General features: G+C 69.6%; 75 protein-coding genes and 4 tRNA genes. 35 read left to right on the top strand and 44 right to left on the bottom strand.

All coding sequences use genetic code 11. From position 1 onward, the window contains the following. Together ARTHRO9V_RS00935 and ARTHRO9V_RS00930 are read right to left on the bottom strand one after the other, a co-directional pair. A partial coding sequence (locus ARTHRO9V_RS00935) for an ABC transporter ATP-binding protein (protein ID WP_159824971.1) occupies nucleotides 1–1,001 on the bottom strand: 1,001 nt, incomplete at its 3' end. Nucleotides 1,002–1,071: 70 nt separating this feature from the next. Then, entirely contained in the window at nucleotides 1,072–2,001 is a 930-nt protein-coding gene (locus tag ARTHRO9V_RS00930) for an HNH endonuclease (protein ID WP_159824969.1), read from the bottom strand. A gap of 153 nt (nucleotides 2,002–2,154) precedes the next feature. Here ARTHRO9V_RS00930 and ARTHRO9V_RS00925 point away from each other — a divergent pair. Further along, nucleotides 2,155–2,231: transfer RNA gene (locus ARTHRO9V_RS00925), tRNA-Pro, on the top strand. 4 nt (nucleotides 2,232–2,235) lie between these two features. Here the strand turns inward: ARTHRO9V_RS00925 and ARTHRO9V_RS00920 are convergent. The 5 genes from ARTHRO9V_RS00920 to ARTHRO9V_RS00900 form a co-directional block, all read right to left on the bottom strand. After that, a complete protein-coding gene (locus ARTHRO9V_RS00920) occupies nucleotides 2,236–4,005 on the bottom strand; it encodes a recombinase family protein (RefSeq protein WP_159824967.1) in 1,770 nt (589 codons plus the stop codon). Nucleotides 4,006–4,389: 384 nt separating this feature from the next. Further along, nucleotides 4,390–4,641 carry a hypothetical protein gene (locus ARTHRO9V_RS00915; protein ID WP_159824965.1) on the bottom strand — a complete coding sequence of 84 codons (252 nt, stop codon included), beginning with the start codon at nucleotides 4,639–4,641 and terminating at the stop codon, nucleotides 4,390–4,392. A 356-nt stretch (nucleotides 4,642–4,997) separates the two neighbouring features. After that, nucleotides 4,998–5,225 carry a prepilin-type N-terminal cleavage/methylation domain-containing protein gene (locus tag ARTHRO9V_RS15945; RefSeq protein WP_370516153.1) on the bottom strand — a complete coding sequence of 76 codons (228 nt, stop codon included), beginning with the start codon at nucleotides 5,223–5,225 and terminating at the stop codon, nucleotides 4,998–5,000. 60 nt (nucleotides 5,226–5,285) lie between these two features. Continuing rightward, entirely contained in the window at nucleotides 5,286–5,834 is a 549-nt protein-coding gene (locus tag ARTHRO9V_RS00905; RefSeq protein WP_159824961.1) for a GIY-YIG nuclease family protein, read from the bottom strand. Nucleotides 5,835–5,861: 27 nt separating this feature from the next. Beyond that, entirely contained in the window at nucleotides 5,862–6,578 is a 717-nt protein-coding gene (locus ARTHRO9V_RS00900) for a hypothetical protein (protein ID WP_159824959.1), read from the bottom strand. Nucleotides 6,579–6,624: 46 nt separating this feature from the next. On the opposite strand from ARTHRO9V_RS00900, the gene ARTHRO9V_RS00895 reads away from it, so the two are divergent. Together ARTHRO9V_RS00895 and ARTHRO9V_RS00890 are read left to right on the top strand one after the other, a co-directional pair. After that, nucleotides 6,625–6,903: a hypothetical protein gene (locus tag ARTHRO9V_RS00895; protein ID WP_159824957.1), complete on the top strand. Its 279-nt coding sequence runs from the start codon at nucleotides 6,625–6,627 to the stop codon at nucleotides 6,901–6,903. A 42-nt stretch (nucleotides 6,904–6,945) separates the two neighbouring features. Continuing rightward, the gene (locus ARTHRO9V_RS00890; protein WP_159824955.1) at nucleotides 6,946–8,922 is read left to right on the top strand and encodes an ATP-binding protein; all 1,977 of its coding nucleotides are present in this window, start codon (nucleotides 6,946–6,948) and stop codon (nucleotides 8,920–8,922) included. A gap of 21 nt (nucleotides 8,923–8,943) precedes the next feature. Here the strand turns inward: ARTHRO9V_RS00890 and ARTHRO9V_RS00885 are convergent, their stop codons facing one another. The 3 genes from ARTHRO9V_RS00885 to ARTHRO9V_RS00875 form a co-directional block, all read right to left on the bottom strand. Beyond that, the gene (locus tag ARTHRO9V_RS00885) at nucleotides 8,944–9,756 is read right to left on the bottom strand and encodes a GIY-YIG nuclease family protein (protein ID WP_159824953.1); all 813 of its coding nucleotides are present in this window, start codon (nucleotides 9,754–9,756) and stop codon (nucleotides 8,944–8,946) included. Between the two features lie 63 nt (nucleotides 9,757–9,819). Next, nucleotides 9,820–10,560, bottom strand: a complete 741-nt coding sequence (locus tag ARTHRO9V_RS00880) for a hypothetical protein (protein ID WP_159824951.1) — start codon at nucleotides 10,558–10,560, stop codon at nucleotides 9,820–9,822. Nucleotides 10,561–10,601: 41 nt separating this feature from the next. Then, the gene (locus tag ARTHRO9V_RS00875) at nucleotides 10,602–12,515 is read right to left on the bottom strand and encodes a hypothetical protein (RefSeq protein WP_159824949.1); all 1,914 of its coding nucleotides are present in this window, start codon (nucleotides 12,513–12,515) and stop codon (nucleotides 10,602–10,604) included. Nucleotides 12,516–12,767: 252 nt separating this feature from the next. On the opposite strand from ARTHRO9V_RS00875, the gene ARTHRO9V_RS00870 reads away from it, so the two are divergent. From ARTHRO9V_RS00870 to ARTHRO9V_RS00840, 7 genes are all read left to right on the top strand, one after another. Further along, nucleotides 12,768–13,085 carry a hypothetical protein gene (locus ARTHRO9V_RS00870; RefSeq protein WP_159824947.1) on the top strand — a complete coding sequence of 106 codons (318 nt, stop codon included), beginning with the start codon at nucleotides 12,768–12,770 and terminating at the stop codon, nucleotides 13,083–13,085. 146 nt (nucleotides 13,086–13,231) lie between these two features. Then, nucleotides 13,232–13,723 carry a DUF3846 domain-containing protein gene (locus tag ARTHRO9V_RS00865; protein ID WP_159824945.1) on the top strand — a complete coding sequence of 164 codons (492 nt, stop codon included), beginning with the start codon at nucleotides 13,232–13,234 and terminating at the stop codon, nucleotides 13,721–13,723. Nucleotides 13,724–13,854: 131 nt separating this feature from the next. Further along, nucleotides 13,855–14,370 (top strand): DUF3846 domain-containing protein, encoded by a 516-nt coding sequence (locus ARTHRO9V_RS00860; RefSeq protein ID WP_159824943.1) that lies wholly within the window; start codon nucleotides 13,855–13,857, stop codon nucleotides 14,368–14,370. 574 nt (nucleotides 14,371–14,944) lie between these two features. Further along, on the top strand, nucleotides 14,945–17,836 hold the full coding sequence (locus ARTHRO9V_RS00855) for an SNF2-related protein (RefSeq protein ID WP_159824941.1): 2,892 nt from the start codon (nucleotides 14,945–14,947) through the stop codon (nucleotides 17,834–17,836). A 53-nt stretch (nucleotides 17,837–17,889) separates the two neighbouring features. Then, a complete protein-coding gene (locus ARTHRO9V_RS00850) occupies nucleotides 17,890–19,803 on the top strand; it encodes a site-specific DNA-methyltransferase (RefSeq protein ID WP_159824939.1) in 1,914 nt (637 codons plus the stop codon). Continuing rightward, nucleotides 19,803–22,775, top strand: coding sequence for a DEAD/DEAH box helicase family protein (locus ARTHRO9V_RS00845; protein WP_159824937.1), 2,973 nt, complete (start codon nucleotides 19,803–19,805; stop codon nucleotides 22,773–22,775). The genes ARTHRO9V_RS00850 and ARTHRO9V_RS00845 overlap by 1 nt, the downstream gene beginning before the upstream one ends. A 43-nt stretch (nucleotides 22,776–22,818) precedes the next feature. Continuing rightward, nucleotides 22,819–23,427 (top strand): ATP-dependent endonuclease, encoded by a 609-nt coding sequence (locus ARTHRO9V_RS00840; RefSeq protein ID WP_201298894.1) that lies wholly within the window; start codon nucleotides 22,819–22,821, stop codon nucleotides 23,425–23,427. Between the two features lie 50 nt (nucleotides 23,428–23,477). Here ARTHRO9V_RS00840 and ARTHRO9V_RS00835 read toward each other — a convergent pair whose 3' ends face one another. The 4 genes from ARTHRO9V_RS00835 to ARTHRO9V_RS00820 all read right to left on the bottom strand — a co-directional run bounded on the left by ARTHRO9V_RS00835 (nucleotide 23,478) and on the right by ARTHRO9V_RS00820 (nucleotide 26,218). Next, nucleotides 23,478–24,023 (bottom strand): dihydrofolate reductase family protein, encoded by a 546-nt coding sequence (locus ARTHRO9V_RS00835; protein WP_159824935.1) that lies wholly within the window; start codon nucleotides 24,021–24,023, stop codon nucleotides 23,478–23,480. 48 nt (nucleotides 24,024–24,071) lie between these two features. After that, the gene (locus ARTHRO9V_RS00830) at nucleotides 24,072–25,019 is read right to left on the bottom strand and encodes a pentapeptide repeat-containing protein (RefSeq protein ID WP_159824933.1); all 948 of its coding nucleotides are present in this window, start codon (nucleotides 25,017–25,019) and stop codon (nucleotides 24,072–24,074) included. A 51-nt stretch (nucleotides 25,020–25,070) separates the two neighbouring features. Further along, nucleotides 25,071–25,595 (bottom strand): GrpB family protein, encoded by a 525-nt coding sequence (locus ARTHRO9V_RS00825; RefSeq protein WP_159824931.1) that lies wholly within the window; start codon nucleotides 25,593–25,595, stop codon nucleotides 25,071–25,073. 134 nt (nucleotides 25,596–25,729) lie between these two features. Then, nucleotides 25,730–26,218, bottom strand: a complete 489-nt coding sequence (locus tag ARTHRO9V_RS00820; protein ID WP_159824929.1) for a GNAT family N-acetyltransferase — start codon at nucleotides 26,216–26,218, stop codon at nucleotides 25,730–25,732. Nucleotides 26,219–26,388: 170 nt separating this feature from the next. Between ARTHRO9V_RS00820 and ARTHRO9V_RS00815 the strand changes: the two genes are divergently transcribed. After that, nucleotides 26,389–26,742 (top strand): SdpI family protein, encoded by a 354-nt coding sequence (locus tag ARTHRO9V_RS00815; protein WP_159824927.1) that lies wholly within the window; start codon nucleotides 26,389–26,391, stop codon nucleotides 26,740–26,742. A gap of 21 nt (nucleotides 26,743–26,763) precedes the next feature. Here ARTHRO9V_RS00815 and ARTHRO9V_RS00810 read toward each other — a convergent pair whose 3' ends face one another. The 7 genes from ARTHRO9V_RS00810 to ARTHRO9V_RS00780 all read right to left on the bottom strand — a co-directional run bounded on the left by ARTHRO9V_RS00810 (nucleotide 26,764) and on the right by ARTHRO9V_RS00780 (nucleotide 39,817). After that, nucleotides 26,764–27,381 carry a hypothetical protein gene (locus ARTHRO9V_RS00810; protein ID WP_159824925.1) on the bottom strand — a complete coding sequence of 206 codons (618 nt, stop codon included), beginning with the start codon at nucleotides 27,379–27,381 and terminating at the stop codon, nucleotides 26,764–26,766. Continuing rightward, nucleotides 27,378–33,209: a DUF4011 domain-containing protein gene (locus tag ARTHRO9V_RS00805; RefSeq protein ID WP_159824923.1), complete on the bottom strand. Its 5,832-nt coding sequence runs from the start codon at nucleotides 33,207–33,209 to the stop codon at nucleotides 27,378–27,380. The genes ARTHRO9V_RS00810 and ARTHRO9V_RS00805 overlap by 4 nt, the downstream gene beginning before the upstream one ends. 103 nt (nucleotides 33,210–33,312) lie before the next feature. Continuing rightward, nucleotides 33,313–35,460, bottom strand: coding sequence for a nuclease-related domain-containing DEAD/DEAH box helicase (locus tag ARTHRO9V_RS00800; protein ID WP_159824921.1), 2,148 nt, complete (start codon nucleotides 35,458–35,460; stop codon nucleotides 33,313–33,315). An 8-nt stretch (nucleotides 35,461–35,468) separates the two neighbouring features. Continuing rightward, nucleotides 35,469–36,833 carry an exonuclease domain-containing protein gene (locus ARTHRO9V_RS00795; protein ID WP_159824919.1) on the bottom strand — a complete coding sequence of 455 codons (1,365 nt, stop codon included), beginning with the start codon at nucleotides 36,831–36,833 and terminating at the stop codon, nucleotides 35,469–35,471. 114 nt (nucleotides 36,834–36,947) lie between these two features. Beyond that, the gene (locus tag ARTHRO9V_RS00790) at nucleotides 36,948–38,408 is read right to left on the bottom strand and encodes a hypothetical protein (RefSeq protein ID WP_123569929.1); all 1,461 of its coding nucleotides are present in this window, start codon (nucleotides 38,406–38,408) and stop codon (nucleotides 36,948–36,950) included. Next, nucleotides 38,401–39,378 carry a hypothetical protein gene (locus ARTHRO9V_RS00785; RefSeq protein ID WP_158612818.1) on the bottom strand — a complete coding sequence of 326 codons (978 nt, stop codon included), beginning with the start codon at nucleotides 39,376–39,378 and terminating at the stop codon, nucleotides 38,401–38,403. The genes ARTHRO9V_RS00790 and ARTHRO9V_RS00785 overlap by 8 nt, the downstream gene beginning before the upstream one ends. A 127-nt stretch (nucleotides 39,379–39,505) precedes the next feature. Next, the gene (locus tag ARTHRO9V_RS00780; protein WP_123569931.1) at nucleotides 39,506–39,817 is read right to left on the bottom strand and encodes a hypothetical protein; all 312 of its coding nucleotides are present in this window, start codon (nucleotides 39,815–39,817) and stop codon (nucleotides 39,506–39,508) included. Nucleotides 39,818–40,332: 515 nt separating this feature from the next. Between ARTHRO9V_RS00780 and ARTHRO9V_RS00775 the strand changes: the two genes are divergently transcribed. The 6 genes from ARTHRO9V_RS00775 to ARTHRO9V_RS00750 are packed head-to-tail and all read left to right on the top strand — an operon-like array spanning nucleotide 40,333 to nucleotide 48,964. Continuing rightward, nucleotides 40,333–42,027 (top strand): ABC transporter substrate-binding protein, encoded by a 1,695-nt coding sequence (locus tag ARTHRO9V_RS00775; RefSeq protein ID WP_159824917.1) that lies wholly within the window; start codon nucleotides 40,333–40,335, stop codon nucleotides 42,025–42,027. Further along, on the top strand, nucleotides 42,024–43,097 hold the full coding sequence (locus tag ARTHRO9V_RS00770) for an ABC transporter permease (RefSeq protein ID WP_159824915.1): 1,074 nt from the start codon (nucleotides 42,024–42,026) through the stop codon (nucleotides 43,095–43,097). The genes ARTHRO9V_RS00775 and ARTHRO9V_RS00770 overlap by 4 nt, the downstream gene beginning before the upstream one ends. After that, on the top strand, nucleotides 43,094–44,125 hold the full coding sequence (locus ARTHRO9V_RS00765) for an ABC transporter permease (protein WP_236556824.1): 1,032 nt from the start codon (nucleotides 43,094–43,096) through the stop codon (nucleotides 44,123–44,125). Before ARTHRO9V_RS00770 ends, ARTHRO9V_RS00765 begins: the two co-directional genes overlap by 4 nt. Beyond that, nucleotides 44,122–46,089 carry an ABC transporter ATP-binding protein gene (locus ARTHRO9V_RS00760; protein ID WP_159824913.1) on the top strand — a complete coding sequence of 656 codons (1,968 nt, stop codon included), beginning with the start codon at nucleotides 44,122–44,124 and terminating at the stop codon, nucleotides 46,087–46,089. The genes ARTHRO9V_RS00765 and ARTHRO9V_RS00760 overlap by 4 nt, the downstream gene beginning before the upstream one ends. Next, nucleotides 46,086–48,314 carry a CocE/NonD family hydrolase gene (locus ARTHRO9V_RS00755; protein WP_236556822.1) on the top strand — a complete coding sequence of 743 codons (2,229 nt, stop codon included), beginning with the start codon at nucleotides 46,086–46,088 and terminating at the stop codon, nucleotides 48,312–48,314. The genes ARTHRO9V_RS00760 and ARTHRO9V_RS00755 overlap by 4 nt, the downstream gene beginning before the upstream one ends. Next, nucleotides 48,311–48,964, top strand: a complete 654-nt coding sequence (locus ARTHRO9V_RS00750) for a TetR/AcrR family transcriptional regulator (RefSeq protein ID WP_236556819.1) — start codon at nucleotides 48,311–48,313, stop codon at nucleotides 48,962–48,964. The genes ARTHRO9V_RS00755 and ARTHRO9V_RS00750 overlap by 4 nt, the downstream gene beginning before the upstream one ends. A 17-nt stretch (nucleotides 48,965–48,981) precedes the next feature. Here ARTHRO9V_RS00750 and ARTHRO9V_RS00745 read toward each other — a convergent pair whose 3' ends face one another. Together ARTHRO9V_RS00745 and ARTHRO9V_RS00740 are read right to left on the bottom strand one after the other, a co-directional pair. Further along, a complete protein-coding gene (locus tag ARTHRO9V_RS00745; protein ID WP_159824911.1) occupies nucleotides 48,982–50,292 on the bottom strand; it encodes an ABC transporter permease in 1,311 nt (436 codons plus the stop codon). Then, nucleotides 50,289–50,984, bottom strand: coding sequence for an ABC transporter ATP-binding protein (locus tag ARTHRO9V_RS00740; RefSeq protein WP_159824909.1), 696 nt, complete (start codon nucleotides 50,982–50,984; stop codon nucleotides 50,289–50,291). Before ARTHRO9V_RS00740 ends, ARTHRO9V_RS00745 begins: the two co-directional genes overlap by 4 nt. A 180-nt stretch (nucleotides 50,985–51,164) precedes the next feature. Here ARTHRO9V_RS00740 and ARTHRO9V_RS00735 point away from each other — a divergent pair, with 180 nt between their 5' ends. Both ARTHRO9V_RS00735 and ARTHRO9V_RS00730 read left to right on the top strand, forming a co-directional pair. Then, nucleotides 51,165–52,391, top strand: coding sequence for a sensor histidine kinase (locus tag ARTHRO9V_RS00735; protein WP_159824907.1), 1,227 nt, complete (start codon nucleotides 51,165–51,167; stop codon nucleotides 52,389–52,391). Continuing rightward, nucleotides 52,388–53,110: a response regulator transcription factor gene (locus ARTHRO9V_RS00730; RefSeq protein WP_159824905.1), complete on the top strand. Its 723-nt coding sequence runs from the start codon at nucleotides 52,388–52,390 to the stop codon at nucleotides 53,108–53,110. Before ARTHRO9V_RS00735 ends, ARTHRO9V_RS00730 begins: the two co-directional genes overlap by 4 nt. 99 nt (nucleotides 53,111–53,209) lie before the next feature. Here ARTHRO9V_RS00730 and ARTHRO9V_RS00725 read toward each other — a convergent pair whose 3' ends face one another. The 13 genes from ARTHRO9V_RS00725 to tilS form a co-directional block, all read right to left on the bottom strand. Further along, entirely contained in the window at nucleotides 53,210–56,665 is a 3,456-nt protein-coding gene (locus ARTHRO9V_RS00725; RefSeq protein ID WP_159824903.1) for an ATP-binding protein, read from the bottom strand. Then, on the bottom strand, nucleotides 56,662–57,660 hold the full coding sequence (locus ARTHRO9V_RS00720) for a DUF4194 domain-containing protein (protein ID WP_159824901.1): 999 nt from the start codon (nucleotides 57,658–57,660) through the stop codon (nucleotides 56,662–56,664). The genes ARTHRO9V_RS00725 and ARTHRO9V_RS00720 overlap by 4 nt, the downstream gene beginning before the upstream one ends. Beyond that, nucleotides 57,657–59,390: a DUF3375 family protein gene (locus ARTHRO9V_RS00715; RefSeq protein WP_159824899.1), complete on the bottom strand. Its 1,734-nt coding sequence runs from the start codon at nucleotides 59,388–59,390 to the stop codon at nucleotides 57,657–57,659. Before ARTHRO9V_RS00715 ends, ARTHRO9V_RS00720 begins: the two co-directional genes overlap by 4 nt. Before the next feature lie 145 nt (nucleotides 59,391–59,535). Continuing rightward, nucleotides 59,536–60,390: a Rossmann-like and DUF2520 domain-containing protein gene (locus tag ARTHRO9V_RS00710; protein ID WP_159824897.1), complete on the bottom strand. Its 855-nt coding sequence runs from the start codon at nucleotides 60,388–60,390 to the stop codon at nucleotides 59,536–59,538. Further along, entirely contained in the window at nucleotides 60,387–62,288 is a 1,902-nt protein-coding gene (locus ARTHRO9V_RS00705; RefSeq protein WP_159824895.1) for a PH domain-containing protein, read from the bottom strand. The genes ARTHRO9V_RS00710 and ARTHRO9V_RS00705 overlap by 4 nt, the downstream gene beginning before the upstream one ends. Beyond that, entirely contained in the window at nucleotides 62,285–62,764 is a 480-nt protein-coding gene (locus ARTHRO9V_RS00700; RefSeq protein ID WP_056044081.1) for a PH domain-containing protein, read from the bottom strand. The genes ARTHRO9V_RS00705 and ARTHRO9V_RS00700 overlap by 4 nt, the downstream gene beginning before the upstream one ends. 56 nt (nucleotides 62,765–62,820) lie before the next feature. Further along, nucleotides 62,821–63,297, bottom strand: a complete 477-nt coding sequence (locus tag ARTHRO9V_RS00695; protein ID WP_056044083.1) for a DUF3180 domain-containing protein — start codon at nucleotides 63,295–63,297, stop codon at nucleotides 62,821–62,823. Next, nucleotides 63,294–63,965 (bottom strand): 2-amino-4-hydroxy-6-hydroxymethyldihydropteridine diphosphokinase, encoded by a 672-nt coding sequence (gene folK / locus ARTHRO9V_RS00690; protein WP_159824883.1) that lies wholly within the window; start codon nucleotides 63,963–63,965, stop codon nucleotides 63,294–63,296. The genes ARTHRO9V_RS00695 and folK overlap by 4 nt, the downstream gene beginning before the upstream one ends. Then, entirely contained in the window at nucleotides 63,962–64,429 is a 468-nt protein-coding gene (gene folB, locus ARTHRO9V_RS00685) for a dihydroneopterin aldolase (RefSeq protein WP_236556817.1), read from the bottom strand. Before folB ends, folK begins: the two co-directional genes overlap by 4 nt. Beyond that, nucleotides 64,426–65,259: a dihydropteroate synthase gene (folP, locus tag ARTHRO9V_RS00680; protein WP_159825474.1), complete on the bottom strand. Its 834-nt coding sequence runs from the start codon at nucleotides 65,257–65,259 to the stop codon at nucleotides 64,426–64,428. The genes folB and folP overlap by 4 nt, the downstream gene beginning before the upstream one ends. Nucleotides 65,260–65,920: 661 nt before the next feature. Then, nucleotides 65,921–67,912, bottom strand: a complete 1,992-nt coding sequence (ftsH, locus tag ARTHRO9V_RS00675) for an ATP-dependent zinc metalloprotease FtsH (protein ID WP_159824879.1) — start codon at nucleotides 67,910–67,912, stop codon at nucleotides 65,921–65,923. A 125-nt stretch (nucleotides 67,913–68,037) separates the two neighbouring features. Further along, on the bottom strand, nucleotides 68,038–68,589 hold the full coding sequence (gene hpt / locus ARTHRO9V_RS00670) for a hypoxanthine phosphoribosyltransferase (RefSeq protein WP_056044086.1): 552 nt from the start codon (nucleotides 68,587–68,589) through the stop codon (nucleotides 68,038–68,040). Nucleotides 68,590–68,632: 43 nt separating this feature from the next. After that, entirely contained in the window at nucleotides 68,633–69,625 is a 993-nt protein-coding gene (gene tilS, locus ARTHRO9V_RS00665; protein WP_123571153.1) for a tRNA lysidine(34) synthetase TilS, read from the bottom strand. Nucleotides 69,626–69,696: 71 nt separating this feature from the next. Between tilS and ppa the strand changes: the two genes are divergently transcribed. After that, entirely contained in the window at nucleotides 69,697–70,188 is a 492-nt protein-coding gene (gene ppa, locus ARTHRO9V_RS00660) for an inorganic diphosphatase (protein WP_043593233.1), read from the top strand. An 82-nt stretch (nucleotides 70,189–70,270) separates the two neighbouring features. Here ppa and ARTHRO9V_RS00655 read toward each other — a convergent pair whose 3' ends face one another. Continuing rightward, the gene (locus tag ARTHRO9V_RS00655) at nucleotides 70,271–71,557 is read right to left on the bottom strand and encodes a M23 family metallopeptidase (protein ID WP_056044090.1); all 1,287 of its coding nucleotides are present in this window, start codon (nucleotides 71,555–71,557) and stop codon (nucleotides 70,271–70,273) included. Between the two features lie 337 nt (nucleotides 71,558–71,894). Between ARTHRO9V_RS00655 and ARTHRO9V_RS00650 the strand changes: the two genes are divergently transcribed. From ARTHRO9V_RS00650 to ARTHRO9V_RS00635, 4 genes are all read left to right on the top strand, one after another. After that, a tRNA-Glu gene (locus tag ARTHRO9V_RS00650) sits at nucleotides 71,895–71,970 on the top strand. 83 nt (nucleotides 71,971–72,053) lie between these two features. Beyond that, nucleotides 72,054–72,130: transfer RNA gene (locus ARTHRO9V_RS00645), tRNA-Asp, on the top strand. 36 nt (nucleotides 72,131–72,166) lie between these two features. Beyond that, nucleotides 72,167–72,239, top strand: a tRNA-Phe gene (locus ARTHRO9V_RS00640). An 88-nt stretch (nucleotides 72,240–72,327) separates the two neighbouring features. Then, on the top strand, nucleotides 72,328–73,845 hold the full coding sequence (locus tag ARTHRO9V_RS00635; protein WP_056044092.1) for a glycosyltransferase family 39 protein: 1,518 nt from the start codon (nucleotides 72,328–72,330) through the stop codon (nucleotides 73,843–73,845). A gap of 55 nt (nucleotides 73,846–73,900) precedes the next feature. Here the strand turns inward: ARTHRO9V_RS00635 and ddaH are convergent, their stop codons facing one another. Continuing rightward, the gene (gene ddaH, locus ARTHRO9V_RS00630) at nucleotides 73,901–74,779 is read right to left on the bottom strand and encodes a dimethylargininase (protein ID WP_369794353.1); all 879 of its coding nucleotides are present in this window, start codon (nucleotides 74,777–74,779) and stop codon (nucleotides 73,901–73,903) included. Between the two features lie 102 nt (nucleotides 74,780–74,881). On the opposite strand from ddaH, the gene ARTHRO9V_RS00625 reads away from it, so the two are divergent. Further along, on the top strand, nucleotides 74,882–75,319 hold the full coding sequence (locus tag ARTHRO9V_RS00625) for an Lrp/AsnC family transcriptional regulator (protein WP_043593232.1): 438 nt from the start codon (nucleotides 74,882–74,884) through the stop codon (nucleotides 75,317–75,319). Between the two features lie 129 nt (nucleotides 75,320–75,448). Here the strand turns inward: ARTHRO9V_RS00625 and ARTHRO9V_RS00620 are convergent, their stop codons facing one another. Beyond that, nucleotides 75,449–79,069, bottom strand: coding sequence for a proline dehydrogenase family protein (locus ARTHRO9V_RS00620; protein WP_159824877.1), 3,621 nt, complete (start codon nucleotides 79,067–79,069; stop codon nucleotides 75,449–75,451). 41 nt (nucleotides 79,070–79,110) lie between these two features. Here ARTHRO9V_RS00620 and ARTHRO9V_RS00615 point away from each other — a divergent pair, with 41 nt between their 5' ends. Then, nucleotides 79,111–79,581 carry a MarR family winged helix-turn-helix transcriptional regulator gene (locus ARTHRO9V_RS00615; RefSeq protein ID WP_056044096.1) on the top strand — a complete coding sequence of 157 codons (471 nt, stop codon included), beginning with the start codon at nucleotides 79,111–79,113 and terminating at the stop codon, nucleotides 79,579–79,581. Between the two features lie 122 nt (nucleotides 79,582–79,703). Here ARTHRO9V_RS00615 and ARTHRO9V_RS00610 read toward each other — a convergent pair whose 3' ends face one another. Then, nucleotides 79,704–80,666, bottom strand: a complete 963-nt coding sequence (locus ARTHRO9V_RS00610; RefSeq protein WP_159824875.1) for a DNA-3-methyladenine glycosylase — start codon at nucleotides 80,664–80,666, stop codon at nucleotides 79,704–79,706. Between the two features lie 121 nt (nucleotides 80,667–80,787). On the opposite strand from ARTHRO9V_RS00610, the gene ARTHRO9V_RS00605 reads away from it, so the two are divergent. Further along, nucleotides 80,788–81,525, top strand: a complete 738-nt coding sequence (locus ARTHRO9V_RS00605; RefSeq protein WP_236556814.1) for a sugar transferase — start codon at nucleotides 80,788–80,790, stop codon at nucleotides 81,523–81,525. A 416-nt stretch (nucleotides 81,526–81,941) separates the two neighbouring features. Here the strand turns inward: ARTHRO9V_RS00605 and ARTHRO9V_RS15940 are convergent, their stop codons facing one another. Further along, nucleotides 81,942–83,339, bottom strand: coding sequence for a GntR family transcriptional regulator (locus ARTHRO9V_RS15940; RefSeq protein ID WP_370516152.1), 1,398 nt, complete (start codon nucleotides 83,337–83,339; stop codon nucleotides 81,942–81,944). Between the two features lie 101 nt (nucleotides 83,340–83,440). Here ARTHRO9V_RS15940 and ARTHRO9V_RS00590 point away from each other — a divergent pair, with 101 nt between their 5' ends. Continuing rightward, nucleotides 83,441–84,349: a rhodanese-related sulfurtransferase gene (locus tag ARTHRO9V_RS00590; protein WP_159824871.1), complete on the top strand. Its 909-nt coding sequence runs from the start codon at nucleotides 83,441–83,443 to the stop codon at nucleotides 84,347–84,349. Between the two features lie 33 nt (nucleotides 84,350–84,382). Next, a complete protein-coding gene (locus ARTHRO9V_RS00585; protein ID WP_056044110.1) occupies nucleotides 84,383–84,868 on the top strand; it encodes a pyridoxamine 5'-phosphate oxidase family protein in 486 nt (161 codons plus the stop codon). Nucleotides 84,869–84,950: 82 nt separating this feature from the next. Here the strand turns inward: ARTHRO9V_RS00585 and ARTHRO9V_RS00580 are convergent, their stop codons facing one another. Continuing rightward, on the bottom strand, nucleotides 84,951–85,655 hold the full coding sequence (locus ARTHRO9V_RS00580) for a DUF4190 domain-containing protein (RefSeq protein WP_159824869.1): 705 nt from the start codon (nucleotides 85,653–85,655) through the stop codon (nucleotides 84,951–84,953). A 142-nt stretch (nucleotides 85,656–85,797) separates the two neighbouring features. Here ARTHRO9V_RS00580 and ARTHRO9V_RS00575 point away from each other — a divergent pair, with 142 nt between their 5' ends. The 6 genes from ARTHRO9V_RS00575 (at nucleotide 85,798) to ARTHRO9V_RS00550 (ending at nucleotide 91,549) form a co-directional block, all read left to right on the top strand. Then, nucleotides 85,798–86,823, top strand: a complete 1,026-nt coding sequence (locus tag ARTHRO9V_RS00575) for a 6-phosphofructokinase (protein ID WP_056044114.1) — start codon at nucleotides 85,798–85,800, stop codon at nucleotides 86,821–86,823. 151 nt (nucleotides 86,824–86,974) lie between these two features. After that, on the top strand, nucleotides 86,975–87,484 hold the full coding sequence (locus ARTHRO9V_RS00570; protein ID WP_159824867.1) for a hypothetical protein: 510 nt from the start codon (nucleotides 86,975–86,977) through the stop codon (nucleotides 87,482–87,484). Between the two features lie 11 nt (nucleotides 87,485–87,495). Next, nucleotides 87,496–88,893: an SPFH domain-containing protein gene (locus ARTHRO9V_RS00565; RefSeq protein WP_056044120.1), complete on the top strand. Its 1,398-nt coding sequence runs from the start codon at nucleotides 87,496–87,498 to the stop codon at nucleotides 88,891–88,893. 24 nt (nucleotides 88,894–88,917) lie between these two features. Further along, nucleotides 88,918–89,898 carry an MDR family oxidoreductase gene (locus ARTHRO9V_RS00560; RefSeq protein WP_159824865.1) on the top strand — a complete coding sequence of 327 codons (981 nt, stop codon included), beginning with the start codon at nucleotides 88,918–88,920 and terminating at the stop codon, nucleotides 89,896–89,898. A gap of 149 nt (nucleotides 89,899–90,047) precedes the next feature. Next, nucleotides 90,048–90,737 carry a GntR family transcriptional regulator gene (locus ARTHRO9V_RS00555; RefSeq protein WP_123571143.1) on the top strand — a complete coding sequence of 230 codons (690 nt, stop codon included), beginning with the start codon at nucleotides 90,048–90,050 and terminating at the stop codon, nucleotides 90,735–90,737. Beyond that, on the top strand, nucleotides 90,734–91,549 hold the full coding sequence (locus tag ARTHRO9V_RS00550) for an ABC transporter ATP-binding protein (RefSeq protein ID WP_236556813.1): 816 nt from the start codon (nucleotides 90,734–90,736) through the stop codon (nucleotides 91,547–91,549). The genes ARTHRO9V_RS00555 and ARTHRO9V_RS00550 overlap by 4 nt, the downstream gene beginning before the upstream one ends. Nucleotides 91,550–91,790: 241 nt before the next feature. On the opposite strand, the gene hemL is transcribed toward ARTHRO9V_RS00550, so the two are convergent. Together hemL and hemB are read right to left on the bottom strand one after the other, a co-directional pair. After that, the gene (hemL, locus tag ARTHRO9V_RS00545) at nucleotides 91,791–93,134 is read right to left on the bottom strand and encodes a glutamate-1-semialdehyde 2,1-aminomutase (protein WP_159824863.1); all 1,344 of its coding nucleotides are present in this window, start codon (nucleotides 93,132–93,134) and stop codon (nucleotides 91,791–91,793) included. Further along, nucleotides 93,134–94,089: porphobilinogen synthase (gene hemB / locus ARTHRO9V_RS00540; protein WP_236556807.1), on the bottom strand; the 956-nt coding region annotated here is incomplete at its 5' end. The genes hemB and hemL, both read right to left, overlap by 1 nt.

Genomic DNA, 94,089 nt, shown 5'->3' with positions numbered 1-94,089 from the left:
GTCTCGGTACGGGGGTGTCCGGCGGTGGCCGTCGCGGTCAGCGTGCTGGTGGTCGAGTTGCCCGCGTGGACGCGGTGGACGCCGAGGTCGGCGAGCAGCTGGAGGCGCAACTCGGCCAGCGCGGGGTCGTCGCGGTCGCGGGGGCGGTCGCCGGGCACGGTGACGATGCGCTGGATGCTGGGGGCGCCTCCTGCGGTGGCGGCGTGCGCCGCGCCTCCTGTGGTGGGCGCGGCTGCGGCCGTGTTGGCCGTGCCCTTGGCGCCGACGAGCTGCGGCTGCTGCTGCGGCTGCGGCTGCTGCGAGAGGTCGGAGAGGACGACGATGCGGTCGGCGAGGTAGAGGGCTTCGTCGACGTCGTGGGTGACGAGCAGGACGGTGGTGGGCTCGGCGCGGTGGATGTCGAGCAGCAGGTCGTGCATGCGGAGGCGGGTGAGGGCGTCGAGGGCTCCGAACGGTTCGTCGAGCAGCAGCACCTTGGGGGCCCGGGCGAGGGCGCGGGCGAGGGAGGTGCGTTGGGCCATGCCTCCGGACACCTGGCGGGGGCGGAGGCCGGCCGAGCTGCCGAGCCCGACGAGGTCGAGCAGTTCGGTGATGCGGGCCCGGCCGGCGGCCTTGTCCGGTGTGCTGCCGGTGGTGCCCTTGCCGGCCTCGGCGCGTTCGCTGCGCCTGCGGGCCTTCGGCAGGCCGAGTTCGACGTTCTGGCGGAGGGTGCGCCAGGGCAGGAGGCGCGGCTCCTGGAACGCGATGGCGCAGCGTTGGTCGGTGGGCCGGGTGGGGGAGTCGTCGATGTCGACGGTGCCGGCGTCGGGCTGGTCGAGGCCACCCACCTGGCGCAGCAGGGTCGACTTGCCGCAGCCGGAGGGGCCGACGATGGCGATGATCTCGCCGGCCGTGACGTCGAGGTCGAGGGCGCTGAGGACGGGGCGCTCGCCGAAGTGCCTCCCGACGCCCCGCAGACGGATCGGCAGAGCCGAGGAGGCGCGGGTCGTCGAGGTGGGCATGTCACGACGGTAGGTGCGTGCGCGGTCCGCCGGGGCGGCGGGTGTAACGGGGCGAAACACTCCGTTCGGTCTAGGACCAGCTGGAGAAGGCCGCCAGGGCGGCATCCGTTCGGTAGAACTTGCGGAGGGCTGAGGCTGATGGCGCCGCGGGCAGGTGGAGGAGATCGTCGCGGGTGACCTGCAGGTCGGTTTTCGAGATGCCGGGCGCGTAGGTGATTCGGCTGCCGTCCGGCTCGAGGCGCAGGAGGAATGCGTCGAAGGCGACGTGGTGATTGAGGCACAGCGGCAGGCCGTTGAGCGCTTCGTCGGCGCCGCCGATGCTCTTGGGAATGAGGTGCGCGCCCTGGATAAGCCGTGGGACGGCGATGTCGCACAGGGCGCAGGTCGAGCCGTAGCGGTTCAAGACGTCGATCTTGAAGCGGCGCTGCTGGGTGCGCTGCTGGACGAGGCGGAGGGTCTGCTCGGGGAGGCCGCCGAACAAGTCGACTTCTTCCTCGGAAGCGGGCAGCTCGTCGTCAGACGGGAGGGGCAGGACGGACTCGACAAGGGAGAGGAAGAAAAGGGCGGCATCGTCGTCGTAGGTGTCGACGTAGCCGAGGCGCACGTCCTTGAGCGCCGACCGCAGAGCGTTGGGGGTCACGACGAAAAGCGGCAGGCCGAGGGTCTGTGCGCGCTTGACGGAGTCGATCTCGTTGCGGTCGGACGAAGCGTGCCGCTGCGTCGACGGGTAGTGGTAGTCGAGGTGCTCATCGCTGAGGTCGTCGGCGTACGAGGTGCCGGTGTGCTGCAGGGTGAGTGCGACCCGGCCGGGTGAGCCGTTCGTCCAGTCGCCGGAGCCGTCGAAGAAGATGCCGGCTTGGCCTTTGTAGAGGCCGAGGTCGCGGATGGCGGACGGGGTGAGGCCGTCGGCGTTGCCGGCTTGGGCGAGCTCGCTCCAGAGGGTGAGGCGTCGCTCGTACTCGCCACGCGTCCAGTCCGAGATCCCCACGAAAGAGATCATGACTCATGTACTCGAGATCCTGGGGGATCGTCACGTACCCAGTGCGAGGGGCCGCCTGCGTGTGGACTTCGGAGGTCGCTGGATCGGCTATGCTTGTCGGGTTGCCTCGGTCGGGGCAACACCAAGAAGGCAGTTGCTCAGCAACGGTTTTCTCGGGCTGTGGCGCAGCTTGGTAGCGCACTTGACTGGGGGTCAAGGGGTCGCAGGTTCAAATCCTGTCAGCCCGACCAGAATTTAGTTGCCCAAACCATTGGACTCGTTGAGACCAGTGGTGGTCGAAGTAAGAGAGCCTTCCGCAGAAATGCGGGAGGCTCTCTTCTTTTTCTCTACGGTGTGGTCGACCTCTGTAAGGCGTTGCTGCGCCTGCCAGGTGTGCAGGGTCGCGTTGATCTCTGTTCGGTCGCTTTCGATCTCGATGCCATCGCTCTCGTTGAAGACCCGGAGCTTGCTGAAGAAGGCCATCAGCATGTCGCGTCTCATCGTCTCGGGAACGCGCTCGTAGAGCTCTCCAGGGCGTTCGAGGAGGTCAACAAACGCGAGCACTTGCTCTGCGCCGAACTTCATCCGCTCTTCTGTGCGGGAAAGCTTCTCGTTGATTGCCGCCTTCTGGAGCGTGATCATGTCGAGGCGCTCACGAATCTTGGTGATCGGCAGCTGCCCTTCGGCGGCGAGATCGATGAGGCGAGTTTCCTGGTCTTCGAAGGCCTTTCGTTGTGCTCGGAGCGCGCTCCTCGCTTCTCGGTCGGAGGTCTGGAACTTATCGAGGGCGCGTGCCACTTCTTCTCGGATTCCTGCCATGGTTGAGGAAGCAAAGCGTTCTCGACGCACCGCGTTGAGGACAGCCTTCTCGACATCTTCGAGGCGCAGCATTCCGATCGTGCAACCTGTGCGCTGCTTCGCGGAGCACATGTAGTACTCGTAGGTTCCGCCGTTGCCCTTGTTCTGGGTATAGGTCAGGCGGCTGGATCTGCCCGCTTCAGCACATTGTCCGCAGTAGATCACGCCCTTCAGATAGTGGAAGTGCACCTGGTCGCGGTCGCCTTTGCGGTTCCGGCGGTCCAGGATCTCCTGCACCGCGAGGTACACCTCGACCGGCACGATCGGTGAATGCCGACCTTGGTAGAGCTTCCCTTTGAAGTGGATGGCGCCCGTGTAGTACGGATCGCGGAGAATCTTCGCCAGCGCGCTGACGGAGACCGGTCGAGCGGGACGCTTGGAGGATGGCCGAGTGGTCAATCCCTGTTTCTCGAGCAGATTGGCGAGCTGCCACACGGATACCTGATCCTTTGCGTACTCATCAAACGCCCATTGGATCAAAGGGGATCGGACGGGGTCGACGTCGATCGTATTGACGAGTCTCCCGTCGAAATCCTTTCGGACGTTCAGGTATCCGAGCTTGGCGCGACCAACGCTTCCCCCGCGCTCGACCTTGTGCGCCATCTTGATGCGGATGTCTTCGCCGCTCATGCGCACTTGGAGTTCGTTCACGACGTCGGTGATCGCCTCCATTGCGTCACCCATATAGTCGTCGCCGAAGTTCTCCCTCGCGGAGACGAGCGTGATGTTCTTTTCTCGCAAGTACCGCTTGGTGATCGCGGCATCGAGGTGGTTGCGAAACACCCGAGAGCGCATGTAGATCACGACGTAGCGGACATCGGGGTTCTGATCGATGAACTTCAGTAGTGCTTTGAACTCAGGTCGCTTCTCGATGGTCTGAGCCGATTGCCCTGGGTCAACGAACTCGCGCACAACGGTGGCATTCAGCTCACGTGCCTTCTGCTTCGCCCACTGACGCTGCGTCGCGATGCTGTTGCCGTCCTCGTCAACGTCAGACCCCGTGTTCATTTGTCTGCTGGTCGATACGCGCAGGTACAAGACTGCTTCACCTGCTGAGCGCAGCGAGGTGTCGTTCGATTCGTCAGGAACCCGGAAGAGATGCTCCAGGCCGTCGATAGAGTTGAGGCTCGGCGCGGGAAGTGTCTGGCGGCTTTCGATGGGGCTCATAGGCACGGTTTCTCCGGTTAGGTCCTCCGGATTAACGCTCTCTTTGTAGAACAAGTCCAGTCCTTTCGTGTGCTTCGGTGCAGAGTTGTGGGGGCCCAACGGGGGCAGCCCGGCGTTGTAGTTTTCACCTCGGGCAGAGAGCGCCCACGGGAGCCCGTGTACGGGCGCAGGTGGGGCGCTTTGGGGCGCTGGCGGACCGGTCATGGGCGTCCGCCGCTACCGGGCCGAGCGGGCGGCTCTCGGCCACTTTCTAGTAGCGCCAACCCGACCAGAAGCCTCACGAGTCAATGGATGTCAATGGCGCGCCTGGCCACGGGCTGGACATGCAGCTGGCGGATTCGTGGCGGACGGCCTCGCCCCCGCTTAGCTGGACTCGCCTCGTCTTCACTTGACGAACGCATGCAATCGACCTTCCTTCTCGACGAGGTCGTATATGCCGCGTAGCCGCTCCATCAGCGGCGTGAGATTCCAGGTGACGGCCTCCGGCTCGATGCCGTTGTCGACGCACCAGTCGGCCAACTCGCTCTCCCACTCTGCGAGCGGACTCAAGGCGCGAAGGGCGGCTTCCTCGTGGGCGTAGGTGCCCGCGAAGGCCTCATGGAAGCTCTCCATGAGGTTGTCGGTGAGGGCGTTCACGTCGGGGAGTGTGAGGAAGGCACAAATCCTGAGCCGCTCTGAGGGTTGGCAGTTTGGCGGGTGGTGGTCGCGCCTGATCCTGTTCCTAGGCTGGGGAACCAATAGCCCCATCCGCTCGAGTCGGTTTCGCCACCAGGATCGAACGCAATATTCGAAAGTGGGCAGCCTCCGGCCGCGGGAGTTGGAGAAGTACTCGTGATGGAGAAAATCACGCCTTGGGCCGATGCGGAGACGCACCAAGTCCGAGGAGTCGCAGATTTGTCAGCGAGATACCCATGCTTGATTCGATCAGTGTCGATAATTCCCGCCGCGGTCGCATCGGGTGGCAACCGGTCTGCGTTCTGCGCGGCATAAGCTTATATTTTGGTAGCTGCTTGCTTCAGCGAGACTTGTGCCGCCGAAGCCCGGGCTCGGTTCTGGATACCGTTGTAAGCCACTGCCGTGATCGCCGCGAGGATCGCGACAACCACGATCACGATGAGCAACTCGACGATCGTGAATCCTCGTGTGGTCGTCGCTAAGAATGGCGCTCGGCTGGAGCTGCGTACAGATTCGGAGGTGGTGCGTGATGCCTTGCGCGCCATAACTGACGTTGACTATGAAGCATGAGCGCGAACCTGGCAAGGCCGTCCGCGCAGTAGTTTTTACAACGCGCGGGCTGGCCCCGAGGCAATCTTGCGACACAGGACGCGTAGCTCGTCGAGTTCAGCCAACGCGAGCGGGTTGCCGTCGAGGTTGAGAAGCGGCCTGTGCTCGGTGATGAGTGCCGCCTCTGCAATTCGAACGTCAGCGAGAGGCACCTCGCGCCAGCTCACGTCGAGGTTGGCGTTGATCCAGTCCCCGATCGCTGCCCTGTCCGGCCTCTCGAAGCTGTAGTTGTACTTGTTCACCTTCGTCGCGAGCGAGCCGGCCAGCGGGCGATACCCAAGCACTGCCCCGATGCTTCGGAAGAACGTGCCGTGTCCCCGCCCGCGAAGTTCGTTCCGGAGCATTCGACCCTCTAGCGACGTGGCCTTCCCGATGTAGATGAGGCGCGACGAGCGTGCCTGAAGTAGCGAGTCGAACGGTTCGGGAAGAGTTCCTTCGGTGCGGAGTCGGATCGCATATACGCCGGGGAAGGGCGGCACATCGGCGTCGATAGACCCGGCGGAACGGAAGGAATCTTCGGCGACGAGATCTGCGCGGATGGTCACGAGTCAGAGCCTAAGAGTTCGACACGTTCAGCGTTCAGCCTGGATCTCGGCGAGCCTCTTGCGCGCCTCGGCCGCAGCCTTATCGGCCTTGCGCACTTCCCGCTCGGCACGAGCGACCTCGTCTGCCTGCTTTCGCTTAGCTTCCGCCATCCGGGCTGCCGCCTCAACGATCTTCTCTGAGCTCACGACGCCGCGCGTCAGCTCACATTCGGGGCACCATTGTGTCGAGAAGCTCGGCTCTCGGTTGGTGTGGTGCACGCTCTGCTCGACCGTGTGTCCGCAGGTGAGCGTGCGCTCCCAGATGTCCAGTTCTTCCTCGCGGCGCACGCTTGCCGAGAGGATGCGCTGGATGCTGTCGTACTGTTCCGGAGACATCGGAATGGGCGGGCAGCAGAAACCGCAGTGCGTCGCGCAGGATCCGCCCATGCTCCAGCGATGCGAATTGCAGTCCGGGTGTATGTCCCCATACCGCTGCTGGTCTGCGTCGTAAATGACGCGCTGCTCGTCAGTCAGGTACATCGTGCCCGGCCAGTCGCCAAGATTGTCGATCACAGGTAACCCGCACCCGCACCCGCGGCACGGCTCGCCCGCTGCCGCCTGCTCCCGCGTGAGGTGCATCCCCTTCTCTCGCCACTCGCGACGCTTTGCTTCCTCGCGGTGCGCCCGGGCTTCTTCCTTCAGCGCATTTGTCAGGCGGCGCTTCTGGGCGCGCTCCGCCTTCTGCTCTTCGGTCAGCTTCGCCACGCGGCTCCCTCGTTTCAATGTCGGAGGCCCCGTGCACACTGATGGCATGGCGGACCTCTACACGAAGAATGGCCGACCGCTTCGACGTAGCGGTGACAAGTTGTTTGCGCGCTCGGGAACGTACGTGGGCAAGATCAAGGGCGACTACGTGTTCGATCCGTTGGGTCGCTACGCGGGCACCATCGTGGGGGAGCGGGTCGTCTACCGCTCGACGCACTCCGCTCGAATTGCCAGCCCGTCCGTGTCCGCCAATCGTGGTGGGAGCGGTGCGGGCAACCGCGGCGCGTCCGGCATGCGGGGCGACGAGCCACCGTTTCCGGACTGAGCGGATCGGCTCGGGATGAACGCGGGCCCTACAGTGAGTCTGGTGAGAGACCTTCCATTATCTGCAGGCGGCGACCTCGTCACGCGTCTCGCGCGCGAACGCGATCCTGTACGCGCCGTCGTTGAACTCGTCTGGAACGCCATCGATGCAGAAGCAGAGACGGTGCGCGTACAGCTATCGCGTTCGTATATGGACGCCATCGAGAGCGTGACGGTCGAAGACGACGGACACGGCATCACCTCGGACGAAGTTCAGGCGACCTTCGGGCGCATCGGCGGCTCATGGAAGGCGCTCGCTGCACGGTCGAAGAACGACAAGCGCGGACTCCACGGCAAGCTCGGCGAGGGACGACTGCGCGCCTTCGCGCTCGGCTCGCGCGTGACGTGGGCAAGCGAGAGCGTCAACATCGCTGGCGAGCGCGAGCGGGTTGTCATCGAGGGAGCGAAGGAGCGCGCGGAACCCTTCAGCTGGGAAGCGTCTCCGTCGACTGAGAGGGCAACTGGCACGATCGTCACGGCGCTTAATGAGCAGGACCGAAGCTTGAATTCGTTGATTAGCGAATCGACGCTGACCGTGCTCACTTCTCACTTCGCGCCAGTACTGCTCAACGACGACTCCCTCACCGTCATCTTCGACGGCGCCAAGCTCGACCCCGCCGACGAGATGCTGGACGACACGACGGTGACTGCGGTGCTCGACAGCGACGGCGATGCTGTCGTGTCGATCCGCATCATCGAGTGGCGCACGGGAAAGCACCGGGCGATCTACTTCGGCGAGGACGCTGAGCGGTTTGTCGTCGAGGCCTCCGGAGCGGAGATCGAAGCTCAGGCTGCGTACTCGGCGTACGTCACTTGGCCTGGGTTCGATACTGAGTCGCTCGCCGACCTCGGACTCGGCGACATGGCTCCCGACCCGGCAGGCGCCGTGTGGCGAGCCACACGCACAGCGGTGAAGGATCATTTCGCTTCGCGCCGTCGCGCTCGTCGTCGGGATCAGATCGACGAGTGGAAATCGAAGGGTATCTACCCGTACGAGACCGAGCCCACGACCGAGGCTGACAAGGCGGAGCGCGCAGTCTTCGACATCGTGTCGAGTGCCCTCGTGCCACAGATTCCCAAGCGCAAGGACGGAGCGCAGCTCACCCTCAATCTTCTGCGTGATGCGTTAAAGACAGACCCCGAGAACCTCGCCGTGCTCGTCAGCGAGTTCGTCGCGCTTAGCGAGCAGGACCGCAAGGCGCTCACTAAGTTGCTGAGCGAGACGTCGCTGGCCGGCGTGATTCGAAGCGCCAACCTGGTCACAAGCCGCAGAAAGTTCCTCGCCGGGCTCGAGCACCTGTTGTTCGATCCCGAGGACTCGAAGAAGGTCGGCGAACGTGACCACCTCCACAAGTTCCTGGAGCACGAGCTCTGGATCTTCGGCGAGGAGTATCACTTCATGAATAGCGAGCGAGGGCTGACGCAGATGCTGCGCACGCACCTCAAGCTCGAAGGGCTTCCCGCGGGCAAGGTCGAGCCGGTCAAGCGCTGGGACGGCAAGACTGGCCGCATCGACCTTCACCTCGCTGTGAAGGCGAAGGAGCACGATCGGATTCGCCATCTCGTCGTCGAGCTAAAGGCTCCTGACATCACCGCGGGCCGCACCGAGCGGAACCAGATCGAGGACTACATTAACGTCGTTGTCGACAACGCAGCGTTCGCGAGTGACCGATCTGTGTGGGAGTTCATACTCGTCGTCACGGACTACGACGGGGTCATGGACAACTCGATCATCGGCTCCGACCGCGAACTCGGATTGGTGTTTGAACCCGACAAGAAGCCAGGACGTCCGACCGTACGCGCGTACGTGCGCCGCTGGCGCGACATCATCGACGAGAACAAGCGTCGCTTGGAGTTCGTGACAAATTCGCTCGAGTTCGATCCGTCACTCGCCGAAGGATTGGCCTTCATCCGCGAGCAATACGCGGAGATGATTCCGGACGGGCTCGCTTCCGACGAGACCGACGAAGAGGCGCAGTAGGCCGCCTTCGCGAGCGGGTCGCTAGTTCCGGTTCAGCCCGTGGCGACGGCTGTCGAGCGCATCTTTGAAGTGACTCTCGGCGATGCCGATGTCCCGCGTTGGGGTGGACGGGTCGAAGACTCGGAGCAGCGAGAAGCGGAAGCTTGACGGGTCGAGGGTGCGGAGCTCGACGTTGCCGCCGTGCCCATTCGTCGCGTACGCGCGCCAGCGCTGACGGATACTCTCTTCACCATCGGCCTTGCCGACGTAGTGACCACCGTCCCGAGTGTCCGTGATGAGGTAGATCCCGAAGACGGACGAGAGCGCGGTGCGCCATGAGCCGTAGCGATGCTCGCGCATCACAGCCTGCAGCTGGACGTGACTGAGCACGAGCCGATCGAAGCCGGGGAACGGAATCGGCTCGGCGTCCGCGATGCCGACCACGGGGTAGCTCGCCGCGGTGGTTGCGTTCATCCGCCAGGTTCGAGGTGAACGCCAGCCGATCGCGAGTCGGTTCCGTAGATCCTCCATGTGAGCGGACTCGGCGATGTCGAACGTTCGGATGATGCCGGTGTTCGAGATCTCGCCACGGTTCTCCACGACGGACCATAGGCGTGCCTGGTCGCCGCCTTCCTTGATGAAGACCACCCAGAGCTGCGGCGGGATAGCCGGAAAGCGCCTTGTGTCTGCGGACTGTCGACGGGTGTACTCGAAGATCTCCGCGTGCGTGGAGTCAGCGTGCAAGCCCGTCAGGCCGCTCTCTGCGGTTTCCTGCGCGAACGCATGACGGATTACGAGGGCCTGCGCGGGGTCGATGCCTGCGTCGAGAAGCAGTGGGCCAAGCGTCAGTGCCATGGATAGTGCCTTTCCTGCGGGGTCGTGGCCCCCTCCAGAATTACAGTCTGGCGGTGTGGCGGCCTATTGCTTCGCAGCGAGCTGCTCTCGCATGATCTCGACGATGTTGTCCCGGTAGCGCGGCTTCACACGATGGCGGGTACCCGCCATCATTTCCTTGATCAACTTCTGGATCGATTCGGCGTGATGGAAGCTCCCGCCGACCGCGAAGTACGCGCGCAGCCACGGCTCCGGCTCTACCAAATACCCCTCTGCGGCGAACGCTCGGACCAGCTGCACGACGGCGTCTTTGCCTCGTCCTGAGCTCAGGCCGTTGTAGTCCTCGTTCTGGATCATTTCGGCGGCTGCGAGCAAGAGAGGGTCGCTCGCGGGACAGGTCGTGTGGGTGTGTAGATCGACGGCTCCGAGGCCATCGAGCCATGTCCGCACCATGTCATAGCGGGACCAGATCAGAACGAAAACCTTTCCGACCGACTCTGCTTCGACGGCACGGCGGATCGTTTCGAGCTCACGCTGCTCGAACGGGTGCAGCACTACGACGGCCTGGTCGATGACCTTGTCCTCGCGCTCGAGGCGAGAGAGCTCGCTGATGTTGAACACGATCCGATCTGCCTTGCTCGGCGCAATGTATTCGGCTGCTTCGACGTCTGCGCCACGATCGTCGTGATCGAATTTTTTGACGTCGGTCACGGCGAAGAGGTACGGAGGATCTCCGAGCCAGTCCCGGATGATGGCGCTTTGCGGAACCATCGCGGTGCCGTGCTGCGCCCAGTCTTCACGCACCATGTATGCAAGATCAGTCATGGACCGATACTCCCAGGCAGGTCAGACATAGGTGCTGCTTGCTACTTAGGCAGCGGCCAGCCGTCCTTGGCGACCTTCTCGCGCCAGTAGCTAGCCGCATCCTGGCCAGCCTGCATTGCCGTGAACTCGTCCGATCGCTCCGCAAGTGCGACCGAAGGATCGGTGCCGTCGACAAACGACTCCAGCGCCAGGTTTAGTGCCGTACCACCCAGGAACTCGGCGTACTCGAGGACCGATTGCACTATGGCGAAGCTTGTCGGGTTGCCGTGCACGAGTGCATTGCGAACGCGTCGGCGACGGGCGTCGAGAACCGCGCCTTCGGTTGTGTACTCAGCAATTAGCTCTCGGTATCCGACCGCATCGCTGATGCTCGCGAACATCCGCGCGATCCAGGCACGCTCGTGCTCCACTCGACAGAGTGACAAGAAGTCGTCGGCGCGTTCCGCCAAGAACAAGACGTAGGGCTGCTTCGGGCGCTCGGTGAGCCACTCGCCCGTCAGCTCGTCGCGAAGGTCGTCGCGGCTGCCGCCGCCGAGGAGACACATCCCTGCGGCTCGTTGGAGGTCCGTGAGCCAGCGCGCGTGTGCCCAGCGTTCTCCAAGTAGCGCGAAAAGGGTGTCCGGGGTCATCGCTACATGTGCCGCGACGTGCTGGACGACACGGTCGGAGAGCGGAATGACACTACTAATGTCCGCGTCCGAAGGCTTGCGTAGTGCCATATCCCGACTGAAAGGATGATCCGCGGCGGTCTGGACTTCAATTGCGGCAGCAAGGAACCTAGGCAGTTCCTCGCGAGCCAACGCTTCTGCGATGTGCGGTCCGTGCCGTTCGATAGCCTCCGACGTGATTCCCGCGCCGTACGTGTCGTTGGGAAAACCGGTCTCGTTCCGCACCGCGTAGTGTGCGCTGCCCGCGCGTTGGCCAGAGCGAAGAACTTCGTACTGAGCGAGTTGCGGACGGACACCACCAACGCGGTGGATGGAGACGTTCAAGATGACGTCGACGATCGCGAGCGCGCGCTCGACAGCGCCGGAGGCAGTCGTCGTCCCGAGGTCGACCCGGACGAGTGTGTCGACGTCGGCCTCCTCATTTGCGAGTTCGGGTACGCGGAACGTATAGCCGTCCTTGACCAACTCCCAGAGCTCTTGCTTGTGGGCGAACTCAAAGCGCCCGGGCGCAGCGTTCGGGACTGCCCACTGTGCCTGGTAGAACGAAACATGGCCTGCCTCGAGGTGCAGGTGGATTCTTCCCTTGTAGCCAAGCCAGAAAACGATTGGTTCCCGGGTGGCCGGCGTTCCGACGTATGCGAGCGCCTTCGCGAGTCGCTCAGGGAGAGGGGTGTCCTTCTCGCTCAGCGGGATATCGTCCGGGTCGCGTCCAAACGCCAAGATCGACACGAGCCCGTTGAAGATTCCCTCGGCGTGGTGCCCGCGCCGTTGCAATTGATCGAACAAGAGCTCCGCGATGGGCCGGTACTCCCGGGCAACCAGCGCCCGGTCTTGCGCCACCGCGACCAGGTCAGTCCAGGTGGCTTGCACCGCCCCCTCTGACTCGAGCATCGCCAACAAGTCGGAAGCAGTAGTGGCCAGACCCGTCCACGCGGGGGCTGTGCGTGTACCTGGTGGTTGCGCGAGGATTGCCTTCTCTCCGCCAATGAGTCTCGATAGAGCCTTATCGAAAGCCGATAGTTGTGGTGCGATCTGCGCACGCAGTGAGGGGCCAGCGCTCGCGATGGATTGGTTCAGGTCTAGACGCAGCGACGCACGGTTCGGGCCGGTCTTCCACGCATCAACGCCACTCGCAAGCTGCACCCATTCGGCGATTTCGCTCACGATGGTCGTGAGCGGCAACACGCTGCTCATGCCGTGACGGCGATCGAGTGAGGAGACGAGCGACTTCAACCACGCCGGGGTGTCTTCTGACCAATGGTCGGAGACCTTGTAGTCGATCATCATGTGAGGGGCCTCTTGCGCAGCCATCGACGTCGTCTGCAGTGTGAATGATTCTTCATGTCTGCTCTCGACTATGGAGTAGTCGGGGCGTCATGAGAAGACTTCGAGCGTTGTACTTTTTTCAACGACAGCGACCGGCGCATTGACGCGCAAGACGATGTCGTCATACTCAGCAGTCCTCCTCGCCGGGACGCGGCTTCGCCAAGAGGAACCCATCAGGGGTTCGTCGGCCGCATCCGATGAGGAGGCTCACCGATGAGTGGGAACGAACTGCTCGAGGTGCCAGCCACTGCGCTCGGCCCCATCCGTCCGCTGAGTGTGCGGATCACCGACGGCCTGCGTGCGCAGCTGGAAGTGATTGCACAGCTCAACGATCGCAGCGTCACTGAAGAGATCCGTCTGGCGCTGGAGGCCTGGGTCGAGACCAGCAAGTCCGACCCGATGGTGCTCCAGCGCGCTGAGACGGTGCGTGCCGAGATCGAGCGCGAGGCGAAGACCAAGCAGAGCGCGATCGAGGCCATCTTCAGAGGTGCGCCGCCCAAGGGGGTGCGCGCCAAGCAGGCCTCGGCCTGATCAGCGCCGGGCGTCCGGGATCGAGCACCTTTTCGTGCTCTCCCGGACGCTCTGGCGCATCTACTCACCTGCCCTCGTTACTGCCCCGCGGCTTGCTAGAGAACTACAGAGTTCTCGGCCGCGACAACAGTAAGGAGGTGGGACGGATGGTCAAGAGCATCGTCATCCCGCACGACACGGCGCAACCGCCGCGTATGCAGGAACTGGCAGACATCGGGAGCTTCCAGGAAGTCGTCGACGGATGGCTGGAGTTGGTGGATGTGCCTGGAGTTGGCGCGACGATCTATGTCAACGAAGAGGCCCAACGGCATCATGCGCCGGCGAACACGCGGGCTATGGCAATCCGGTGGCTTTACTCCGCCGATCCCATGGAGCACCCGCTGCTCTGCGGCGACATCGTGATCTCAGGAATCCCTGACGAGAACGAGGGCGACGTCCCGGCGACGCTCGTCCGTGACATCTTCGAAGCGACGCAGTTCTTCATCGACGCGCAGTGGCACTACACCCGCCTGTGGAAGGAAACCCGCGCGCGCTTCGACAATGTGTTCGACGCTGCCGTCTGGTGCCTGCTGCTCAGTCGCTCCGCACGGCCCGGTGTGCAGTTTCGTGTCCGTCCGCAGGTGCCAGGCCCGTTGTAACCCACGCTGCCGTCCGGGATCGAGCGCATCTGCGCTCTCCCGGGCGGCGCTTCCCTCACCCACTTCGCTGGCGCTCTGCGGCTTCCAGCGGAACCATCCGGTTCCCGGCCGCTTGCATCAAGGAGGAAGAGATGGTGAAAGGACTATGGGTGCCGGTCGACGATAATGCACCGATCGAGCAGCGCGAGCTCGCCGGGCTCGATGACTACCAGGACGTCGTCGGCGGTTGGATTGAGCCTGTGGACGTCCCGTCGCTCGGCGTGACCATCTACGTCAACGAGGAGGGATTGATCCGGCAGTTGCCACTCAACCCGCGTGCCACGTTCTTATGGTGGTTCCACGTCCCGCAGGCGCGGCAGAAGGCGATGCTTGTAGGCGACGCGCTGCTGGTGGGGATGCCGGATCGACGCGGTGAAAGCACCGATGTACCGGACGCCGTCATCGCGCTGTGCGCATCGCGACGGAAGAGGCGTATCGAGTATCTGACGGAGTCTGACGCGCGTTGGCGCCAGGGAGATGTCGGGCACGACGACGTATGGGAAGCGATGGTGTGGGGCATGGTGCTCCTCGAGCGCGCAGCCGACGTGAAGAATGTCCGGCTCGCCCCCTTCGAGGCGCCAACCGTCGATCCACCGTCCACTGACTAATGTGCGGCGGCCACTTGAGTAGCGTTCTCTATCGCAGCTCGTGGCCGCCGTTCTTCACGTTCCTGGATTGCTTCGCCAAGACCTCTTGGACGTCAGGTGCCAGCCGCCACAGTCTGGGCAGCGGTACGCGCGCGTCTCGATATTCGGACGCCCAGAGCCATCCTTCCGCTGCGTAGAGGCCATGGCCATCAGCGCCGCAATGCGATCGCGGTAGCGGACCTTCTGGCAGTTCGGCATGGGAAACACGATTCCACTGACCTCCGACATGGGTGTGTCCTGCAGTGGCCACCTTGCGTGGCGGCGCGTCGAATCAGGTTGGAGACATCTTCGCCATTCAGGAAAAACCCTGGTCGTGCTATAAATAGGGTATTGGCGATAGACCGATTGCGCTGTGCTCTCGGCGTGCCGTAATCCGCAAACCCAAGGCGACATGGGGCAGTCGATAACCTGAGGGGAATGCACGAGTAACGACTAATGGCCACGCGCGGCGTGGGGAGATAGGCAGCAGAACTATGGGGAGCATTGGCGCAGGCCACCGAGGGCTCAGCGTCGTCGGCACTGGGGAGCACGCGGCGTGAGCCAACTTAGCGACTACCAAGCGAAGTACTTCGCGCACGAGTTGCAGCGTAGCTACGCGAACGACCATGTCGGGAAACTTGCCGGCCTGCTCTTTGACGCCCAAGTGGAGCCGAAGCCGCACCAGATTGACGCTGCGCTGTTTGCGTTGCAGACCCCGTACCTGCCCGGCGTGATCCTTGCCGATGAAGTCGGCCTTGGGAAGACGATCGAAGCGGGCATCGTGATCTCGCAGTACTGGGCTGAGCGACGGCGGAACATTCTGATTGTGACGCCGTCAAGCCTCCGGCAGCAGTGGAAGCAGGAGCTCTCCGAGAAGTTCCTCATCCCTGCCAGCATCCTTGACCCCAAGTCCAAAGATGGCTTGCTCGCTCGTGCGGGCGGTCGAAACGGCGAGGTGCTGATTTGCTCGTATGAGTTCGCTCTTCGGAACGAGCAGTCTCTTCTGCGAGCCTGGGAATTGGTGGTCGCAGACGAGGCGCACCGGCTTCGCAACTTCTGGACGGGCAAGGCTAAAGCTGCCGAGGCGATGTCTCATATCGTGCGTGGCGCGCACAAGACCGTGCTGCTGACCGCTACGCCGCTCCAGAACAAGCTCGAGGAACTGTACGGACTCGTCTCCGTCTTCTATCCGGACTACTTCTATTCGCTCGATGCGTTCCGTGAGCGGTATGTCAAAGACCGCGACCAGACGGGGGACGACCTCGCGGAGCGGGTCGGCACCATCTCGAAGCGGACGCTTCGACGCGACGCTGACAAATACATCCACTTCACCAAGCGGCTCCCACTCACGGTGGAGTTCACACCGAGTCCGGACGAAGTGCGCCTATATGACCTCGTGAATGACTACCTCCAACGCGATGAGCTGTTCGCTTTCGGCGGCGCGCAGCGGCATCTGTCGGCGCTCATCATTCGGAAGCGCCTTGGCTCCTCGACCTACGCTGTCGCAAGCACACTGGAAAACATCGCAAGCCGTCTGGCACGTGAGGCCGACGCCGGCCAACGTCGCGATGCTCGCGGCGCTCTGGTGAGAGCTGACTTTGAAGACCAAGACTTGACGAGCGATGAGCTCGAGCAGGCGGATGAACTGGAAGCGGACGGGGACGCTTTCGGCCCCGCCACCTCAACGCAGGAGGATTCGGCGCTCCTCGAAGCCATGAGGGCTGAGGTCGCGGAGCTGCGAGAGTACGCAGCTCTGGCGCGCTCGATCACCGTTAATCAGAAGGCGGTGAAGCTCGGAGAGGCGCTCGCCCGCGGTTTCGACCGTCTACGCGAGCTTGGCGCACCTGAGAAGGCAATCATCTTCACGGATTCGACAAAGACGCAGGAGTACATCGCTCGTACGCTTCGCGAGTCTGGTCGAGGCGACGGGATCGTTCTCTTCAACGGCTCGAACGATGCGCCGGAGCAGACCGCCATCTACCAGGCTTGGCTCAAGGCGAATCGCGGAGGCGATCTCATCACGGGCATCGTCGCTGCGGACAGACGCAAGGCGCTCGTGGATTACTTCCGGTCCGAGGGAACGATCATGATCGCCACTGAGGCGGCGGCAGAAGGTATCAATCTCCAGTTCTGTTCGATGGTGGTGAACTACGACCTCCCCTGGAATCCCCAGCGAGTCGAGCAGCGCATCGGGCGAGCACACCGCTTTGGTCAGAAGTTCGACGTCGTGGTCGTCAACTTCTCCAACAAGGGGAACGTCGCTGAACAGCGGATCCTCGAACTTCTTGCCAATAAGTTCCACCTCTTCTCAAACGTTTTCGGAGCAAGCGACGAGGTGCTCGGAGCCATCGAAGACGGTCTCGACTTTGAAAAGATCATCAGCGGCATTCTCACCCGTAGCCGCACCGACGCGGAGATCGACCGCGCGTTCGCGGACCTGGAAGCGCAGTACGCGCCCGAGATTTCTCGAGAGTTGGCGAATGCGAAGTCCAAAGTGTTCGACAACCTAGATCCGCACGTCCAAGACCGACTGAAGGCGTACGACACCCAGTCCGGCGACGTGCTCAACAAGTTCGAGCGGCTGCTGCTCGCGGTGACCAAGCACGAGTTGCAGAGGCAGGCAACTTTCGAGGGTGATGGCCGCAGCTTCGTGCTCCACCGATCACCCGTCGAAGAAGCCCCGTCGGGTCGCTACTACTTCAAGAGCAAGCCGCTGGAGAACGCGCATCAGTATCGATACGGCAGCCCGCTGGGACAACACGTCATCGAAGCAGCCAAGACGAGGGAAACACCGTCTCGTGAGCTGACGTTCAGCGCCGGTCAGTCGGACCGGGTGACCGCGGGAGTCAGAGACCTGATCGGGCAGAGCGGCGAGCTCGTGGTCGACATGGTCACCTTCGCGATGAAGGCACGCGATGAAGACATTTCCGAGTCGTACATCCTCGCCGCGGGCCGCACCGATGTCGGGGGAACTCTCGATGATGAGCACGTGGCAGACATCCTGGACCTCGCGTGCATCTCCGTGGGTGGATCAGTGCAGGTCGAAACGGAGCGGCTGAATCCTGTACTCGATGCTCGCCGACGCGAACTGGAGCGCGAGGTGCAGGGGCGCAACTCGCGGTTCTACGACCAGCAGGAAGAACTGATCTACCGGAACCAGCAAGACCGCAAAGCGGAGCATGAGGGGGCGATCCGCGATTATCGGGCCAAGGAGAAGGACGCGCGGCGTCGTGCCCGACAAGCAGATGACCCGATGGAACAGCTACGCCTCAAGAAAGAGGCTCGCCGTTGGGAACAGCGAGCGGAGGACGCCGATGAGCAGTTCCGAGACGCGCGCCGCAAGCTTCGCGATGAGGCAGACAAGTTCCTCGACCTCATCGAGCAGTCCTTAGAGGGAACCCAGACCACAGAGCACCTGTTCTCCATCCGCTGGCGCATCGACGCGTAGCGCGGATTGCGAGAGCAACCGATCAACTAAACGTAATGAGAGAGATTTCACACATGAGCGACTACATCCACGACACGCCACCCACTACCCCTAATTTCCAGACCGAGCTCGCCGCGCAGTTGGCCGAGTTGGTGCCGGAGGCGATAGCCGATGGAAAAGTCGACGTAGCCAAGCTCCAAGAGCTTCTCGCTACGGACGCCGCCGAGGGCAACGAGCGCTTCGGGCTGTTTTGGCCCGGGAAGAAGCGTGCGCTTCGCGCGGCGCAAGAACCTACATCAGCAACGTTGCGTCCCGACTTCCACAACTCGAAGGACTGGGAGAGAACGCGCAACGTGTTCATCGAAGGCGACAACCTTGAAGTGCTGAAGATCCTGCAGAAGCACTATCACAACAAGGTCAAGCTGATATATATCGACCCGCCCTACAACACGGGAAGCGACTTCGTATACCCAGACAACTACACGGAGGGGCTGGGTACATATCTCGAATGGACTCATCAGGTCAACGACGCTGGCAAGAAGGTCACGAGTAACGCCGAGACGGAAGGGCGATACCACTCCAACTGGCTCAATATGATGTACCCCCGACTCAAAGTGGCGCGAAACTTGCTCGCGGACGACGGACTCATCTTCATTTCGATTGACGATCATGAGCTGCACAACTTGCACAAGCTCGGCAACGACGTATTTGGCGAGAACAACTTCGTTGGACAGATCACTCGGGCCACCGGCACGCCGACGGGCGGCGGTTTCGACGGCTTCACCAACATGGTCGACTACCTGCTTGTGTACCGGCGCTCGGGGGCCGCAGTTCTTGGCGGCCTTGAGTTTGGAGCGTCTGATGCAGCCATATACAACGAGAGTGACGAGCGCGGAAAGTACCTGACGCGATCGCTCCGCCGAACTGGTGGCGAGGATCGTCGGGAGGATCGACCGAGCATGTACTTCGGCGTTGAGTCCCCAGAGGGAAACACGATCTATCCAGTTGGTCCCGGCGGGTATGAGAGCCGATGGATCTGCGGGAAGGATCGTTACCTTGAAATGGTCGAGGAAGGCCTTATTGAGTGGAAAAAGGTGGAGCGAGGAAATGGACTCGAGTGGCACCCGTATCAGAAGTTTTACCTGGAAGGACGGGAAAAGCGACCATCCAACCTGTGGGTCGATCTCGAAGGAAACAAGAAGGGCACCCGAGAAGTGCGTCAACTCTTCGACCGCGAGAAGGTATTTGACTCACCTAAGCCCCTTGCGTTGATTCAGCGAATTATTCAGATCGCATCGAACCGCGACTCGATCGTCGTCGACTTCTTCGCAGGCTCGGGCACAACAGCACACGCAGTGATGAAACAGAACGCTGAGGACGGTGGGTCGCGACGCTATATTCAGGTTCAGCTTCCGGAACCGACGCCGGACGGATCTGTGGCACGTCGAGCAGGCTACGAGACCATCGCGGCCATATCTCGCAAGCGAGTGATAGTTGCAGGTGAGCAGATCGAAGCAGAGCGCTCGTCTCAGGTTCAGCTCGACACTGTGGTGGACACAGGATTCCGTGCCTACAAGCTTGCAGACACGAACTTCTCGAAGTGGCGAGTCACGAGCGAAGTCGATGGCGACGCGCTCCAGCAGCACCTCTTGGATCTTCGCGAGAGTAGTAGTGCGGACGACGCAACAGCAGACGATCTGCTGGTTGAGATCCTTCTCAAGCAGGGATACTCGCTGACAGAGAGAATCGCAACGACGGTTGTCGAAGGGGTTGAACTTCGCGCCGTGTATGACGCTGACGGTGATGTCGCCGTTCTCGCCTACCTTGACGAGCACACGAAGCCGACGCTCGATCAGCTTCGCGCCATCGTCGCGACGCAGCCGACGCGGATGATCATCCTCGAGGATGCCTTCCAGGGGGACGACGAACTCAAGACGAACCTGGTGCAGCTTGCGAAGTCCAAGAACGTGGAGCTCTGGGCGGCGTAATGGGTAGTTCAAGTTTTCAGTTCGATCCCAGTCAGCCGTACCAGCTCGATGCGGTGAGTTCGGTCGTCGACCTGTTCGACGGTCAGCCGAAGGATGCCGACAAGCTTGTTCTCACTCTGCGCGGTCAGGCCACGCTGAAGGACACCGAGCAGGCGGCGCTCGACCTAGATCTCACGCAGGAAGTCGGGGCTATCGGCAACAACCTCGTGCTTGAACGTGAGACGGTGTTCGCGAACCTGCAGCGTATTCAAGACCGCAACGGCTTGGAAGTGGCTCCGAAGCTTTACGATGACGCGCTCGACTTCGATGTCGAGATGGAGACCGGAACGGGAAAGACCTATGTCTATCTCCGCAGCGTGTTTGAGCTCGCGAAGAACTACAACTTCACCAAGTTCGTGATCCTTGTTCCGAGCGTGGCGATCCGTGAGGGAGTGGCGACGAGCATCCGGCTCATGCGCGGCCACTTCGGCGATCTTTATCCTGGCCAGCCGTTCGATTTCTCTGTCTACAGCGGCAAGAACGCCGAGGACGTTCAGTCGTTTGCGACCGCTACGAACATTCAGATCCTAGTGATGACGATCGATGCGATCCGCGGCACCGCCAATACGCGCATCATCCACCAAGCGAAAGACAAGCTGAACGGGCTGCGTCCGATCGACTATCTGAAGGCCACGCATCCCGTCGTGATCATGGATGAGCCGCAGAACATGGAGTCGCTCCTTTCGCAGTCGGCGGTCAGTGAGCTTGACCCGGTCGCGACTCTGCGATTTAGCGCCACGCACAAGAAGCAGCGCAATGTCGTGTATCGACTTGACCCTGTCGATGCGCATGACCTCGGTCTTGTGAAGCAGATCGTGGTCGCAGACGTCCGACAGCAGGGCGCGGACGCGACGCCGTACATCAAGCTCGTGGAAGTGCATCGTGAACCGACGTGGACCGCAAAGCTGGAACTCTCCTGCCGAAAGGCCGACGGATCGCTCGAACGTCGCGTCGTGAGCGTTCGGCAGCATCAAGAACTCTCCGATGAGCGCGTCACCAACAACCCGATCTACGAGGGGTGGCGCATTAATGAGATGAGCATCGAGCCTGCATTTGTCGACCTCACCCTTCATGGCTTCCTCGAGGAGGGGCAGAGTATCGGGGGCTCGTCAAGCTCGATCTACAAGGAGATGATTCGCGAGACGATCCGCGAGCACCTTCGCAAGGAAGCGATGCTCCGTCCTCGCGACATCAAGGTTCTGAGCTTGTTCTTCGTCGACAAGGTTGCCAGCTACATGGGCGATGGCGCCGACAATGAGACTGCCAATGGCGACTTCGTGCAGTGGTTCGACGAAGTGTTCGTCGAGGAGCGCTCGAAGCTCGCTCGCTACCAGGAGCTTCTCCCGCAGGATCCCGCAGCGCTTCGCCGCGCCTACTTCTCCGAGGTCAAGCGCGGTAAGTCGAAAGTTGCCCAGGACACCACCGGTGCCACCAAGGCTGATGACGACTCGTACGAGTTGATCATGCAGGAAAAGGAACGGCTACTGGACGAGGCCGAGGACGTGCGCTTCATTTTCAGCCACTCTGCACTCCGCGAGGGTTGGGACAACCCGAACGTGTTCCAGATTTGTACCCTTCGTGAGATGGGCGCCGAAGTCGAGCGACGCCAGACGATTGGACGCGGGCTCCGTCTCCCGGTCACCAAGACATCAGATGGGTTCGCTCGTGTCGCCGATCCCGGCATCGCAACCCTCACCGTCGTGGCGAACGAGTCCTACCAGGCGTTCGCGAAAAGTCTCCAGAACGAGTACAAGTCGGCAGGCGTCGAGATTGGAGCCGTGCGCCGAAGCGAGTTCTCGAAGATCCCTCTCATCGGAGCGGACGGGAACCTCACCGATGACCTGTTTGGATATGAGCGATCGGCTTCGGTCTGGGAGCACCTCGCTCGCGAAAAGTTCATCGTGGACGGCAAAGTCACTTCGAAGTTCCAACCGAACATCATCGACTTCAGCCTGAACTTGCCCGAGATCTACGTTGACTACGAGCCAGAGATCACAGCGCTCATTGCCCGCGCTCACATCGGAACCTACGTGAAGCCGGCGAGTAAGCGTCATCCGCGAAAGGTTAACAAGCAGCTCTACACGACCCCTGAGTTCGAGGAGTTCTGGCACGCAATCAGTCGCCGCACGACGTACCGGGTCAGCGTTGATCGAGACCAGATCGTCCAGAAGACCGTTGAGGCGATCAAAGCAGCACCCAAGATCGATCCGCTCAGGATTCAAGTGACGCGCGCTGGCGTCAAGGTTCTCCGTGGGGGAGCGAAGGGCGAAGAGCTCGGCAGTCGCTCCGCGGATCTGAAGGGTAGCTACGACCTGCCGGACATCATCGCGGAGCTGCAGGAGGCCACTTCCCTGACGCGGAAGACCGTTGTCGACATCCTCATCGGGAGTGATCGCCTGCTTGAGTTCGTCGGCAACCCGAACGACTACATAGCTATGGCGAAGCGACTCATCAAAGCCGAGCTCGCGAAGATTGTGGTGGAAGGCGTGCAGTACGAGAAGATCTCAGGCTCCGTGTACGAGCTCCGCGAGCTACAGAAGGACGGCGACGATGAGAAGGAGCGCTTCCTGGATCAGATGTACAAGGTGCAGAACGCCCAGAAGACGGACTTCGACTACGTCGTGTACGACTCCGACGTCGAGCGGCAATTCGCAGAACTTCTCGACGGTCGCGAGGACGTCAAGCTCTTCATGAAGCTTCCAGCGAAGTTCAGGATCGACACCCCTGTCGGCCCCTACAACCCGGACTGGGCCATCATCAAGCAGGAAGACGGGGAGGACCGAATATACATGATTCGCGAGACGAAGAGCACGCTCGATGACTCGAAGCTGCGGCCGAGCGAGCTTGCGAAGATCAAGTCGGCAAAGCAGCACTTCGCAGCGATCGGAGTTGGCGACTACTCCCGTTCAGTTCCGGGGAGCTGGAACCTGTGATCGCGACCGCTTCGTCCAGCGTCTCCCGCAGGAAGGCGGCGATATGAGAGTCCGGCATCTGCGCATTCAAAACTTCCGCGGCATCGAAGACAGCGAGATCCACTTCAAGACTCACACTCTGCTCGTTGGTGGCAACAACGCCGGAAAGTCGATGATCTGTGAAGCCCTCGACCTCGTTCTTGGGCCGGAGCGCCTCTATCGCCGGCCGGTAGTTGACGAGCACGACTTCTACCTCGGCCGCTACCTGAACGCCGCCGCCGCTCCGATCGAGATCCGAATCGATGTCGTTCTCACTCAGCTCACCCCCGAAGAACGACGACGGTTTGGTGATCAGCACCTTCGTCTCTGGGACGAGAACGCCAGCGAGTTCATCGATGAAGACGAGAACGGTGTCGATCGATCAGGTGATGGTGCGGCAGCGATCGCAGCGCAAGATGCTGATGACTCGCGCATCGATGCCACCGTGGTGAGGCGGGACGTAGGGCACCCAGCCGCGTCCGTCACGATCTCGGATGCTGTCTACGAAGGCGTTGATCGGGGCGATGTGGGGTGCCGTGAACGCTCGTGCAGTCTGATCCGCGTGGAACGCAGGGGCGGCCAACTGTCGGGACATGTCGCGAACCTAGCAAGGCGACGTGCTTCCTCGGGATGACCCGCGCCTCCTTTGGTTGGCTGCTTCTCCCAAAGTGATTGCAGCGAGGCTCAGGCGTGTGCCCGGTACGTCGTCGCGACGGCGCCGGAGGCGAGGTCGTGGCGGGCGGTCGGGGTGAGGTCGAGGGGGTGGGGGAGACCGGCGAGCAGGTAGGGGCCGTGGCCGGCGACCCAGGGGTAGACGGTGAACTCGTACTCGTCGACCAGGCCCCAGCCGACGACGTCGGTGGCAAAGGCGGAACCTCCGAGCCGGAGCGGGCCGCCAGGGCGGCTCTTCAGTTCGCGCACCGCCTCACGCAGGTCGCCTCCGAGCAGTTCGGCGTTCCAGTTGACGCTCTCGAGCGTCGTCGACGCCACGTACTTCGGGATCTCGTGGATGGTCCGGGCGAAGGGCTGCATCCAGTCGGGGAACGCCTCCGAGGCGGGCGGACGCCAGGACTGCTCCATCAGCTCGTAGGTGACCCGGCCGAGCAGCAGACCGTCGGCCCGGGCCAGCGCCTCCGTCGCGAGCTGGTGGATCTCGGCGTCCGGCCGGCCCTCACGGTGGTCGATGCAGCCGTCGAGCGTGACGTTGATGGAGTACGTGAGCGTCCTCATGCCGGGGAGGCTAGCCCCACGGCGAACACGCCACCAGAGGTGCGGGTGCTAACGCCCGTCAGCCCAGTGCGTCGGCCGCGCGAACCCCTCGGGCAGGCGCGTCGCCGCATCACCCCGGGCACTGTTCACCTGCATCTGCGTCAGGTAGATCGCACTCGACAGGTCGGCCCCGGCGAGGTCGGCATCCCGCAGGTCGACACCGAGCAGATCGCAGCGATCGAGGTCAGCCCCGCGCAGGTCCGCCGCGATGGCGATGCTGCCGCGGAGCGTCCGACCCCGCAGATCCGCCCCGGCCAGCGCGGCACCCATCAGGTCGCTGCCCGGCTCGAGGGCCGGCCCGTTCCCCTTCTTCCGAGGAGGCGCGGGTGTCGACGCTCGTGCCACCTCACTCGCCTGCACCAACAGCGGGCGCACCGCGTCGTACTCGGCGTCGACGTCGAGGGCGGCGAGCTCGTCGGGGGTGCCGTCGGTGAGGTGGCGGACGTGCTCGAAGGCGGCGAGCCAGGGGGTTGGGTCGGGGGCGGCGGCCCGGGTGCGACCGTGCTCGGCGCCGGCGGGTGCGTGCTCGCCGTCGTGCGTGCGTTCGCGTTCGCGTTCGCGTTCGCGTTCGCGTTCGACCAGCGTGATCGCTTCGTCGAGGTACCAGAGCAGCTCGTGCAGCCGTCGCACGAGCGGGAACGTCGAGAACATCGCCTCACGGGTCGCCGCGTCGTCCCGCCACGAACGCCCGGCGAACATCTGCCAGCTGACCTTCTGACCCGCCCCGAAGCAGTCGAACACCGTGCAACCCTTGAACCCCCGCTCGCGCAGCTGCGGGTGGATGCGGCAGCCGTCGTGCTCGTCGAGGTTCGTGCACGGATCGCCGGCCGGCTTGTCGAACGGGAAGTCCGCGCTCTTCGTGAACGCCAGCGCGACGCAGCAGAGGCCGAAGCAGTTGGCGCAGTCGGCTCCGAGGTCGGCGCGGCGGCCCAACTCGATCCGTGTGCGGGTGCTCATCGCGTCAACGCTAACGGGCGCAGCGGGCCGGGGCGATCGAACAGGGGTGGATCACTTGTCCCACACCGGGGCCGCAGGGAGACCACGAGCCGCTCGCTCGTCGGTGACGAGGTCGGTGATGAGTGCGGTCTTGGCGGCTGTGTAGGCGCGTCCGTCGTCGAGGCCGGCCAGCGCCTCCTTGAGGGTCGCGTAGCGCTGTCGCGCGACCGGGTCGCGCAGCAGACGGTCGCGGAACAGTCGCTGGTTGCAGGCGTCCCACTGGTCGGGGCGGAAGACGTGGAGGATGTGCGTGCGGCACGTTCCGTCCAACCGGACGTAGACCGCGTGGGTCTTCGGACCCGCCGCGTGTCGTTCGTAGCCGAGGTCGACCAGGTCGGCGGCCAAAGCGAACGGGTCGGTGCCGGGAGACGTGCGGACGGCGACGTCGATGATCGGCTTCGCGAGGAGGCCGGGGACGGCCGTGCTGCCGATGTGCTCGACGGCGTCGACCCGGGTGCCGAGGGCGATCGCGAGACGCTTTTCCTCACGGCGGTAGTCGTCGGCCCAGGTGGGGGAGTGTGGCTGCAGATCGACCATCGGGGCGATCGTACGGGGTGTCACTCTCAGCGGGGCGGGGTCGAGTGGTCCCGGAACGTCGTTCGGGCTAGGGGGAAGGACGATACGGGACCACTCGATGACCGGTGGGGCGGGCGTGGGCCGACCCGCGCCTCCTAGGGGGTCGTCGGGCGGAGGTCGGCGAGGGGGCGCGACCAGGCGACCTCGCGGGCGAGCTGGCCGGAGGCGCGGAAGAGCCGCACCTGGTGCGTGTCGGGGAGGGCCGCGGCGAGGGCGTCGCGGTCGGCGGGGGTGAAGCCGAGCTTCTGCCAGAACGGTCCGGAGCGGCGGGAGAAGAGCCAGGCGTGGTGGGCTCCGTACGCGGCGGCGTCGGCCAGGGCGTGGCGGGCGAGACGGGAGCCCGCGCCGCGCGTGCGGGCGGAGGGAGCGACGGCGACGCTGCGGATCAGGGCGTGCCGGCCGTCGGCGCTCAGCTCGTAGCCGGTGCTGCCGACGACCGTGCCGGTGGCGTCCTGGTCGACCCAGAGCCGGAGGCGCGGCGTGGGGGAGTCGAGACCGGCGAGGGTGAGGTCGGCGGCGGCGAGGAAGGCGCGGAGGTCGGCTCGGGCGTCGGCATCGGCCGGGTCGATGGGGACGAGGGGCATGGACGCCATTCTTCCGGGTGGCTCGGCGGGATCGAGTGGGCAGAAAATGTCCTTCGGGGGCGGCGGAAGGACACTTTCTGCCCTCTCGATCCCGCCAGGGCGGGCCACGGCGAACCAGAACGAGCCGCATGGGGGAGTCGCGCGAGCGGACACCGACCTAGCATCGAGGGATGCTGTTCGTCGTCCCGCTCATCGTGTTCGCCGCGTGCGCCGTCGTCTTCGGCGCGACGCTCGCCGCCGCCCGCGGCAGGCTCGGGGTGAACCACCTCGCCGGCATCCGCTTCCGGCACGTGATGGCGTCGCCCGAGGCGTGGCAGGCCGGGCATCGGGCAGCACTCGTCCCCATCACGGTCACCTGTGCGCTCACGGCGGGGACGGCGTTCGTACCCGTCGTCGTGGGAGGGCTGACCGAGGGCGCCCAGGGGGCCTGGGTCATCGGCAGCACGGTCGTCCTGCTCATCGGGGCGCTCGTCAGCGCAGGGGTGGCGAATCGAGCGGCCAGGGACGTGCTCGGTTCGTCGTGATCGTGTGCCCCGAGGCGCTGGTCACGGCACGACGTCGAGCGTGACGGCAGGATCGCGTCTCGGCACTCCCATCTCCGCAGCAGCCGACGCGTAGGCGCGGTACGTCGCGGCGTAACGGTCACGTGCGGCGCGCGCGGAAGCGACGTCTGATGGCCTCTCGACGTACGTCTCGTATCCGATGGTCCGACGCTCGTCCTCCTCGGCGGAGACGGCCATCGACCACCGCCAGACGTCCACGCTGCTCGAGGTCGCGACGTGCGTGAGGAGAACCTCTGCGGGAACCGGGACGATCGGCGGAGGCGTCGTGCGAGGTCGGACGAACAGCACGCGGAACAGCGTGCCCCACAGGCCGACGACACATCCACCCAGCAGCCCGACCACCAAGTTGGCGCCCCCGTCGACCGATCCCCACAGGGACCGTACGACGACGAAGCCGAGGGCCCCTGCCGTCGCGACGATCGCCATCCCGAGACCGAGATGCGTGATGAGTCGCAGACGAGAGCGTCGCCGGACGGCCAGAGGATCGTTGAGGCGATGCCAGCGGGGCAGCGTCTGATCCGTGACGCCGTTCCGATCCACGTAGACCAGGCCGTCCGGAGCGGTGAAGACGGGCAGGTCGAGCCGGGGCGCCGTCGTCACCGCGCCGGAACGGACGTGATGAGCCTGTCGAGGACACCCTCCCGATCAGCGAGCCACTCGGGCAACCACACACGCTCGACGGCGGGCCAGTGCATGAGCCCGCCGAGCACCTCCACGGGGAGGGCATCACGATCGGCGACCGTACCGCGCTGGGCCCAGCCAGGGCCGTCGAGGAGGACGGCCGTGGTCGCCCCGCCCGGCTGACCGGCGGGGGAGACCGCGAGGTCGACCTTGAAGTCGGACAGCCCGACGTTCGTCCGGACCTCGAGACCTCGAGCTCGGAGAGCCTCGGCGAGGTCCTCGCGGTGCAGATCCGTGCTGGTGGCCGCACGAGCGGTCGCGAGGACGTTCTCGGCTCCACGCTGCGCCAGCTCGAGGTAGGCCCGGAGATCTCGGATGCCCCGCGAGGTCGTCTCCTCTGCACGCAGGTCACCAGGATCGAAGCTCGAGAACAGGATCACCTGACGACGAGCTCGGGTGATCGCGACGTTCAGTCGACGCTCCCCGCCGAAGTTGGTCAAGGGCCCGAAGTTCAGGGGCAGGACGCCCTTGTCGTTCGCGCTGAACGCCGTCGAGAACAGGATGGTGTCACGCTCGTCCCCCTGGACGTTCTCGAGGTTCTTCACGAACAGTCCGTCGGTCGACGCGTCGAGAGCGTCCACGATCCGGTCGTCACCGGCATCGCGCAGCATCGACTCGATGAGGGTCCGTTGCGGGGCGTTGAACGTCACGACGCCGATCGAGGGCGTGCCGGTCGGGTCCGCCGCAAAGCGGTGACGGATCTCGGCGACGATCGCCTCGGCCTCGACCTGGTTCGTCCGCAGGGTCTTGCTGGGGCCCGACCGGAGGAACGTCCCCTGGACGCGCCGGAGCGTGATGCCGTGACCCCCGACGCCGTCGTCGACGGAGCCGTGTGCGGGAGCCGGGAACGACGTCAGTCGGTCCTCGTAATAGTTGCGGTTGCTGAACGCGATGAGGGACTCGTCCTGGCTGCGGTAATGCCAGGAGAGCCACCGGCTCTCGATGCGTGCCTGCTTGCACTCCGCCAGGATCGACTCCTCGTCCCGCGCGAGGACGTCCTCGATCTGGGCCTCGGCGTCTTCGTCATCGATGGTCGCCTCGGCGAACGACGTCGGTGGCATCTGCTTGCTGTCGCCGACGACGACCACGGAGGTCGCTCGGCCCATGGCGCCGACGGCATCCGCGACTCGGACCTGTGAGGCCTCGTCGAAGACGACGATGTCGAAGAGTCCTGCCTTCGCCGGGAAGAACCGTGCGACGGAGTCCGGGCTGACCAGGACGCAGGGGGTGATCTCGGCGACCAGATCGCCGTACGTGGTCATGATGTCGCGAACGCTCATCCGCCCGCGCATCTTGGCCACCTCGGCCACGAACTTTCCTGCCCGACCTTGGGCCGTCTGCTGGTCGAACTCTCGACGACCGATCAGCTGGGCCGGTATGGCCCGGGGAAGCTCCGCCCGGATGTCACGAGCAGCCGAGGTGTAGCGCTCGATCGACCTTCCTTGTCCGGCAGCATCGAAATCGTCCAGTCCGGTGGCGCGGGCACGTTCGTGCCTGCTGGCCGTCGCGAACCCGCGTTCGAAAGCGTCACTCGCTTCGTCGGCGGGCAGAGCGCCCGAGATCACCGTCGAGTACGCGTCGAGCAGCCCGAAGTCCCTGAGGGGTGCGACAGCTCGCCGCCACCGCACCCAGTTTGACAGGCTCACGCCGGTGGGCTGGAGCGGATCGCGCCCCGTGCGCGTCGACATCCATCGTTTCAGGAACGGCTGCATGCCCGTCCAAGCAGCCCAGGACGCCGGCGTCGTACCCGAAGCGTTCGTCAGCGACTCTGTCGCGTCCGCGAGGCGGGCCGCTCGGGAGGCTGCTTCCGGAACCGGCGCCTGCCGGCCGACCGTGATCCGCTCGAGGGCAACGCGGAAGGCGTGCCCCGAGGACTCACCGGTGTCGGCATCGGTCACCGTCGACAGCCACTCGAGCCAGGAGATCTGTGAAGCGACATGTGATCGATCAGCCTCGATGAGGGGATTCCAGCCCGGCCACACCGCGAGCCCGGGGACGACGTCGATCTGGGCGGCGAGGTGGCGGACGGAATCCCGGAGGGTGACGAAGCGGGCGGTCAACGCGGGCAGGGTCGCGAGGTCGACGGTGACGCCGGGTCGGGTCACGTGAGCGAAGGACTCCGCTACGGCGCGGCGCCTTTTCTTCCGCCCGAAGAAGCCGGAGGAATGAGCGACGGTCGCCTCGTGAGCGATCCGGTCGAGGTCGAGTGCCAGGACGTGGGGCTGGACGACGGTGAGCACGTCACCGAAGGCTGGACCGACCCCGTCGAGTTCACCGAGCAGCCGGCGGGTCTCACCCTGCCAGGTGGAGGTCCGCGCCTCGGCGAGGACCGCGTGATCGACCCCAGCGCTGCCTAGGGTCGCGGCCAGGGTACGGAGCTCGTCAGGCGTCGACACGGTGCCGAGCGCCTCGGCGAGAGTGTCGTCGGCTGTTGCGGCACCGAGCGCCTCGTCGAACCGGGTCACGAGGGAGAGCAATGCCACTTCGTCGAGGGCGTCGTCCGAGCCGACGTCCACGAAGGCCCAGGAGTGCTCGGCGGTCGGCCGCGCCCTCCCGGCGTGGTCGGCCAGTTCGCGCAGGGCCGTGCGCACGACGTGGAGGTCGGCGACGGACGCCGTGGCGGCGAAGTGCTCCGGAATGGGCAGCTCGAAAGGCGTGTGCGCCTGCACGAGTTCGGCCACATGGGCGGTGTAGAGGCTGTGGCCCGAGGCGTTGACGTCGTGCACCTGGGCGGCATAACGCGCCAGCCGACGACGGGCCGACTCCATCGTGTCGGTCGACCGCGCGAGTCCCTCGGCATCCGCCGACGCACGCTGCGCCAACGACGTCCGGAGGTGCTCCCTGAGGGGAGCAGGCTTGCTGCCCTTGTCATGGAGGTCGAGGGTGAACGGCCCGAGGCCGACGCTCGCGAGTCGCCGCTGTACGACCTCGAGGGCTGCCCGCTTCTCGGCGACGAACAGGACCTTCTTGCCGTCCGCGATGGCCCGAGCGAGGAGGTTGGTGATGGTCTGCGACTTGCCCGTTCCCGGAGGGCCCTCGAGCACGAACGTCCGCCCGGCCGATGCGGCCGCGACGGCCTCCGCCTGCGACGAGTCGGCGGACACGGGGAGCTTCGCGAGGAGCGCGTCGAGGTCGACCGTCACCGGCGCGTGAGGATCACCGTCGGTCGGAACCGACGCGTCGACGAACGGCTCGGTGGGGGACTCGATGAGGTGACGCACGAGGTCGTTGCCGGCCAGCGCCTCCCAGTTGTCGTCCAAGTCTTTCCAGAGTCGGAACTTCGCGAATTGGAGGAGCGCGAGGTCGACGGTCGGTTCGACGTTCGCCTCGATGCCCGACTCGAGGACGGCGAGCCGGGTCTCGGTCAGCACCCGCTGGATGTCGATGCCCGACGCGTCGGTAGCGGGGTCGGCGAGGGCCGGGATGCGGAGGCCGTGCTCCGCCCGGAGCTTCTCGAGCAGGCAGTAGTTGGGCGTCGAGGCCCCGGCGTCGTCGAGGACGACCTGGTAGCCACCAGACTTTCCCTTGGCACGAAGCGTGACGGGGACCAGGATTAGCGGGGACCGGACGGTCTTGTCCTTGACCTTCCAGACGAGCGAGCCGATGGACACGTAGAGGTTGTTGGCGCCGGTCTCGTCAAGGACGGTCTTGGCCTTGTACGCGAGTGCTCTGAGCAGTCGCGGGTACGCCTCGGTCGAGGCGTCCGTGTACAGCTGGTGCTTGGTGTGGAACAGATCGGCTCGGCTGTCCGACGACAGGTCACGTCCCCACCGGACGCCTCGCTGGGTCTCGACCGCGGGGAGGGCATCCGACGGCAGGAGCTCGAAGGCTTTGCCCCCGTTCAGGTAGTCCTCGAACTCGGCCAGACCTTCTTCGGCCACGTGGAGGGGGAACCGGGCACGGTCGGCGAAGTTGATCAACCGGTTGCGGAGGCTGAGGTCGAGGAGGGCGTTCTTCCAGCGCTGGACGCGGGCAGGCACGGGGGTGGTGTCTGCGGGGCCGGAATCGTCAGGACGCTGTTCGGGCACGTACGCCGCGGGCCGGGAGTGCACGGCTTGGTAGTCGACGACGACCACGGTGCCGTCTTCCGCTGCGACTCGAGCGGGAAGGGGATAGATGCGGCTGCTGCGAGCCTGGTACACATCGGTGATGCCGACGACACCGTCGAGGTCGCCCGACAGATGTTGTTCAAGAGGCGCACGTCGGACGTCGTGGAAGCCCACGTCGGCCGAGTCCTCGGTGAGCAAGGTCGTCTCGACGACCCGCGCGTAGTCCGTGCGGACCAAGTTCGGCAGTGCGAAGGCGCTCGTGGTCGCCGGGCTCGCCAACGACGTCTCTTCGCGCCAGTAACCCAGGAAGGCGTGACCCTCGACGACCACGAGCAGGGGGCGGATGCCGACGCGCTCGAGTGCCGCGGCCAGGGTCATCGTCGTGTCGAGGCAGGTGCCCAGGCGTCCGACGAGCACTTCGTGCGGCGTTCGGACCTTCTGGCCGTCGTCCGACCAACTGGCCGGAGGCGTGCTGTACCGGATGGACCGACCGCGCATGGCGGTCATCAATGCGTCGACGGTCGCGTCCACTCGTTCGGGGCCTTGTTGGTAGCCGACGAGTGCGCCGCTGCCGGTGGTCCGGGCGAGTTCGTCGACGGCCTCGGACACCAAGGACTCGAGAGCAGGGTGGTTCGGTTGGACGTGGGCAGCGAGCATCTCGAGTGACATCAGCGTGGGGCGCGCGAGCCACTGGTTCGCGGCCAGCAGGAGCACCTCGACCGTTCCTCGACCGAGCTCGACGTCATCGTGGACCACGGTGACGACCACACGAGCGGGCCGTGCCTCTTCGACGCCGAGCATGACCGATGGGTCGACCTTGATGTCGAGCTGCGGTACCAACGTCTCCGATCCTGCGACGAGATCCACGAAGTACTCGGTCGGTGCCCCGATCGGTCCCAGCGCGGACTCGATGCCCACGGTCAGACGGGCACCACGAGCGGTCGTCGTGGGGCTCGTGAGGGTGATGTCGGAGATGACCGTCAAACCGTTGTGTGCCATCGCGTAGCTGATGACGGGTGCACACGAAATGGTCACCGTGACCGTCGACGACGTGGTCGCGCGGGTGCCCGATGTAGGTGGTGCGTCCGGAGTGCCAGGGTTCGAAGTCCCGTCGGTCGATCGCGGGGCGATGACGGGTTGCGGGGTGGGGACCCGAGGCGGTGTCTGCGGAGGAGGGCTGAACGCCAGGGGGACGACGACAGCGGGGGCCGAGGCCGGTGCGGGGACCGGCAATGATTCTGTCGCCGGAGCCGGGCCGGCCATTCGCACCTGGAGGTCGCGGCGCAAGCCGGTGAGGGTCTCGCCGGCTTCGACCGCTCCGCAGATGACGAGCAGGCGCTGGGCCGAGTCGACGGCGCGGTAGGCGTCGTCGTCGCTGAAGGAGCCGTTGTGGGCCCACGCGTTGCGGACCTCACGCAGTTCGCCGGCGAGACGCGTGCCGGCACGGCCCAGAACGGTCTCGAACGGGCGCCCCAGAGCACCGAGCGGCTCGGTCATGGTGCGGAGGACGACCTGGAGGTCGGTCGCGGCGTAGGTCCCGCCGACGCGTCCGGTCGCCTCGTCACGTCGTTCGAGCAGTGTCGTCCAGCCCATCCCTGGCAACAAATGGGGCGAGAGCGTTCTCGACACGAACGGTTCGAGACCGCGAGCGAGCTCGGTGACTGCTCGTCCGACGAGTTCGTGGTTGGTGGTGCTCACGTGCGCCTCCCGGTGCGGTGTGCGGAAGACCTCGTCGATCGTCTCGTTCGACGATCCACCCTCGTTCCCCCTGGTGCTGCAGTCATCGTGCCATGCGGTGCCGTCATCGGCGGATGGAAGCGTCGGCGCCGATCGGCTCGCCCGGCATCGCGCGCGTACCGACCCACAGGCCGTCACGCGCTCGCGTCATCGCCACGTACAACTCGCGCCGGTCGAGGTCGCGGCGCTCGCGGTCGGTGTCCGAGGCAGGTGCCGGACTGCTCCCCAGCAGCGAGCTGTCGACCCGAGCGAGCACGACCTGCTTGAACTCGAGCCCCTTGGCGCGCTTGACGGTACCGACCTTGACGGCGTCGACGGGGCGGCCGTCGTAGCGCTCGAGCATGAGGACGGGGATGCCTGCCGTGACCAGCGCCTCCTTGGCTTTGGTCACCTGCCAGTGCGTCGTCGCCAGGACGCCCACGTCGCCCCACGACGTGCCGACGAGCCGGGTGACCTCCCGTACGCGCTCGACGAGCGCGGTGTCGTGGGACGCCCAGGAACGATGGCGGTCGAGCACGGGCCGTGGTCCCGACCGCGTCACCGTCTCGACGCCGTCGATGCGCTGACCAGTCCCCTCGATGTCGTTGTACTCGTCGCCGGCGACGACGGTGTTCGCGAAGGCGAGGATCTCGGCCGTGTTTCGGTGGTTGACGTCGAGCACGACACCGCGGCCGCTGAGAGAGATGCCGATCTCGGACAGTGTGTAGCCACCGGGGTAGATCGTCTGCTGACCGTCGCCGATCAAGGTGAGCCCGTCGGGCCGGTCGCCTACCAGGGAGTGCAGTAGCGACACCATCGCGCACGTGAGATCTTGTGCCTCGTCGACGATGACCGCCCCGTATCGTTCGAGGGGCTGGGCGCGAAGGCTGTCTCGAGCCATCAGGATGACGTCGGCGAAGTCGTGAGCGTTCCGTCGGCGGAGTCCGCGGTCGTAGCGCTCGAACAGAGACCAGACGTCACGGCGCTGCTCGATCGTCAGACGGTGGCGTCGCCCGACCCGCGCAAGGTCGGCGTACTGCTCGAACGTGCGGATGCCGCGTCCCTTGATGACATGGTCGATCTCGTCACGCCAGTAGCGTGACGTGGTCGCCGACGAGTCGAGCGCACCGCCCCGGCCCCCGGCGGCCCACGCCTCGGCGAAGGCAGAATCGGCCGCCTTCGCGTCGAGTCGCACGGTGCAGCCCCGCTCGGCCAAGAGGTCGAGAGCGAAGCCGTAGATGCCGCGGAAATCCACCGAGTCGGACGTGTCGGGCGCGAGGCGGACGAGCAGGTTCCCGAGGACGGCCGGCAGTGTCCGCACGAACGTCGTGAAGAGCACGCGGGTGCTACCGCTCCGGGCCAGGTAAGCGGCACGGTGGAGGCCGACGACGGTCTTGCCCGTCCCGGCCGACCCGCGGATGCGGGCAGGACCGTTGAAACTGCGACGGACGAGCTTGGCCTGGGCCGGATCGAGGAACGACATCCATTCTTCGATCGGTGCCGCAAGGATGCTCTCCAGTAGTGCAGCATCGATCTTGACGTCCCGGTCGTCCTGAGTGTCGACGGTCGAGGCCTCGGTCGGCACGAGCTGTTCGTCTCGGTGCGGGAGGATCGGCTCGGGCACCGTGACGTCGACGACCGTCGTCGAAGTGAGAACGGGGAAGTGGTCGAGCACGCGGCGGAGGACGGTGTCGACCTGCTGCGAGGTGAGCCGGTTGCCGGGCGACGCGAGGTGGGCGAGAGCGTCGCGCTCGCCGACGACCGTCACAGGCCCCACGGACTCCCGGATGCCCTTCTGCCCGGCGAGCACCGCGACGGCGTGCACCTCGGTCGGCGCCAGACCGACCTCCGCCAGTATTCCCTCAGTGTTGTAAGCGAGGTCGGCGAGTGATGCGAGATCGTCGGTGACGTCGGCCTGTCCCCGGAAGATGCGACCGTCTTGGATCGACACCTCCCGCCACGCCTTGGTGTCGACGATGTGGACACCCGACGGACCCACCACGATCAGGTCGACCTGGGCGCTCCGGCTCCCGGGCCAGGCGCGGTCAGGCAGCAGGTGGTATCCGAACGCGCCGAGTCGGGCGAGTTCTGTGGCGACACGCTTCTCGGTGACGCCGGCGAGGCCGAATCGAGCGGCGGCGTCTCGTGCGCGGGCCGCCTCCCGTTCGTGCGCTTCGGCGAGCGCTTGTTGGCGGTGTGCTTCGTCGGTGGCCGACCTGCCTGCTGCTGCCACGACCCCACCTACGCCGACTGGAGGAGGGCCCGGAGGGCGTCCTCGCCGACGATGGGGATGCCGTATTGACGGGCTTTCTGCGCCTTGCCCGACAGGCTGTCCGGGTCGGCGGCGACCAGGAGCGTCGTCTTCTTCGTGATGCCTGGCTTGACGACGACGCCCATCGAGGTGAGCGTCCGCTCGATGCGCTCGCGCGGTTCGTTCATCTCGCCGGTCAGGACGACGAGGTCGCCTGGTCCGAGACGCATCACCGCGCTACCCGACTCCGCGGCGTCGGCACGAGCGGCGTGCTCGGCCACGGCTGCCTCCGCAGCACGCGGGCTCAGAGCGGCGTCTCGGATGTCGGGTGCGATGTCGAGCATGATGGCCACTGCCGTGATGTCTGCCCGCTCGTCCTCGTTGAGGACGCCGTCGGCCCAGGCCGCGTCCACGAGACCGTCGAAGTACTCGTGGTGGAGCTCGGAGCGGCGCGCGGGACCGACGCCGATGGCTTCGCCGAGGCTTCGGAGTTCGTCGGTCTCCGAGACGGAGAGGAACCCGTCCGAGAGGGCACGGTCGACGACCGCCAGGTAGTCGAGTTCGCGGCCCGTGCCGGCGACAGGTCGGAGCCGGTCGGTCGTGAGGTCGAGGAATGACGTCGCCCTAGTCGCCCTGGGCGAAGCCGCGATGACGGTGTCCGCCACGGCACGACTGGTCGCGCCGGCCCAGTCGGGCGCGAGGGAGGCGCGAGTCGCCTCGCCAGCGTCGGCCTCGGATCTCCGGCGAGAGACCCAGGCGGAGGACGTCGCCCCTAGACGGCGCGCCGGCCAGGCGGCGCTCGCCGCGTAGTCGCCCCACTGGCCCCACCAGGACGACTGGTCGCGCCCGAGCTCGAGGTAGGCGGCGAGGAGCTGCGCGGTCGCCCGAGCGTCGGCGAGCGCCTCGTGGGCATCGACCAGGGGGATGTCGAAGGCCGCGCAGCAGTCCGCGAGCTTCCGCCCTGAGCCGGGCAGGTAGGTGGTGGCGAGCTTCATCGTGCAGAGCGCTCCCTCGTCGGCGACGGGCGACGTCATGCCCAGACGGGACAGCTCCGCCCGGAGGAAGGTCGTCTCGAACCGGGAGTTGTGGGCGACGAGGACGCGTCCGCGCAGGTGGTCGACGAAGTCGTCGGCGACGTTCGCGAACGTCGGGGCATCCCGCACGTCGGCCCCGCGCAGCTGGTGGATGTGCGTGGGGCCGAGATCGCGTCCCGGGTTGACGACGGTCTCGAACGAGTCCTCGATCGTGCCGTCAGGTGCGACGTTCACGATGCCGATCTCGATCACCCGGTGGTGGTACTGGGGCGAGAGCCCGGTCGTCTCGAAGTCGATGACGGCGTAGCCGTTGTGTGCCATGTTCGTTCCCCTGATCACGATCTGCCCCCTGGCGACAGGTCCATGAACCATGCTCACATGTGATCACGGTCCGGGAGAACACCGACGTCACCCAGTTGTGGGGACTGGTGCACGTCAGTCGAGGAAGAAACGACGAGCTTTCGCGCGGCTGTCCAAGAGGTCCTCGGGCTTCACGCCGACTGTCGATGCGAGCTCGATCGAGCCCTGAACCGCGGTCAGCACGTCGGGCGAGAAGGCACGCTCGAGAACCTCGAAGTAGTCCGACAGGCTCGCGGTCAGCTCGTCGATGAGCTGTGCGTAGTCGGCACTCAGCGACTCGTCCAGCTCGCGCTGAGCGCGGGCGTAGCCAGCGATCAACGCCATCTCGCGCGCGGACAATGAGGTGCGTGCGGCCTGGTACATGACCGTGCCGATCGTGTTCCCGATGACGGCGCCGAGAACCGGTACGGGGATGAGCGTCTGACCGATGAGGGACGACAGTGCGCTGACGGCCGTGTCGAGACAGAAGAGTTCGCAGTTCTCGATGAACTGCAGCTCGTCGATCTCACCTCGGCGGAGCTCATTCGCCAGCTCCGCCATGCCGACGGCGCTGGTGACGATCGAGCTGGCGACTGCCGAGGACGTCGCGGTGAAGTTCGTGAGCGAGTAGATCGTCAGTCCTCGGACGCTCCCCTTGGCGGCACCGAGGCCGGATACCCCCGCGATGTCCACCCAGTCGTCGGCCGTGAAAGCCCGCAGCTTCTTGCCGTCGCGCCGTTTCTGGACGACGGCCAGGACCAGGGCGGTCCCACCCTCCACGGCGGCGCTCAGCAGCGTCGCCTGGATGCCTTCTTGCAGGCCCGGTCGACTGTCGTCGTGGAGATCACGGCGTCTGCCCTCGTCGGTCTGCTTCAGGGAATCCTTCTCGGACTGCAGAGTCTCCTCGTAGGCGCCTCGCTGCGCCTCGCGGTAGTCCAGGTGGGACGGCTCGAGAGAATCGATGTCGACCGCGCCGGAGCCGAAGAACGTCTGGACCCGTTTCCAATCCGAGAGAGACGGGCCGTCTCCGCTGCGTGAGAGGGTGGTTGCGGCAGTCTCGGGGGTCATGGCGTGCAGGTCTCGGATCACATCGAAGTGATCCCGAGGAATCTGGTAGCGCCCCCCGTTCTTGACGTAGTCGGGGTATCTCTGGAGATGTTCGGTGATGGCGCCGAGTCCGAGGCGCCCACCTGCAGCCACGAATTTCTGCTGGATCGCCACGCCTTCACGCAGCAGGTCCACAGGACCGTTGTCGTTGACCCACTGATAGACGGGCTCGGCACCGACGATCCGGCGCTGCGCATTGCCGATGCCGACCTCGGCGACCTCGGCGATGAACCCGTGCATCCCCTTCGTTCCGCCACGGTTGGTGGTGACGACCTCGAGATCGATCTTCTTGACGGCCTGGTCGATGATCGAGAGGGCGTCGCGGAGGTTCTCGCCTTGTCGGGCCAGACCGCTCAGCAGGGTGTCGAGTCGCAGTTGGTTCAGATGGCCGATCCATGCGGCGACCGCCTGTTCTTGGTTGCTCTTCGCCAGACGGCGGGCGTCAGTCACCGTCCGGGCCTTGCTCGAGTCGCTTCCCGAGCAGGGCTGCGCAAGCCTTCGTGTTGTTGACCAGCGCAGCCAATTGGTCTTGCCTCGAAGGAGGAAGCGCCAGGTAGTCGGTGTCGAATGCGGCCAAGGCTTCGCCGTACAACCGCGCCAACGACAGTCGGATGGACGTCGTCTTCTCAAGGAGATCGGCGATCTCCGCGTCCATGCGTCTCACGATCGTGGTGTTCCTCTTGACCGCGGTCAAGGCCTCTTCTCGCGCCTCTCGATTCTCCAGTTTCTTTTTGGTCAGCAGGGCGATGGATGCGAGGAGCCCTGCTCCGGCGATGGTCCAACCGACAGGTCCGGCGAGTGCGAGCAGCGCACCTCCGGCTGCCGCGCCGCCCCCTCCTGCGGCCAAGGTTCCTCCACCGAGCCAGGCGAGGGCTGCGTTGGTCGCGGCGACCCCGGAAAGAGTGGAGATCGCCGTTCCGGTGGACGCCGTGCCGAACGTTGTGGCCACCCACAGTGCTGCTGTGGGGGCGAGGCTCGCGACAGCGGCGCCTGTGGCGAAGCCTGCTCCGGCGCCCATCGCCGACATCCGAGCGGCGTCAAGGTCTTTCCGGGCGAAGTCCTCGGCTGCGAGGAACTCCTTCTTGTCCACGTCGATCTGCTCGAAATCGGCCTCGAACGTCTTCGGGGTGTTGGCGACGCTGTTGACGAGCAGTTCGACGAAGTCGATTAGGTCCGTCGATCGTTCACGTTGTCCCAGGAGAGCGAGGCCCTTGTCGTTCATGAGCGTGAAAGCGTCGTTGTACTCGGCGATGGCGTCCTCATAGGGATCGTTCTTCTTGGCCCCGATCCTCTCGACGGTGTCGACCGCGACTTCTCTGAGATCGTCTGCCTGCTCGACGACCTTGGCCGACGCGTCGCGAGCGAACTTGCCGATCTCGCCGACCGTCCTGAACAGGTTGTCTTTGGCTCTCTCCGGCATGCGTGGTTCAGTCATCGTGCCCCCGATTCGTCTGTGGACAATGGTCCTGGAGTGAGGTTACCGACCGGGGGTGTCATCGCGACGTGGTCGCGCAGTCACCTTGCCGCAGCGATGCCGGCCCGGACGATCATGAGGCGCGACCACCGCGATCGGGACGCGCGCTCACCAGCCGGTGCACGAGCATCACCACCAGCAGCGCGACCGCGAACCCGATCGAGAGGACCGCGATGAGCAGCAACGGGCCGCCGACCGTCTGCACCCCGTCGAACCCGTCGAAGCCGTCTGTCGACGAGACCGCGACGTACCTGACCGGCGCGGACGGACGGGTGAACGTCCACCACGTGAAGGCCGTGTCCGAGAGGAAGGCGAACACCCCGACAAGCCCGAAGGCGAGAGCGGGTCGCCCCAGCGCGAGGCGGGGCGTGGTCGGGGTGGCCATGAGCTGAGACTAGGGCGCGGTCCGGCTCCGGACCGAGTCCCGCTTCGAGGGGCACGCCGGTCCTTCGGGGCCGACCGAGCCGGGCGAGTGGGCAGAAGATGCTGCCCGGCGGTCCTCGACGAGCAGGTTCTGCCCACTCGAGCCGTCGCGAGGGTGACGGGCGCGGGCGGGCCGACCCGCGCCTCCTGCTCGGACGTCGCCCTGCGAGTCGATCGAGTGGTCCGACAACGTTCTTCGTGGGGCGGGGAGGGACGAGTGGGGACCACTCGACCGAGACGAGAGGGCGAAGCCGAGGAGGCGCGGGTCGCGTCGGCGAGGCGCGCTCGTGTAACGAGTGGGTGAAGACTGCAGCCCGTGCACGCTGCAGCACGGGGACGCCCGCATCCGCGGCGGGCCGCGGAGAACGGGGGCTGCGGGGGAGCGCCGAGCCGCGCCTCCGGGGCTTCGGCGAGCTGGCCGCCGCCGCGAACCTCCCTTATCGTTCACCCGAACGATAAACGGAAGGCCATCCCCGCATGACACCGATCGTCCCCGAACACCGACACGCGCTCCGCCCGGCGCGAGGCGCCGACCGCGACGCGGGCCCGAGCAGCGCAGACCGCGGCGCACGCCCGAGCAGCGCCGACCACGGCGCCGGCCCGAGCCGCCGCACGGTCCTCGCCGGCGCCGCAGGGCTCGCCGGCCTCGGCCTGCTCACCCTCGCCGGCTGCACGCCCGCCCGCAGCACCCCGACCATCCCCGAGGCCGCCGCCACCGGCACCCCCGCCCGCGGCGGACGCCTGCGCATCGCGCGCCCGGCCGCCTCCGCCGCCGAGACCCTCGACTCCGCCAGCTCGCTCTCGGCCTACGAGTACCTCGGCGCCCTCTACAACCGGCTCGTCAAGCTCGACGACGCCGGCGTCACCGTGCCCGACCTCGCCGACGACTGGTCCGCCAACGCCGACGGCACGAGCTGGACCTTCCGCCTGCGCGAGGGCGTCCGCTTCCACGACGGCCGCCGCTTCACCGCCGCCGACGCGATCTACTCGATCGAGCACATCCTCGACCCCGACACCGCCTCACCCCAGGGCGAGGTGCTCGCCGCCATGATCGGCCCCGGCGGCATGACCGCCGTCGACCCGCTCACCCTGCGCTTCGACCTGCTGACGCCGAACGCCGAGTTCCCCTCGCTGCTCACCGCGTACCAGTGCTACATCGTGCCCGAGGGCAGCGCCGACCCGAGCCAGGGCGGCGGCATCGGCCGCACCGGCATCGGCACCGGACCATTCCGCCTGTCGAGCTTCGAGCCCGCGGGCACCGGCAGCGTCGAGGCCTTCGAGGACCACTTCGCCGGCCGCCCGGTGCTCGACGGCATCGACTTCTTCTCGATCCAGGACACCACCGCCCGCGTCAACGCCCTGCTCGCCGGCCAGATCGACCTGATCAGCCAGACCAACCTCGACTTCGCCACCGCCCAGGTCGTCAGCGCCTCGGCCGGCGCCACCGTCGCCCGCGCACCCGACGCCCAGTGGTACACGATCCCGATGCTCGCCACGAGCGCCGAGTTCAGCGACCCCCTCGTGCGCCAGGCGATGAAGCTCGCCTACGACCCGCAGGCGATCGTCGCCACCGCCCTGCAGGGCACCGGTTCGCCCGGCTGGGACAACCCCGTGCCTCCCTCGCAGGCCGTCTGGCTCGACGACCAACGCGCCTACGACCCCGACCAGGCCCGGGCCCTGCTCAAGCAGGCCGGCCGCGAGGGGCTGAAGACCGAGATCTACACCTCCAGCTACGAATCCGTCTTCACCCCGATGGCGGTCGCCTACCGCGACGCCGTCCGCGACGCGGGCATCGACCTGACCGTGCGCAACGCCTCGTCGGACTCGTACTACACGCAGATCTGGATGCAGAAGCCGCTCATGGTCAGCTACTGGTTCACCGGTCGCCCGATCGACCAGCTGCTCAACCAGATCTTCCGTACCGGCTCGTCGTACAACGAGAGCGCCTGGTCGAACCCGACCTTCGACGGGCTGCTCGACGACGCCCGCGCCGAGATGGACGACACGCGCCGCATGACGCTCTACCAGGATGCCCAGCGCATCGTCGTCGAGGACTCCGCCGACATGACCCCCATGTTCGGCGACCGCCTCGTCGGCCTGTCGCGGAACGTCCTGAACTACCGCGAGTTCGGCTTCGAGTTCGACTACCTGCAGATCGGACTCCGCGCATGAGCCCCACACCGACCGCCAGCCGCCCGAACACCAGCGGCACGACCGCCGACGGCAAGACCGCCAGGAGCCCGCACACCGGCGGCCCGCACCCCACGTCCGCGGTCGCCGCGACCCTGATCGTCGTCGCCCGCCGCGTCGGCACGGCCCTGCTCACCGTGCTGCTCGCCTCGTTCTTCGTCTTCTTCGCGGTGCAGGCCCTGCCCGGCGACGTCGCGCAGCAACTGCTCGGCCAGGACGCCACCCCCGACGCCGTCGCGGCCCTGCGCGAGACGCTCGGCCTCGACCAGAACGTCTGGGTCCGCTACGGCCAGTGGCTGCTCGGTGCGGCGCACGGCGACTTCGGCGTCTCGCTGGTCAGCGGCCTGCCGGTCGGCCCCGACCTGTTGATCGCCTTCCGCAACAGCATGCTGATCGCGCTGCCCGCCATGATCGTCGGCGTCACCCTGTCGCTGACCCTCGGCGTCATCGCCGGCGTCCGCCGCGGCCGTCCGAGCGACCACGCGATCTCGCTGATCAGCCTGGTCGTCATGAGCGTCCCCGAGTTCATGGTCGCCACCGTGCTCGTGCTGCTGTTCGCCATCGCGCTGCCGATCTTCCCGGCGGTCGTCCTGCGCGGCCAGGACGCCACGGTCGCCGAACTGCTGCCCAGCATCTGGCTGCCCGTCATCGTGCTGACCCTCGCCATGGCCGCGTACATCGTGCGGACCGCCCGCTCGTCGACGATCGACGTGATGGCGAGCGAGTTCGTCACGACGGCCGAACTCAAGGGCCTGTCGACGCGCCAGGTCGTCTGGCGTCACGCCGTGCCGAGCGCCCTGCTGCCGACGCTCAACGTCGTCGCGCTGAACGTCGCCTGGCTGCTCGGCGGCGTCGTGGTCGTCGAGAACGTCTTCAACTACCCGGGCATGGGCAAGCTCATGCTCGAGTCCGTGTTCAACCGCGACCTGCCGACGATCCAGGCGATCGCGGTCGTCAGCGCCCTCGTCTACGTGGTGTGCAACCTCGCCGCCGACCTCATCGCGCTGGCCCTCGACCCGAGGCTGCGCACCCGACGGAAGGCCCGCTCATGAGCCCCGCACGCGACCGGACCCCGCCCGCCGACAGCGGCGAGGGCGGCACCGGACACCGCACCGCCGAGGAGGCGCGGGTCGCCACGACCGCGGACCCCGCCACCCCGGGCGCGCAGGTCGGCGGCCCGGCATCGGCCGCACCGCAGGCCGCGGGCGGCTGGCCGAGGCGACTGCGCGCGAGCGCGACGTCCCTGACCAGCAGCCTCAGCGCCTCCTCGGCCCTGAGCATCGGGCTCGGCCTGATCGCCCTGCACGTCCTGCTGGCGCTGCTCGCCCCGGTGCTGACCGGCCACGACCCGGTCGCCACCGACTCGGGAGCCGCCCTGACCGGCACCAGCTGGTCCCACTGGCTCGGCACCGACCAGTACGGCCGCGACATCCTGTCGCGCACGCTGAACGGCGGCCGGTACGCACTCGTCGTCACCTTCCTCGCCACGACGATCGCGGTCGGCATCGGCACCGTGCTCGGTTGCGTCACCGCCTACGCCGACAACTGGTTCGACGAGGTCGTCATGCGCATCGTCGACGCCCTGCTCAGCGTGCCGTCGATCCTGGCGCTGCTCGTCGTCGTGACCGTGTTCGACTCGGGCCTCTGGGTGATCGTGCTCGCCGTCACCGTGATCTACGCGCCGGCCGTGACCCGCGTCGTCCGCGGTGCCGCCCGCACCGTGATCACGCAGGACTACGTGACCGCCGCCCGCGCCCGCGGCGAGAAGCCGCTGAGCATCGTGTTCCGCGAGATCGTGCCCAACGTCACCGACGTGGTGCTCGTCGAGTACGCGATGCGCGCCTCCTGGATCGTGCTGCTCATCTCGACCCTGTCGTTCCTCGGGTTCGGCGCCAACCCGCCGACGCCCGACTGGGGCCTCATGGTGCAGGAGAACCGCACCGCCCTCACCGTCGTCCCGTGGGGCACGCTCGCCCCCGTCGTCGCCCTCGCCACGCTCGTCATCGGGCTCAACCTCAGCGCGGACGGGCTCAGCAAGTCGCTGGGCGTCGACCGCGCACAGAAGGGGGCGGTCTCGTGAACGAGCCCCTCACCACCGCCGGTACGACCGCAGGAGGCGCGGGTCGCCTCGTCGACGTCGCCCCCGATCCCGTCGTCCGCGTCGACGACCTCTCCATCTCGTACGCCGCCGGTCGCCGCGAGGTGCCGGTCGTGCGGGGCGTGAGCTTCGACGTCGCCGCCGGACGCGCGCTCGGCCTGGTCGGCGAGAGCGGCAGCGGCAAGTCCACCGTCGCCCGCACCCTGCTCGCGCACCTGCGGCGTGGGTCGCGGGTCGTGTCGGGCAGCGTCCGCGTCGCCGGGGACGACGTCTTCGCCCTCGACGAGCGGGCGCGCCGGGCCCTGCGCGGTGGCACGGCGGCCCTGGTCGCCCAGAACGCCGGTCAGGCGCTCACCCCGTCGATGCGCGTCGGACGCCAGCTGCGCGAGGCGCTCGAGAGCCACGGCCTGCCCGGAGGCGACGACCGCGTGCTGGAACTCGTGCGCCACGTCCGCCTGCCCGACCCCGAGACGATCGTGCGGCGCTACCCGCACCAGCTGTCGGGTGGGCAGCAGCAGCGCGTCGCGATCGCCATGGCCATCGCGGCCCGCCCGAAGCTGCTCGTGCTCGACGAACCGACCACTGCACTGGACGTCGTCACGCAGTCGGCCGTGCTCGAGCTGATCCGCGACCTGGCGGTCGAACTCGGCATGGCGATCGTGCTGGTCAGCCACGACCTCGGCGTCGTGTCGACCATGGCCGACGAGATCGCTGTCATGCACGAGGGCCGGATCGTCGAGCACGCGCCGACCGCGTCGCTCTTCGCGGACCCGCAGCACGAGTACACCCGCGAGCTGCTCGCGACCATCCCGCGCGTGCACGCCGACGCCAGCGCACCGCGTTCCGTGCACGGCACCGCGACCAGTCACGGTGTGCAGCACGAAACGCGGCGCGACGCGGACGCCGCACCCGCAGGAGGCGCGGCGCAGGAACCGGGGACTGCACCCGGCACCGCGCTCGGCGAGGTGGTGACCGACGTCACCGCACAGCGTTCCGTGCACGGCACCGCGACTAGTCGAGGTGTGCAGCACGAAACGCGGCGCGACGATCCCGCGGCACCCGCGGCATCCGCCACGGGGCCGGTCGTCACGGCGAGCGACCTCGTCGTCCGGTACGGGCGTGGCCTACCCGCCGCGGTCGACGGCGTGTCGTTCACCATCGGCCGCCGCGAGACCCTCGCCGTCGTGGGGGAGTCCGGCAGCGGCAAGTCGACCCTCGCCACGGCCCTCGCCGGGCTGATCCCCGCCGAGTCGGGCCGGTTCGCCTTCCACGGGGCCGACGGGGTCGAGAGCGACCTCACCCGGCCCGTCGCCGGGCGCACTTCGACGCTGCGCCGGTCGATCCAGCTGATCTTCCAGAACGCCGACACCTCGCTCAACCCCCGCCGCACCGTCGGCGCCGCGATCGCCCGACCGCTCAAGCTCTTCACGGGCGAGTCGAGCCCCGAGCGCGTCGCCGAGCTGCTCGTCGAGGTCGGACTGCCGCCCGAGTTCGCCTCGCGCCTGCCCGCCCAGCTCTCGGGTGGCCAGCGCCAGCGCGTCGGCATCGCCCGGGCGCTCGCCGCCGGGCCCGAGCTGATCATCGCCGACGAGATCACGACGGCGCTCGACGTCCGCGTGCAGGCCGGGGTGCTCGACCTGCTCGCGGGGCTCCGCGACGAGAAGGGGCTCAGCTGCCTCTTCATCAGCCACGACCTGGCGGTCGTCCGCGGAGTCGCCGACCGGGTCGCCGTCATGACCGGCGGCCGGATCGTCGAAGTCGGCCCGACCGAACGCGTCTTCCAGGGGCCGAACCACCCGTACACGCGCACCCTGCTCGACGCCACCCTCGACCCGGGCACGACCGAGCTGCCCGACGTGGGCGACGCCCGGCCCCGCTGGCGGGACGCCGACGGCTGGGACGACCACGGCGACGGACACCACGTGAAGCGCTGGGAGGCGATGTGAGCACGAGCGGCCGACCCGACCCGGGCTTCCGAGGCGACGAGCGGGGGGACGGCGCACGCGACCCGCGCCTCCTGGGCGACCCGCGCCTCCTGCAGGAGCCCGCGTGGGCCGGGGGAGTCCGCACCCTCGGAGCCCCGCGCGCCGACCTCGCCGACGCCCCCGGGCGGCAGGATTCCGACCGCCCGCACGGCAGCGGCCCGCTCGAGGTCGAGGTGCGCGACGAATGGGTGCCGATGCCCGACGGGACGCGACTGCACGCCCGCATCTGGGCCCCCGTGGTCGACGAGCCCGTGCCGGTGCTGCTCGAGTACCTGCCCTACCGGCTCGACGACTGGACGGCTCCGCGCGACAGCGAGCGGCACCCCTGGTACGCCGCGCACGGTTACGCGTCGGTGCGGGTCGACATCCGCGGCACGGGGTCGAGCGACGGCCTCTTCGACGACGAGTACTCGGTGCAGGAGCTCGACGACGGCATCGCCCTGATCGAGTGGCTCGCCGCCCGGCCCTGGTCGACCGGCGCGGTCGGCGCGTTCGGCATCTCGTGGGGCGGGTTCAACGCGCTGCAGCTCGCCGGGCGGGCTCCGGCGGCGCTCAAGGCGATCGTCACCGTCTGCTCGACCGACGACCGCTACGACAACGACGTGCACTACATGGGCGGCGCCGTGCTCGGCATCGACATGGCGTCGTGGGGCGGCACGATGTTCGCGTTCAACTCGCGCCCGCCGCGACCCGAGGTCGTCGGCGCCGACTGGGTCGCCCGGTGGCGCGAACGCCTCGAACACAACCGACCGATGACGACGACGTGGCTCTCGCACCAGGAACGCGACGACTACTGGCGGCACGGCAGCGTCTGCGAGGACTACTCGTCGATCACGGCCGCCGTCCTCGCCGTGGGCGGCTGGGCCGACCCGTACCGCGACGCCGTGCTGCGGCTGGTCGAGAACGTCGACGCACCGGTCAAGGGCATCATCGGGCCGTGGTCGCACCAGTACCCGGATCGCGGCCTGGCGCCCGGCCCGGGCATCGGGTTCCTGCAGGAGACCCTGCGCTGGTGGGACCGCTGGCTGCTCGACTGCCCCAACGGCGTCGACGCGGAGCCCGCGCTGCGCGCCTGGATCAACGACTCCGAGCCGCCGGCGACGTACTTCGCCGAGCGGACCGGGCGCTGGGTCGCGGCCTCGACCTGGCCCGCTCGCGAGTCCGAGGACCGGGTCGTGCCGCTGGACTCTCTGCGTGGCGGGGCGGACGGCCCCGTCGTCGTGCGCTCGCCGCAGAGCACCGGCCTCGACGCCGGACGCTTCTTCCCGTTCGGCAACGCGACCGACCTGCCGCCCGACCAGCGCGCCGAGGACGGCCGCTCGGTCTGCTTCGACCTGCCGGTCGACTCGCCGCTGGACGTCCTGGGCAGCGTCGTCGCCGACCTCGCCGTGGCGAGCGACGTGCCCGACGGCACCGTCGTCGTGCGCCTCTGCGACGTCGCCCCCGACGGTTCGTCGACGCTCGTCACCCGCGGCGTGCTCAACCTCAACAAGCGGAACGGACGCGACCGCGCCGACGACCCGATGGAGGCGCGGGTCGAGCAGGTCGTGCGCGTCGCCCTGGTCTCGACCGGGCACTCCTTCCCGGCCGGCCACCGCCTCCGGATCGCCGTGTCGAGCGCCTACTGGCCGTGGGTCTGGCCGCACCCGGTCGAGGCGACCCTCACGCTCGACCCGACGCGCAGCAGCGTGACGCTGCCCGTGTGGACGCGCGGGCCCGGCGACGGGTCGGCGGAGCACCCGGTCGACGACGGCGTCGCGTTCGAGGCGCCCGAGCGGGCCGAGCCCCTGGCCGTCCGCGCCCTGCCGCCGGCCACGGACCTGCCGCAGCGCAGCGTCTCGCACGACGTCGGTACGGGCGAGTGGGTGCTCGACGTCGACCCCGGCTACGGCGGCGGACGCGAGTACCCCGACGGCCTGGTCTTCACCGAGGACAGCCGCGAGACCTACCGCATCGTCGACGGCGACCCGCTGTCGGCGTCGGCCGAGTCGCGCTGGGCGATCGGACTCGAGAAGCCGACCTGGAAGGCGTGGCTCGAGACCACGTCGCGCGTCACGGCCACGGCCGAGGCGTTCCGGGTCGAGAACACCGTTCGCGCCTGGGCCCGGGACGGCGGGCCCGGGGCCGAGACGGTGCTCGTCGCCGACCGGACCTTCGACGAGCTCGTGCCCCGGACGTCGGCGTGAGCGGCGCGGGCGGCGGCGGCGTGAGCGGCGTGGCCACCGGCGGCGCGGGCGTGCGGCAGAAGCCGGTCGTCCGGCGGGCGTCGATCGTCGAGGCCGCCCGTGAGGTGATCGTCCGTGAGGGCATGGGCGCGACCCGGCTGCGTGACATCGCCGCGGCGGCCGGGGTCTCGGTCGGCACCGTGACCTACCACTTCGACGGCGTCGCCGAGATCCTCAACGAGGTCGTCGTGCTCGAGACCGCCCGGTTCTACTCGTCGATCATCGAGGCGGTCGACGTCGAGTCCGACCCGGTCGTGGGGGTGCGGATGCTCGTCGAGCCCCTGTTCGCCGACACCGACGCGACCGACGAGCACTGGCGGCTCTGGTCCGACTACTGGACGGCCGTGGCGCGCAAGCCCGCGGTCGCCGCCGAGTACGTCGAGCGCATCCGCGTGTGGGAGGCCTGCCTGACCCGTACGCTCCGCCGCGGGGTCGAGCAGGGCCGGTTCGCGACGGCCGACCCGTCGGCGCTCGCCCTCAAGCTCGCCGCCTACAGCGACGGCCTCGCGACCCAGCTCGCCCAGAAGGCCCCCGGCCTCACGCCCGGCCTCGCGCTCGACTGGATGTGGACGCTGCTGCAGCACGAGACCGGGGCGTCATTCCGGGGATGACCCGCGCCTCCTCGGCCTCACTCGTAGCGCAGCGACTCCACCGGGTCGGCCTTCGCGGCGCGCGCGGCGGGCAGCGTGCCGGCCAGGAACGCGATCACCATCACCACGACGATGATCAGCGCGATCGACACGGGGTCGAACGCGATCAGCGTCAGCCCGGGCAGGTTCGACAGCAGCGACCCGGCCAGGGTGGCGCTGACGACGCTGCCCGCGATCATCGCGACGCCCACGCCGATCGCGCTGCCGAGGAACCCGATGAACGCGGCCTCGAGGCTGAACAGGCCGAACACCTTGCCGCTGCCCATGCCCATGGCCTTCATCAGGCCGATCTCGCGGGTGCGCTCCTGCACGCTCATCAGCAGCGTGTTGACGATGCCGAAGCTCGCCGCGAGCAGGGCGATGATCGCGAAGGCGTTGAGCACGAGCACGATGCCGTCGATCACCGTCGTGAAGGTGCCCAGCTGGTCGGCGACGGTGGTGCCGGTGTAGCCGGCGGAGGCGAGACGGTCCTCGAGGTCGCTCACCTGCCCGTCGGACGCGTCCGCGGCGAACCGCACCGTGGCCTGCGCGTAGCGGTCGACCTGGTCGGCGGGCAGCCCGACGTTCTGCGCGTCGAACAGGGCCGTGCCGAGCGCCGCGTTCGGGGTGACCGCCGCCCCGGCGGGCGAGGCGATGCTCTCCTCGGCGACGCCGACGACGGTCGCGGTGACCGTGTGCTGCGTGCGCGTGGCGTCGGTCACGGCGAGCGTCACGGACCGACCGACGGCCGCCTCGTCGTCGCGGTACCCCAGGGGACCGACGTACGACGTCGGGACGACCACCTGCAGGTCGGTCGCGTCGTCGTCGGGCTGGGCGCCCGCCGTCAGGGTGAGCTGCTGCCCGGGCACGAGGGCGCTCGCCGAGACGACGTACTTCGTGCCGCTCTCGCCCTCGACGTAGTCGGTCGCGAGCGACTCGGTCGGCTGCACGGCCAGCACGCCGTCGACGCCCTCGAGGGTCGTCACGTCGTCCGGAGTCAGGGCGACGACGGTCGCCCCGGGGGCACCGAACCCGCCCGCGGCGACGGTGTCGGGGTCGTACTCGGTCGGGCCCGAGTTCGCCCCGCTGAGACCCTGCGCGTCGTCGGAGGCCTTCGTGACCGTCATCGTGTCGGACGAGCCCACGGCCGAGACCGTGTCGTCGATGTAGGCGTTGATGCCGGTGCCCAGCCCGTTCGTCAGCGTCAGCGTGAAAGCGCCGACGAAGATCGCCAGGACGGTCAGGATCGTCCGCGTCTTCGACCGGAACGTGTTCGAGACGGCGGTCAGCAGCAGGTCGAGGGTCGTCATGCGGCCACCTCGGCCTCGTCGTCGACGATCAACCCGTCGCGGATCACGATGCGCCGGTCGCAGCGCGCCGCGAGCTCCTCGTCGTGCGTCACCACGATCAGCGTGATGCCGTTCTCGCGGTTCAACGAGAACAGGATGTCCTCGACGACCGCCCCGGTCGCCGTGTCGAGGTTGCCGGTGGGCTCGTCGGCGAAGATGATGCGCGGGTCGTTGACCAGCGCGCGCGCGATCACCGTGCGCTGCTTCTGACCACCCGACAGGTTCAGGGCCCTGTTCTTCGCCTTGTCGGCGAGCTCGAGCTGCTCGAGGGCCGCCAGGCCGCGACGACGGCGCTCGCCGCGGGGCACGCCCGCGATCTTCATGGGCAGCACGACGTTCTCGAGCACCGACGAGCTCGACGTCAGGAAGAACTGCTGGAACACGAAGCCGAACGTCTTGTTGCGCGTCCGGTTGAGGCGCCCTCCCTTGAGCGTGCTCGTGTCGACCCCCTCGAGCTCGACGGTGCCGGTCGTCGGGGCGTCGAGCAGGGCGAGCACGTGCATCAGGGTCGACTTGCCCGAGCCGCTCTTGCCGACGATCGCGACGCTCTCGCCCTCGGCGATGTCGAAGCTCACCCCCTTCAGGGCCTCGAACCGGTTCGGGCCGCGCCCGTACGAACGGTGGACGTCTCGGACCGAGATGATCGGCGCCATGGTGCTCCTGTCGCTGACGGCCCCGGTGTCTCCGGAGCCGAGACCCACCCTCGCGGGCCGCGCCGACCGGGTCGTCCCCCCACCGCGGACACCTGCCGGCCGTCGCGTACCGCACCCGCGGTACGCGACGTCGGGCCAGAGGGGGACTCGGCCACCGCCGTTCCAGGGCACGATGGGGTCATGACGACGACGGACGGCAGGAGGCGCGAGCCCGCCTACCCGCGACCTCGCGTCCCCTGGTGGCTGGGCGACACGATCGCCGCGGTGCTCGTCGTCGGTGCGGCGTTCGCCCCCTTCCCCGTCGCGGGGTTCCGGCCGACCGGCGGGCTGGCCGTCGCGGTCGTCCTCGCCCCCGTCGTCCTGCTGCCGTTCCGTCGTCGACGCCCCGTCCCGGTGCTCGCCGCGATCGTCGGCCTGTTCGGCATCGCCGCCCTGCTCGGCACGCTCGCACCGGGCGTCGTCCTCGCCACCGGCATCGCCGTCTTCGCCGTGGCCGCGCGGACCCCGCGTCGCCGCACCATCGTCGTGACGGTCGCCACGGTCCTGGCCGTCGCCCTGCTCGGCCTGCTGGGGGTCGGGGGACGCGTCGTCGACCTGCCCGTGGTCCAGTTCACGCTCCTGGTCGCCTTCGCCGCCGCGGCGGGCGACGCCAGCCGCTCCCGACGGGAGTACATCGAGGCCGTCACCGAACGCGCCGAGCGAGCCGAACGCACCCGTGAGGCCGAGGCCTCGCGCCGGGTGGCCGAGGAGCGGTTGCGCATCGCTCGCGACCTGCACGACGCCGTCGCCCACCAGATCTCGGTGATCAGCCTCAACGCGGGCGTCGCGTCGTCGGCGATCGAGACGCGACCCGAGAAGGCGGTGACGGCCCTCGCGACCATCCGCCGCGCCTCCCGGACCGTCCTCGGCGAGATCGGCGACCTGCTCGAGGTGCTGCGCGCCGGGGACTCCGAGCGGGTCGCGTCGCCGCAGCCGGGCCTCGCACGACTCGACGAGCTCGTGGCAGGGTTCGCCGACGCGGGCCTCGTCGTGAGAACGCGGGTCGAGGGCCCGCTCGCCGCGGTCACGGGCGCGGTCGACCTCGTCGCGTACCGGGTCGTGCAGGAGGGGCTGACGAACGCCGGCAAGCACGGTGCCGAACACCGTGCGCACGTGCTCGTCGCGGTCGACGAGCACGAGGTGTCGGTCGTGGTGACGAATCCCGTGCCGGCGTCGAGGGACGTGACCGAAGCGGTGGACGTCCGTGGCGGGTACGGGCTGCTCGGACTGCGCGAACGCGTCGCCTCGGTGCGGGGCGTCGTCGAGACCGGGCCGACGCCGGGCGGCTTCCGGCTGGCGGCCGTGCTGCCGGTGACCCGTGGGGTCGACGTGGCCGGTTCGTCCGGTGGGAGCGGGGGAGTCTCGTGACGACCGTGCTGGTAGTCGACGACCAGCCGCTGATCCGTCAGGCCGTGACCGACATCCTCGACGGCGAGGACGGGGTCGAGGTCGTGGGCGACGCCGTGAACGGTCGGGAGGCGGTGATGCGGGCCTCGGCCCTGCGGCCGGACGTGGTCGTGATGGACATCCGCATGCCCGAACTCGACGGCATCGGGGCGACGGCCGAGATCTGCGCCGACCCGCTGCTCGCCGGGACGAAGGTGCTCATCCTCACCACGTTCGAGGAGGACGAGTACCTCGTCGCGGCCCTGCGCGCCGGCGCGAGCGGGTTCATCGGCAAGGGCGCGGAGCCCGACGAGATCGTCCGGGCGGTTCGGGCCGTCCACGCGGGGGAGTCGCTGCTGTCACCCGTCGCGACGCGCAGCCTGATCGAGAAGTACGTGCTGCCGGGTGGTGGCGGGGCGGGATCGGTCTCGGGAACGCCGTCGTCAGTGAAGTCGTCGTCGGGGGCGTCGTCGCCGGCCGTGCCGGCCGGGCTCGCCCACCTCACCGACCGTGAGCGCGAGGTGCTGCTGCTCGTCGCCCGGGGTCGCGCCAACGCCGAGATCGCCACCGACCTGGTCATCTCGCCGCACACCGCGAAGACACACGTCAACCGCATCATGACCAAGCTCGACGCCCACGACCGGGCGCAGCTCGTGATCCTCGCCTACGAGACCGGCTTCCTCGCGCCGGGCGCCGCGTAGCGCCCCCTCCCTGCGCGCGAGGGGGCAGAAGATGTCCTTCCCCCGCGTGCGGAGGACATCTTCTGCCCACTCGGACGGAGGGGGACGAGGAGGCGCGGGTCAGGCGAGCGCCGCGGGGTCGAGACCGTGCTGCTCGACCTGGATCGCCTGCCGGATGGTCAGCGGGTAGATGCGCGACAGCTCGGGGTTCGACGGATCGCTCGAGATGTACGCCACGCTCTCGACGTGCTGCTCGAAGGCGTTGACCTTGTCGCGCGGCGCGCCCACCACGAGCTGGAAGCCCAGGGAGGTCAGCGCCGCCAGGGCCCGGCCGGTGTACTCGGCGTCGGCCTTGACGAAGCCCTCGTCGAGGACGATCGGCGCGTAGGTCGGCACCCGGTCGGTGCCGTCTCCCAGCCGGAACCGCAGGGCGGCCCCCAGCACGAACGCGATGAGCTCCTGCCCCTCGCCGCCGGACTTGCCGGCCACGCCCTCGTGCACGATCTGCGTCCCGTCGGCGCGGGTCTCGATCGCCCGGAACTGGTAGTGCTCCCGCGCGTCCAGCACCCGCCGGCGCCAGGCGTCACCGACCTTCGACTTCTCCTCGAGGTGCGCGAGGTCGCGGCGGAGCCTCAGGAACCGGCGCTCGACCTCGGACGCGTCCCGCGCCTCCGGAGCCCGTCCGTCCGAGGCACGTGCCTCGGACGTGGCCCCGCTCCCGGCCCCGCCCGTGTGCTCGCGCAGCGTCCGCTTGAACTCGAGCAGGTCGCCGTTCGACACCGGCCGCGGCTCGATGTCGAGCGTCGAGCCCTGCCGGAACTCGATCGACCGCAGGGCCTGCGAGATGGGGCGGACGCCGCGGCGGATGACGTGGCCGTCCTCCTCGATCTGGACGAGCAGCGCCCGCAGGCTGTCGCCCACGTCGCTGCCGGCCCTCTCGAGCCAGCGCTGTCTCGCGTGCGGCAGGTCGTCCTCGACGAGCTGCCGGTGGATCGCCCGGACCGCCGGCAGGCTCTCGATCGTGGCGTCGATGCCCGCGGTGCGGTCGAGTTCGAGGTACCGCTCGAAGACGACGACGAGCGTCGACTCGGCGTTCGCCCGGTCCCGGTCGTGCGCGTCGACCTGGGCCCGCAGCTGCGACGCCGCGTCCCGGTACAGCCGCACGACGTCGGTCGCCTCACGCGGTGCCGCGAACGGCAGCGGGGCGAGGAGTGCCCGCTCGTCGTCGGTCAGGGGGGCGGCGTCGGCGGCGTCCGCGAACTCGTCCTCGATGTCGACGAGCGTCGCGTGCTTCTCGTCGAGCTGCGCGAGCACCTGGTCGATCTCGGCCAGGCGGCGCGTCGCGGCCGAGCGGTCGTCGTCGTGCTGCGCGGCCTCGGCCTGCAGCGTGGCCAGTTCGGGACGCTCGACGGCGATGCGGTCCAGCTGGGCGCGCAGGTCGTCGAGCCTCGCCTGCGCGGGGGCGGTGTCGAGCTCGTCCCAGGTGAACTCCTTCGCGCGGGCGACGGCGTCGGCGACGCGACGGCGTTCGACCGCCTCGGCCTCGATCGCGTCGTACTCGGCGCGGACCCGGGCCAGCACGGCTTCGAGGTCGACGATCTCGTCGCCGAGCTCGGCGATCCGGGCCGCGTTGTCGAGCCCGATCCACGAACGGGTCGACCGGTCGTCCTTGATCACGCGGTCCCGCGAGCCGGTGCGGAGGCCGCGCCGGGTCACGGCACCGCGGGTGCCGGCCGGGCGGGGGCCGCCGAGGTCGTCGGGCCCCTCGACGCAGAGCACGCTGCGGTCGGCGACGAGCTCGTCGTGCAGCCAGCCGCGGAACGGGCTCGCCGGGTCGAGCCGCACCATGGCGGGCACGGTGCGGTCGACCGGGATGAGCGTCAGATCGGCCCCGGTGGTCGCCGGCACGAGCGTGACGCGTCCCCGCACGTCGTTCTCGTCCACCCAGCGGCGCACGGCGTCGAAGTGCGTGCGGTCCACGAGGAGGTGCGTGGCGAGGTCGCCGAGCACGCGCTCGATCGCGACGGCCCACCCGGCGTGCTCGGGCGCGACCTCGAACAGCTCGCCGGCGTAGGGCAGGTCCGACACCGGCACGCCCGCCCCCTCGGCGATGCGCCGACGTCGCTCGATCGCGTCGTCGGGCACGTTGCTGCGGCGCTGTTCGAACGACCGCTTCTGCTTCTCGAGGGCGGCCAGCGAGCGCTTCGTCTCGCCGATGCGGGCGGCGAGGTCGCTGCGGGCGTCGGCGGTCGCGGCCCGGGCGGCCGCGTCGTCGGCCGCGAGGCGGTCGGCACGCTGCCTGAGCGCGGCGAGTTGTTCGTCGTCGCGGGGGAGGGACGCGCCGGTCCCGTCGAGCGCGGTGGCGAGCCGGCCGCGGGTGCGCTCGACGGCGGCGAGCTCGGCCTCGGCGGCGGCCACGTGCTCGCGGAGCGACTGCGTGGGGTCGCCCCCGAGCTCGCTGATCCGCGCCAGGGCCTGTTCACGGGACCGGAACGCGAGCTGCTCGTCCGCCTGGGCGCGCCTCCGGCGTTCGCCCTGCTCGCGCTTCTCGGTCGTGACGCGGTCGACCTCGCCGCTGACCCAGCTGCCGACGCGTTCGGCCAACCAGACGCGGAGGCGGCTGGGCCCGTCGTCGTCGACCAGCAGGCGGCGCTTGGCCGAGCCGTCGCGTCCGGCGAGCTCGTACCGGTCGGCGAGCGTCGGCACGGCCTCGAGCACGTCGAGCTTCTTGCGGGTCGTCTCGAACACGTCGTAGAGCGCCGAGGCCTCGCGGTAGGTGGCGAGCGTGGTCTCCCAGCGGCTGAGCGCCTGCGGCTGCACGAGAACGAACTGCTTGAACAGGTCGTCGATCGAGAACACGCCCTTGGACGCCTGCGCCCGACGCAGCAGGGTCAGGGCCTTGAGCTGCGACTCGTCGCTGCCGCCGATGCCGAGCTGACCGCACAACCGCACCCGCAGCTCGGGCTGCGACGAGGTCGCGAGGTCGTGGGCGGGGTCGAGCAGGCGGGCGAGGGAGCCACGGGTCAGGGGGTTCTGGCTCGTGCCCTCGCGCGTCACCTCGGCCAGGCGGCTGAGGTCGAAGCGACCCTGCACGAGGAGGTAGACGCTCGCCTGGGTGACGTCGTCCTGGCTGGCGGTGTCCTCGCCGATCCAGGCGACGCGGACGGCCGTGACCGTCTGACCGAGCTCGGTCGACCAGGTGATGGCCGCACCGCTCGGGAACGCCTGGCCGAGCGGACGCAGGAACCGCGTCGTCGTGCGGTCGGAGGCGGCGTCGCGGACCTCGTCGGTCTTGCCGCGCGCGTAGCTGTAGACCGTGCGCTCGGACCGCTGCCGGCTGTCGTCGCGGGCGGCGCGGTTGAACTCCTGCGGGTTGGGCATGATGACCGCGGCCATCGCGTCGAGCACGGTCGACTTGCCGCGGCCGGTCGGGCCGAGGATGGCGATGCCGCCGCGACCCACGGGCATGCGGTGCAGGCCGGCGTAGCTGCCCCAGTTGAGCAGCTGCACCTGCTCGATGCGGTACTGGCCCGAGTGGAACATGCCGAGGTCGGGCGGGGTGTCGGCGATGCTCATGCCTGGGGTGCTTCCGGGTCGGTGTCGGTGCCGGCGTCGTGCGCGGCCTCGGGCTCGGGCTCGAGGTCGAGGTCGAGCGGGACGGCGGTCGGGTCGGGTTCGGCGTCGGGGGTGTCCTCCACCGTGTCGGCGGGGCCGTCGTCGGCGTGATCGGGTTCGACCTCGACCTCGACCTCGACCTCGGGCTCGTCGGCGTCGGCGTCGGCGTCGGCGTCGACCTCCGCTTCGGCCGTGTCCGCGTCGGCGGGGGTGCCGACCTCGTCCTCGTCGGTCGGGTCGCCCTCGACGCCTGCCGCCTCGAGGTACACCCGCTCGAGGTGCGCGAGTCGGTCGGCGGTCATCAGCGGCACGATCGCGGGCGAGACCACGAACAGTTCGGGGTCGTCGGGCTCGGCCGTCAGCAGGTCGCGGGCGACGAGCGCGGCGATCGCGGCGTCGACCCGGCGGCGGGCGCGCACCTCGTCGGAGCCCGAGTCGTCGTGGTACCGACCGAGGAACTCGGCCACGGCGTCCTTCGAGATCACGACCGCCTCGTCGAGGCCGTCGGTGAAGGCGTGCTCCCGGCGGGCGAAGACCATCAGCAGCGAGGCGTCCCGCGACAGCGGCTTCTCGCGGCGCAGCAGCACGGGCACGTCGTCCTCGCCGCCCTGTCGCTTGAAGGCGACCTCGTGGTCGTGGTCGACGACCAGCACCAGGAACAGCTCCTCGAGCCGCGCCCGGATCTCGGGTTCGTGCGCGAGTAGGCCCGCCCAGGCCTCCTGCTGCCGCGCGCGGGACACGAACCGGTGGGTCAGCAGCGTGACGAGCGCTTTGCGTCCGGCCAGCGGTAGCGCGTCCGGGACGCCACCGGCCGCCGCGTCGTCGGCGTCGCCGTCGTCGAAGGCATCGCGGGAGGCGCGCGCCGACTCGTCGGGGGAGGTGGCGGTCGCCTCGGCCGAGGAGGCGCGGGTCGCCTCGTCGACGCCGGTCTCGTCCGAGGGGGCTGCGGGGCTCATGCGAGGTCCTTCGTGCTGGTCGTGCCGGTCGTGAGGTCGGGGGCGTCGGGCTCGACGCCCGGCTCGGCCCCGGGCGGACCCGCGGGGTCGCGCCGGAACACGAGGCGGGGCAGCGTGACCTGCCGACCCGCGCCTCCTGACGTCGTGGGGTCGGCGGGATCGCCGACGAGCTCGACGGTCTCGGTGTCGTCGCCGACGACGCCGCGCTCGAGCGCGAGGTCGAGCATGCTGAGGACGAGCGCGAGGCGGCGGAACCCGGGCTCGGTCGCCTGGTAGACGTCGACGCTCGTGACCTCGTCGCGGTCGACGAGCAGCCGGTCGATCGTCGCCGACACGGCCGCCGTGCTCGTGCCCGAGGTGAGGCGGAGGGCGGCCCGGTCGGCCTCCGGCAGGGACGCGTCGCCGATCGTCACCTGCACGTCGACCGTCGGCCGCGCACGGTCGGTGTGCAGCTGCACCTGGCTGACGTCACGGACGTCGAGCGCCCCGAGGCCGAGCCCGTCGCCGTGCTCGACGGGCAGCATGGCGTGGCCCGGCCGGCGCTCGGCCCAGACCCCACCCGCGTGCAGCGCCCGGTCGGCGAGGGTGAGCAGGCGCTGCTGCTGGTCGGAGCCCGACCGGCTGAGGAAGCGCCGCAGCGAGGACGTCCACCGGCCGTACGTCTCTTGCACGCTCTGCTCTTCGGCGAGCAGCGACGAGATGAGCGACTCGAGCTGCGTGCGCTGCCGCTCGGTGAGCTGCGCGGCCGCGTCGGGCTGCGCGAGGACCTTCTCGATGTCGGCCCGCATCACGTCGATCCCGCGCGACGACAGCATCTGGGCGAAGCCGCGGTAGGCGCGTCCCTCGGGGGTCTGCTCGAGCAGGTCGTTGTCGCGCAGGTACTGGTCGACGAGCGCGCCCTTGCCGACGTGTTCGGACGAGGCCCGGCGCGCGACCTCGCGGTGCCGCTGCTCGACCATGGCGCCGAGCTGGCGGAAGTCCTCGGGCAGCGACGCGGTCAGACGCACGACCTCGCGGACCTGACGGCGCAGCACGTCGGGAGCGGTGGGTTCGGTGCCGTGCCGCTCGATCTCGGCCTTGCGGCGCTCGAGCTCGGCGATCTGCTCGTCGAGGCGCGCGAGCTGCGACTCGCGACTGGGGTCGGCGAGGCCCGCGAGCTGCCCGACGGCGTGGGCGATGCTGCCGAGGCGGGCCTCGCTGACGGCGTTGTCGCGCTCGACGAGGTCGCGCACGAGGCGCAGCGCCTTGAGCGCGTGCGGCGACAGGCGGTACTCGGCACGGGCGTCCGGTCCGGAGGCGCGGGTGCGGATGAGCCAACGGCTCTCGACCCAGCTGCGGCAGTACTCGGCCGGGGTGGTCTTCTGCTCGGCGGGGGCCGGCGTGGCGACGGGTGTCGGGGACGCGGGCCGCGCCTCCTCGGGGTCCCGCTCGGTCGTCGCCCGCTCGGACGCCGGGCGCTCGGGGGCGGCCTGCTCGGACGCCACCTGCTCGAGCGCGGCCTGCTCGGACGCCGCCTGCTCGGCCGTGTTCTGCTCGAGGGCGTCGGCGACCTGCCGGTGGAACCAGTCGGCCGACACCGGACCCTCGGCGTGCTCGAGGTGGCGGGAGAAGAGCGGCAGCATCCAGCGGGCGTTGTAGCCGCGGAGCAGGGCCCAGGTGGGGTCGTCTTCGTACGCCGCGCGCACGTCGTCGCGGCTCAGGGCGTCGTCGTGCCCCGACGGGTGGTTCACCAAGCAAGACCTCCGGCAGTCGTCGGACGACGATACCAACTGGTGACGCTCCGCTCGGCGACGGTGTCGCTCCTCGTCCGCAGCGGCCAGGATGGGGATGGGGATGGGGATGGGGATGGGGATGGGGATGGGGGCGCGGGCCGGGTCAGGCGCGCGGGTCACCGAACGCGGTGGGGCCGTCGTCGAACGAGGCCATGTCGATGGTACCGGGGCCGGCCGCGCCCCCGGCCTCGCCGAGGGCGGCGTCCATGGCCGACCGCATCAGCGGCGCGAGCAGCCGGCCCGGCTCGGGCAGGCCCAGCTCAGTGAGCAGTCCGACCGACTGCGTGACGATCGCGGCCGAGAACTCGGTGGCCGTCGCGATGGCCTCGGCGTAACGCGGCCGGTCGGCCTCGGCCACGATGACGGGCTCGGCCCCCATCTCGACGACGAGCGCCTGGCCGATCGGCTGGACGGGGGTCGGCGCGGTGACGGCGCACCAGGCGTCGCGCAGTCGGACGAGGTCGATGGTCGTGCCGGTGAAGGCGAGGGCCGGGTGGATCGCCAGGGGGATCGCCCCCGACGAGAGGGCGGGCCGCAGCACCTCGAGCCCGTGCCGGGGCGAGGTGTGCACGACGAGCTGGCCGGGCTGCCAGGTGCCGGTCGCCGCCAGGCCCTGCACGAGGTCGGCCAGCTGGTCGTCGGGGACGGCGAGCAGGACGAGTTCGCTGCGCTCGACGATCTCGGGCACGGTCAACAGGGGCACGCCCGGCAGGATCGCCTCGGCCCGGTCGCGGCTGCGCTCGGACACGGCCGAGATGCCGACGATCGCGTGACCGGCGGCGGCGAGCGCGGCACCGAGCACGGGTCCGACCCGGCCGGCGCCGACGATGCCGACGCCGAGGCGGCCGCTGCGCCGGTCGGATCCGCGCGCGGTCGGCCGGGGGTCGCGCGGTGCGTCGCGTGGGCCACCGAGGGACGAGCCGCCGAGGGAGGGGCCGCCGGTCGACGGGTCGGTCACGGGGTCTCCTCGCTCCAGCGGTGGGTGCGGTCGGCGTGGGCGGCGGCGACGGCCTCGCGACCGGCGGTCGTGAAGAAGCCGAGGGCGTCGTCCTGGTCGAGGGCGCCGATCTCGGCGACGATCGGCCCCTGGACGGTGTGCAGGTGCACGGTCGCGAGGCGGAGCCGGCGGCGCAACGGACCCTGCACCAGGCCGACGCTCTGCACCCGGGGCAGCGGCACGATGACGAGCTGGCGCCAGATCGCGCCCTTGCGCAGCAACAGCGCACCCGGCGCCGAGCGGAACCCGTTGCGCCGCCACGAGAACCAGCGCAGCACGGCGGCCCGGCGCGGGGACACGGTGAAACCGCCGTCCGTACCGCTCGACCTGAGCCCGCCCTCGACGAGCGACAGGGTGTGCTCGGTCGTCGCCTCGACGGCGTCGCGGACGGCAGGAGGCGCGGCGGCGCCGGTCACGGACGTCTCGTCGGCGACCCCCTCACCCCCGACGGCAGGAGGCGCGGCCTCGCCGGTCGAGGAGGCGTCGGCCACCGGGACCGTCGCGGAGGCGACCGCCTCGGGGGCGTCGGCCGGTGCGGGCGACCCGGCCCGCGCCTCCTCGGCGGCGACGCCGACGGCGGCCACGCCGACCAGCTCGGGCAGGACGAGTTCGAGGACGCGGCGGACGTCGTCCTCGTCGCCGACCGGCAGGATCGTCGTGTTCTCCTGCCCCGCGGCACCCTTGGTGCTCGAACGCGAGGCGCGGTTGATCTTGACGTCCCACCAGCCGAACGGGCGCCAGAGCAGCGGTTGGCTGACCTTGATCGAGTGGATGCGGCCGGGCGGCAGCGTCTCGTTCGAGGTCGAGAAGAGGCCGTAGCCGATGCGGACCCCGTCGCGCGTGCCGGCGATCGTGTAGCGCAGCGACTTCGTGATGCGGTTGACGTAGAACCCGCCCGAGCCGAGCACGGCTGGCAGCAGCACGAAGAGCAGGAACCACTCGCCCGTCGTGACCACGCTGATCACGATCGCCAGGACGGCCGCCAGGAGGAACAGCGTGTAACCGCTCAGGACGGTCGAACCGATGAGGCGACCGGGCGAGAGGGCCACGACCGACCGGGGCGGTGCCTCGTCGGGGTCGAGCTCGGGTGCGAGGAACTCGTGGGCGCGCTGCTCGACCAGACCGCCGAAGCCCTGCCGGTGCGGGGCGGGGGCGCCGGGCCGACCGGGGGTCGAGGTCCCGGCGACGGCGGCCGGGTCGGTCGCATCGCCCGTGCCCGCGCCCGCGCCTCGCGCATCGACCGGCGCACCGGGCGCGCCCGGGGCCGGGGCGTGCGTCTGCTGCGCCCCGCCCGCGCGCCGCAGGATCTCGCGGCGCAGGTCGTCCGCCGACGCCGACCGCAGGTAGGCGAGGGTGACGTTGGCGTCCTGCCCGGCCTGGGTGACCTCGAGCTTGGCGGCGCCGAAGACGCGGGCCAGCAGGGGACGCTGGATGTTGATGCCCTGGATGCGGTCGAGCCGCGCCCGCCGGTTCGTGCGGAACACGATGCCGCTGCGGACCTCGACGACGTCCTCGCCCACCCTGAAGGTGTGCATGCGCCACGACAACCAGAACCCGCCCACGAACAGGGCGATCACGACGACCACGGCGAGCAGCAACAGGCCCAGCCAGCCCTTGTCGACGACGTACCCGAACGGGTCGCCCTCGTCACCCCGCCGACCGCCGGGCACGAACAGTTCGACCACGTACTCGCGCGCGTTGTTGAACAGGATGACGAGCACCGCGGCCAGGGCGATGCCGCCCTTGAGCAGCGGGGTGGCCGGGTGCAGACGGTGCCACTCGCCGTCGGTGAGCGCGGCGACGTCCGGAGGCGCGGGTCGGCCCCCGCCGCCGTCCGCCCCGGTGCGGGGGTCGCTCACAGGCCGGCCCGACGCGATTCGGCCAGCTCGACGAGGCGGTCGCGCAGCCGCTCGGCCTCGTCGGCGGGGACGCCCGGGATCGTCACGGCCGACGCCGCGGCCGCGGTGACGAACTTCAGGTCGCTGAGGCCGAGCGCCCGGACGACCGGGCCCCGGTTGATGTCGATGAGCTGCATGCGCCCGTAGGGCACGGCCACGACCCGCAGGTACAGGATGCCCTTGCGCAGCAGCAGGTCGTCCTCGCGCAGCTGGTAGCCGATCGCCCGGACGCGACGGGGGGTCAGGGCGGCGACCACGACGGTGACGACCACCACGACGGCGGTGATCGCGTAGGTCCACCACTGGCCGATCAGCCAGAGCGGGACGGTGGCACCGGCCACGATCAGGCCGGTGACGAGGTAGCCGATCAGCTCGGGCCAGACGTACTTGGGCGAGACGCGGTTCCACTCGGCGTCGGGGATGTCGAGTCGGTCCATGTCGGCGTCTCTTCCGGTCGGCAGCGGTCGGTCGGCGGTGGTGGGACCGCAGGCGGTCAGACCGCCTGTGTGCCCGAGCCCTGGCCGTGCTCGTCGTCGGCGGGCGGGACGGTGCACATGCGCTCGGCGACGATGCCGGCCACCAGCAGCCCCGCACCGCCGACGACGGCGACGATCGCGGGCACGAGCGAGCCTACAGCGACCCCCACGCCACGGGACAGGACGAACAGCAGGACTCCCCCGGCGAAGCCGCCGAACAGGGCACCGGCCAGGCTGCTCGCCTTGGCCAGCAGCAGCACGCGGGTCGCGTAGTAGGGGTCGACGCGTTCCTTGCTCGACCCGGTCGCGACCCGGTGCACGGGCACGGCCATCGAGACGACGACGCCGCCGATGCCGAGCAGCACGAGGCCGAGCGCGAAGGGCAGCACGATCGAGGGCTGACGCATGGCGACCAACACGGAGTCGAGGACGAAGCCGGCGGCCACGGCCACGATGATCAGGCCGACCAGGGTGGAGGGGCGGGTGTGCTTCACGGGGCTCCTGGGCTGGGGTCGGTGGTCGGGTCGTGCGCAGACCCGTGGTCGGACGTGGGGTCGAGCAACGGGGGCTCGGGTGCGGGGTCGAGCAGCGAGGTCGCTCCCGGCACGGGACGGGTCCGCTCGGTGAGCCGGGACGCCAGGTCGGCCACCCGCCCGGCTCCGGCGAGCCGCGCCTCCGGGTCCAGCTCGAGCCAGGGCTCGAGCACGAACGCGCGCTCGGCGGCGCGGGGGTGCGGCACCTGCAGGCGCTCGGTGTCGATGCGCTCGTCGTCGAGGGCGACGACGTCGAGGTCGAGGGTCCGGTCGCCCCAGCGCACCTCGCGGGTGCGCCCGTGTGTGGCCTCGATCGCCTGCAGCGCGTCGAGCAGGGCGTCGTCGTCGAGCGTGACGTCGGCGAGCAGCACGGCGTTGAGGTAGGTCGGCTTGCCCGGGTCGAGGCCGTCGAGCGTGACGGCGGTCGACGACACGGGCGCGGAGGCCGCGACGACCGTGATGCCGGGGGTCGCGTCGACGGCCCGGACCGCCTCGCGCAGCAGGGTGTCGCGGTCGCCGAGGTTCGAGCCGAGGGCGATCACCGCACGCCGAACGCGCGGTGCGGCCGTGCTCGTCGCACCGGTGCTCGGGCCGCCCGTGCTCGGGCCGCTCGTGCTCGGGCCGCTCACGCGCGCTCCCGGCTGATGGTGATCGACACGTCGCCGAAGGGCACGGTGATCGGGGCGCCCGGCTTGTGCACGGTCACCTCGGTCGAGACCGCCGCACGGTGCACGAGCACGACGCCGGCGAGGCGCTCGGCGAGGGTCTCGATCAGGTCGACCGGGTCGCGCTCGACGGCGGCCACGAGTTCTTCGGCCAGGACGCCGTAGTGCACGGTCTCGCCGAGATCGTCCCCCGAAGCCGCCGAGGTGGTGTCGAGGTGCACGACGACGTCGACGACGAACTCCTGCCCGTCGCGGCGCTCGTGGTCGAAGACGCCGTGGTGGCCGGTCGCCCGGACGCCGCTGAGGCGCAGCACGTCGAGGCCGGTCGCGCGGAGGACCGGCACGGGCCCGCCGACCGTCTCGTGCTCGGGGACCGACTCGGGCTCGCGCGCGGGCAGGCCGTCGGGCCCGCTCTCGACGCCGGTCACGCGTGCCTCGCCGGTCGGCGGGGAGCCACCGCGGCCTCGGTCCAGGCCTGCAGCACGTCGAGGGCGACGCGGGTCCCGGCGACGTCGTGGACGCGCACGCCCCATACGTCGGCCTGGGCCGCCAGCACGCTGATCACGGCGGTCGCGGGGTCGCGGTCCGTGGGCGGCGCCCCCTCGGGCAGGAGGTCGGCCAGGAACCGCTTGCGCGACGCGGCGACGAGCACGGGCAGGCCGAGCCGGCCGAGCACGTCGAGGTGGGCGAGCAGCTGCCAGTTCTGGGTGGCGTCCTTGGAGAACCCCAGCCCGGGGTCGAGCACGATCGCGGACGGGTCGACGCCGCGGGCGACCAGGTCGTCGACCCGCGCGGCGAGCTCGTCGGCGACGGTGCCGACGACGTCACCGTCGTAGTCGCGTGACGCGGCGGCGGGTGCCTGGCCCGAGCCGTCGAGTCGACCTCGCCAGTGCATGACCACGAAGGTGCGGCCGCTCTCGGCGGCGACCCGGGCCATGTCGACGTCGGCGAGGCCCCCCGACACGTCGTTGACGATCTCGGCACCGGCCTCGAGCGCGGCGGCGGCGGTCGACGCGTTCATCGTGTCGATGCTGACGCGCACCCCCTCGGCCGCGAGTTCTCGCACGACCGGCAGCACCCGGCGCAGCTCGTCCGCGGGCTCGACCCGAGAGGCACCGGGCCGGGTCGATTCGCCGCCCACGTCGACGATGTCGGCCCCCTGCGCGACGAGGGCGCGGGCATGGACCAGGGCGGCGTCCAGGTCGAGGTGACGACCGCCGTCGCTGAACGAGTCGGGCGTCACGTTGAGCACGCCCATCACCTGCGGGCCGGGCCGGCGAGCACCGGATCGGTCGCGCGACCGGCGGAGAACCGGGGCAGGAGGCGCGGCGTGCGACCCCGGGCCGGTCGCGACCCGGTCACGCACCGCGGGTGCCGCGTGCGAGCCGGCGCGCTGCCGATCGGGTCGTGGCCGGGCCTCGAGCACGGCGTCGGCGTCGTCGAACGACCGCTCGTGCAGCGGCCCCTCGAACCGACCGCCGGCCACGAGCCGACGTCCGGAGCGGACCGCGGGGGCCGGCGCCTCGGCGGGGAGGCTCGTCGCGGACGTGGTCGCCGGCGTGTGCGTGATGGGCGGCAACTGGGCCGGGGGACGGACGGCCGCGGTCTCGTTCTGTGCCAGGACGAGACGTCCCTGCGTGATCGGGCCCACGGCGAGTTCGTCGGCGGCTGCCCGGGCGGAGGCCGGGGGCGCGTCGACGACGACGTCGGCCGGGTAGCGCTCCCGACCGCGAGGTCGCTTCGACGGTGCGCCGCCGCCCTCTCGGGCACCAGTGGTCGGGCGGCCGTCGTCACCGGATGCGGCGGGGGTGCCGCGGGACGGGTCGGTCACGAAGCGGTACCTCCGTTCGGTGCTCGGGACGAGCCCTTAGGCTATCGACCGGCTGCGCCTGGGCGCAGCCGGTCGGGCCGATCGTGCGTCAGGCCGTGGCGATGCCGGGCGTCGTGCGGGGCGGGCGCGTGCGGGCCGGCTTGGTCGTCGGCTCGGAGTCGACGCCCCCGTCGACGGCTTCGGCGTCGACGGGCGACTTCGTCGGCATCGGGATCGCCGGGCGGTCGGACACCGGACGCTTGTCGCTCGAGAGCCACTGCGGGCGCTCGGGCAGCTTGCGGACGTCCTTGAAGATCTCGGCGAGCTCGTCGTGGTCGAGGGTCTCTTTCTCGAGCAACTCGCGGGCGAGGAAGTCGAGCACGTCGCGGTTGTCGTTGATGACCTCCCACGCCTCGTCGTGCGCCTGCTCGAGCAGCACGCGGACCTCGGCGTCGACCGTCTCGGCGATGTTCTCCGAGTAGTCGCGCGAGCTTCCGTCGCGGCCCATCATCATCTCGCCGGAGGCCTGGCCGAGCTTGACCGAGCCCACCTTGTTGCTCATGCCGTACTCGGTGACCATCTTGCGGGCGGTCGCCGTGGCCTTCTCGATGTCGTTCGAGGCGCCGGTGGTCGGGTCGTGGAAGACGAGCTCTTCGGCGACACGGCCGCCCATGGCGTACGTGAGCTGGTCGAGCAGCTCGTTGCGGGTGACCGAGTACTTGTCCTCGAGGGGCAGGACCATCGTGTAGCCCAGGGCCCGACCGCGGGGCAGGATCGTGATCTTGGTCACGGGGTCGGTGTGGCGCATGGCCGCGGCGGCCAGGGCGTGGCCACCCTCGTGGTACGCGGTGATGAGCTTCTCGTGGTCGTTCATGATGCGGCTGCGGCGCTGCGGGCCGGCCATGACGCGGTCGACCGCCTCGTCGAGGGCACGGTTGTCGATCAGCTGCGCGTTGGAACGGGCGGTGAGCAGGGCGGCCTCGTTGAGGACGTTGGCCAGGTCGGCACCCGTGAACCCGGGGGTCTTGCGGGCCAGCACCTCGAGGTTGACCGAGGCGGCGAGGGGCTTGCCCTTGCCGTGGACCTCGAGGATCTGCTTGCGGCCGTCGAGACCCGGAGCGTCGACGCCGATCTGGCGGTCGAAGCGGCCGGGGCGCAGCAGGGCCGGGTCGAGCACGTCGGGGCGGTTGGTCGCCGCGATCAGGATGACGTTGGTCTTGACGTCGAAGCCGTCCATCTCGACCAGCAGCTGGTTGAGGGTCTGCTCGCGCTCGTCGTTGCCGCCGCCGATGCCGGCTCCGCGGTGACGACCGACGGCGTCGATCTCGTCGACGAAGATGATCGCCGGGCTGTTCTGCTTGGCCTGCTCGAAGAGGTCGCGGACGCGGCTGGCGCCGACGCCGACGAACATCTCGACGAAGTCGGACCCCGAGATCGAGAAGAAGGGGACGCCGGCCTCGCCGGCGACGGCGCGGGCGAGCAGGGTCTTGCCGGTGCCGGGAGGGCCGTAGAGCAGCACGCCCTTCGGGATGCGGGCGCCGACGGCCTGGAACTTGGCGGGCTCTTTCAAGAACTCTTTGATCTCTTCGAGCTCTTCGATGGCCTCGTCGGCCCCGGCGACGTCGGTGAACATGACCTGCGGGGTCTCTTTCGAGGCGAGCTTGGCCTTGGACTTGCCGAACTGCATGACCTTGCTGCCGCCGCCCTGCATGGACGAGAGCAAGAACCAGAAGATGACGCCGATGATCAGGAACGGCAGCAGGATGCTGAGCAGCGACATGAACCAGCTGGTCTGCGTGACGGTGTCGTCGAAGTTCTCGAGGTTCGCGTCGTTGACGGCATCGACGACCTCGGAGCCGCGCGGCGTCGCGTAGTAGAACTGCTCGGCCTTGTCGCCGTCCTTCAGGACGAGGTCGACGCGCTGCTCGTTGCTGAAGATCGTCGCCGACTTGACCTTGTCGGCCTGGATCGCCTCGAGGCCCTTCTGGGTCGAGATCTGCGTCGTGCCCGCCCCGCTGATGAGGCTCCACCCGATGCCGATGCCGATGACCGCGATCACGATGTAGATGATCGGACCGCGGAAGAGTTTCTTGAAGTCCATGTCAGTACGGGCGACGCCCGACACCTTTCTGCAGGAAGAACGTGAGCAAAAGGGTACATCGGGGCTGCTATGCCCTGGATGGGTGTTCGCCGAGGGCTTGATCGGCCCCGCCCGGGAGCGGACCGCTAGCTGTAGACGTGCGGGGCGAGCACCCCGACACCGCGGAGGTTGCGGTACTTCTCGTCGTAGTCGAGGCCGTAGCCGATGACGAAGTCGTTCGGGATCTCGAAGCCGACGTACTTGACGTCGACGGCGACCTTGGCGGCGGCCGGCTTGCGGAAGAGCGCGAAGATCTCGACCGACGCCGCGCCGCGCTTCTGCAGGTTCTCGAGCAGCCACGACAGCGTGAGGCCCGAGTCGATGATGTCCTCGACGATGATGACGTCGCGGCCGTGCAGGTCGCTGTCGAGGTCTTTGAGGATGCGCACGACGCCCGACGACTTGGTGCCGGAGCCGTACGACGAGACGGCCATCCAGTCCATCGCCGAGGCCAGCTTGAGCTCGCGCGAGAAGTCGGCCATGACCATGACCGCGCCCTTGAGGACGCCCACCAGAAGCGGCTCGCGACCGGCGTAGTCGGCCTCGACCTGCCGGGCGACCTCGGCGATCTTGGCGTGGATCTGCTCTTCGGTGTAGAGCACGCTGGTCAGGTCGGCCTCGATGTCGCTGAGTTCCATGGTGGTGTCGTGCTCCTGGGGTCGTGGGGTGCCGAGGGGGATCTCAGGAGGCGCCGGTCGCCGAGAAGTGCAGCGCGCCTCCGGTGCGTTCCACTGTAATGCCCGGCAGCGACACCGCCCCCTGCCCGTGCCAGTCGGTCACCAGCCGGGCGACCTCGAGGGTCTGGACGCGGCTCAGCGAGACGCCGAACTCGCTCTGCACCGCGAGCCGGATCAGTCGCTGACGCAGGGCCGCCGGGTTCGCGGCGAGCCCCCGGACGTCGAGAGAGATGCCCGCCTCGGCGTGGTCGGCCAGCTCCTCGGCCAGTTCGTCGGCGAAGTGGTCGAGGGCGGACGAGTCCTCGCGCAGCGCGTCCGCCGTCCGCGCGAGCGCCTCGGTGATGCCCGGGCCCAGCTCGCGCTCGAGCATCGGCAGGACGGTCCGCCGCAGTCGCACCCGCGTGAAGGTCGGGTCGTCGTTGTGCGGATCGGCCCAGGCCTCGAGGCCGGCGTCGGTGCAGGCCGCCGCCGTGGTCGAGCGACCGACGACCAACAGGGGGCGGGCGTACAGGCCCGAGCGCGCCTCCATGCCGCTCAGGCTCGTCGCACCGCTGCCCCGGGTGAGGCCGAGCAGCACCGTCTCGGCCTGGTCGTCGCGGGTGTGGCCGAGCAGCACGGTGCGGGCACCCTGCTCGGAGGCGACGGACGACAGCGCGTCGTAGCGGGCCGTGCGGGCCGCCGCCTCGGGACCGCCCTCGGTGCCCACCGAGATCCGGACGACGACGACGGGGTCGAGCCCGAGGCCGCGAGCCTGCTCGGCCGCGCGGGCCGCGACGGTGCGAGAGTCGCCCTGCAGGTCGTGGTCGACGACGACCGCCCCGGCGCGCAGCCCCGCACGCGGCGCCTCGAAGGCGAGCCCCGCGGCGAGCGCGAGGGAGTCCGGCCCGCCGCTGAGGGCCACGAGCACGAGGTCGCCCTCGTCGTGACCGGACAAGGAGGCGCGCACGGCTCGTCGGACGTCGGCCGTCGCGGGGGTCAGGCGGGGTCTGTCGGGCATCTTGTAACGTTAGCGACACCGCCGACCCGTCGGGTCGGACCCCCCAACGACGCATCGCAAGGAGCACACCCATGGCCGCGTACGACGCCGTGATCGAGATCCCCAAAGGCAGCCGCAACAAGTACGAGGTCGACCACGAGACCGGTCGCGTCTACCTCGACCGCGTCCTGTTCACCGGGTTCGTCTACCCGACCGACTACGGCTTCTTCGAGAACACGCTCGGCCTCGACGGCGACCCCGTCGACGTGCTCGTGCTGCTCGACTACCCGCTCTTCCCGGGCGTCGGGGTCAAGGTGCGCCCGGTCGGCGTCTTCAACATGACCGACGACGGCGGCAGCGACGCCAAGGTCATCGCCGTCCCCGCGAAGGACCCGCGCTGGGAGCACATCCAGGACGTCACCGACGTGCCCGAGTACCTCCGCAAGGAGATCGAGCACTTCTTCGAGCACTACAAAGACCTCGAGCCCGGCAAGTGGGTCAAGACCGAGGGCTGGGGCGACGCCGCCGAGGCCGAGGCCATCGTCGAGGCCGGCATCACGAAGCTGGCCGACGAGGGGCACTGACCTCCCCGCACCCCGGTACGACGAAGGGCCCGACACCACGTGGTGTCGGGCCCTTCGTCGTGGCCTCGTCCGGGGACGGCGCCTAGAGGCGGATGCCGCGGTCCGCCATGAACGGCTGGGGGTTCTGCGCGACGCCGCCGACGCGGGTCTCGAAGTGCAGGTGGCAGCCGGTCGAGTTGCCGGTCGAGCCGACGTGCCCGATCTGCTGGCCGGTGCCGACCGCCTGCCCGACGCTGACCATGATGCCGCCGTTCGGCTGGTGGCCGTACCCGGTTGTGACGCCGTTGCCGTGGTCGATCAGCACGAAGTTGCCGTAGCCGCCGTACCAGCCGGCGTAGCTGACGACGCCCGCGGTGGCGGCGTAGATGGGCGTGTTGCAGCCTGCGGCGAGGTCGGTGCCCGCGTGCAGGATGTACGCGTGCGTCACGGGGTTGACGCGCATGCCGAAGCCGCTCGAGATGTTGCCGCCGGCGGGGCGCGTCCAGCCCTGGGGCGAGACGACCCCGAGGGCCGTGCCGTTGGTCGCCGCCGCCGCGGCGGCAGCGGCGGCCCGTGACTCCTCGACGCCCTTCTGGTACTCGGCCTCGGTGTGGTCGACGTTAGTCTTCAGGGTCTCGAGCTGGGCCTGGAGCCGCGCCTGGTTCTCCTGCTGTGCGGCGAGGGCGTCGCTCGCGGCCTGGGCGGCGTCGTTCGCGTCGGCGAGGGCCTGCTGTGCCTCGTCGGCCAGCACGGCGAGGGCGGCCTCGGCGACGGCGGCCTGGTCGCTGAGCCCCTGTGCGGTGTTGCGGTCCTGCGTGGCCTGCGCGTAGATGCCGTCGGCCTGCTCGGTGAGCTTGCTCATCGCACCGAGCTTGTAGAGCAGCTGCCCGGCCTCACCCGGGTCGGCGATCAGGGTGCCGCTGACGCCGTTCGTGCCACCGGAGCGACCGAGCTGCGCGGCGAGTTGACCCGCCCGCTCCTCGCTGGCCGCGGCCACCTGGTCGGCGGAGTCGGCCTGCGACTGCAGCTGGGCGGTCTTGTACTGGGCGTCGTCGTAGGCGGACTGGGCCTTCTGCAGCTCGTCACCGCGCTTCTCGGCCTCGGTGTTCGCGGCGTCGAGATCGGCCTGCATCTGGGTGAGGATGCCCTCGAGGTTGGTGATCTCGGCCTGCTTCGCGGTCTCGTCGCCGCGGGCCTTCTGGACGTCCTCCCACGACGGGTAGGACGCGGCCGTGGCCGACGACGCGGGCAGTCCGACGACACCGGCGGTGAGCAGCAGGGACGCGGCCGCCACGGTCACGACGATGCGGGCCAGGCGCGACGACGGAGCGAGCGGGCCCGAGGTGAGGCTCACGAGGCGCGGGCGCCCGGTGCGGCGGGTGGAGGTCATCGAGTGGTTCCGATTCGTCGTGACGGCATCGAGCCCGGCCGGTCGCGCCGGGGTCGCCGTGCAGGACACGGTATCGCCGACGCCCGGTCCCGTACAGCGCCGCGGACGCGACGCCGCCGGGCGGTCGACCGACGGTCGACCCCGAACTCTCAAGAACGACTTGAAACTAGCCGTCGAGTCGGTGATCGCGGGGCAGCCGAGGCGGAGTGGCGAGCGTGTCGCCCGACCACGACAGGGGACGAGGAGGCGCGCGCAGCACCCGCCGTCACCCTCGTTTTGCTTTTCCCCGCGATCATCCGTATGCTCTGTGATCGGTTGCTATGACGTCCTCGGACACGGCCCCATCGTTTAGTGGCCTAGGACACCGCCCTTTCACGGCGGCAGCACGGGTTCGAATCCCGTTGGGGTCACCAGCACCACTGCAAGACAGCACCGAGGCAGCACCTGCACCAATCACAACAGAACATCGAGTACGCTGTGTCACAGCAGCAAGTTTGGCCCTGTAGCGCAGTTGGTTAGCGCGCCGCCCTGTCACGGCGGAGGTCGCCGGTTCAAGTCCGGTCAGGGTCGCCAAGGCGAGTTCATCGCCTGGGGGCTTCGGGCCCTCACGGCTGGGTAGCTCAGTTGGTAGAGCGTTCGACTGAAAATCGAAAGGTCCACGGATCGATGCCGTGTCCAGCCACAGAAGGCCCCGCTCAGGCGGGGCCTGACTCGTCTAACGGCATGGCCGGTGGTGGGCACCGCGGCATGGCCGTTGATGGGACCGTCTCGTGAGCATCGGCCACGACCCCGCGGTCGTCTCCCTCCGCAGCCGCTGGCTCGACCCGCTCGTCGCCGGACTCGCGGCACTGCTGCTCGGGGCCGCGTTCAGCTGGGTGCCCTCGTACTGGAGCGACGAGGCGACGACGCTGCAGGTGGCGCGCCTCCCCCTCGGCGAGTTGCTGGCCTTCGTGCACCAGCGCGACGCGGTGCACACGGTCTACTACCTCTTCATGCACTTCTGGGTCGGCGCCTTCGGCGAGGCCGAGGTGGCCACGAGGTTCCCGTCGGCCGTCTTCGTCGGGGCCGGGGCGGCCGGGGTGCTCGTCCTGACGCGGATGCTGACGACCCGTCGCACCGCGCTGCTGGCCGCCGCGGTCTTCGCGGTGCTGCCCCGCTTCACGCTCGAGGCCGCCGAGGCCCGGCCCTACGCCCTGTCGGTCGCCCTGGCCGTCTGGGTGACCGTGCTGCTGCTCGTGGCCTCCCGGCGTCACCGCCGACGCTGGTGGATCGGGTACGGCGCGGTCCTCGCCGGGTCGATCGCGACCTTCGTCCCCCTCGGCCTGATCATCGTGGTGCACGGCGTGTTCCTGCTGCTGGCGCCGGCACAGCGCCGGCGTCGCGGAGCCCGCCACCGCCTCCTCGGCTGGTCCGTCTCGACCGGGGCGGCGTTGTTCGTGACCTCGCCGGTCATCGGGACGGTCCTCGCCGAGCGCTCGCGCCTCCTGGGGGTGGCCGATCCGTCGACGGGAGCCGACGTCACCTGGTGGACGGTCCTGGTCGAACCGTGGTTCGTCACGGGCCTGGCCTTCGCCGTGGTCTCGGCGGTCCTGCTCATCCTGCTCGGCACCCGTCTCCGCGACCGCTCGCGGACGCCCGGCAGCGTGGTCTTGCTCGGCGCGCTCTGGGTCGCGTTGCCCGCCGGACTGCTGCTCGCACTGGGACTAGTCCTGTCGCCCGTGTACACGTCGAGACTGGTGACCTTCTCGGCACCCGGCATGTGCCTGCTGCTGGCCGTGGCCGTCACCGGCTTCCGCCGGCGCTGGATCAGCATCGCCCTCGTCGCCCTGCTGGTGGCGGCCTCGGTGCCGACGTACGTGCTGCAGCGACTGCCCACCGGCAAGGGCGGCGGCAGCGACCTCTCGCAGCTCTCGAGCTACATCGAGAGCCAGGCGCGCCCGGGCGACGCGTTCCTGCTCGACGCGACCGGCACCGTGTCGACGCGACCCCGCCAGGCGATGTACGCCTACCCGGATCGATTCGCCGAGCTCGACGACGTGGCCTACGTCCGCTCGGGCCTGCCGTCGGGCTCGTACTCGGACGTCACCCTGCGTCTCGACGACGAGGACGACGCCGTCGAACTGGCCGACCGGCTGTCGTCGGTCGACCGCCTCTGGATCGCACGGCTCTCCGTCGACGTCCTCAGCGAGGCCGACCTGCGGCAGCTCCGCGACCAGGGGTACGAGATCAGACAGGAGCACCGCACCGGTCGGAGCGTCGTCTACCTCTTCGCGCGACCGCCGGCCTGACGGCCAGGCCTGGTGGTCAGGCGCGACGGTCAGGCCTGGTGGTCAGGCTCGACCCTCAGCGACGCAGCTCGAGGGTGCAGCACTTGACGCCGCCGCCGCCGAGCAGCAGCTCGGAGAGGTCGACGCCGATCGGGTTGTAGCCGCGCTCGCGCAGCTGACGTTCGAAGCCGGTCGCCCGGGCGGCGATCACGACGTTGTGGCCGTCGGAGTACGAGTTCAGGCCGAGGATGGCGGCGTCCTCCTCGCTGACGAGGATCGCGTCGGGGAAGCGCTGCCGCAGGATCGCGAGCGACGCGTCGTCGAAGGCGCTCTCGAGGTACGCGATGGTGTGGCGGCCGTCCACCGGCTCGGGGTCGAGCACGGCGATGGCGGTGTCGAGGTGGTAGAAGCTCGGGTTCACCAGGGTGAGGCTGACGACCTCGCGCCCGAAGACGCGACCGATCTCGTCGTGCGAGCTCGAGTCGCTGCGGAAGCCCGTGCCGGCCAGGATGACGTCGCCGACCAGCAGGAAGTCCCCTTCGCCCTCGTTGGTCTCGGAGGGCTCGGCGACCTCGAAGCCCGCCGAGGCGAACCACCGCATGTAGGCCGGGCCCTCGGCCTGGCGCTCGGGGTAGGTGAAGCGCGCGCCGTAGGCGACGCCGTCGAGGACGAAGCCGCCGTTGGCCGCGTAGACCATGTCCGGCAGACCCGGTTCGGGGTCGATAAGCTCGACGTCGAACCCCAGGCCGACGTAGGTGTCGTAGAGGGTCTGCCACTGGGCCAGCGCCAGCGAGGTGTCGGTCGGCGTGGTGGGGTCCATCCACGGGTTGATCTTGTAGCTGACGGTGAAGTGCTCGGGCCGACACATCAAGATGGTGCGGTGGCTGGCCACGCGGGTCGAGGCCCCCACGGCGGTCGCATCGGGCAGGTCGGTGGGTTCGATCGTCAGGCTCACCGGATCAGTGTCACATCGTGGGCGCGCACGAGGCCGAGCTCTCACGCACTTTTCTTGCGTATTTGTCAGCTCTGGTGCAGCATTCGGGCGTACGATGCCGTGGTGGACAATCTCGACTACGGCATCATCGACCTCCTGCGCCAGAACGCCCGCGCAGGGTACGGCGACATCGGCGCCTCGGTCGGCCTCAGCGCCTCGGCGGTGAAACGCCGCGTCGACCGCCTCGTCGCCGACGGGGTCATCAAGGGGTTCACCGTCCAGGTCGACCCCGCCGTCGACGGGCTCGGCACCGAGGCCTACGTCGAGCTGTTCTGCCGTGGCACCGTATCGCCCCAAGAACTGCAGCGCATCCTCGGCACGGTCCCCGAGGTCGTCGACGCCGGTACGGTGACCGGCAGCGCCGACGCCATCGTCCACATGCGCAGCCGCGACATCCCGTCGCTCGAGGAGGCCCTCGAACGCGTGCGCAACGCCCCGAACGTCGACCACACCCGCAGCGCGATCGTGCTCTCGAAACTCATCAGCCGCCGCTCGGCCTGAGGCACGGCCCTGCGGTCGGAGGCTCAGGTCGGGCGGCTCGCAGGTCGGTTTGTGTCGCGGGCCGTCCCGACTCGCAGCTCGATGCCGCAGGCCGGCCCGACCCGCAGATCGGCCCGACCCGCAGGCCGGTCAGAGTCGCAGGTCGGCCAGCGTGGGGTCGAGGCGTCCGTACCGGTGCGCCGTCAGCGAGACCGACTGCTCTCGCAGGAACGTCAGGAGTTCGATCCGCCCCTCCTCGGTCACCTCGCCAGACGAGATCGTGACGTCGGGGCTGCCCCGCAGGGCCCGGGCCAGCGCGGCGGGGTCTCCGCCGATCGTCCGGATGCGCAGGCCGCGGTAGGCCGCGACCGCCTCGGGTGACGGAGCCGGTCTCGAGTCGTCGACCCGCGCCTCCTCGGTGGAGGCCCGCTCGCCCCCGGCGGCCTCGGCCAGCAGGTCGAGCACGTCCGGGCCGGCCACCTCGGCCGTGGGGCCCTGCAGCGCCCCCGCGGCCGCCCGCGCGACGAACGCCTCGTCGCTCTCGACGACGACGTCTCGCACCCGCACCGGCGACGAGGAGGCGCGCCACAGGTGCACGAGACCCGCCGGCAGCGGCACGGCCGAACTGATGGTCAGGGTCGACCCCGCCCGTGCCCCGGCGGCGACGAGCCGGACGAGAGCCGTCGGATCGGCCCCCGCGGAGAGTCGCAGCGTGACGGGGTGCGGACGGTAGCGGAGCACGTTGCGCTGGACGACGAGGCCGGTGACGTCACGGGCCAGGCCGAACTCGGACTGCCAGGCGCGCTGGTCGCTCTCGACGGCCGTCCGCAGCGAGTCGAACTGCTCGAACGACAGGGTGGGTCGGGCCGCGTCGACGAGACGGGTGACCCCCTCGGAGACGTCGTGCAGGCGCAGGGAGGGGCGCGGCTCGTGGGGACGGTGGCGCCAGGCCCCCTGGCCGATCAGGGCGTTCGGACCGCCGGGCTTGAGACCCCGACCGATTGCCCGTCGACCCCACCCGCCGGGGGGCCTGCGCCGGACCCGGGCGCCCGTCGTAGGACCGCCGACGACGAGGTCTCCGGCCCGCACGGTGTGCAGCCACTCGTCGATCTCGTCGACGTCGAGGGAGTGCAGACCCGCCACGTCACCGCCGTTCTCGGCGTTCTGCACCGCGATCGCCTCGGCCAGGGTCTCGACCGGGACGAGGCCGACGACGGGGACCTCGTGCGAGCGGGAGGCGAAGGCGCCGCGGGCGTCAACGCCGTCGCGCACGCCCGGCGAGCAGAGGGCCCCGGTCTCGTCGAGGGGACGCGGCTCGAGCAGCCACGACTCGCCGGGGCCGAGCACGGTCAAGACGTCGAGCTCGGACCCGGTCGGGGTGGAGGCGAGCGGGCCCATCACGGTGGCGACGTCGTCGGCCGGACCCACGACGACCGCCTCGAAGGCCTCGCGCAGCAGGCGACGGAACGTCTCACCGTGACCGACGGACCCGACGGCCAGCACCAGGTCGAGGGCTCCATGACCACGGCCGGCGTGGTCGACGACGCTGGCGACGACGTCGGCGGCGGCGAGCTCGAGGTCGGCCGACGGGGTGACGACGAGCGAGGTCACCCCCCGGGTCCGCACGGCGAGGTCGAGGTCGGGGCGCACGTCGCGGAGGCCGACGGCCGTCTCGACCGCCCCGTGCGCGACCACCCGGTCGACCAGCGGGTGCGTCAGCAGGGCGCGTTCGTGGTCGGGGTCGTCCGCGACGACGAGGGCCAGGAGCGAGTCCGGGACGCCGACCGCCCAGAGCGCCTCCGCGACGACGGCGACCGCCCGCCGCCGGCTCCGGGGCAACAAGACGACGACCGCGCTGCCGGCGCCGAACGCCGCGAGCACTCCTTCGACCGTTCCGGCGACGGGCGTGACGAGGTCGGGCACGACGACCGTCAGCCGCGGGGGCCGGTGCTCGGCCGTGTCGACCGCCGCGAGCCCTCGGGTCAGGACGGCCAGACGGTGGGCCGAGTCGACGGCCGCACCGACCTCGTGGTCGGCCTCGGACAGGGTCGAACCGGACTCGCTGACGGACACCTCGACCAGGCGCGAACGCCGCAGGGCGAGCTCGCGGCCCGCCAGGTCGAGCAGCTCGGCGCGGGTCTCGGGGTCTTGGCCGCCCCAGGCCCCGCCGGCCGAGGAGGCGCGGGTCACCATCGCCACGAGGGAGTCGTCGTCGAGGGCGCCGTCGTCCGAGGAGGCGGCCCCGAGGGAGGGGGCCGCGTCGGCGGTCTCGCTGCCGGCGACCGACCGGCGGGCGCGCCCGAGCACGCCTCGGGCCCACCTCCGGTTGCCGTCGAGCGAAGGATCGGTGTCGGCCTCGGCCACGAAGTCGACGACGTGGTCGGGGCCCTCGTCGAGCGGGCCCGACCGGTCTCGACGGCGGCGGGGCACGGAGGGCAGTTCGCCGACGGCCGCCACGGCGCGGTCGTGCCGGCGGGCCTCTCGCGTGAACGCCGCCTCGTGGTCGACGTCGAGGGCGCTCGAGAGGAATCCCTCGGGGTCGGCGAGCGCGTCGAGCCGGCCCACCAGGTGTCGCACGGCGGAGTCGAACTCGCCGGAGACGATCACCGGCACCAGGAGGACGAGCGACCCGAGCTCGGAGCGGACGACCTCGGCGAGCCCGGGTGCGGCCCCCAGCCACATCTCGACGTCGAGCAGGTGGTCGGTGCCGTGGCGACGGGCGACCGTGACGGCATGGGCCAGGTCGAAGACGTCGTGCCCGGCGAGGCCGACCCGGGCGACCGCGGCGTTCTCGGGCCTCAGCGCGAACTCGACCAGCCGGAGGTGGCTCGCGTCGGTCTCGTGCTTGGCCTCGAAGGTGACGACGGGCCAGTCGTGCAGGCGGGCGTCGACGATCTCGTCGAGTCGCGACCCGCCCTTCACCAGCCGGACCGAGATCGGCGCGCCGCCCCGGTCGACGCGGTCACGGGCCCAGTCGGTGAGCAACCGCAGCGAGTCGAGCGCCTCGGGGACGTACGACTGGACGACGATGCCCGCCGTCACCGCCTCGAGCCCGGGTCGGTCGAGCAGTCGCGTGAAGACGTCGATCGTGAGGTCGACGTCGGCGTGCCGGTCGACGCCGAGGGTGAGGAGCGTGCCCGTCGACGCCGCCAGCTCGACCAGGGGCCGGAGCCTCGACTCGGCGAGGTCGCTCGTCTCGTCGAAGGCCCAGGGCGAGGTCGGGCCGACGAGCTCGCGGACGGTCGTCGTGACGCGCTCGACGTCGGGCCGCTCGATCAGGGCCCGGACCGCGGCGACCCGGCGCTCGGCCTGGGTCGGTCCCGACACCGTGGGCCCCCAGGCGGTGACGTCGAGCCGGACGCCGTCGCCGCGCAGACCCGTGAGGGCCTGCGCGAGCTTCTCGGGTGGCGCGTCGACGAGCAGGTGCCCGACCATGTGGCGCAGCGTCCGCCGCGCGACCGGCATGATCGGCTTGGGTGCGATCGGACCGAAGCCCCCACCGAACGAGATCGCCGCCCGGAGGTGCCAGGGCAGCAGGGCCGGCGTGCGTCGGCTGAGCGACTCGAGGGCCGATGCGCCCGCCCGGTCGTCCCCGGGGCGGACGACGCGGTCGGCGAAGTCGCGGGCGAAGTCGAGGCCGCGGGGGTCGCGCAGCACCTCGGTCAGACGGGCGGCCGGACCCTGCACCGGGACGGCACGCGCGGCGTCCCACCAGCGGCGGGCTGTCTCGACGGTCTGCTGCGTGACTTCGTCGGCGTGCACATCGGACATGGGTCGAGGATATGCCGCGCCACCGTCCCTACACTGGGCGAATGGCCGACGAACTCACCGACGAGGAGTGGGTCGTCTGGGACTCCTTCTACGCCATGAGACGGCGCCTCGACCGGGCCCTCGAGCTCCGTCTGCAGAGCGATTCGGGCGTGTCCGCCCCCGAGTACGAGATCCTCGTCGGCCTCGGCCGGAGCAGCGACCGACGCTCGCGCGTGCGGGACATCGCCGAGCAGATCGGCTGGGAGAAGAGCCGAGTCAGCCACCAGGTCACCCGCATGGAGCGCCGAGGGCTGGTGCGCCGCACCGAGTGCGCGTCCGACGCGCGGGGCACCTGGGTCGAGCTGACGCCCGACGGCCGCCGGGCCATGCTCGCGGCGACCCGGGGGCACACGGCCGCCATCAAGAGGTACTTCACTGACGTGCTCGAGACGGACGCCGAGGTCGTCCGGGCGTTCTCGGGTCGCGTGCTCGAGGCGATCGGCACGGACGCGTCGCCCGACGCCCAGGCCTGACCCGCGCCTCCTCTGCGTCCCGACGCGGACGCGCGGTCGTCGCGGCCACCTCGGTCATCTCGGCCGTCTCGGCCGTCTCGGCCGTCTCGGCCGTCTCGGCCGTGCCGGCCGTGCCGGCCGCGTCAATGGAAGCGGTGGTCCTGGATGGTCATGCGCGGGCCGAACCTCGGCTTCGAGAAGCCGCTGCCCGTGATCAACCGCATGACGCGTTCACGGTGGCCACGCCACGGCTCGAGCAACTCGAGCATGCCGTCGTCGTCCACGGGACGGCCGATGAGCGCCCATCCGACCACGGCGGGTAGGTGGTAGTCGCCCACGCTGGGGCTGTCGGGATCGCCGTGCGCACGCTGCGTCGTCTCGGCGGCGGTCCAGACGCCCACGCCGGGGATCGACCGGAGGCGCGTCGCGACCTCGTCGCCACCCCGACCGACGGCGAGCGTGCGCTCGAGTGCGGGCGCCACCGCACAGACCCTCATGACGGTCGCCGACCGCTGCGGCCCGACGCCGGCCCGGTGCCACTCCCAGCTGGGGATGCGGCGCCAGCCCTGGGCGTCCGGCGGCACGACGAGCCCCTCGGGTGCCGGACCCGGCGCCGGCGTGCCGTGTCGACGCACGAGCTGTCGCCACGCACGCCAGGCCTCGACGCTCGTGACCTTCTGCTCGAGGATCGCCGGGACGACGGCCTGCAGCACGAGGTTGGTGCGGGTCAGCCGGAGCCCCGGTTGCCGCCGACGGGCGTCGGCCAGGAACGCGTTCGTCGTGACGTCGAGCCCCGACCAGTCGTCGCCGCGGCCCAGCAGCTCGGGCACGTGCTCGATCGCCCAGGCGGCTCCCGGCCCCCACGCGTCGGCGCGGACAGACGAGGAGGCGCGGCTCGCCGACACGCAGAGCGTCGCCTCGCCCGCCGGGGTGCGCAGGGCGAGCCACGTCCGGTCGCCGTCGACCCGGAACGAGGGATCGCCCGAGCCGCGACCCAGGGGCCGCAGGGTGGCCCGGACGTCCACCGGGCGTGCCGACGAGTAGACCGTCCCGAGCCGTAGGTCGTCCGCGGCGGGAGCGGCCCCCGTGCGCTCGAGCTGATCCATGTCGCGATGGTAGACGCTCCCGCCGACAACCCCTCTTGCGTCATGGCTCATGTCTATGTGATATTTTATGCGTCGGCCATCCGCCGCCCGTGCACGAGACGAGAGACACCGAGCAGACCCGATGACGATCACCACGAGACCCCTGTCCGCACCCGCAGGTGCCCGCGTCACCTCCTCCGCGCCCGGCCGACCGAACCGCCACCACCAGGGCGATGCCCATGGTCCCGACGTCGCCCCGGCCGCTCCCCCGGTCCGGCGGGCCGTCGCCCGTCGGGCCAAGCGGGCGATCGACGTGGTCGGGGCCGTCGCCGCTCTGACCACCCTCGCTCCCGCGCTCGCCCTCGTCGCCCTGGCGGTGCGACTCGACAGCCGCGGCCCGGTCCTCTACCGCCAAGAACGCTGTGGGCTCGACGGCCGGACCTTCGAGATGCTGAAGTTCCGATCGATGGCCGACTCCGATCGGGCCGTCGCGATCATGCCCGAGGCGAACGACGCCGACGGGCCGCTGTTCAAGCTCCGCGTCGATCCGCGTGTGACCCGGGTCGGCCGCGTGCTCCGCAGGCACTCGCTCGACGAGCTGCCGCAGCTGGTGAACGTGCTGCGGGGCGAGATGAGCCTGGTCGGGCCGCGCCCGGCCCTGCCGCGAGAGGTCGCCCAGTACTGCAGCCGCGCCCGCCAGCGCCTGACGGTGCTGCCGGGGCTGACCGGCCCGTGGCAGGTGGGGGGCCGCTCCGACCTCGACTGGGACGCCGGGCTCGACCTCGACCTCGGCTACGTCCACGGCTGGACGCCGACGACCGATGCGCGGCTGCTCGTGCAGACGATCGGCGCCGTCGTCCGGCCCTCCGGCGCGTACTGAGCGAGACGCGGCACGCGTTCCCCGGACCCCACCGCCGACCAGACCCCCGAAGCGGAGCCACCATGACCGACCACCGTGCCCGCAGACGACGCCGCTCGTTCTTCCGACGCCACCGTCTCGCCATGACGAGCCTGCTCGTGCTGGTCGGCGTCGTGATCACGGGGGTCGGGGCACTGGCGATCTTCGGTCTCACCACGATCCGGTCGGCCGAGGACGCCCTCGACGACGTCGGCACCCTGACCGACTACGCGGGCCGTCCCGCCCCCGCCACCGACGGCTCCGTCAACCTGCTGCTCCTCGGGTCGGACAGCCGCGAGCCCGTCGACGAACGCGACCTCGCGGATCGATCGTCGTCGTCGACGACTCGGTGCTCGACGACCTCCGTCGGGCGTTCGCCGACGACGACCTCGAGGCGCTCAGCCCCCCTGCGGGCTGAGCGAACGGATCAGAGCGGCCGCTGCCGGGCCCCAGCCGCCACCCGTCGCACCGGGCGACACCCGCACGGCATCCGAGAACGTCCGCCACGAGCTCGGCGGCAGTCCGAATCCGCACGAGATCACCCCGTGGACCAGACGGGGCTCGAGGATGTCGAGTTCGCGGGACAGCGCCGGTGATCGTTCGACCGAGGCGAGTCGTCTGACCGCGGTGCCCAGGCAGGTCAGGGTCGTCAGGGTCGCCGGGGCCCCTTCGGACCTCGTCGCCAAGGGGAGCAGTCGGCTCGTCACCGCCGCGATCTCGGCCCGGTCGGCGCTGCCGCCCGTCGGGTGTCGATCGGCCGACCACGACACGAGTCGTGCGTACAGGTCGCGGGCGGCGACGACGTCGGCGACCTCGGGGCGAGCGACCCGCGTGTAGCGGTTCGGAGCCATGTCGACGAGGCCCCTCTCGTCGAGCCGTTCGAGAGCGGAACGGACGGGAGTCCGCGAGACGCCCAGCCAGGTGGTGAGTTCGTCGTCGGCGAGCCTCTCGCCGGGCGTCAGGGTGCCGTCCAGGATCGCGACGAGGATCATCCGGTAGACGTCGTCGCTCAGGCGTGGTCGGACGAGGGTCGCGCGGGCGCCGGCCCTCGTGACGTCGTCACCCCGGGCGAGGACGCGACGGCCCTCGACGACGGCGGACGCCCCGCGCGGATCGGACGACCCGACCCGGGCGACGTCGGGCGGGTCGAGCCTCGAGGTGGCCCGCTCGCACGCCTCGGCCGCGTCGTCGACCAGCCCGCCGCCGAGTGACCGACGAACCTCGACGAACACGTCGGCGACGACGTCGAGGTCGTCGGCGGACAGCTCTCGGAGGTGATGACGCAGGGGCAGCGTCAGACGTCGTGCGTGTCGGACGGCGAGGCGGCCGAACACGTGGTCGTCGACGGCCGACCACACCGCCGCCCAGGAGTCGCCGACCGCGTCGACCTCCTCGACGGAACCATCCGCCGAGGAGGAACGAGCGCGGCAGTCGGCGACGAGGCCCGACAGGCGTCGATCGAGCCCGGCTCGTTCGTCGTGACCCGCCGACGCCACGACGGCCGCGAGCAGGGCGCACCCGACCGCCAGGAGGTCGACGGCGACCTCGCGGCGAGGGACCACGACGCTCGTCGCCCTCCGCGCCGAGATCTCGGCCAGTCGCACCTGCTCGAGCTTCGCGATGGCGACCCGGATCGGCGTCCGCGAGACACCGAGCCACGTCTCGCAGTCGGCGTCTCGCAGACGCTCGCCCGGTCGCAGCGTGCCGTCGAGGATCGCCGCGACCAGGTACTCGAAGACGGCGTCCTTCTGCAGGCGCCGAGGGATGACCGGACGGGCGGGGGTCGGGACGGGCATCGTCGCCTTTCGTCGGTGTCTGGAATTCCGGGTACCAGCATAAGGCATGCATGCCTCAGGCGTGCGGCGCTCCCCCGCCGGCCTGCCCCTAGGATCTCCTGGTGGCGACCCCGAAGATCGTGTTGTTCTATGCCTTCACACCGCTCGGCGATCCCGAGGCGATGCGTCTGTGGCAGCGCGACCTCGCCGAGTCCCTGCACCTGCGCGGGCGCGTCCTCGTGTCCCACCAGGGCCTCAACGGCACGCTCGGAGGCGACCTGCCCGACGTCAAGCGCTGGCTCAAGAAGACCCGGCAGCACCCGGCCCTGGGCGGGCTCGACGTCAAGTGGAGCGAGGGCACCGGCGACGACTTCCCCCGCCTGTCGGTCAAGGTGCGCGACGAGATCGTGACGTTCGGCGCTCCCGACGAACTGCAGGTCGACGGGTCCGGCGTGGTGGGCACCGGTGAGCGGCTGTCCCCCGACGAACTCCACGAGCTCGTCGACCGTGAGCAGGTCACCTTCTTCGACGGGCGCAACGAGTACGAGTCACGCATCGGTCGGTTCCGAGGCGCCGTGGTGCCCGACGTGGCCACGACCCGCGACTTCGTGGCCGAACTCGACAGCGGGCGCTACGACCACCTCAAGGACGAGCCCGTCGTCACGTACTGCACGGGTGGCGTGCGCTGCGAGGTGCTGTCGTCCCTCATGACGTCGCGGGGGTTCTCGCGGGTCTACCAACTCGACGGGGGTGTCGTGCGGTACGGCGAGCGCTTCGGCGACGACGGCCTGTGGGACGGTTCGCTCTACGTCTTCGACGGTCGCGGGTCGGTCGAGTTCAGCGACCACGCGGCCGTGATCGGTCGCTGCGAAGTCTGCGGCACCGCGACCAGTCGCATGCAGAACTGCGTCGAGGTGCAGTGCCGACGGCAACTGGTCGCCTGCGACGGGTGCGGTGCACGAGGCGACGTGACCTGCGACCGGCACCGCGCCTCCTCGTCCCTGACCGGCGGCGGACCTCCGGTGCTGTGACCTCGGTCGAGGCTCCGGCGTAGGGTCCCCGGCATGACTGAGACCAACGACATCAAGAAGATCGGCGAGGTCCTCGACGCGGGCCGCATCGGCATCCTCACCACGCAGAGCAGCCACGGCCACCTCGTGAGCCGGCCCCTCGCGATCGTCGATCGCGACTTCGACGGCAAGGTGTACTTCTTCACGCGCGACCCCTCCCCCAAGGTCGACGACGTCAAGGCGCACCCGCAGGTGAACGTCGCCGTCGAGACCGGCAAGGGCTACCTGTCGCTCGCGGGCAAGGCCTCGATCGTCAAGGACTCCGGGCTGATCGACGAACTGTGGACGACCGGGGCCGAGGCCTGGTTCGACAAGGGCCGCGAGGACCCGACCGTCGCACTGCTCGAGGTCGACGTCGACACGGCCGAGTACTGGGTCAGCAACGAGCCCAAGGCCGTCACCCTGTTCAAGTACGCCAAGGCCGCCGTGACCGGCGGACACCCGAAGAACGTCGCCGACACCGGCACCGTCTCGCTCTAGCCGAGGAGGCGCGGCGCGGGTCGTCCTCGACGGCCCGCGCCCCCGGCGGTTCGCGTCCCGTGGCGGTCCGTGCCCGCCCCGGTCACCCGCAGGTGACGGTCCGACCGTCGCCGTTCACATAGTCGCCGGGACCGAGCTGGGCACAGGTCGTCGCGAGTTGCGAGTAGTAGTCGAGTGCCGCGATCGCGTACACGAGGCTCAGGACGATGACGATCGAGGCGACGACCATGCCGGTCAGCGCGAGGGTGGCCGGGCGGCCGGCGGCGCGGGCGCGTCGCGCCGCCACGATGCCGAACACCAGGCCGAGGGGCGCGAAGAAGACGCCGAAGACGATCGACGCGATCGCGAGACCGCGGCCCTCGTCGTCGGTGCGGGGCGGTGCCGACGACCAGTCGTCGTCGGCGGGGAAGAAGTACGAGCCGAGGCCTGCGTTCTCGGCCCGGGCGTCGGGTGCGGAGCCGGTCTCGGGCACGGGACCGGGCGGCGGCGCCCAGACCTGACGACCGTCAGAGTCCCACGTCGGCGCGGCGGCCTGCTGGCCGACGGGCTGCGACGCGAGGGGCTGCGACGCCGCGGGCTGGGGGAAGAACGGCTGCTGCTGTCGCGTGGCGGGCATCGACGATGCGCCGGAGGGGTCGAGCGGCCAACCGCGATCGGCCACGCCCGCCTCGGGGTGCACCGGGCGAGGCGGACCGAACGGGAACTCGCCCCGGTCGGGCTCGGTCGGCGCGGGCCGGGCGAACCGCGCCCACGGCGACGGCGGACGCCCCGGCTGCTCGTTGCTCATGCAGGCGAGGGTAGTACGGCCGCCTGCGCGACCGGCAGGGCGGTGACCGGGCCCGTGGACAGGTGCCGCGCCTCCTCGTGGTCCATGATGGGTCTCGACCTCGGCCCGTCGATCGGGCCCTTCGATGCGATGGAGCCCCTCGATGCGAATCGGAATCCTCACCAGCGGTGGCGACTGCCCCGGTCTCAACGCGGTCATCCGCGGTGCCGTGCTCAAGGGCACGCAGATCCACGGACAAGAGTTCGTCGGCTTCCGCGACGGCTGGCGAGGCGTCGTCGACGGCGACGTGATGCCCCTCACCCGCAAAGAGATCCAGGGCATCGCGAAACAGGGCGGCACGATCCTCGGGACGAGCCGCACGAACCCGTTCGAGGGCGACGGCGGCGTCGACCGCATCGCCGAGAACATGGAGCGCTTCGGCATCGACGCCATGATCGCGATCGGCGGCGAGGGCACCCTGGCCGCGGCCAAGCGCCTGACGGACGCGGGGCTCAAGATCGTCGGCGTGCCCAAGACCGTCGACAACGACCTCGGGGCGACCGACTACACCTTCGGCTTCGACACCGCGGTCCAGATCGCCACCGACGCCATGGACCGCCTGCGCACCACCGGCGACTCGCACAGCCGCTGCATGGTCGCCGAGGTCATGGGCCGGCACGTGGGCTGGATCGCCCTGCACTCGGGCATGGCCGCCGGTGCCCACGCGATCCTCATCCCCGAGCAGGCGACCAGCATGGACCAGATCGTCGAGTGGGTGCAGTCGGCCTACGACCGGGGTCGGGCACCGCTGGTGGTCGTCGCCGAGGGCTTCGTGCCCGACCACGAGAGCGACGTGCACTCCGAGCGCGGCCTGGACGCCTTCGGCCGCCCGCGCCTCGGCGGGATCGGCGAGCGACTCGCCCCCGTCATCGAGGAGCGCACGGGCATCGAGACCCGCGCCACGACGTTGGGGCACATCCAACGCGGCGGTACGCCCACGTCCTACGACCGCGTGCTCGCCACGCGGCTCGGCATGGCGGCGAGCGACGCGGTGGTCGAGGGTCGCTGGGGGCGCATGGTCGCCCTGCGGGGCACCGAGATCGTCCACGTCTCGTTCGAGGAGGCCCTCGACAGCCTCAAGGTCGTCCCGCAGCACCGCTACGACGAGGCCGCGATCCTCTTCGGCTGAGGGGCGGCCGCCGGTGGGCGGTGGCCGGTGGGCGGTGGCCGGTGCGCGGTGGCCGGTGCGCGGTGGCCGGTGCGCGGTGGCCGGTGGGCGGTGGCGCGGGGTCCGTCGCACAGGCGATGTGCGCCCGGCCGGAGTCTGACAGTCTCGACGCATGATCACGTTCATCGTGGTGGGGGCGATCGGACTCCTGCTCCTGCTCGTCAGCATCGTCGTGGGCGACCTGCTCGACGTCGTCGACGTCGGCGACGGGCTCGTCTCGGGCGTCGCACTGGGCGCGGCCCTGGCCATCTTCGGGCTCGCCGGGGTCGTCACCTCGCAGACCGACCTCGCCGCGGGGTGGACCTACGCCGTCGCCGTCGGCATGGCCCTCGTCGCCCTCGTGCTGATCCAGCTCGTCGTCCGCCGCGTGACGCGCCGCGAGAGCGGGGGGCACTGGTCGCCCGTCGGGTTCGTCGGCGTCACGACCGAGGCCACCGGCCCGGCCGGCGGCGAGGTCCGGCTCGACGACGTCCGCGAGCTCGAGCGGCGGCTCGCGACCAGCGACGCGCGCATCGAGCGCGGCGTCCGCGTCCGCGTCGTGGCCGAGAACGGCCCGCGCGTGCAGGTCGAGGCGCTCGACGCCGGCGAGACCTCTGCGTCACGTGATCCCCAGACCAACTGAAAGGAAGCCCCGTGGACTTCATCTCCTCCAACGTCAGCGTCGTCGCCATCGTCGTCGCCGTCGTCATCGTGCTCGCCCTGCTGTCGTTCGTCGCCAGCCGCGTCCGACGCGTCCCGCCGAACGAGGCCCTGATCGTGGTCGGCCGTGGCGCCGAACGGTCCGAGGGCGGCGGCATCTCCAGCCCGCAGAAGGTCATCATCGGTGGCCGCACCTTCGTCTGGCCGATCTTCCAAGAGGGCTTCAAGCTGTCGCTCGAGCAGTACCAGACCCCGGTCGAGGTGCAGGCGATCGACGCCAACTACATCCGCACCGCCGTGAAGGCCACGGTCAACTTCAAGGTGACCGGCACCGAAGACGGGGTGCGCCGCGCCGCCCAGCGCTACCTGCTGCAGCAGCAGCAGCTCCCGGTCATCGTGCAGCAGTCGCTCGAGGGGTCGATCCGCGGTCTCATCGGCGGCCAGCCGGTCGACGACCTGGTCAAGAACTTCTCGCGCCTCGCGGCCGACGCCGTGAACGAGACGAAGGGCGAGCTCGCCGAGCTCGGCCTCCAGATCGAGACCATGAACATCCGCGAGATCGAGACGCCGGGCAGCACCTACCTCGCCGACCGTGGTCGCGCCGAGGCGGCCGTCGCCAAGCAGAACGCCGACGTGGCCGAGGCCGAGGCCGAGCGCATCGCCGCCCTGGCCCGCATCGGCAACACGCAGCAGACTGCCGAGCGTCAGCTGCAGCTCGACGTCCGCCAGGCCCAGATCAAGGCCGAGACCGACCGGGCCCAGGCCGAGGCCGCCGCCGCCGGTGAGCTCGCCCGGGCCATGCAAGACAAGCTGGTCGCCGAACAAGAGAGCATCGCCGTGGCCGAGCAGGCCAAGGTCAACCAGGAGCGACTCAACATCGAGGTGCGCCAGCCCGCCGAGGCCGCGGCCTACGCGTCCGTGCAGAACGCCGAGGCCGAGCGCGACGCGGCCAACGCCGCCGTCGAGGCCGAGGCGTTCCGCCGCACCCAGCTCGCCGACGCCGCCCGCAACGCGGCCGAGAACGAGGCCGCGGCCGTCGAGGCCGCCGGTCGCGCCGAGGCCGCGGCGATCAAGGCCAAGGGTCTCGCCGAGGCCGAGGCCGTGGACGCGCTGGCCGAGGCGCAGGGCAAGTTCGGCCAGGCGGCACTCGCCTCGCAGGTCATCTCGCGCCTGCCCGAGATCGCCCGCGAGATGGCGGCGCCGATGGGCAACATCGACGCCCTGACGGTGGTGTCGACCGACGGTGCCAACGAGCTGACCAAGTCGGTCGCCAACAACATGACGCAGCTGCAGGACGTCGTGAAGGCCACGACGGGGCTCGACCTCGTCAGTGCGCTGGGCGGGTTCCTCGGGGGCAAGGCGGGAGCGTCCGGCCCCGTCGATCGCGTCTGACCGCACCCGCGTAACCTCGGTCGCATGCGTGCGATCGTGGTCGAGAAGGGCAGGGCCGCCGAGCTCCGAGAGCTCGACGAGCCGGTCGCCGGGCCAGGTGACGTCGTCGTCGACGTCACCTGGTCCGGCATCAACTACAAGGACGGTCTCGCCCTTCGCGGTGACCCCGGGGTCGCCCGGGTCGATCCTCTCGTGCCCGGCATCGACCTGGTCGGCGTCGTGGCGTCCTCGGGGTCGTCACGTTTCGCGCCGGGCGACGAGGTGCTGGTCAACGGTGCGGGCCACGGCGAGACGAAGGCGGGCGGCTTCGCCGAACGCGTCGTGGTCGATCCGGGCAGCACCGTCCTGCTCCCCCCGGGCATCGACGGGCGGCGCGCGGCCGCCATCGGCACGGCGGGTTTCACGGCGATGCTGAGCGTCCTCCGGCTCGAACGCGACGTCGGACCCGACGACGGCGACGTCGTGGTGACCGGTGCGGCCGGAGGCGTCGGGTCGGTGGCGATCGCGGTGTTGAGCCGCCTCGGGTACTCGGTCAGCGCCTCCTCGGGTCGCCTCGCCGAGCAGGGCGACTACCTCCGCTCGCTCGGGGCCGCGGCCCTGGTCGACCGCGACGAACTGTCCGGTGCGGGGAAGCCGATGCAGCGGGCCCGCTGGGCCGGCGGCGTCGACTCGGTCGGGAGCCACACCCTCGCCACCGTCCTGGCCCAGACCCGCTGGGGTGGCACCGTCACGGCCTGCGGGCTCGCCCAGGGCGCCGACCTGCCGACGACGGTGCTGCCGTTCATCCTGCGGGGCGTGACCCTGGCCGGCGTGAACTCGGTGGAGGCACCGCTCGACCTGCGCCAGCGCGCCTGGGACCGACTGGCACGAGACCTCGACCTCGACCTCCTCGACTCGATGACCGGCGAGGTCGCCCTGGCCGACGTGGTGGGCGCCGGCGAGGCGATCCTGGCGGGCCGGACCCGGGGCCGGACGGTCGTGCGCGTCGGCGGATCGCACATCTAGAACTCCGGATCACCCATACGTACTCAGCCCTCGGGTTTATGCTCGACATGTCGGCGACCGGTTCAGGGCCGGGTCGACGAACCGACCGACCGCGGTGCCGAGCGCCGTCGACCGTCGGCACCTGACCGCAGACACGACGGAGGCCCCCGATGCCGATCCCCCAGAACGACGACCAGACGCCCGCCCCGCGCCGCCTGTTGCGCGACGTCGTCTACGACAAGATGTTCGCCGCGATCATCGACGGCACCCTCGAGTTCGGTGAGCGCCTGAACGACGACCAGCTCGTGGCCTGGCTGGGCGTCTCCCGCACGCCCGTCCGCGAGGCGATCGCCAAGCTCGCCGACCAGGCCCTGGTCGACATCGAGGCCAACCGCTACACGCGCATCGTCGACCCGTCCTACGGCGAGTTCGTCGACACCGTCGACGTCGGTTACGCCGTCTGGTCCCTCTTCGTCGAGCGGGCCGTGCCCAAGCTCGACAAGGCTCAGCGTGCCGAGGTCGTCGGCCTCCTCGACACCCGGGCCAAGGCCTTCAAGGCGAAGAAGGAAGAAGACATCGCGGGCCTCGTGCGGGCCAACGAGATCCTGCTGGCCGCGGCCGACAGCGAGTCGCTGACGCGACTGTGGTCGAACACCGGCCCGCGCCTCCTGCTGCTCCTGCGTCGTCCGTCGGCCAACGGCATCTTCGACTTCCCGCAGGCGCACGCCTTCACCGTGGCGTTCCGCGACGCCGTGAAGGCGGACGACGCCGCGGCGGCCGCCGCCGTCGTGCGCGAGCAGCCCGCACGCCTGCAGGGCCTGTTCGACCAGGTGCGCGAGGCGGGCATCTACCGCGCGTGACCGTCGCCCCCTCCGTGGCCGCCCCGGTGCCGCCCGTGCTCGACGTCGTCGCTGCACGGGTGACCCGGGGCGGTCGTGATCTGCTGCACGACGTGTCGTTGCGCGTCGACTCCGGCCAGCACTGGGCGCTGATCGGCCCCAACGGAGCCGGCAAGACGACGCTGCTCACGTTGTGCGGTGCGCTCGGCCACCCGACCGCGGGCACGGTCGACGTCCTCGGCCGCCGCCTCGGGCGGGTCGAGCTGAGCGAGCTGCGCCGCCACATCGGCCACGTCGATCCGCGCCATCGCATGGTCGGCGACGCCACCGTCCGTGAGGTCGCGCTGACCGGCTTCACGGGCAGCAGCGACCCGGTGCCCCGCTGGGTGCCCACCGACGAGCAGGAGGCGCGGGTCGTCGACCTCGTCGCGAGCGTCGGTCTCTCGTCCCGCCTCTCGGCACGGTGGAGCGTGCTGTCCCAGGGCGAACGCGGTCGGGCGCTGATCGCCCGCGCCCTGGTGTCGCAGCCGGCCCTGCTGCTGCTCGACGAACCGGCGACGGGACTCGACGTCGCGGCGCGGGAACACCTGCTCGACACCGTCGACGAGCTGCGCACGACCCACCGCGCGATGTCCTCCGTGACGGTGACCCATCACCTCGAGGACCTGCCGAGCAGCACGTCGCACGCCCTGCTGCTGCGCGACGGCCGGGTCTTCGCCACCGGACGGGCCGACGACGTGCTGACGTCCGAGCTCGTGTCGGGCGCGTTCGACCACCCGCTCGTGGTCGATCGGGCCGACGGCCGCTGGTCGGCCCGCGCCCGCCGCCGCTGACCTCCGGCCGTGCATCACGGCGCCACGCGCAGCCGCTGCCGGAGTGCCTGCCACCCCGCCACCCCGCCACCCCGCCACGATGTAAACAACCCGCCAAGAAATGATGTGGCGGGTTGTTTACCTCGTGGCGGGATGCGGCGGAGCAGGCATGGCCCCGAGTGACGGGCAGGCGAGCCCGGCGCGCAGAGTCGGCCGAGCCCCCGGCGAGCCGGAACGGAGGCGCGGCGCGCGCTCGAGCGGACTAGTGCGGCGCCTGCGCGGCCGCGGCAGCCTTGGCCGCGGCGGGCACGGCGTCGAGGATGCGCGACACCACGTCGTCGTCGTGGGCCGCCGTGACGAACCACGCCTCGAACACCGACGGGGGCAGGTTGACCCCGGCGTCGAGCATGGCGTGGAAGAACGGCGGGTAGCGCCAGGACTGCTGGGCGCGGACGTCGTCGTAGTCGTTCGGTGCCGTCGGCGTGAAGGCGAACGAGAAGAGCGACCCGGCGCGCTGGACGCTGTGCTCGACGCCCTCGGCGGACAGGGCGGCCGAGACGCCGGCCGACAACTGGTCGGCGACGGTGTCGAGCCGGGCGTAGACCTCGGGCGTGGCGAGCCTGAGCGTGGCGATGCCGGCGGCGACGGCCACCGGGTTGCCGCTGAGCGTGCCTGCCTGGTAGACCGGCCCCAGCGGGGCGAGGAAGTCCATCACCTCGGCGCGACCGCCTAGGGCGGCGAGCGGCATGCCCCCGCCGATGACCTTGCCGAACGTGATGAGGTCGGGCTCCCACCCGGCGCCGTCCGGGACGACCCGAGCGGCCTCGAGACCCCACCAGCCCGCGCGTCCCACACGGAAGCCGGTGAGCACCTCGTCGACGATCAGCAGCGAGCCGTGGCGTCGCGTGATCTCGGACAGGCTGCGGTTGAAGCCCCGCTGCGGCGCGAGCACGCCCATGTTGGCGGCGGCGGCCTCGACGATGACGGCGGCGATGCGCGGGCCGTGCTCGTCGAAGGCCGCACGCACGGCGTCGAGGTCGTTGTAGGGAAGGACGAGCGTCTGGGCGGCGGTCTCGGCCGTGATGCCGGCCGAGCCGGGCATCGACAGGGTCGCGACGCCCGAGCCGGCCTCGGCCAGCAGCGAGTCGGAGTGCCCGTGGTAGTGCCCGGCGAACTTCACGAGCAGGTCGCGACCGGTGTAGCCGCGGGCGAGGCGGATGGCCGTCATGGTCGCCTCGGTGCCGGTGGACACCATGCGCAGCTTGCCGATCGGCCGCTGGTCGCCGACGGCGACGCGTTCGCGGACCAGCTCGGCGAGTTCGGTCTCGGCGGGCGTCGAGGCTCCGAACGACAGGCCGCGCGCGGCCGCCTGCTGGACGGCCTCGAGCACCTCGGGGTGGGTGTGCCCGAGGATCGCCGGACCCCATGAGGCGACGAGGTCGACGTAGTCGCGTCCCTCGGCGTCGGTGACGTAGGCGCCCTTGGCACCCACGAGGAACCGTGGCGTCCCGCCGACGGAGCCGTACGCACGGACGGGCGAGTTGACGCCGCCCGGGATGGACCGCTTGGCCCGGGTGAAGTAGGTGTCGTTGCTCTGCTCGGTCATCAGAACCGCTCCTTCTGGAGGCGCGTGGCCAGTTCGGTGGCCCAGTACGTCAGGATCGCGTCCGCACCCGCCCGCTTGATCGACAGGACGCTCTCGTACGAGGCCGCGTCGAGGTCGATCCAGCCGTTCGCGGCGGCCGCGTGGATCATCGCGTACTCACCGCTGATCTGGTACGCCCACACCGGGACGGTGCTCGTCGCGGCCGTCTCGGCGAGGACGTCGAGGTAGCTCATCGCCGGCTTGACCATGACGACGTCGGCACCCTCGGCGATGTCGAGGTCGACCTCGCGCAGGCCCTCGCGCCCGTTGGCGGCGTCCATCTGGTACGTGCGGCGGTCTCCGACCAGCGTCGACTGGACGGCCTCGCGGAAGGGGCCGTAGAAGGCCGACGCGTACTTGGCGGCGTAGGCGAGCAGTGCCGTGCCGCCGAAGCCGGCCGCGTCGAGGGCGTCGCGGGCCGAGCCGATCTGACCGTCCATCATGCCGCTCATGCCGATCAGCTGGGACCCGGCCTCGGCCTGGACGACCGCCATCTCGTCGTAGCGGACCAGGGTGGCGTCGTTGTCGACCGAGCCGTCGGCGGCGAGGACGCCGCAGTGGCCGTGGTCGGTGAACTCGTCGAGGCAGAGGTCGGTCTGCACGACCAGCGCGCCCTGGGCGGCGTCGACGGCCACGCGGGTGGCCACGTTGAGGATGCCCTCGGGGTCGGTCGCGCCCGACCCGACGGCGTCCTTCTCGAGGGGCACCCCGAAGAGCATGACGCCGCCCACACCGGCCTCGGCGGCCTGCTCGACGGCCCGGGGCAGGCTCGACAGGCTGTGGTGGACGACGCCCGGCATGGACGAGATCGGGGTGGGCTCGTCGATGCCCTCGCGGACGAACATCGGCAGGACGAGGTCGGCGGGGTGCAGGCGCGTCTCGGCGGTCAGACGACGCAGGGCGGGGGTGGCGCGGA

The sequence above is a fragment of the Frigoribacterium sp. 9N genome (genome assembly GCF_902506305.1).
GTDB lineage: Bacteria > Actinomycetota > Actinomycetes > Actinomycetales > Microbacteriaceae > Frigoribacterium.
Note: the sequence above shows the minus strand (reverse complement) of the source record. Positions and strands in the feature narration are given on the sequence as shown.

Bases quoted from the DNA above. Each gene is read 5' to 3' on its own strand.
- ARTHRO9V_RS00930 (WP_159824969.1), bottom strand. From the start codon at position 2,001: ATGATCTCTTTCGTGGGGATCTCGGACTGGACGCGTGGCGAGTACGAG.
- ARTHRO9V_RS00920 (WP_159824967.1), bottom strand. From the start codon at position 4,005: ATGAGCCCCATCGAAAGCCGCCAGACACTTCCCGCGCCGAGCCTCAAC.
- ARTHRO9V_RS15945 (WP_370516153.1), bottom strand. From the start codon at position 5,225: ATGGCGCGCAAGGCATCACGCACCACCTCCGAATCTGTACGCAGCTCC.
- ARTHRO9V_RS00895 (WP_159824957.1), top strand. From the start codon at position 6,625: ATGGCGGACCTCTACACGAAGAATGGCCGACCGCTTCGACGTAGCGGT.
- ARTHRO9V_RS00885 (WP_159824953.1), bottom strand. From the start codon at position 9,756: ATGGCACTGACGCTTGGCCCACTGCTTCTCGACGCAGGCATCGACCCC.
- ARTHRO9V_RS00880 (WP_159824951.1), bottom strand. From the start codon at position 10,560: ATGACTGATCTTGCATACATGGTGCGTGAAGACTGGGCGCAGCACGGC.
- ARTHRO9V_RS00875 (WP_159824949.1), bottom strand. From the start codon at position 12,515: ATGATGATCGACTACAAGGTCTCCGACCATTGGTCAGAAGACACCCCG.
- ARTHRO9V_RS00870 (WP_159824947.1), top strand. From the start codon at position 12,768: ATGAGTGGGAACGAACTGCTCGAGGTGCCAGCCACTGCGCTCGGCCCC.
- ARTHRO9V_RS00865 (WP_159824945.1), top strand. From the start codon at position 13,232: ATGGTCAAGAGCATCGTCATCCCGCACGACACGGCGCAACCGCCGCGT.
- ARTHRO9V_RS00860 (WP_159824943.1), top strand. From the start codon at position 13,855: ATGGTGAAAGGACTATGGGTGCCGGTCGACGATAATGCACCGATCGAG.
- ARTHRO9V_RS00850 (WP_159824939.1), top strand. From the start codon at position 17,890: ATGAGCGACTACATCCACGACACGCCACCCACTACCCCTAATTTCCAG.
- ARTHRO9V_RS00845 (WP_159824937.1), top strand. From the start codon at position 19,803: ATGGGTAGTTCAAGTTTTCAGTTCGATCCCAGTCAGCCGTACCAGCTC.
- ARTHRO9V_RS00840 (WP_201298894.1), top strand. From the start codon at position 22,819: ATGAGAGTCCGGCATCTGCGCATTCAAAACTTCCGCGGCATCGAAGAC.
- ARTHRO9V_RS00835 (WP_159824935.1), bottom strand. From the start codon at position 24,023: ATGAGGACGCTCACGTACTCCATCAACGTCACGCTCGACGGCTGCATC.
- ARTHRO9V_RS00830 (WP_159824933.1), bottom strand. From the start codon at position 25,019: ATGAGCACCCGCACACGGATCGAGTTGGGCCGCCGCGCCGACCTCGGA.
- ARTHRO9V_RS00825 (WP_159824931.1), bottom strand. From the start codon at position 25,595: ATGGTCGATCTGCAGCCACACTCCCCCACCTGGGCCGACGACTACCGC.
- ARTHRO9V_RS00820 (WP_159824929.1), bottom strand. From the start codon at position 26,218: ATGCCCCTCGTCCCCATCGACCCGGCCGATGCCGACGCCCGAGCCGAC.
- ARTHRO9V_RS00815 (WP_159824927.1), top strand. From the start codon at position 26,389: ATGCTGTTCGTCGTCCCGCTCATCGTGTTCGCCGCGTGCGCCGTCGTC.
- ARTHRO9V_RS00795 (WP_159824919.1), bottom strand. From the start codon at position 36,833: ATGGCACACAACGGCTACGCCGTCATCGACTTCGAGACGACCGGGCTC.
- ARTHRO9V_RS00785 (WP_158612818.1), bottom strand. From the start codon at position 39,378: ATGCCGGAGAGAGCCAAAGACAACCTGTTCAGGACGGTCGGCGAGATC.
- ARTHRO9V_RS00780 (WP_123569931.1), bottom strand. From the start codon at position 39,817: ATGGCCACCCCGACCACGCCCCGCCTCGCGCTGGGGCGACCCGCTCTC.
- ARTHRO9V_RS00775 (WP_159824917.1), top strand. From the start codon at position 40,333: ATGACACCGATCGTCCCCGAACACCGACACGCGCTCCGCCCGGCGCGA.
- ARTHRO9V_RS00770 (WP_159824915.1), top strand. From the start codon at position 42,024: ATGAGCCCCACACCGACCGCCAGCCGCCCGAACACCAGCGGCACGACC.
- ARTHRO9V_RS00765 (WP_236556824.1), top strand. From the start codon at position 43,094: ATGAGCCCCGCACGCGACCGGACCCCGCCCGCCGACAGCGGCGAGGGC.
- ARTHRO9V_RS00745 (WP_159824911.1), bottom strand. From the start codon at position 50,292: ATGACGACCCTCGACCTGCTGCTGACCGCCGTCTCGAACACGTTCCGG.
- ARTHRO9V_RS00740 (WP_159824909.1), bottom strand. From the start codon at position 50,984: ATGGCGCCGATCATCTCGGTCCGAGACGTCCACCGTTCGTACGGGCGC.
- ARTHRO9V_RS00735 (WP_159824907.1), top strand. From the start codon at position 51,165: ATGACGACGACGGACGGCAGGAGGCGCGAGCCCGCCTACCCGCGACCT.
- ARTHRO9V_RS00725 (WP_159824903.1), bottom strand. From the start codon at position 56,665: ATGAGCATCGCCGACACCCCGCCCGACCTCGGCATGTTCCACTCGGGC.
- ARTHRO9V_RS00720 (WP_159824901.1), bottom strand. From the start codon at position 57,660: ATGAGCCCCGCAGCCCCCTCGGACGAGACCGGCGTCGACGAGGCGACC.
- ARTHRO9V_RS00700 (WP_056044081.1), bottom strand. From the start codon at position 62,764: ATGGACCGACTCGACATCCCCGACGCCGAGTGGAACCGCGTCTCGCCC.
- folP (WP_159825474.1), bottom strand. From the start codon at position 65,259: ATGGGCGTGCTCAACGTGACGCCCGACTCGTTCAGCGACGGCGGTCGT.
- ftsH (WP_159824879.1), bottom strand. From the start codon at position 67,912: ATGGACTTCAAGAAACTCTTCCGCGGTCCGATCATCTACATCGTGATC.
- hpt (WP_056044086.1), bottom strand. From the start codon at position 68,589: ATGGAACTCAGCGACATCGAGGCCGACCTGACCAGCGTGCTCTACACC.
- tilS (WP_123571153.1), bottom strand. From the start codon at position 69,625: ATGCCCGACAGACCCCGCCTGACCCCCGCGACGGCCGACGTCCGACGA.
- ppa (WP_043593233.1), top strand. From the start codon at position 69,697: ATGGCCGCGTACGACGCCGTGATCGAGATCCCCAAAGGCAGCCGCAAC.
- ARTHRO9V_RS00655 (WP_056044090.1), bottom strand. From the start codon at position 71,557: ATGACCTCCACCCGCCGCACCGGGCGCCCGCGCCTCGTGAGCCTCACC.
- ARTHRO9V_RS00620 (WP_159824877.1), bottom strand. From the start codon at position 79,069: ATGTCCGATGTGCACGCCGACGAAGTCACGCAGCAGACCGTCGAGACA.
- ARTHRO9V_RS00615 (WP_056044096.1), top strand. From the start codon at position 79,111: ATGGCCGACGAACTCACCGACGAGGAGTGGGTCGTCTGGGACTCCTTC.
- ARTHRO9V_RS00610 (WP_159824875.1), bottom strand. From the start codon at position 80,666: ATGGATCAGCTCGAGCGCACGGGGGCCGCTCCCGCCGCGGACGACCTA.
- ARTHRO9V_RS00605 (WP_236556814.1), top strand. From the start codon at position 80,788: ATGACGATCACCACGAGACCCCTGTCCGCACCCGCAGGTGCCCGCGTC.
- ARTHRO9V_RS15940 (WP_370516152.1), bottom strand. From the start codon at position 83,339: ATGCCCGTCCCGACCCCCGCCCGTCCGGTCATCCCTCGGCGCCTGCAG.
- ARTHRO9V_RS00585 (WP_056044110.1), top strand. From the start codon at position 84,383: ATGACTGAGACCAACGACATCAAGAAGATCGGCGAGGTCCTCGACGCG.
- ARTHRO9V_RS00580 (WP_159824869.1), bottom strand. From the start codon at position 85,655: ATGAGCAACGAGCAGCCGGGGCGTCCGCCGTCGCCGTGGGCGCGGTTC.
- ARTHRO9V_RS00575 (WP_056044114.1), top strand. From the start codon at position 85,798: ATGCGAATCGGAATCCTCACCAGCGGTGGCGACTGCCCCGGTCTCAAC.
- ARTHRO9V_RS00570 (WP_159824867.1), top strand. From the start codon at position 86,975: ATGATCACGTTCATCGTGGTGGGGGCGATCGGACTCCTGCTCCTGCTC.
- ARTHRO9V_RS00560 (WP_159824865.1), top strand. From the start codon at position 88,918: ATGCGTGCGATCGTGGTCGAGAAGGGCAGGGCCGCCGAGCTCCGAGAG.
- ARTHRO9V_RS00555 (WP_123571143.1), top strand. From the start codon at position 90,048: ATGCCGATCCCCCAGAACGACGACCAGACGCCCGCCCCGCGCCGCCTG.
- hemL (WP_159824863.1), bottom strand. From the start codon at position 93,134: ATGACCGAGCAGAGCAACGACACCTACTTCACCCGGGCCAAGCGGTCC.